This is a genomic window from Lysinibacillus sp. FSL W7-1291, from assembly GCF_038593415.1.
Lineage (GTDB): Bacteria > Bacillota > Bacilli > Bacillales_A > Planococcaceae > Lysinibacillus > Lysinibacillus fusiformis_D.
On sequence record NZ_CP151994.1, the window covers coordinates 1,499,458 to 1,614,800 of the forward strand.

General features: G+C 39.1%; 112 protein-coding genes, 2 pseudogenes and 2 riboswitches (2 of these 116 only partly in view). Of the genes and pseudogenes, 92 read left to right on the forward strand and 22 right to left on the reverse strand.

The genetic code is table 11. The features are described from left to right. A protein-coding gene (locus NST76_RS07135; protein ID WP_058844233.1) for a sulfite exporter TauE/SafE family protein crosses the window boundary here: on the forward strand, positions 1–84 show its 3' end. It extends 645 nt beyond the left edge of the window; the window shows 84 of its 729 coding nt (coding positions 646–729); its start codon lies beyond the left edge, outside the window; the stop codon is at positions 82–84. 179 nt (positions 85–263) lie between these two features. Here the strand turns inward: NST76_RS07135 and NST76_RS07140 are convergent, their stop codons facing one another. From NST76_RS07140 to NST76_RS07150, 3 genes are all read right to left on the reverse strand, one after another. Further along, positions 264–1,046, reverse strand: coding sequence for an SDR family oxidoreductase (locus NST76_RS07140; RefSeq protein WP_080717138.1), 783 nt, complete (start codon positions 1,044–1,046; stop codon positions 264–266). Positions 1,047–1,211: 165 nt separating this feature from the next. Next, the gene (locus tag NST76_RS07145; protein WP_058844234.1) at positions 1,212–1,805 is read right to left on the reverse strand and encodes a hypothetical protein; all 594 of its coding nucleotides are present in this window, start codon (positions 1,803–1,805) and stop codon (positions 1,212–1,214) included. A gap of 128 nt (positions 1,806–1,933) precedes the next feature. Next, positions 1,934–2,182: a ferredoxin gene (locus NST76_RS07150; protein ID WP_004232564.1), complete on the reverse strand. Its 249-nt coding sequence runs from the start codon at positions 2,180–2,182 to the stop codon at positions 1,934–1,936. A 106-nt stretch (positions 2,183–2,288) separates the two neighbouring features. On the opposite strand from NST76_RS07150, the gene NST76_RS07155 reads away from it, so the two are divergent. The 7 genes from NST76_RS07155 (at position 2,289) to NST76_RS07185 (ending at position 9,725) form a co-directional block, all read left to right on the forward strand. Continuing rightward, positions 2,289–3,320 carry a helix-turn-helix domain-containing protein gene (locus NST76_RS07155; protein ID WP_342544868.1) on the forward strand — a complete coding sequence of 344 codons (1,032 nt, stop codon included), beginning with the start codon at positions 2,289–2,291 and terminating at the stop codon, positions 3,318–3,320. Continuing rightward, entirely contained in the window at positions 3,321–4,763 is a 1,443-nt protein-coding gene (locus NST76_RS07160) for an ATP-dependent DNA helicase RecQ (protein WP_058844236.1), read from the forward strand. Between the two features lie 86 nt (positions 4,764–4,849). Then, a complete protein-coding gene (locus tag NST76_RS07165) occupies positions 4,850–5,566 on the forward strand; it encodes a LysM peptidoglycan-binding domain-containing protein (RefSeq protein WP_036126804.1) in 717 nt (238 codons plus the stop codon). A gap of 144 nt (positions 5,567–5,710) precedes the next feature. Beyond that, positions 5,711–6,466: a metallophosphoesterase gene (locus tag NST76_RS07170; RefSeq protein ID WP_036126801.1), complete on the forward strand. Its 756-nt coding sequence runs from the start codon at positions 5,711–5,713 to the stop codon at positions 6,464–6,466. Between the two features lie 113 nt (positions 6,467–6,579). Continuing rightward, entirely contained in the window at positions 6,580–7,545 is a 966-nt protein-coding gene (locus NST76_RS07175; RefSeq protein WP_036126799.1) for a YpdA family putative bacillithiol disulfide reductase, read from the forward strand. 58 nt (positions 7,546–7,603) lie between these two features. After that, positions 7,604–8,164 carry a glycerol-3-phosphate acyltransferase gene (locus NST76_RS07180; RefSeq protein WP_330493529.1) on the forward strand — a complete coding sequence of 187 codons (561 nt, stop codon included), beginning with the start codon at positions 7,604–7,606 and terminating at the stop codon, positions 8,162–8,164. A 4-nt stretch (positions 8,165–8,168) separates the two neighbouring features. Then, positions 8,169–9,725 carry an aminotransferase class V-fold PLP-dependent enzyme gene (locus tag NST76_RS07185; protein WP_036126797.1) on the forward strand — a complete coding sequence of 519 codons (1,557 nt, stop codon included), beginning with the start codon at positions 8,169–8,171 and terminating at the stop codon, positions 9,723–9,725. A gap of 13 nt (positions 9,726–9,738) precedes the next feature. Here the strand turns inward: NST76_RS07185 and NST76_RS07190 are convergent, their stop codons facing one another. Next, a complete protein-coding gene (locus NST76_RS07190; protein WP_036126794.1) occupies positions 9,739–10,707 on the reverse strand; it encodes an asparaginase in 969 nt (322 codons plus the stop codon). Between the two features lie 85 nt (positions 10,708–10,792). Here NST76_RS07190 and prsW point away from each other — a divergent pair, with 85 nt between their 5' ends. The 37 genes from prsW (at position 10,793) to NST76_RS07375 (ending at position 45,365) form a co-directional block, all read left to right on the forward strand. Continuing rightward, positions 10,793–11,467 (forward strand): glutamic-type intramembrane protease PrsW, encoded by a 675-nt coding sequence (gene prsW, locus NST76_RS07195; RefSeq protein WP_036126792.1) that lies wholly within the window; start codon positions 10,793–10,795, stop codon positions 11,465–11,467. 98 nt (positions 11,468–11,565) lie between these two features. Further along, a complete protein-coding gene (sleB, locus tag NST76_RS07200; RefSeq protein WP_036126789.1) occupies positions 11,566–12,375 on the forward strand; it encodes a spore cortex-lytic enzyme in 810 nt (269 codons plus the stop codon). 15 nt (positions 12,376–12,390) lie between these two features. Beyond that, entirely contained in the window at positions 12,391–13,674 is a 1,284-nt protein-coding gene (locus NST76_RS07205) for a PepSY1/2 domain-containing protein (RefSeq protein ID WP_036126787.1), read from the forward strand. Between the two features lie 86 nt (positions 13,675–13,760). Next, complete coding sequence (locus NST76_RS07210) at positions 13,761–14,420, forward strand: flagellar brake domain-containing protein (protein ID WP_058844239.1); 660 nt, start codon at positions 13,761–13,763, stop codon at positions 14,418–14,420. A 96-nt stretch (positions 14,421–14,516) separates the two neighbouring features. After that, entirely contained in the window at positions 14,517–15,191 is a 675-nt protein-coding gene (gene cmk / locus NST76_RS07215; protein WP_342544870.1) for a (d)CMP kinase, read from the forward strand. 102 nt (positions 15,192–15,293) lie between these two features. Next, a complete protein-coding gene (rpsA, locus tag NST76_RS07220) occupies positions 15,294–16,430 on the forward strand; it encodes a 30S ribosomal protein S1 (protein ID WP_058844241.1) in 1,137 nt (378 codons plus the stop codon). Positions 16,431–17,200: 770 nt separating this feature from the next. Then, positions 17,201–18,511 carry a ribosome biogenesis GTPase Der gene (der, locus tag NST76_RS07225; protein WP_036126778.1) on the forward strand — a complete coding sequence of 437 codons (1,311 nt, stop codon included), beginning with the start codon at positions 17,201–17,203 and terminating at the stop codon, positions 18,509–18,511. Positions 18,512–18,619: 108 nt separating this feature from the next. Further along, positions 18,620–19,636, forward strand: a complete 1,017-nt coding sequence (locus NST76_RS07230; protein WP_058844243.1) for an NAD(P)H-dependent glycerol-3-phosphate dehydrogenase — start codon at positions 18,620–18,622, stop codon at positions 19,634–19,636. Positions 19,637–19,860: 224 nt separating this feature from the next. Beyond that, positions 19,861–20,073: a DUF2768 domain-containing protein gene (locus NST76_RS07235; RefSeq protein ID WP_008180416.1), complete on the forward strand. Its 213-nt coding sequence runs from the start codon at positions 19,861–19,863 to the stop codon at positions 20,071–20,073. Between the two features lie 24 nt (positions 20,074–20,097). Continuing rightward, positions 20,098–20,880 (forward strand): hypothetical protein, encoded by a 783-nt coding sequence (locus tag NST76_RS07240; protein ID WP_058844244.1) that lies wholly within the window; start codon positions 20,098–20,100, stop codon positions 20,878–20,880. A 93-nt stretch (positions 20,881–20,973) separates the two neighbouring features. Then, the gene (gene spoIVA, locus NST76_RS07245) at positions 20,974–22,452 is read left to right on the forward strand and encodes a stage IV sporulation protein A (RefSeq protein ID WP_036126772.1); all 1,479 of its coding nucleotides are present in this window, start codon (positions 20,974–20,976) and stop codon (positions 22,450–22,452) included. 199 nt (positions 22,453–22,651) lie between these two features. After that, positions 22,652–22,924 (forward strand): HU family DNA-binding protein, encoded by a 273-nt coding sequence (locus NST76_RS07250; RefSeq protein WP_004232618.1) that lies wholly within the window; start codon positions 22,652–22,654, stop codon positions 22,922–22,924. A gap of 220 nt (positions 22,925–23,144) precedes the next feature. Continuing rightward, on the forward strand, positions 23,145–23,714 hold the full coding sequence (gene folE, locus NST76_RS07255) for a GTP cyclohydrolase I FolE (protein ID WP_036126769.1): 570 nt from the start codon (positions 23,145–23,147) through the stop codon (positions 23,712–23,714). A 62-nt stretch (positions 23,715–23,776) separates the two neighbouring features. Next, positions 23,777–23,995, forward strand: coding sequence for a trp RNA-binding attenuation protein MtrB (mtrB, locus tag NST76_RS07260; RefSeq protein WP_004232621.1), 219 nt, complete (start codon positions 23,777–23,779; stop codon positions 23,993–23,995). Between the two features lie 260 nt (positions 23,996–24,255). Continuing rightward, complete coding sequence (locus tag NST76_RS07265) at positions 24,256–25,023, forward strand: heptaprenyl diphosphate synthase component 1 (protein WP_036126766.1); 768 nt, start codon at positions 24,256–24,258, stop codon at positions 25,021–25,023. 15 nt (positions 25,024–25,038) lie between these two features. Next, a complete protein-coding gene (locus NST76_RS07270) occupies positions 25,039–25,743 on the forward strand; it encodes a demethylmenaquinone methyltransferase (RefSeq protein ID WP_036126763.1) in 705 nt (234 codons plus the stop codon). Between the two features lie 19 nt (positions 25,744–25,762). After that, positions 25,763–26,737 carry a heptaprenyl diphosphate synthase component II gene (gene hepT, locus NST76_RS07275; protein ID WP_036126761.1) on the forward strand — a complete coding sequence of 325 codons (975 nt, stop codon included), beginning with the start codon at positions 25,763–25,765 and terminating at the stop codon, positions 26,735–26,737. Between the two features lie 86 nt (positions 26,738–26,823). Further along, positions 26,824–27,240: a nucleoside-diphosphate kinase gene (gene ndk, locus NST76_RS07280; RefSeq protein WP_141904065.1), complete on the forward strand. Its 417-nt coding sequence runs from the start codon at positions 26,824–26,826 to the stop codon at positions 27,238–27,240. A 242-nt stretch (positions 27,241–27,482) separates the two neighbouring features. Next, positions 27,483–28,631 carry a thiolase family protein gene (locus NST76_RS07285; RefSeq protein WP_036123230.1) on the forward strand — a complete coding sequence of 383 codons (1,149 nt, stop codon included), beginning with the start codon at positions 27,483–27,485 and terminating at the stop codon, positions 28,629–28,631. Between the two features lie 14 nt (positions 28,632–28,645). Beyond that, a complete protein-coding gene (locus tag NST76_RS07290; protein WP_036123227.1) occupies positions 28,646–29,413 on the forward strand; it encodes a 3-hydroxyacyl-CoA dehydrogenase in 768 nt (255 codons plus the stop codon). An 88-nt stretch (positions 29,414–29,501) separates the two neighbouring features. Next, positions 29,502–31,127, forward strand: a complete 1,626-nt coding sequence (locus NST76_RS07295; protein WP_036123224.1) for a long-chain fatty acid--CoA ligase — start codon at positions 29,502–29,504, stop codon at positions 31,125–31,127. A gap of 191 nt (positions 31,128–31,318) precedes the next feature. Then, the gene (locus NST76_RS07300) at positions 31,319–31,549 is read left to right on the forward strand and encodes a hypothetical protein (protein WP_016994411.1); all 231 of its coding nucleotides are present in this window, start codon (positions 31,319–31,321) and stop codon (positions 31,547–31,549) included. An 84-nt stretch (positions 31,550–31,633) separates the two neighbouring features. Then, complete coding sequence (locus NST76_RS07305; protein ID WP_036123217.1) at positions 31,634–32,407, forward strand: protein-glutamate O-methyltransferase CheR; 774 nt, start codon at positions 31,634–31,636, stop codon at positions 32,405–32,407. 407 nt (positions 32,408–32,814) lie between these two features. Beyond that, positions 32,815–33,996, forward strand: coding sequence for a chorismate synthase (gene aroC, locus NST76_RS07310; RefSeq protein WP_342544872.1), 1,182 nt, complete (start codon positions 32,815–32,817; stop codon positions 33,994–33,996). A gap of 3 nt (positions 33,997–33,999) precedes the next feature. Further along, complete coding sequence (gene aroB / locus NST76_RS07315; protein ID WP_249646078.1) at positions 34,000–35,091, forward strand: 3-dehydroquinate synthase; 1,092 nt, start codon at positions 34,000–34,002, stop codon at positions 35,089–35,091. Beyond that, positions 35,088–35,456: a chorismate mutase gene (gene aroH, locus NST76_RS07320; RefSeq protein WP_036123206.1), complete on the forward strand. Its 369-nt coding sequence runs from the start codon at positions 35,088–35,090 to the stop codon at positions 35,454–35,456. Before aroB ends, aroH begins: the two co-directional genes overlap by 4 nt. A gap of 18 nt (positions 35,457–35,474) precedes the next feature. Then, entirely contained in the window at positions 35,475–36,575 is a 1,101-nt protein-coding gene (gene hisC / locus NST76_RS07325) for a histidinol-phosphate transaminase (RefSeq protein WP_058844252.1), read from the forward strand. Further along, positions 36,572–37,669 carry a prephenate dehydrogenase gene (locus NST76_RS07330; RefSeq protein WP_249646080.1) on the forward strand — a complete coding sequence of 366 codons (1,098 nt, stop codon included), beginning with the start codon at positions 36,572–36,574 and terminating at the stop codon, positions 37,667–37,669. The genes hisC and NST76_RS07330 overlap by 4 nt, the downstream gene beginning before the upstream one ends. A gap of 59 nt (positions 37,670–37,728) precedes the next feature. Continuing rightward, positions 37,729–39,015 carry a 3-phosphoshikimate 1-carboxyvinyltransferase gene (gene aroA, locus NST76_RS07335; protein WP_342544874.1) on the forward strand — a complete coding sequence of 429 codons (1,287 nt, stop codon included), beginning with the start codon at positions 37,729–37,731 and terminating at the stop codon, positions 39,013–39,015. A gap of 95 nt (positions 39,016–39,110) precedes the next feature. Next, the gene (locus NST76_RS07340) at positions 39,111–40,379 is read left to right on the forward strand and encodes a tetratricopeptide repeat protein (RefSeq protein ID WP_080717083.1); all 1,269 of its coding nucleotides are present in this window, start codon (positions 39,111–39,113) and stop codon (positions 40,377–40,379) included. A 14-nt stretch (positions 40,380–40,393) separates the two neighbouring features. Continuing rightward, positions 40,394–40,951, forward strand: coding sequence for a ReoY family proteolytic degradation factor (locus NST76_RS07345; protein ID WP_036123193.1), 558 nt, complete (start codon positions 40,394–40,396; stop codon positions 40,949–40,951). Positions 40,952–41,096: 145 nt separating this feature from the next. Beyond that, complete coding sequence (locus NST76_RS07350; RefSeq protein WP_036123190.1) at positions 41,097–41,546, forward strand: YpiF family protein; 450 nt, start codon at positions 41,097–41,099, stop codon at positions 41,544–41,546. A gap of 154 nt (positions 41,547–41,700) precedes the next feature. Further along, positions 41,701–42,207 (forward strand): ubiquinol-cytochrome c reductase iron-sulfur subunit, encoded by a 507-nt coding sequence (locus NST76_RS07355; RefSeq protein WP_036123187.1) that lies wholly within the window; start codon positions 41,701–41,703, stop codon positions 42,205–42,207. Positions 42,208–42,226: 19 nt separating this feature from the next. After that, entirely contained in the window at positions 42,227–42,901 is a 675-nt protein-coding gene (locus tag NST76_RS07360) for a cytochrome b6 (protein ID WP_036123184.1), read from the forward strand. A 41-nt stretch (positions 42,902–42,942) separates the two neighbouring features. Then, positions 42,943–43,716 carry a menaquinol-cytochrome c reductase cytochrome b/c subunit gene (locus NST76_RS07365; protein ID WP_036123182.1) on the forward strand — a complete coding sequence of 258 codons (774 nt, stop codon included), beginning with the start codon at positions 42,943–42,945 and terminating at the stop codon, positions 43,714–43,716. Between the two features lie 317 nt (positions 43,717–44,033). Further along, the gene (locus NST76_RS07370; RefSeq protein WP_249646082.1) at positions 44,034–44,630 is read left to right on the forward strand and encodes a DUF1405 domain-containing protein; all 597 of its coding nucleotides are present in this window, start codon (positions 44,034–44,036) and stop codon (positions 44,628–44,630) included. 60 nt (positions 44,631–44,690) lie between these two features. Then, positions 44,691–45,365, forward strand: a complete 675-nt coding sequence (locus NST76_RS07375; protein ID WP_058844265.1) for a zinc metallopeptidase — start codon at positions 44,691–44,693, stop codon at positions 45,363–45,365. Positions 45,366–45,420: 55 nt separating this feature from the next. Here NST76_RS07375 and NST76_RS07380 read toward each other — a convergent pair whose 3' ends face one another. Further along, positions 45,421–46,290, reverse strand: a complete 870-nt coding sequence (locus tag NST76_RS07380; protein ID WP_004232676.1) for a YitT family protein — start codon at positions 46,288–46,290, stop codon at positions 45,421–45,423. A gap of 115 nt (positions 46,291–46,405) precedes the next feature. On the opposite strand from NST76_RS07380, the gene NST76_RS07385 reads away from it, so the two are divergent. The 6 genes from NST76_RS07385 to NST76_RS07410 all read left to right on the forward strand — a co-directional run bounded on the left by NST76_RS07385 (position 46,406) and on the right by NST76_RS07410 (position 51,446). Further along, entirely contained in the window at positions 46,406–46,741 is a 336-nt protein-coding gene (locus NST76_RS07385) for a nucleotide pyrophosphohydrolase (RefSeq protein WP_036124534.1), read from the forward strand. Further along, positions 46,741–47,538 carry a 4-hydroxy-tetrahydrodipicolinate reductase gene (dapB, locus tag NST76_RS07390; protein ID WP_036124532.1) on the forward strand — a complete coding sequence of 266 codons (798 nt, stop codon included), beginning with the start codon at positions 46,741–46,743 and terminating at the stop codon, positions 47,536–47,538. The genes NST76_RS07385 and dapB overlap by 1 nt, the downstream gene beginning before the upstream one ends. 19 nt (positions 47,539–47,557) lie before the next feature. After that, complete coding sequence (mgsA, locus tag NST76_RS07395; protein WP_036124530.1) at positions 47,558–47,962, forward strand: methylglyoxal synthase; 405 nt, start codon at positions 47,558–47,560, stop codon at positions 47,960–47,962. A gap of 33 nt (positions 47,963–47,995) precedes the next feature. Beyond that, positions 47,996–49,141 carry an N-acetyl-alpha-D-glucosaminyl L-malate synthase BshA gene (gene bshA, locus NST76_RS07400; protein ID WP_101966333.1) on the forward strand — a complete coding sequence of 382 codons (1,146 nt, stop codon included), beginning with the start codon at positions 47,996–47,998 and terminating at the stop codon, positions 49,139–49,141. Beyond that, positions 49,128–50,297: a CCA tRNA nucleotidyltransferase gene (locus NST76_RS07405; protein ID WP_036124526.1), complete on the forward strand. Its 1,170-nt coding sequence runs from the start codon at positions 49,128–49,130 to the stop codon at positions 50,295–50,297. The genes bshA and NST76_RS07405 overlap by 14 nt, the downstream gene beginning before the upstream one ends. A gap of 165 nt (positions 50,298–50,462) precedes the next feature. Next, positions 50,463–51,446, forward strand: coding sequence for a biotin--[acetyl-CoA-carboxylase] ligase (locus tag NST76_RS07410; protein ID WP_036124524.1), 984 nt, complete (start codon positions 50,463–50,465; stop codon positions 51,444–51,446). Positions 51,447–51,492: 46 nt separating this feature from the next. Here the strand turns inward: NST76_RS07410 and NST76_RS07415 are convergent, their stop codons facing one another. Genes NST76_RS07415 through NST76_RS07425 form a run of 3 tightly spaced genes read right to left on the reverse strand, consistent with a single transcriptional unit; the run spans position 51,493 to position 53,245 of the window. Further along, a complete protein-coding gene (locus NST76_RS07415) occupies positions 51,493–52,329 on the reverse strand; it encodes a DUF4097 family beta strand repeat-containing protein (RefSeq protein WP_271912790.1) in 837 nt (278 codons plus the stop codon). Then, positions 52,330–52,932: a DUF1700 domain-containing protein gene (locus NST76_RS07420; RefSeq protein ID WP_036124520.1), complete on the reverse strand. Its 603-nt coding sequence runs from the start codon at positions 52,930–52,932 to the stop codon at positions 52,330–52,332. Continuing rightward, positions 52,925–53,245, reverse strand: a complete 321-nt coding sequence (locus tag NST76_RS07425; protein WP_036124518.1) for a PadR family transcriptional regulator — start codon at positions 53,243–53,245, stop codon at positions 52,925–52,927. Before NST76_RS07425 ends, NST76_RS07420 begins: the two co-directional genes overlap by 8 nt. Before the next feature lie 428 nt (positions 53,246–53,673). Here NST76_RS07425 and panB point away from each other — a divergent pair, with 428 nt between their 5' ends. The 11 genes from panB (at position 53,674) to NST76_RS07480 (ending at position 64,818) form a co-directional block, all read left to right on the forward strand. Next, positions 53,674–54,513, forward strand: coding sequence for a 3-methyl-2-oxobutanoate hydroxymethyltransferase (gene panB / locus NST76_RS07430; RefSeq protein ID WP_101966332.1), 840 nt, complete (start codon positions 53,674–53,676; stop codon positions 54,511–54,513). Beyond that, positions 54,510–55,364: a pantoate--beta-alanine ligase gene (panC, locus tag NST76_RS07435; protein ID WP_036124514.1), complete on the forward strand. Its 855-nt coding sequence runs from the start codon at positions 54,510–54,512 to the stop codon at positions 55,362–55,364. The genes panB and panC overlap by 4 nt, the downstream gene beginning before the upstream one ends. A 2-nt stretch (positions 55,365–55,366) precedes the next feature. Beyond that, positions 55,367–55,750 (forward strand): aspartate 1-decarboxylase, encoded by a 384-nt coding sequence (gene panD / locus NST76_RS07440; protein WP_036124512.1) that lies wholly within the window; start codon positions 55,367–55,369, stop codon positions 55,748–55,750. Between the two features lie 264 nt (positions 55,751–56,014). Then, the gene (locus NST76_RS07445; protein ID WP_271912795.1) at positions 56,015–58,120 is read left to right on the forward strand and encodes a 5'-nucleotidase C-terminal domain-containing protein; all 2,106 of its coding nucleotides are present in this window, start codon (positions 56,015–56,017) and stop codon (positions 58,118–58,120) included. Positions 58,121–58,300: 180 nt separating this feature from the next. Then, positions 58,301–61,072: an ATP-dependent DNA helicase DinG gene (gene dinG, locus NST76_RS07450; protein WP_271912797.1), complete on the forward strand. Its 2,772-nt coding sequence runs from the start codon at positions 58,301–58,303 to the stop codon at positions 61,070–61,072. Positions 61,073–61,240: 168 nt separating this feature from the next. Then, the gene (locus NST76_RS07455; RefSeq protein ID WP_271912799.1) at positions 61,241–61,363 is read left to right on the forward strand and encodes a hypothetical protein; all 123 of its coding nucleotides are present in this window, start codon (positions 61,241–61,243) and stop codon (positions 61,361–61,363) included. A gap of 174 nt (positions 61,364–61,537) precedes the next feature. Further along, the gene (locus tag NST76_RS07460) at positions 61,538–62,305 is read left to right on the forward strand and encodes an isocitrate lyase/phosphoenolpyruvate mutase family protein (RefSeq protein ID WP_342544879.1); all 768 of its coding nucleotides are present in this window, start codon (positions 61,538–61,540) and stop codon (positions 62,303–62,305) included. 25 nt (positions 62,306–62,330) lie between these two features. Further along, positions 62,331–62,888, forward strand: a complete 558-nt coding sequence (locus tag NST76_RS07465) for a bifunctional transcriptional activator/DNA repair enzyme AdaA (RefSeq protein WP_036125187.1) — start codon at positions 62,331–62,333, stop codon at positions 62,886–62,888. 14 nt (positions 62,889–62,902) lie between these two features. Further along, the gene (locus tag NST76_RS07470; protein WP_342544881.1) at positions 62,903–63,808 is read left to right on the forward strand and encodes a DNA-3-methyladenine glycosylase 2; all 906 of its coding nucleotides are present in this window, start codon (positions 62,903–62,905) and stop codon (positions 63,806–63,808) included. Continuing rightward, positions 63,805–64,290, forward strand: coding sequence for a methylated-DNA--[protein]-cysteine S-methyltransferase (locus NST76_RS07475; protein WP_058844636.1), 486 nt, complete (start codon positions 63,805–63,807; stop codon positions 64,288–64,290). The genes NST76_RS07470 and NST76_RS07475 overlap by 4 nt, the downstream gene beginning before the upstream one ends. A gap of 198 nt (positions 64,291–64,488) precedes the next feature. Continuing rightward, entirely contained in the window at positions 64,489–64,818 is a 330-nt protein-coding gene (locus NST76_RS07480; protein WP_058844635.1) for a DUF378 domain-containing protein, read from the forward strand. 107 nt (positions 64,819–64,925) lie between these two features. On the opposite strand, the gene NST76_RS07485 is transcribed toward NST76_RS07480, so the two are convergent. Both NST76_RS07485 and NST76_RS07490 read right to left on the reverse strand, forming a co-directional pair. Next, positions 64,926–66,446 (reverse strand): CoA-acylating methylmalonate-semialdehyde dehydrogenase, encoded by a 1,521-nt coding sequence (locus NST76_RS07485; RefSeq protein ID WP_058844634.1) that lies wholly within the window; start codon positions 66,444–66,446, stop codon positions 64,926–64,928. A 13-nt stretch (positions 66,447–66,459) separates the two neighbouring features. Further along, positions 66,460–67,821 (reverse strand): aspartate aminotransferase family protein, encoded by a 1,362-nt coding sequence (locus NST76_RS07490; RefSeq protein ID WP_271912810.1) that lies wholly within the window; start codon positions 67,819–67,821, stop codon positions 66,460–66,462. 36 nt (positions 67,822–67,857) lie between these two features. On the opposite strand from NST76_RS07490, the gene NST76_RS07495 reads away from it, so the two are divergent. Then, positions 67,858–68,073, forward strand: a complete 216-nt coding sequence (locus NST76_RS07495) for a hypothetical protein (RefSeq protein ID WP_036118696.1) — start codon at positions 67,858–67,860, stop codon at positions 68,071–68,073. A 119-nt stretch (positions 68,074–68,192) separates the two neighbouring features. On the opposite strand, the gene NST76_RS07500 is transcribed toward NST76_RS07495, so the two are convergent. Beyond that, positions 68,193–69,362 carry a PucR family transcriptional regulator gene (locus NST76_RS07500; RefSeq protein ID WP_036118693.1) on the reverse strand — a complete coding sequence of 390 codons (1,170 nt, stop codon included), beginning with the start codon at positions 69,360–69,362 and terminating at the stop codon, positions 68,193–68,195. A gap of 140 nt (positions 69,363–69,502) precedes the next feature. On the opposite strand from NST76_RS07500, the gene NST76_RS07505 reads away from it, so the two are divergent. From NST76_RS07505 to NST76_RS07535, 7 genes and pseudogenes are all read left to right on the forward strand, one after another. Beyond that, a complete protein-coding gene (locus tag NST76_RS07505) occupies positions 69,503–70,747 on the forward strand; it encodes a Zn-dependent hydrolase (protein WP_342544884.1) in 1,245 nt (414 codons plus the stop codon). 44 nt (positions 70,748–70,791) lie between these two features. Then, on the forward strand, positions 70,792–72,195 hold the full coding sequence (gene hydA / locus NST76_RS07510; protein WP_342544886.1) for a dihydropyrimidinase: 1,404 nt from the start codon (positions 70,792–70,794) through the stop codon (positions 72,193–72,195). A 99-nt stretch (positions 72,196–72,294) separates the two neighbouring features. Continuing rightward, on the forward strand, positions 72,295–73,662 hold the full coding sequence (locus NST76_RS07515; protein ID WP_089933262.1) for an NAD(P)-dependent oxidoreductase: 1,368 nt from the start codon (positions 72,295–72,297) through the stop codon (positions 73,660–73,662). Between the two features lie 200 nt (positions 73,663–73,862). Next, a complete protein-coding gene (gene preA / locus NST76_RS07520) occupies positions 73,863–75,125 on the forward strand; it encodes an NAD-dependent dihydropyrimidine dehydrogenase subunit PreA (RefSeq protein WP_342544889.1) in 1,263 nt (420 codons plus the stop codon). A 138-nt stretch (positions 75,126–75,263) separates the two neighbouring features. Beyond that, positions 75,264–76,781 (forward strand): NCS1 family transporter, encoded by a 1,518-nt coding sequence (locus NST76_RS07525; RefSeq protein ID WP_036118680.1) that lies wholly within the window; start codon positions 75,264–75,266, stop codon positions 76,779–76,781. A 45-nt stretch (positions 76,782–76,826) separates the two neighbouring features. Next, positions 76,827–77,036 carry a hypothetical protein gene (locus NST76_RS07530; RefSeq protein WP_016995612.1) on the forward strand — a complete coding sequence of 70 codons (210 nt, stop codon included), beginning with the start codon at positions 76,827–76,829 and terminating at the stop codon, positions 77,034–77,036. A 205-nt stretch (positions 77,037–77,241) separates the two neighbouring features. Beyond that, positions 77,242–77,355: pseudogene (locus NST76_RS07535) on the forward strand (IS200/IS605 family transposase); the annotation flags it as partial. Between the two features lie 30 nt (positions 77,356–77,385). Here NST76_RS07535 and NST76_RS07540 read toward each other — a convergent pair. Next, on the reverse strand, positions 77,386–78,555 hold the full coding sequence (locus NST76_RS07540; protein WP_271912815.1) for an FtsW/RodA/SpoVE family cell cycle protein: 1,170 nt from the start codon (positions 78,553–78,555) through the stop codon (positions 77,386–77,388). A gap of 1,082 nt (positions 78,556–79,637) precedes the next feature. On the opposite strand from NST76_RS07540, the gene NST76_RS07545 reads away from it, so the two are divergent. The 4 genes from NST76_RS07545 (at position 79,638) to NST76_RS07560 (ending at position 84,777) form a co-directional block, all read left to right on the forward strand. Next, positions 79,638–81,011, forward strand: a complete 1,374-nt coding sequence (locus NST76_RS07545; protein WP_036118664.1) for an amino acid permease — start codon at positions 79,638–79,640, stop codon at positions 81,009–81,011. 151 nt (positions 81,012–81,162) lie between these two features. Continuing rightward, positions 81,163–82,557, forward strand: coding sequence for a spore germination protein (locus NST76_RS07550; RefSeq protein ID WP_058844602.1), 1,395 nt, complete (start codon positions 81,163–81,165; stop codon positions 82,555–82,557). Positions 82,558–82,582: 25 nt separating this feature from the next. Continuing rightward, on the forward strand, positions 82,583–83,671 hold the full coding sequence (locus NST76_RS07555; protein WP_058844603.1) for a GerAB/ArcD/ProY family transporter: 1,089 nt from the start codon (positions 82,583–82,585) through the stop codon (positions 83,669–83,671). Further along, positions 83,668–84,777, forward strand: a complete 1,110-nt coding sequence (locus tag NST76_RS07560) for a Ger(x)C family spore germination protein (protein WP_036118653.1) — start codon at positions 83,668–83,670, stop codon at positions 84,775–84,777. The genes NST76_RS07555 and NST76_RS07560 overlap by 4 nt, the downstream gene beginning before the upstream one ends. A gap of 35 nt (positions 84,778–84,812) precedes the next feature. Here the strand turns inward: NST76_RS07560 and pgeF are convergent, their stop codons facing one another. Beyond that, positions 84,813–85,577 (reverse strand): peptidoglycan editing factor PgeF, encoded by a 765-nt coding sequence (pgeF, locus tag NST76_RS07565; protein WP_271912818.1) that lies wholly within the window; start codon positions 85,575–85,577, stop codon positions 84,813–84,815. 162 nt (positions 85,578–85,739) lie between these two features. Here pgeF and NST76_RS07570 point away from each other — a divergent pair, with 162 nt between their 5' ends. Together NST76_RS07570 and safA are read left to right on the forward strand one after the other, a co-directional pair. Then, a complete protein-coding gene (locus tag NST76_RS07570; RefSeq protein ID WP_271912819.1) occupies positions 85,740–86,366 on the forward strand; it encodes a hypothetical protein in 627 nt (208 codons plus the stop codon). 231 nt (positions 86,367–86,597) lie between these two features. Next, entirely contained in the window at positions 86,598–87,206 is a 609-nt protein-coding gene (gene safA / locus NST76_RS07575; RefSeq protein WP_058844606.1) for a SafA/ExsA family spore coat assembly protein, read from the forward strand. Between the two features lie 383 nt (positions 87,207–87,589). On the opposite strand, the gene NST76_RS07580 is transcribed toward safA, so the two are convergent. Next, positions 87,590–88,468, reverse strand: a complete 879-nt coding sequence (locus NST76_RS07580) for an RNA methyltransferase (RefSeq protein ID WP_080717030.1) — start codon at positions 88,466–88,468, stop codon at positions 87,590–87,592. Positions 88,469–88,967: 499 nt separating this feature from the next. Here NST76_RS07580 and NST76_RS07585 point away from each other — a divergent pair, with 499 nt between their 5' ends. Together NST76_RS07585 and NST76_RS07590 are read left to right on the forward strand one after the other, a co-directional pair. Further along, positions 88,968–89,948, forward strand: coding sequence for a VanW family protein (locus tag NST76_RS07585; protein WP_342544897.1), 981 nt, complete (start codon positions 88,968–88,970; stop codon positions 89,946–89,948). A 102-nt stretch (positions 89,949–90,050) separates the two neighbouring features. Continuing rightward, positions 90,051–90,875, forward strand: a complete 825-nt coding sequence (locus NST76_RS07590) for a methyl-accepting chemotaxis protein (protein WP_058844608.1) — start codon at positions 90,051–90,053, stop codon at positions 90,873–90,875. Between the two features lie 53 nt (positions 90,876–90,928). Here NST76_RS07590 and NST76_RS07595 read toward each other — a convergent pair whose 3' ends face one another. From NST76_RS07595 to NST76_RS07610, 4 genes are all read right to left on the reverse strand, one after another. After that, entirely contained in the window at positions 90,929–91,546 is a 618-nt protein-coding gene (locus tag NST76_RS07595; protein WP_058844609.1) for an HAD-IA family hydrolase, read from the reverse strand. Between the two features lie 578 nt (positions 91,547–92,124). After that, positions 92,125–93,510 (reverse strand): DHA2 family efflux MFS transporter permease subunit, encoded by a 1,386-nt coding sequence (locus NST76_RS07600; RefSeq protein WP_342544899.1) that lies wholly within the window; start codon positions 93,508–93,510, stop codon positions 92,125–92,127. A gap of 362 nt (positions 93,511–93,872) precedes the next feature. Continuing rightward, the gene (locus NST76_RS07605) at positions 93,873–94,649 is read right to left on the reverse strand and encodes a YibE/F family protein (RefSeq protein ID WP_342544900.1); all 777 of its coding nucleotides are present in this window, start codon (positions 94,647–94,649) and stop codon (positions 93,873–93,875) included. Then, complete coding sequence (locus tag NST76_RS07610; protein WP_342544901.1) at positions 94,646–95,770, reverse strand: YibE/F family protein; 1,125 nt, start codon at positions 95,768–95,770, stop codon at positions 94,646–94,648. The genes NST76_RS07605 and NST76_RS07610 overlap by 4 nt, the downstream gene beginning before the upstream one ends. A gap of 363 nt (positions 95,771–96,133) precedes the next feature. After that, a riboswitch (FMN riboswitch) is annotated at positions 96,134–96,259 on the forward strand. Between the two features lie 116 nt (positions 96,260–96,375). Then, positions 96,376–96,501: riboswitch (FMN riboswitch) on the forward strand. A gap of 223 nt (positions 96,502–96,724) precedes the next feature. Here NST76_RS07610 and ribE (NST76_RS07615) point away from each other — a divergent pair. From ribE (NST76_RS07615) to NST76_RS07660, 10 genes and pseudogenes are all read left to right on the forward strand, one after another. Then, entirely contained in the window at positions 96,725–97,363 is a 639-nt protein-coding gene (gene ribE, locus NST76_RS07615; RefSeq protein WP_342544902.1) for a riboflavin synthase, read from the forward strand. A gap of 24 nt (positions 97,364–97,387) precedes the next feature. Beyond that, positions 97,388–97,978: pseudogene (ribB, locus tag NST76_RS07620) on the forward strand (3,4-dihydroxy-2-butanone-4-phosphate synthase); the annotation flags it as partial. A gap of 54 nt (positions 97,979–98,032) precedes the next feature. After that, complete coding sequence (ribE, locus tag NST76_RS07625) at positions 98,033–98,500, forward strand: 6,7-dimethyl-8-ribityllumazine synthase (protein WP_036118550.1); 468 nt, start codon at positions 98,033–98,035, stop codon at positions 98,498–98,500. Between the two features lie 134 nt (positions 98,501–98,634). After that, positions 98,635–100,077, forward strand: a complete 1,443-nt coding sequence (locus NST76_RS07630; protein ID WP_080717029.1) for a spore germination protein — start codon at positions 98,635–98,637, stop codon at positions 100,075–100,077. A gap of 321 nt (positions 100,078–100,398) precedes the next feature. Beyond that, positions 100,399–101,706: an ATP-binding protein gene (locus tag NST76_RS07635; RefSeq protein ID WP_036118547.1), complete on the forward strand. Its 1,308-nt coding sequence runs from the start codon at positions 100,399–100,401 to the stop codon at positions 101,704–101,706. Between the two features lie 96 nt (positions 101,707–101,802). Further along, positions 101,803–102,351: a histidine phosphatase family protein gene (locus NST76_RS07640; protein ID WP_342544904.1), complete on the forward strand. Its 549-nt coding sequence runs from the start codon at positions 101,803–101,805 to the stop codon at positions 102,349–102,351. 13 nt (positions 102,352–102,364) lie between these two features. Continuing rightward, positions 102,365–103,210: a GNAT family N-acetyltransferase gene (locus tag NST76_RS07645; protein ID WP_101966321.1), complete on the forward strand. Its 846-nt coding sequence runs from the start codon at positions 102,365–102,367 to the stop codon at positions 103,208–103,210. 70 nt (positions 103,211–103,280) lie between these two features. After that, positions 103,281–103,505, forward strand: coding sequence for a DUF2829 domain-containing protein (locus NST76_RS07650; protein ID WP_036118538.1), 225 nt, complete (start codon positions 103,281–103,283; stop codon positions 103,503–103,505). 54 nt (positions 103,506–103,559) lie between these two features. Further along, positions 103,560–104,315, forward strand: a complete 756-nt coding sequence (locus tag NST76_RS07655) for a 3-oxoacyl-ACP reductase (protein ID WP_101966320.1) — start codon at positions 103,560–103,562, stop codon at positions 104,313–104,315. 150 nt (positions 104,316–104,465) lie between these two features. Beyond that, positions 104,466–104,975 carry a QueT transporter family protein gene (locus tag NST76_RS07660; protein WP_101966319.1) on the forward strand — a complete coding sequence of 170 codons (510 nt, stop codon included), beginning with the start codon at positions 104,466–104,468 and terminating at the stop codon, positions 104,973–104,975. Positions 104,976–105,517: 542 nt separating this feature from the next. Here NST76_RS07660 and NST76_RS07665 read toward each other — a convergent pair. The 4 genes from NST76_RS07665 to NST76_RS07680 all read right to left on the reverse strand — a co-directional run bounded on the left by NST76_RS07665 (position 105,518) and on the right by NST76_RS07680 (position 111,765). Then, positions 105,518–108,637, reverse strand: a complete 3,120-nt coding sequence (locus NST76_RS07665) for a copper amine oxidase N-terminal domain-containing protein (protein WP_342544906.1) — start codon at positions 108,635–108,637, stop codon at positions 105,518–105,520. A 415-nt stretch (positions 108,638–109,052) separates the two neighbouring features. After that, positions 109,053–110,174 carry a metallopeptidase TldD-related protein gene (locus NST76_RS07670; RefSeq protein WP_342545252.1) on the reverse strand — a complete coding sequence of 374 codons (1,122 nt, stop codon included), beginning with the start codon at positions 110,172–110,174 and terminating at the stop codon, positions 109,053–109,055. A gap of 4 nt (positions 110,175–110,178) precedes the next feature. Further along, the gene (locus tag NST76_RS07675; protein ID WP_342544907.1) at positions 110,179–110,373 is read right to left on the reverse strand and encodes a DNA gyrase modulator; all 195 of its coding nucleotides are present in this window, start codon (positions 110,371–110,373) and stop codon (positions 110,179–110,181) included. Positions 110,374–110,376: 3 nt separating this feature from the next. Then, on the reverse strand, positions 110,377–111,765 hold the full coding sequence (locus NST76_RS07680) for a TldD/PmbA family protein (RefSeq protein WP_249646046.1): 1,389 nt from the start codon (positions 111,763–111,765) through the stop codon (positions 110,377–110,379). A gap of 177 nt (positions 111,766–111,942) precedes the next feature. On the opposite strand from NST76_RS07680, the gene NST76_RS07685 reads away from it, so the two are divergent. The 4 genes from NST76_RS07685 to NST76_RS07700 form a co-directional block, all read left to right on the forward strand. Beyond that, complete coding sequence (locus NST76_RS07685) at positions 111,943–112,167, forward strand: transcriptional regulator SplA domain-containing protein (RefSeq protein ID WP_036118524.1); 225 nt, start codon at positions 111,943–111,945, stop codon at positions 112,165–112,167. Between the two features lie 12 nt (positions 112,168–112,179). Continuing rightward, positions 112,180–113,208 carry a spore photoproduct lyase gene (gene splB / locus NST76_RS07690; RefSeq protein ID WP_058845073.1) on the forward strand — a complete coding sequence of 343 codons (1,029 nt, stop codon included), beginning with the start codon at positions 112,180–112,182 and terminating at the stop codon, positions 113,206–113,208. A gap of 495 nt (positions 113,209–113,703) precedes the next feature. Beyond that, the gene (locus tag NST76_RS07695) at positions 113,704–114,639 is read left to right on the forward strand and encodes an arginine deiminase family protein (protein WP_058845074.1); all 936 of its coding nucleotides are present in this window, start codon (positions 113,704–113,706) and stop codon (positions 114,637–114,639) included. A 16-nt stretch (positions 114,640–114,655) separates the two neighbouring features. Next, positions 114,656–115,343: the 5' portion of an amino acid permease gene (locus NST76_RS07700; RefSeq protein ID WP_036118515.1), read on the forward strand. The gene runs 626 nt beyond the window's last position; 688 of the gene's 1,314 nt are visible here — the first part of the coding sequence; the start codon lies at positions 114,656–114,658; its stop codon lies beyond the right edge, outside the window.

Genomic DNA, 115,343 nt, shown 5'->3' on the forward strand with positions numbered 1-115,343 from the left:
AAGCTATTTAAATCATTAATTTATCTTCTTTTAATAGCAGCAGGTATAATTTTATTGATACAAACTATATGGACGATGCTATAAAAAAGAATGGAAGAGAATATTTATCTTCCATTCTCATAGTGTTGAGAAACAAAACCATCCATAGCATTTTTGTGAAAGGTGAAAAAGGATTTCCGTTGGAGGCTACTTGCTTTCCTGTGGGCGAGCGCTGAGCTACTTCCTACGCTACCGCTCAGAGGCTTGCCTGTCTCGCTATATAGTTAACCCATAATATTGTAGCCAGCGTCGATGTAAATTGTTTCACCAGTTACACCACGTGATAGGTGAGATAGCATAACAATCGTCATATCGGCTACTTCGTCTTGTTGAACATTCCGTTTTAATGGAGCTGTTTCTTCAATTTTGTGTAAAATGGTATTAAAAGAAGGTACACCTTTTGCAGCAAGTGTACGAATAGCTCCAGCTGAAATGGCATTGACACGAATATTATCCTGACCAATATCAGCAGCAAGATAGCGCATGGAAGCCTCTAATGCAGCTTTTGCTACACCCATAACATTATAGCCATCAAGCACACGTTCAGCCCCTAAGTAACTCATCGTGACAATAGAGCCACCTTCTGTCATATACGGATGAGCTGCTTTTGCTGTTGAAATAAGTGAATAAGCACTTGTATCTTGTGCAAATGCATAGCCTTCACGAGTTGTTTCAAGGAAGCGGTTGTGTAAGTCTTCGGCGTGGGCAAAAGCTACTGAATGCACAATACCATGAATAACGCCAACCTTTGAGCCGATTTCATCGAAAGCCGCTTTTGTACTGTCATCACTATTTACATCGCATTGCACGATGAGTGAATCAGAATGGCCAATTGTGTCTAATTGCTTTTGTAATTTCTTTAATGAGCGTTCTTGTCGATAGGTGAAAATAACATTTGCACCTACGTCAAATAAGCGTTTCGCAATGCCCCAAGCAATACTACGATCATTTGCTACACCCATAACTACAATGTTTTTATCTTTTAATTGTAATAAATTATCCATCATTATAAAGAACTCCTTTGCGAGATAATATCTGTTATTAGTACCAACTACTAAAATCTTATCATACATAAAATATCGTTGCAATAACAAGATGAAAAGAGAAGTCGTTTCATAAGCAAAAAAAATTCATCTCTTTCTTATGAGAGACGAATTAAAGGTAGTCCTATTTTATTTGTTACCATGCTGTTCATACAGATATACTGCTCGATTAACAGCACTGCTGACGGTGATTCTAAAGCTATTTTGTGAGCGAATGACTTGAGCTAGTATTTTGATTGCTCTTGTTTGATCTCGGTGGAATGTAGCATTGTCTGTTTGAAAATCATCCTCTAAATGAGCGAGAAAATATGGTTTTAGGTGTTGAGGGAGTAATAAATCAGCTTCAGAGCTTTTTTCAAGCGTATTGTACACCCACAGGTCTATTGCATTTGCTAATTGGAAAGCGACAAAATACTGTAAATCATCATTCTCAAATCCCTTTGTTTTTTGAATTATTTGAATCTTTTTGAGCTCGTCTATTAAAAATGTATTGATGGAATAGTTAATTGCTTTAGAAGGATTGAGAATGAGTTCATCGTTGAACTGAGATTTTAAGAAAACCCAGTTATTTAACACGATGGCCCATGAATCTAGTGTATTCAAACATTTAGCACAAACATCTGGAAAAACTGGTTGCCATTTAGCAGCAAGATTTTTAAATAAATTCATATGGTCTTGATTAATAAGAAATAAACTATGTTCAACTTGTAGCTGCTTAAACATTATCATTCCTCCAATAGATTGGTATGTATAGCAATAGACCATATGATTATCTCTTGATGCAAATATTTAATACACATAAGAAGGCACCCAAAGTAGGATGCCTTTTAGGGTATACATTTACTTGAAGACTATTCGAATTTTAATGAATCGCCATCGAAAGTTTCGTCGGCTACTTTGATGGAGTCTGTTGGACAACCTTCAAAAGCATCTTGCATATCTTCTAATAGATCTTCTGGTACTTCAGCAGTTCCCATGTTATCATCTAAAATAACGAAGGCAATCCCTTCATCATCATAATCATAAATGTCTGGCGCTGCGGCTCCACATGCGCCACAGGCGATGCATGTATCTTTATCAACTATTGTGTATTTAGCCATTTTTTTCTCTCCTTTAACGATGTTCCTACAAAGCTTCATACTCATTTTAAAGATGTTTATCTTACATTTCAACTTAAATACTATTAAATTGGAGGAATTTGCGTCAATGTTTCATCAAATTTTATTGCAAATCTTTCAAAAACTCCATAAGGAGCGGACAATTTCGGCAGCCTATCATGTCCTAAGAGGAAAGCGTTCAGGCCAGACAATTCAAGATATTGGTCTTTTTCAGTTGCATCCATATTTTGGTCTGTTGCCGAAACTACCTCGTGCCACATTTGACGAGGCGGTTACCTTATTTATGCAATATAGTTGGTTAAACGTGCAGGAATCCGGTCATTTTTACATGGAAAAGCTAGGATTGCAGCGTGCACAGCAAACACCGACCTTTTTCTTTGATGGTTGGCATTATCGAGGGAATGAGCATGTTTTTTATGCAAGGCTTTCTCTCCTTGTCCAAAGCTTGTCACATCAAACTGCAACAGTTCGTTCTTTTTCACCAATCAGTAGGGATCCAGTAATTCAAGCATGGGTGCGCTCTTTTTTACAGGAGCATCATTACAAGGAGGGTCATTTGCAGCAACAATTAGTGGTAGAATGCACAAATGTACTCCAAACGATCCCTGTTTCAGATGTCAACAAACAGCTTGTTCTTTACCGCCTCAGTGGTTATCGATTACCAGGCTGGACTTGGCAACAGCTTGCATTTGAACGGAAGGAGAACGTGTTAGATAGTCAATTAGCATTTATAGAAACACTACATATATTATTAAATGAAGTGCAACAAAAATTAAATGATTACCCACTGCTTGGTCGAGTGGCTGAAGGGTTAAAAGTGACAATTTTATTAACTGATTCTGCCCAGCAAACAGCACAGTTATATGAGCAAGGCTATTCAATGGAGGAAATTGTACAAAAGCGAAAATTAAAACAAAGTACAATTGAGGATCATTTTGTAGAATTAGCCATGTATGAACCGAACTTTTCTATTGGACCATTCGTCTCATATGAAGAAGCACAAAAAGTTTGGCAGGTATCCAAGCAATATCAAACAAAAAAATTGAAAATATTACATGGAGCATTAGAGGACATGAGTTATTTTCAATTAAGGCTTGTCCTTGCGAAAGGAGAAGTTTAAATGGAACTTGAACAATTATTGCACAAGCATTTTGGTTATTCATCATTTCGACCAGGGCAGAAAGAAGTCATTGAAGCTTTGCTGCAAGAGCAAGACGTTATTGCCTTATTGCCGACAGGAATGGGGAAATCACTCTGCTACCAGCTTCCAGCCTATATATTAGAAAAGCCTGTCTTAATTGTGTCACCATTGCTTTCATTAATGCAGGATCAGGTAGAAGAGCTGAAGCGTTTTGGAGAAAAGAGAGTGATCGCTTTAAATTCTTTTTTATCCCAAACAGAAAAACGCTATGTACTACATTATCTAGAGCAGTATCGGTTTATCTTTACCTCACCAGAAATGTTATTACAGCAGCAGGTACAAGAGAAATTAGCGCAAATGAAGCTTGGCTTAATCGTAGTGGATGAAGCGCACTGTATATCACAATGGGGCTTTGATTTTCGACCGGATTATTTACGAATTGGTGAATGGTTTTCGAGGGGAAATCGCCCGCCAATATTGGCGCTATCCGCCACAGCAACGGATAAGGTCGTTCGAGATATACGTGAGACCCTATCACTCAAGGCGCCATTTGAATTTATGTATAATGTTGACCGTGCAAATATTCATTTAGGTCGTATAGTAGTAGAGGATAAGGCTGATAAAGCTAGGTGGCTCATGCAGCATATTAAAGAAACAGCAGGGCCAGGTATTTTGTATGTATCTTCACGCAAACGTGCGCAGCAATATAGTGAAGCCCTTTTACAAGCAGGTATTCGCACCGCAGCATACCATGCAGGCTATGGAGCAGAAGACCGTCAGTTTATTCAGCAGCAGTTTATAGATGGTGAACTGGATTGGATAGTCGCCACGAATGCTTTTGGTATGGGCATCAATAAACTTAATATACGTCAGGTTATACATGAATCGATGCCTGCCAACATAGCGAATTATATGCAGGAAATAGGTCGTGCAGGGCGTGATGGTCAGTCTGCACTTGCCATTTTGCTGTATAGTGAAGGGGATGAAGAGCTAGCGAAATTTGTTGTGACAGGTGATTTGCCGACACCACACCATGTTGATCGCTATCAGGAGCTGCTTTCCCAGCAAATACAGCCAACACAGATGCTGAAAAATGGTGAGCTGAGCGAGACAGCTTTTCGTGTGCTGGATTATTGGGTGCAACAAGAATCTAGTGAACAAGTGAAGGCTCGATTAAATCATTTAGCCCTAGAGAAATACAGTGCGGTGAACGAAATGCTAAAAATCATTCAGACAAAAGACTGTATTCGTGAACATTTAGTCGGGTATTTTGGGCAAAAATTGCAGAAAAAGCCGGAAAACTGTTGTGAAAATTGTGGAATCCATTATGATGAAATCAAGAAAACACGCTTACAAGAAGATAAGAAAATTGAAATGGTTTCGTGGGAAAGTCGATTGCAGCAACTTTTAATGGGTATTTAGACTAAAACTGACGGTCATTTACTTTTTTCGTAAAATTCGTCATAATAGACATGATAGAAAGCGTAGTAAGGTTGGGGGAAAGGCGAATGAATAAAGAAGATTATCGCGATAAAATAGAAGAACATCGTCAATCATTTGAAGATGAACAAAATGAACAGCAATCCTTATCAAGAGTTTCCAGAATGAATAAAAATGGCAATAAAAATAAAAAGCCAAAAAATACAAGACGGAAAACACCGTTAATGACGATTTTGTTTGTTATTTTTATCCTAATTCCATTAACAATTCTTATTTATTTTTGGAAATTTTATGAGCCAGGAAAAACGATTGAACAAGCTGAAAAAGATACAGCAGAACAGGTCGTCGAATTAGATCCTTCCGAGTCATCTGCATCTGATAAAGAGAAAGATAAAGGTAAGGGACAAGACGATCAAGGAGATAAAAAAGCACAGGAGCAATCTCAAAAAGATGCAGACAAATTAGCAGCTGAACAAAAGGCTGCGGAAGAAGCGAAAAAAGCTGAAGAAGCAAAAAAAGCTGAGGAAGCGAAAAAAGCCGAAGAAGCTAGAATAGCACAACAACAGGCAGAGGCAGCAAGAAAAGCAGAAGAGGCGAAAAAAGCCGAAGAAGCGAAACAAAATGCTAAAGCCACTACACATACTGTCAAAGCGAATGAGAACTTATACCGAATCGCATTGAATCATTATGGCGATGGTAGTGAGGCGACATTAGCTAAAATTCGTGCTTTCAATGGTATGTCTTCAAATACGGTCAGGGTTGGGCAAGTAATTAGGCTACCTTAATAAGATTTTTTAATGGTTATATAGTTTTTCTAGTATAAAATAACAGACAAACGTTCACACCAAAACGTACGTCTGATTTAGCGAAAAGGCGATTCTTCTTAAGAAATGAATCGCCTTTTTGCTGTCGTAAGGAGAAGTGAGGAAATGCTATATATAGGGCTATTTCTTTTAGTTGTCATCGCCTTTCTACTTTATATGTGGAAGGTAGCGCATGAAAATAATGTATTACATCACCAGCTTTCATTACACGGTGAACAGGAACAGGTACGATTATTTTTTATTTCAGATGTACATTTACGTAAAATAAATAAAAAAATGATTGCACAATTAGAGGGACATTTTGATGCTGTGATTATTGGTGGTGACTTTGCAGATAGCCGCACACCTATTGAACGGATTCATGAAAATTTGACTTTATTAAAGTCTATCGCACCAATCTATTTTGTGTGGGGCAATAATGACAGAGAAATTGGAGAAGAAAGGCTAAAGGACATTTTACAGGCCTATCAGGTTCAAATCATTGTCAATGATGCTGTGCTACTTCCTGTAAAAAATCGTTTTTGGTTAAGTGCAATTGAAGATACAACAGTGAAAGAATATAGCTTTGAAAAGGCCTTTGAAAAGGTAGGAGAGCAGGATTTAGTTGTTTTCATTGCACATAACCCAGGTGTTTTTGCCAAAGTTCGAGCAAAGTTCCGAGCAGATTTAATGATGGGGGGACATTTACATGGGGGGCAGATTCGATTCGGTCCTTATGGTGTTCATCCCAACGGTTCCTATCGACAGCGTGATGGTGTCATGACCTTAGTAAGTAATGGCTATGGCACGACATTAGTGCCTTTTCGACTTGGCGCAAAACCTCAATGTCATATTATTGACATTGATATTTCGAGTAAATAACCAACCAATTCTTGTGAGAAGGCGTATAATAAAAAGGTATCGTCTATTCTATAATTATGTGAAAGCATGAAGCAGCAACTAATGCTGTTCAAATTCGATTGGAGTGTCAAGAAATGCAGCAAGCAGATGCAATTATTGTTGGAGGTGGCCCATGTGGCTTAGCAGCAGCAATAGCTTTGCAAAATATTGGATTACAACCTATTGTGATCGAAAAGGGCAATATCGTGAATGCCATCTATCACTATCCTACACATCAAACTTTTTTCAGTACAAGTGAACGTTTAGCTATTGGTGACGTACCTTTTATTATTGAAGGCCGTAAACCAAAACGAAACCAAGCACTTGTTTACTATCGAGAGGTTGTCCGCTTGAAAAATATACAAGTAAATCGCTTTGAAAAAGTGCAAAGTGTTGTGAAAAATAACGATGTGTTCACTGTCACATCTGATAAAGATACGTATGAAACGCCGTATGTAGTAATTGCAACGGGCTATTACGATCACCCGAATTATATAAATATTAAGGGTGAACAGTTACCCAAAGTATTCCATTACTTTAAAGAGGGACATGAATTTTTTGATACGGATGTACTTGTTATTGGTGGCAAAAATTCAGCTATAGATGCTGCGTTGGAATTAAATAAAGCAGGCGCTCGTGTAACAGTTGTCTATCGTGGTAGTGAATATTCTTCAAGCATCAAACCGTGGGTCTTACCTGAATTTGAAGGGGTAGTCAAAACGGGAGAAGTTGACATGCGTTTTAATACGAATGTGCTAGAAATTCGTGAGCATGAAGTGGTTTTAGAAGTAGCTGGGCAAGAGCAAGTAGTAAAAAATGATTTCGTTTTTGCTATGACTGGCTACCATCCAGATCACACTTTTGTCAAAGCGATGGGCGTTGAGATTGATGAAGAAACAGGGCGTCCTTTTGTTACGCCAGAAACGATGGAAACTAATGTCGAGGGCTTATTCATTGCGGGAGTTATTGCAGCAGGGAATAATGCCAATGAAATTTTTATCGAAAATGGGCGTTTCCATGGTGAATGTATTGCTCGAATTATTGAGCAAAGAAAAAAATAATGACCGAGGCTGTATAGGCATCTAGCTTATACAGCCTTTTTAGTAAGGAGGAATCACATTGATTGGGTTGTATTGGGCCCTTAGCTATTTAATGGGAAACTTCATGACAGCTTATTTCGTTGGTAAGGTGTATGGTGTCAATTTGCAGGCAGAGCGTAGTAAAAACTTGGGCGCACGTAATGCAGGAAGTGTTATTGGAAAAGCGGCCTTTGTTTGGACTTTTCTTGGTGATGCACTGAAAGGAGTACTAGTCGTTTGGTTAGGGTATTTGTGGCAATTAGAAGAATGGGTCATGATTGGTGGAGCTGCATGGGTAATAGCCGGACACTTATTTCCTATCTGGTTGAAATTTAATGGCGGAAAAGGTGTGGCTACTTTTATCGGTGTTGGAATCGCCTTATCACCGAGCCTATTTTTATGGATGATTATTGGTACTATGCTTTCGCTTGTCTTTATACGAAGTTTGACACTTAGTATGGTTGGAGGCTTTATTTTCTATATAGGGGCTATTATTCAGGCGGGGAAATTAGAGCCATATGGACTGCTCATTATAGCAATCATGTGCATGCTCATCAAGCATATGTCTAATATTCAGGAATCGTTAAAAAGAAGGAAGTGAAGAGATGTATTGGTGTAAAATTGCCCAAACAAATGCCGAGTTTGAGGCTATCGCTCGATTGAATTATGAAACATTTGTTGAAGAGATTCCACAGCATGAAGCGAATTCGACAAGAATAAAAGTTGATCGATTTCATCAGGAGAATACATATGTCGTTGTGTATAAGGAAACAGAATTAATTGGAATGGTCGCGTTTAGAGATCAACGACCGTTCTCGATTGATGAAAAAATTGGCGAGATTGAGGGATATTTACCTAAAGAAAATTGTGTGAAACCTTGCGAAATTCGATTACTTTCAGTGAAAAAGGGTTATCGAACGGGGCGGGTACTATTGAAACTTACACAAGCTTTAACTACCTTTGCCTACGAAAAAGGCTATACAGCAGCAGTAATTTCAGGGACAACAAGAGAAGAAAAGCTGTATAAGCAGATGGGCTTTAAACAATTTGCACCAGCTGTAGGAGCAAAAGATGCAATATTTTTACCGATGGTGCTAACAAGACATGAATTTGAACAATCATTACAACATAGACTAGCGACGGAACAGTTTACATTTTATCCAGGGCCTGTGAAGCAATTGGAGATGAGTGATTATTCAGATTTATCGCACCGATCGTTACCATTTTATGCACTTTATGAACGAGTGCAAAAAAAGCTACTGCATTTATCGAATGCCAATTATATTGGTGTAATCGTTGGTACGGGAACATTGGCAAATGAAGTGATGCTGGCCCAATTAAAGGCGCAACAATTAGGGAAAGGGCTTATTTTAACAAATGGTGAATTTGGCGAACGTTTACGGAAGCAAGCTACTCGCTGGTCATTATCGTTTGATGTAGTGGAGAAAGACTGGGGGACAGCGTTTGATGGAGATGAGGTGGCGTCACTGCTTGAAACGGGGGCTTATCAGTGGATGCTAGCAGTGCATGGTGAGACTTCCACAGGGACTTGTAATGATTTAGAGCATTTGAGTGAGCTAGCTAAGCAATACCATGTAAAGCTATGTATAGATAGTATCAGTACGTTTGGTGCCATGCCATTTTCTTTACAAGACTGTTATTTGGCTACAGCAGTGAGTGGCAAAGCCATCGGTGCGTTAAGCGGGCTAGCATTTGTGTTTTCACAATCCCTTGTACCACCAGCTGCTACATTACCTGCTTATCTTGATTTAGCAAATTATCAGCAAGGTGCCATACCATTTACACTACCTGCAATGTTATTGGGTAATGTTGAGGTGGCATTACAAGCCTATCCAGCACGCTATGAGCAGCTACAGCAACGCTTTCAGGCACTGCTGCAGCTTCCCATCATGCAATATCAATACCGAACAGTCCACTATCCAATGCTTGTAACTGTTCGATTGCCAAGTACTTATTCTAACCTACCCATTGATCTAGCATTAAATGGGCTATTGGTTCATGGTGAAAGTCATTATTTACAACAAAGGGGATTCATTCAATTTTCCGTAATACAACCAGATTTCGACGAAGCCCTAGCTCGTCTTCGTGAAATATTGTACTACTATGAACAAGTGATAGCGGCAGAGCAAAGTACCAGCTAAAAATATATTGCCTTTACAGGAAAAAATCCTTTAAGTTAATAGGCGTGCCTGTAGTGTTTAGACCTATTAACAATTTTAAGCGTGCCTTTTGGCCATTAATACCTGTGGCGAAAATTGCACCTAAGTCTTCCAGCATTTTCCCTCCACCAATGTAGCCATAAACACCCTCTGCAATCCCATTGAAGCAGCGGGATACGAGTACTACTGGAATGTCTCGCTGTAAAAGGCTTTCAATTCCTTTTACTACAGATGGAGGGACATTCCCTTGACCTAGTCCTTCCAGTACGACGCCATCATATTTGCATGCAAGCACGATATCTAGTAAATCTTCCTCCATTCCAGCATACACTTTTAACATCGCCACGCGCTTGGATAAATTGTTAACATCTACATATTGTCGACGAATGGGTGCATGATGGAATAGGATACGTGATTTTGTAATTAATCCAATCGGCCCATACTGTGGAGATTGGAAAGTATTCACTGAGCTCGTGCTTGTTTTAGTTGTGTTAACAGCAAGATGAACCTCATCATTCATGACAACAAGTACCCCTTTATTACGTGCTTCTTCATCGACGGCTACTCGGACTGCTTCCACTAAATTATAAATGCCATCTGCCCCTAGTTCGTTAGAAGAGCGCATGGCACCTGTCAGTACAATGGGGATGTCTAAGTTCGTTGTTAGCTCTAAGAAATAGGCAGTTTCTTCTAAAGTATCCGTACCATGTGTGATGACAACACCATCGATTGGCTGTGCTGTCATTTGCTCCATAATCACGTTGCGCAATTGTAGCATTTCCTTCGGTGTGATATGTGGAGAAGGAAGGTTAAAAGCTTCTATTTCGATGATGCTTGCAAGTGAAGCTAGTTTATTACTTTCCTTCATAAGGGGATTTTCTTCATTCGGCATGACTGCTCCTTCAGCACTCATAGCCATGGAGATTGTGCCGCCAGTATGAATTAATAAAATTGTTTTTTTCATAAAAAATAAAATCTCCTTTTAAAAAGTTTTTTTGTCATTACATGGTATAATAATAGCAGTCTAATTGTTGAAAGGAGCCGGCATCATGATCATTTTATTATCTGCTGCCATTGCTCCCGGTCTAGCGCTTTTTAGTTATTTCTATTTGCGCAATCAGATGGCTACGGAGCCAAGAAGAACTTTACTACAAACGTTTTTATACGGTGCATTCTTAACGTTCCCAATCATGTTTTTACAGTATGTATTAACAGAGGAAGGGGTTTTTCGATATCTTTATCTTCAAGATGTTCTTTTTTCTAGTGTCATTGAAGAGTTTTTTAAATGGTTTGTGCTATTAATTGCAATCTATAATCATGTAGAATTTGATGACCCATACGATGGGATATTATATGGTGCCAGCATATCACTTGGTTTTGCTACGATTGAAAATGTTCTCTATTTACTGTCCTTTGGCTTGGACACGGCATTCATGCGAGCCTTATTACCAGTATCGAGCCATGCATTGTTTGGTGTCGTAATGGGCTATTATTATGGACGGGCTAAGTTTTCAAAGCTTGTTAAGACGAAAGAAATGATTGCTATGGCGCTCTGTGCACCAGTTGTACTTCACATTCTATACAATACAATATTATCATTCAAAGGTCACTGGGTTTATTTAATGATACCTTTTATGTTGTTTTTATGGTGGTTTGGCTTGCGCAAAGTAAAACTTGCTCATTACCATCTGGTACAACATCTCCATATGCAAAAGAAAATTTAAAGCGTAGAAATCGTCAACGATTTCTACGCTTTATTTCTGTTTTAGCATGTATAAATTACTCCTTTTGTTTCAAGCTATAAAAAAAAGGAGTGATAAAAGTGCGTTTAGTAAGCATACTTTTTGCTTTGATATTAGGAATTAGTATAATTGCGATTCCTCAAAATGATGCCAATGCATTTAGCGATCAGCAAATTACTCGTGGTGCCTATGGAGATGATGTTATTGAATTACAGGCTAGGCTACAATACTTAGGTTTTTATAAGAGTAAAATTGATGGCAAATTTGGCTATAACACATACTGGGCTTTGCGTAATTTCCAAGAGAATTATGGTTTACCAGTAGACGGGATTGCCGGCACTAAGACAAAAAAAGCATTAGCAGGCAATTCTGATTATGATGAAAAATGGGTTAAGGCACAATTAAATGCAGGAAATCAATTTACTTACTATGGCGGTAAGCCACTTGATCAACAAGTGAAAAAAGGCACTGGCGGTGGTAATAGCAGTGGAAGTAGCAATAAGAATGGTACACAGACACAGGTTCCACCAAAATATACGGAACGAGATTTACAATTAATAGCCAATGCCGTTTATGGAGAAGCTAGGGGAGAACCTTATGAGGGGCAAGTAGCAGTAGCGGCCGTTATTTTGAACCGCTTGGAAAGCCCAGATTTCCCGAATACTATTTCAGGTATTATCTTCCAACCGTTAGCGTTTACAGCAGTAGCAGATGGTCAAATTTGGCTAGAACCAAATGAACGTGCAAAAGAAGCTGTTATTGATGCTATGAACGGCTGGGACCCATCTGAAAATGCATTGTATTATTTCAATCCTAAAACAGCAACAAGTAAATGGATTTGGTCACGCCCACAAATTAAACAAATAGGAGAGCATATTTTCTGTTCATAGGAAGGAGGAACATAGATGAAAACTTGGCTCGTGGTCTTAACAATCGCTGTCATTGGATTAGGAGCATATAGTATTAATTTACATGGAGATAAAGAAGATTTACAACGTACCGTGCTCGCACAGTATACAGATAAGTTAACAGATGCTTCTGAAAAACTGTCCCATCTTCAGCGTTCAGTATCGCAATCCCTCTTGTTTCAAGACGAGCAGGCGATTCACAATGAGCTAGACTCAGTTTGGCGTTTAAGCTCAGAAGTTCGTTCTTCTATTGCAAATATTCCTATTGGACAAGAATTATCGAATCAATGGATGAATTACTTAGGGCGACTTGGCGATGAAGCTAAAAGAACAGCCAAAACAGGTGATTATGATGCTTGGCGTGAAAAGATGCCACAGGTGTCAACCAATTTACAGTCTCTTTCTGATGAATGGACAGCTGCAACCGTTGATTTTTATAAGCATGATGGAAAAATGGATATTTGGCTACAGCAAGTAGATAATAAAAATCCAAATACACAATTTGATACTGTGAAAGATACGTTAAAAGGCTATGGTGAAAAGGATTTCCCATTAACTTTATCTGAATCTGATTGGCAGAAAAAAATTGAGTTAAAGGCATTGCAGGATGCCGTTATTACCGAAAAAGAAGCACTAGAAAAAGTGAAATATTTATTCCCAGTCATTAAAGATGCTACATTCACTGTCACAAAAAGTAGTGATACAGCACCATATCCTTTCTATCATATCCAATTCCACCAAGGGATACGTCTAGGGTATGTTGATTTAACAGAAAAGGGTGGCCATTTATTATCCTATTTAGTAGAACGACCTGTTGATGAAGCTAAGCTATCACAAGAAGAAGTTCTTAAAAAGGCACAAGATTATGTTAAGAAATTAGGCATGAAGGATGTAGCCTATGTGGAATCACGTGAAAACCACCAAGCATGGCATGTGACATTTGCCCGTGTAAATCCAGGCGATAATGCGTTAATTTATGCTGACGGTGTGCAATTAAAATTAGCGAAAGATACAGGTGAGCTATTAGGTGCTAATGCGATGGAATATATTCAAGAAGAGAATATCAAACCGCAAACTGCTAAGCCTATTGATTGGAAAACGTTCTTCCAGGACGATATTCAAGTACAAGAAGTAAAAAATATTTATACAGATAATGGACAATTTGAACAACGTCTTTGCTATGAGGTCATTGCATTACGTGACGGAAATACACAAGAAACATTCCGAATCGTTATTGATGCGGAAAATCACAACGTATTAAAAGTAGAATATCTCACTTAGTAATAAGAAAATACTACCAATTTTTATAGCCAAAATAAACATCTCATGAGATAATTAAACTATAATTTTCGTACGGGGAGATGCTCATGGAAATAAAAATTGGTACACAATTACAACTTGAACCTACTTATACTGAGCGTGTGGAGAAATTCCAATGTAAAGTGGTAGAGCAGCAAGACAATATTCTTTATATCGACTATCCAGTTAATACGGCAACGAAGAAAACGGCGTTTTTAATAGATGGCTCAGAATTTAGAGCGACTTTTCGAACCGAAGATAAACATTCCTTTGCTTTTAAAACAGAGGTCATTGGTCGTAAAGCAGGTAATATACCGATGATTATGTTGCATTGTCCAAAGCCGGAGGAATTTATAAAAATTCAACGACGAGAATATGTCCGAGTGGAAACACCAGTGGATGTAGCGGTCCAATTCAAGGATCATAAATATCAACTTGTGTCAGCAGATATTAGCGCAGGAGGCTTGGCAATCATCTTGAAGGGAACAGTAGCTTTCAAAGATGATGATGAGGTAAAATTAACGATCGCATTGCCGTTTACTAATGGAGAAGTCAAATACGTTATTACAGAAGCTACCGTCGTGCGCATTTTTGAAAAAGAGGGTAAACGCATTGCGACAATCCAGCTAACGGATACAGATGACGTCGACCAACAGCATATTGTGCGTTTTTGCTTTGAGCGTCAATTAGTCAATCGTCGTAAGGAATTGAATCCATTTAATGTTTAATGTTCATGATGAATATTTTTATTTAGCCCTCTCCTAGCAGAGGGCTTTTTTTAGGTTATATGGTACAATAAAAAGCGATAGAAAGTAGGGAAGAATATGAAAAAAAACATTCAAATTGCGATAGACGGACCGGCTGGTGCTGGTAAAAGTACAATCGCGAAAATTGTTGCAGAAGCACTTGGATTTACTTATATTGACACAGGTGCAATGTATCGAGCAGTTACGTATAAAGCGATGCAACAAAACATACATTTAAATGATGAAGCAAAATTAGCAGAGATGCTAGCGGCTAGCACAATCGAATTGAAACCATCCCAACAAGGACAGCTAGTCTTTTTAGATGGTCACGATGTGACAACGGAAATACGCTCAAATGAAGTCACTTCATCCGTTTCTCAAGTTGCTGCCCATGCGAAAGTTCGTGAGCTATTGGTTGCGCAACAGCAAAAGCTGGCAGCTAATGGTGGAGTGGTCATGGATGGTCGTGATATTGCGACACATGTATTAAAACATGCAGAGCTCAAGATTTTTATGTCTGCAACAGTAGAAGAACGTGCTAGACGTCGATTGATTGATAATCAAAAAAGAGGAATTGACTCCTCTCTTGAAAAACTTCAAGAAGAAATTGCGCTCCGTGATAAAAAAGATAGTGAGCGTGAAGCATCGCCACTGATTCAAGCGGAAGATGCCCTATTTTTAGATACGACAGCATTATCCATTGATGATGCAGCACAAGCTATTTTAAAATTAGCAGAAGAAAAAATGCTATAAATCCTAAAATTTCAGACATTTTTAGAATTTAAAGGATTTATTTTTGTCTTTGTCTTCAATATCGAATAAAATAGTAAGGGAAGATGCGAAGGAGGGTTACATATGTCTGAAGAAATGAACTATGCAGAACAAACGTTTAACGAAGGTGATATCGTCAAAGGTATTGCAGCGCAAGTTGATGAAAAGGCAGTATCTGTGTCAATTCCAGGTGCACCGTTTGATGGAATTGTACCGATTAGTGAATTATCAAGCTTACACATTGAGAAAGCTTCTGATGTCATCTCTGTAGGGGATGAATTAGAGTTGATGATTACAAAGGTTGAAGAAGAGAACTTTGTCTTATCAAAACGTAAAGTTGATGCTTTAAAAGCATGGGATACACTTGAGCAGCAATTTGCCGCAGAGGAAATTTTCGAAGCGGAAGTAAAGGATATTGTTAAAGGTGGTCTTGTCGTAGATTTAGGTGTACGTGGCTTTGTACCAGCATCCCTTGTAGAAGACTACTTTGTTGATGATTTTGAAGGCTATAAAGGCAAAACATTAAGCTTCAAAATTGTTGAGCTGGATAAGGACAAAAATCGCCTTATCTTATCACACCGTGCAGTAGTAGAAGCGGAAAAAGCTTCTCAAAAGAAAAATGTCATCAATCAAATTAAAGCTGGCGAGGTATTAGATGGTAAAGTACAGCGTTTAGCATCATTTGGCGCATTTATCGACCTTGGCGGTATTGATGGCCTTGTACACATTTCACAAGTGTCACATGAGCATGTGAATGATGTGAGCGAGGTTTTAGCTGAAGGACAAGACGTTAAAGTAAAAGTTCTGTCAGTGGACCCAGAAAATGAACGTATTTCATTATCCATCAAAGAAACGATGCCAGGACCTTGGTCAAGTATCGAAGAGCGTGCAGCGAAAGGCACTATTTTAGATGGTCGAGTGAAGCGTCTTACTTCATTTGGTGCATTTGTGGAAGTATTCCCAGGTGTGGAAGGCTTAGTGCATATTTCACAAATCGCACATAAGCATATTAACACGCCACATGAAGCGTTAAAAGAGGGACAAGAAGTACAAGTAAAAGTGCTTGATGTCAATGCTGAAGAAGGCCGCTTAGCGCTAAGCATTAAAGAATTACTAGAAAATCCCGAAGCAGAAGAAGTGATCGACTATGAATTACCTGAAGAAAACACAGGTTTCTCATTTGGCGATGTGATTGGCGATCAACTAAAAAACTTTAAATAATAATGTATGGAGCGAGGATGCATAAAAGTATCCTCGCTTTTTTATGTTGACGATGCGGATAGAATTCTCAAATCGAAGACTAGCATATAAAGTGGTGGATAAAAACTTCAGATAGAAGGATAGAACTTATAAAGAGGTGGATAGAATCTTTAAATGGAAGGATAGAACTGAAAAAGCGTTGGATAGAACTTTCAGATCGAGGGATAGAATTGAAAAAGCAGTGGATAGAATCCTCAAATCGAAGGCTAACTCATAAAGTGGCGGATAAAAACTTCAAATGGAAGGATAGAACAGAAAAAGTGTTGGATAGAATCTTTAAATGGAAGGATAGAACAGAAAAAGCGGTGGATAGAACCCTCGAATCAAAGGCTAGCACATAAAGTGGTGGATAAAAACTTCAGATAGAAGGATAGAACTTATAAAGAGGTGGATAGAATCTTTAAATGGAAGGATAGAACAGAAAAAGCGATGGATAGAACCCTCGAATCGAGGGCTAGCACATAAAGCGATGGATAGAATCCTTAAATCGAAGGATAGAACAGAAAAAGCGATGGATAGAACCCTCGAATCAAAGGCTAATGCTTAAAGCGTAGGATAGAATCTTCAAATCGCAGGATAAAACTCAAAAATCCGAGGATAGAATCAAATAAAATTAATCAAACGTCTCGTTATTGCCATACATAGCGTTCTACATTATGGATATGATATGATATAATGGCATTTTTCGTGTATAATAGCGAAAGACAAGAAGTTGGAAGGATGAAGTACAGATGACGAAACCAGTAGTAGCCATCGTAGGTCGTCCGAACGTAGGTAAGTCGACGATTTTTAATCGTATCGTTGGAGAGCGTGTTTCGATTGTGGAGGATATCCCAGGCGTAACGCGTGATCGTATTTATAGTTCGGCAGAGTGGTTAACACACGATTTTAATATTATTGATACAGGTGGGATTGAAATTGGAGACGAGCCGTTTTTAGAGCAAATTCGTCAACAAGCTGAAATCGCCATTGATGAAGCGGACGTTATTATTTTTATGACTAATGGTCGTGAAGGGGTAACGGCAGCAGATGAGCAAGTTGCTAAAATTTTATACAAAACAAAAAAACCAGTCGTATTAGCAGTCAATAAAATTGATAATCCTGATATGCGTGAAATGATTTATGATTTTTATGCACTTGGCTTCGGAGAGCCTTGGCCGATTTCTGGTTCGCATGGCTTAGGTTTAGGGGATTTATTAGACGAGTGTGCAAAGCATTTCCCGAAAGAAGATGAAGAACAATATGGAGATGATGTGATTAAATTCTCTTTAATCGGTCGTCCGAATGTTGGGAAATCTTCATTAGTAAATGCTTTCTTAGGGCAAGAACGCGTTATTGTTAGTAATATTGCAGGGACAACACGTGATGCTATTGATACGCCATATGAGTATGACGATCAGGAATATGTCATTATTGATACAGCCGGCATGCGTAAAAAAGGGAAAATCTATGAAACCACTGAGAAATACTCGGTTTTACGTGCGCTACGTGCCATTGAACGCTCAGACGTTGTTTTAGTGGTAATGAATGCAGAAGAGGGTATTCAGGAGCAGGATAAAAAAATTGCTGGCTATGCACATGAAGCTGGAAAAGCTGTTGTGATCGTAGTGAATAAATGGGATGCCATTGAAAAAGACGAAAAAACGATGAATGTCTTTACACAGCAAATTCGTGAGCATTTCCTATTTTTAGATTATGCCCCGATTATTTTTGTATCGGCTAATACAAAACAGCGTGTGCATCAAATTTTACCGATTATTCAACGTGTAAGTGAAAATCATGCGATGCGTATTCAGTCTTCTATCTTAAATGAAGTGATTGAGGATTCCGTGGCACGTAATCCTGCGCCGACGGATAAAGGTCGTCGTTTACGTATTTACTATGCTACTCAGGTTGCGATTAAGCCACCGACATTTGTTGTGTTCGTGAATGAGCCTGAGCTGATGCATTTCTCATACGAACGTTTCTTAGAAAATCGAATTCGTGAAACATTTGACTTTGAAGGAACGCCAATTCGTTTAATTACACGTGCTCGTGCTTAAGGTACTAGCTATACACATACAATACGCCAACCCGACATATTTGTTGGGTGGCGTCTTTTTACAAGAACAGAAATTATTATAGACAACCCAACAAAGGGAGGATTTTTTATGGAAAAAGTTTGTGTGTTAGGGGCAGGCTCATGGGGTACTGCACTGGCGATGGTACTAGCGGAAAATGGACATGATACGCTTGTATGGACACATAGAGCTAATCAGGCAGAAGAAATCAACCATCTGCATACGAATAAAAAATATTTACCAGAGACCGTTCTGCCTGCAAATTTACATGCGACGAGTGATATAGCAATGGCAGCTACGCATGCAGAGACTATTGTTGTGGCTGTTCCTACGAAAGCTATTCGAGAAGTTTGTGAGAAATTAACGGCTAAACTAGCTAGAAAAGTGTTATTTGTCCATGTTTCTAAAGGGATTGAGCCAGATTCATTAAAACGAATTTCTGAAATTTTAGCGGAAAGTTTGCCAGCTGAAAATGTGGAAGAAATTGTCGTTCTTTCCGGACCAAGTCATGCCGAGGAAGTTGTGCTGCACCACCCGACAACGGTTACTGCTGCTTGTGCTAACATAGACGCTGCTGAAAAAGTTCAGGATTTATTTATGAATCAATTTTTCCGTGTTTACACAAACGATGATGTGATCGGTGTAGAAATTGGTGGGGCACTGAAAAATGTCATTGCATTAGCTGCAGGTATTACAGATGGCTTGAATTATGGTGATAACGCGAAAGCAGCACTTATTACACGAGGACTTGCGGAGATTACACGTTTAGGTGTAAAAATGGGCGGTAATCCATTTACCTTCTCAGGGCTTACAGGCATGGGAGATTTAATTGTAACCTGTACAAGCGTTCACTCCCGAAACTGGCGAGCTGGGAATATGCTAGGGCAAGGGATGAAGCTACAAGAAGTGTTAGATCAAATGGGCATGGTTGTAGAAGGTGTACGTACCACAAAGGCAGCCTATCAATTAGCAGAAAAGTATGGTGTGGCTATGCCGATTTCCACAGAGCTTTATAGTGTTCTATTTAATGATGTTGAACCGAAAGTGGCGGTTGACGCATTAATGATGCGTATGAAAAAACGAGAAATAGATGATATGAAGCATTAATATTAATTTTTTGATTAAATCTGTCATAAAACGGACATAAATAAGGTGTCTCAACGAATCTGTTGAGACGCCTTATTGTGTGCTATTAGTTGAATAGTGCAAGCACTGTAAAAGAGTTGTCCATTTCTTGATAGTTATGGGACAACTATTTCTTTTTAGCGAAGGCACATAGTATAATATACTTTGATTGTTTCTTGACATTGAACGAAAGGTGGTTATTTGAAATGGGCCCGTTAGCTCATATGCCTGCACTGGATGTAATGTGGGTGTCGTTTTATTGTATAGGCTTTATGATAATATCAGTCGGCTTAATTTATTTAGCTCGGAATAAGATTTCAAATGTATTTTTACGAACAATCGTAAATTTATGTGCATACATACTGTTTGGACTTGGCACATTTTTAATGGTACTAATAGTTGCCACATGGCCAGCATAAAAAATTAATGAGGTGTTCAGTAACATGAAAAAACTAAGTGCTTTTCTGTTGGTATTTGCAACTGCCATACTGTTAGTAGGGTGTGCGTACCCAGAAGACGAAAAAAGGGCAAAGGTCACGCCTGATGTCGACCAGTTAGCTGCAGTTCAACGTGCCGTGAATGAATACCGCGAAGCAACTGGTGGGCTAGTACCAATTAAAAATAGTGAACTTGATACAGACATTTATATCAAATACTTAATCGACTTTGAAAAGCTTATGCCGAAGTATTTGACGACAATTCCTGGTAATGCCTATGAAAAAGGCGGTATATATCAATATATTATTTGGGATCCTGAAGATCAAGCGACGGTCAAATTAGTAGATTTAAATGCGGCTGAGCGTATACGTGAAATAGGTATTCGTAAACTATCTACACAGTATTTGCCAATCAAAGGTTCAATGTCCGATAATGTTTATCAAATTAATTATAAAGATTTGGGCTATAAAACAGATGTGACAGTGAAAAGTCCTTATTCTGGCGTCGAATTACCGCTCTTTATGACAGGTGACGGTGAATTGCATGTGGATTATTCTGTGGATTTAGGACAACTTTTAAAAGAAGACAAGCCTGATGTCAAACCTGGTGATGATATTCGTCAGTTACTTGTCGACAAATATCCTGTAGTGCCTGCTTATTCTGTTCCCTATACAGTGGATGATAATGGTGAGCCAATTTATGATATGGAAACGTATAGTGTAGATGTCCAAAAGGCGAAAGAACGACAAAAACAAGAGGCAGAAGCCGCTGAGAAAAAAGAAGAATAAGAAACAAAGCTCCTTACATTTGTGAGGGGCTTTTTCATATTTGTCTACAAGCTTGCATATAGTGAAAAAGCGTAGATAAAGGAGGCAGAAACCTTGAGTGAAGCAGTATTTAGAGAAATTGCAGAGCGCACAAATGGCGATGTTTATATTGGTGTTGTCGGTCCAGTACGTGTAGGTAAATCAACATTTGTAAAAAAGGTAATGGAATCAGTCGTGTTACCAAATATTGTGGATGAAACAGAAAGAATGCGAGCACAAGATGAGTTGCCACAAAGTTCTCCGGGGCCTGTCATTATGACTGCTGAGCCGAAGTTTGTGCCTGCTCAAGCAACCCGTATTGTGGTCGGCGAAGATGAGATGCCATTCCAAATTCGTTTAGCAGATTGTGTTGGTTATATTATTGATGGGACAAAGGGCTATGAAGATGAAAACGGTCCTAAATATGTTCATACGCCTTGGCATACAGAGCCAATTCCATTTCAGGAAGCCGCTAAAATTGGCACAGATAAGGTGATTCGTGACCATGCGAATATCGGTATTGTTGTTACGACTGATGGTACCGTTAACGGAATCAGTCGCCGTGCCGCAGAGAAGGCAGAAGAGGAAATTGTTGAACAGTTAAAAGAAATCGGCAAGCCTTTTGTCATCCTTCTGAATTGCCAAATGCCAGCGAGAGAGGAAACGGTTCAGCTTCGCAATGAATTGTTTGAACGTTACAATGTGCCTGTTATTGCCATGGCGATTGACCAAATGAGGGAAACGGATATTCAATATATTTTACAAGAGGCGTTATTTGAGTTTCCTATCCGTACAATTGAGGTGGAAAAACCAGATTGGCTGGACGTTTTAGATGCTACACACCCATTAAATGTTGCCTTGATTGATTCCATGGAGGAAGTACTCTCTTCTGTAATGAAAATTCGGGATGTGCAACAGGCGTCAGATGCCTTTAAAGCCATTGATTTTATCGATCAAAGTGAAGTCGTTCATGTAGATGCTGGTGTGGGAACGGCGGTAATTCGTGTATCCCTACAGGGCGAATTGTACAAATCGGTTTGTAATGAATGGCTAGAAGAGCCGATTGAAACGAAAAAGGATTGGCTGCTCTTTATTAAAGAGGCGGCAGAGGCAAAAGAAGCCCAAAAACGCTTCAAAAGTGCGATTCATGATGCTGATACGTCAGGTTATGGTGTGACATTGCCGATGATGCAAGAATTTGAGCCAACAGCACCAGAGCTCATTAAGCAAAATAATTTCTTTGGTGTACGAATGAAAGCAAAGGCGCCATCTTACCATATTATCCGTGTAGATATGGAATCTGAGTTTGCACCGTTAATCGGTTCGGAATTCCATAGTCAGCAACTGCTAAAAGATTTAAATCATGCTTATTTACATGATCGTGATGCATTATGGAATACACAGCTTTTTGGAACGCCACTACACGAAGTATTAAAAGAAGGAATACGCTATAAAATGGATGCAGTTCCATCTACTGCTAAAAAACGTATGCGTCAAACGATTGAACGTATGGTCAACGAAGGTGATCGAGGTTTAGTGACATTTATTTTATAGTGATAAAAATCAAAAAAAAGTACGAAAAATAGGTGAAGGGCTTTTCGTTTTTATGCGAAAAGTCCTTTTATTTTTGTTTTTTGGGTGAAAAACTGATTTTTTGGTTATAATCATGTATGAATACAGTTGCGTAGCGGTTTTCTATGTGTTACTCTTTTTACAGAATTGGTTCATGACCCTTTGAGAGGAGGTGAATGGTGTGAATAAAACAGAATTAGTAAACTCTGTTGCTGAAGCTGCAGGTCTTTCTAAAAAAGACGCTTCTAAAGCAGTTGAAGCTGTATTTGATACAATTCAAGATGCTCTTGCAAAGGGTGACAAAGTACAATTAATTGGTTTTGGTAACTTTGAAGTACGTGAACGTGCGGCTCGTAAAGGTCGTAACCCACAAACTGGTAAAGAAATCGAAATCGCTGCTAGCAAGGTGCCTGCTTTCAAACCAGGTAAAGCGCTTAAAGACGCGGTAAAATAATACACGTCTAGTAGTTACATAGAGCAGTCTTCATGTTAACGAACATGAAGGCTGCTCTTTTTAACGTTAAAATTCATTTTACATAACATTAATACGGGAATTTGCTGAGCTAGAAATGAATTTCTAATGAATCAGGTAAGTCATTTTGCGCTTCCCTTTTGGATGTGCTACGATGCATAGGGAAATGTGTAATGTTTTGATACGCAGGAGGGTTTTTCGGATGTCGAATATTGATTTATTAAAAATAGAAGAAGCAGTAAAAATGATTTTAGAGGCGGTAGGTGAAGACGTAAATCGCGAAGGTTTATTGGATACACCAAAACGTGTAGCAAAAATGTATGCTGAGATGTTTAGCGGCTTGCATGAGGATGCAAAAGATTATTTTAAAACGGTGTTTCATGAGGATCATGAAGAATTAGTGCTTGTCAAAGATATTCCTTTTTATTCGATGTGTGAGCATCATCTAGTACCTTTCTATGGCAAAGCACATGTCGCATACATACCAAATGACGGCGTTGTAGCTGGCCTTAGTAAACTTGGACGAGCAGTGGAAACGATTGCCCGCAGACCGCAATTGCAAGAGCGTATTACCTCTTCAGTAGCGGAAACAATTATGGAGATGCTTGCACCAAAAGGCGTTTATGTGGTCATTGAGGCTGAGCATATGTGCATGACAATGCGAGGATTAAAAAAACCGGGTTCCAAAACGGTAACATCTGTTGCTCGTGGTATTTACGAAGAAGATGAAGTGAAACGAAGAGAAGTACTGTCATTTATTCAAATGTCTTAAATTGCATGTCTAATTATGTTATGATGTACTAAGAATTTGTCGGATTTAAGGAGTGTACAAAGATGTCACAAGATTATATTGTTATTCAAGCAGAAGAAGATGGTGTCCATGTCATTGGTTTAACTCGTGGAACAGATACTAAATTCCATCATTCAGAAAAGCTAGATGCCGGCGAAGTAATGATTGCTCAATTTACAGAACACACATCTGCCATGAAAATACGTGGTAAAGCACAAATTCATACAGCACATGGTGTGATCAATAGCGAAGCAAAAAAATAATAAAGAGTTCTTTCGATAGGTTTTGCCCTGTTTTAAGTATGACAGGCACATAGAAAAACAATCATTGTGAAAAACTGAGTAAGAGGTTTCTGGGCAGTTAGTATTCCCGCATCAAATAATGGGAATGCTTTACTGCCTGTCCTATGAAGAAAGCAAATTTTTTTTATTCCACATCGTTGCATATGCTATAATGACTCAGTAAGCAAGCGTCAAGTCTTAGATAGGACTAGCGTATCTGAAAGTGAAATGGAGTAAGGTCTATGAATGCAACATACATTCAAAATTCAATTGCACAGTTAAAAACAGAGATTTTCATGGATGTTCGTCATAGAACTTTGCAAAAATACACAGGAGTTCCTGTGATAGATGAAAATCAATTGTTTTATTTGTTAATCCCTTTTTTGAATGGTGAAGAGTGGCAACAGGAGCAACAAGAGGCTGCAATTACTGTTGGCATTGTATACGCAGCATTAGCGGCTCACGATCATATAAAAGAAATAGATGCAACATCAAAAGAACAGCAGCTTACCGTTTTAGCTGGAGATTTTTATAGTGGTCGTTATTATGAAATATTAGCGATGTCAGGAAATGTCGCATTGATCCGAAATTTGTCACAAGGTATAGTGGCTCGTTGTGAACACCAGATTAAAGTGTATGAAGCAGAGCAACGAACAATCGAGCAATGGTATGCGTCGTTGTGTAATATTGAAGCGGGATTAATTGCTCAATTTTTCGGTCTTTATTCTTTCAGTGACTATATACCGCTTATAGAAAAAAGCTTATTAATCTTGCGTTTAGAAAGAGAATGGGCGGCTTATCAGCGTGGGCAAATGTCTTTAATGGGTAAGGCACTTGAAGCAAGTGTCAGACAAAATGGCGCAACCTTTAATAGCGTCATCCAGGAAAAAATTGTGCATTTAAAAACAGAGCTATCACAGATCATCAATCATTCAACTTTTTTACAAAGTGATATCAAACAAGCTTTACATGCACACGTAGAGGCATCCATTGCTTCTACTAACGGATAAGAGAGGTTTTTCAAAATGGCTAAAACGAAAGAAGAACACGTTCACGAAGTATTTGAGAGTATTTCGGACAACTACGACAAAATGAATGGTGTAATTAGTTTCCAGATGCATGTTGGCTGGCGTAACGATACGATGAAGCATATGGCTGTAAAACCTGGAACAAAAGCGCTGGATGTATGCTGTGGCACGGCAGACTGGACAATCGCTTTGGCAGAAGCAGTAGGTGAAAGTGGAGAAGTTAAAGGTCTCGACTTTAGTCAAAACATGCTGAAAGTTGGCGAACAAAAGGTGCAGTCATACCCGCAAATAGAACTAATTCATGGAAACGCGATGGAGTTACCTTTTCCAGATGATACGTTTGATTATGTGACGATTGGCTTTGGTCTTCGCAATGTACCTGATTATTTACAAGTCTTGAAGGAAATGCATCGTGTCGTAAAACCAGGTGGTATGGTGGTATGTTTAGAAACATCTCAATCTGAAATTCCTGGTTATCGTCAACTGTTCCGTTTTTATTTTAAATATATAATGCCGATATTTGGTAAAATATTTGCGAAAAGCTATAAGGAATATTCTTGGCTTCAGGAATCTGCGAATGATTTCCCAGGTATGAAGAAGTTAGCGGCATTGTTTGAGCAGGCAGGATTAGAAAAAGTAACGTACAAAGCATACAGTGGCGGGGCTGCGGCAATGCATATGGGCTTTAAAAAGGTACGTTAATGGGGGAAGGTTTTCACACGTGGAAAAGATGAAGTTAAAACTACTCTATTCCGATTTGAAATCAGATATCGATATCATTGAACGAGAGTTAGAAAAAGCGGTGGACTCGTCTTCATATTTGATCAACGATGCTTCTCTCCATTTATTACAAGCTGGTGGCAAACGGATACGACCAATTTTTGTGTTACTAGGTGCAAAATTTGGCGATTATGACATTGAGAAGATGAAGGATGTAGCAGTGCCTTTAGAACTCATTCATATGGCATCACTTGTGCATGATGATGTCATTGATGATTCCAATATGCGAAGAGGACGCCCGACTGTCAAATCACAATGGAATAACAGAGTAGCAATGTACACGGGCGATTTTATTTTTGCACGTGCACTAGAATATATTACAAAGCTGGAAGACCCGCTTGTTCATCAAATTTTAGCCCGTACCATGGTAGAGATTTGTAACGGTGAAGTCATTCAAATTGAAGATAAATTTAGATTAGATCAAGGCTTAAAAGATTATTTTAGAAGAATCAAACGCAAAACAGCATTACTTATTTCCTCAAGCTGTGAGCTAGGGGCTGTAGCGGCAGGTGTTGATGCTAAAACAGTGCGACATTTAAAACGCTTCGGCTACTTTGTAGGCATGAGCTTCCAAATTATCGATGATGTGTTAGATATCATGGCAACAGATAAGGAGCTAGGGAAGCCTGCAGGTAGTGATTTATTGCAGGGCAATATTACATTACCGATTCTATTGCTGAAAGATGAGCCAGAGATGCAGCCATACTTAGTCAAAGTATTTGCAGGCACATTAACAGAACCGGAACGTCAAAATATGTTGCAATATGTGCGTAAATCTCATGCAATTGAGCAAGCTAATCGTATGAGTGATAAATATTTGAAAAAGGCCTTACAGGAAATTGATGCTTTACCAAAACATCCCGTAAAGAAAAAACTGCGTGATGTAGCATTGTTCATGGGTAAGCGCAAATTCTAGCTTTTTGTTGTATAAAGGCTCATTTTTTGTTAATATTTATCGGTAGGTGTAAAACCTGTTAGACGAATTTAAGGAGTGTTTTAAACATGGCAATTGAACAAACTTTTTTAATGGTTAAGCCTGACGGCGTTGAACGTCAAGTAATTGGAGACATCGTTGACCGTTTCGAACGTCGCGGTTTTGTAATGAAAGGTGCTAAATTAATGGTAATTCCTAAAGAATTAGCAGAAAAGCACTATGCTGAGCATGCTGAGCGTCCATTCTTTGGTGAATTAGTTGATTTCATCACTTCTGGTCCTGTATTCGCTATGGTATGGGAAGGCGAGAACGTAATCAAGCTTGCTCGTACAATGATGGGTGCAACTAAACCTGAAGAATCTAACCCAGGTACAATCCGTGGTGACTACGCAACAACTGTTTCTCACAACATCATCCACGGTTCAGACTCTCTTGCTTCTGCAGAGCGCGAAATCGCTTTATTCTTCGGTGAAGATTTAGTTTAATTTGCGAATAGAATAGATTAGGCAGTCTCAATTTACTTGGGATTGCTTTTTTTATTGCCTAAAAAGTAAGGATAGATAGTATGGCAATAGAGAAATTATCTATTTCTAGATAGATATAGAATTGTTAAAAGCTTTTTCCTCCTGTACAATTAAAGATGTAATATTCTGATAATTAAGTTAGGAATAGATTGATAGGCCTGTCAATAAACTGTGAGGGATGACAAGGAAAAGGGGTTATGGATATGAGAGAAGTGGTAATCGTAGCAGCTGTGCGAACTGCTGTAGGGCGTAGTAAGGGAGCATTAAGTCAAGTTCGAGCGGATGATTTAGCAGCAGATGTGTTACAGGAGGCTGTAAGGCGAGCAGGGATTGGCAAGGAACAAGTGGATGATGTCATATTAGGCTGTGTAACGCAAACAGCTGAACAAGGGGGGAATATTGCACGGACAGCTTTATTGATGGCTGGCTTTCCAGATAGTGTGCCAGGGGTAACCATTGATCGTCAATGTGGCTCTAGCCAACAGGCCGTCCATTTTGCAGCACAGGCCATTCTAGCGGGGGATATGGATATTGTCATTGCTGGTGGCGTGGAAAGTATGTCAAGGGTACAGATGGGCTCAAATATGCAAAATGCACATGCTGGCAAACGCTTACAGGAGAATTATGATATTATCCATCAAGGATTATCAGCGGAGAAAATCGCCTCACAATGGTCTTTATCAAAAGAACAGCTCAATAGCTATGCTTATCAAAGCCATCAACGAGCAATCGCAGCCATTGAAGCAGGTCATTTCAAAGATGAAATACTACCTATTCGAGTTCCACAGGAGGATGGATCAGTGACAACATTTACTGTTGATGAAGGTCCTCGTGCAGAAACAACTGTCGATATTTTAAATGGGCTAAAAACTGTTTTTCAAGAGGATGGCGTTATTACTGCTGGCAATGCAAGTCAGATGAGTGATGGGGCATCAGCGGTAGTGGTGATGTCCTTGGATAAAGCCCAGGAACTTGGTATTCAGCCACTTGCTAAAATTGTGGCAAGAGTGGTCGTAGGCTCTGATCCAACATTAATGTTAACAGGGCCAATCGAAGCTACGAGAAAAGCGCTAGAACGATCAGGTCTCAACATAGAGGATATCGACACATATGAGGTAAATGAAGCCTTTGCACCAGTACCGCTCGCATGGCTACAGGACATGGGTGGAGATCCGAAGAAGCTCAATCCTGATGGGGGAGCGATTGCATTAGGGCATCCATTAGGGGCAACTGGTACAAAATTGTTAACGACTATGTTATATCGCATGGAGCGAGAAAATTATCGTTACGGCTTACTGGCAATCTGTGAGGGAATGGGGATGGCAAATGCCACGATCATCGAAAAAATGTAAGGGGGATATGTTTGATGAAACATCATGAAGTGGTAGCGGTAGTAACGGGTGGTGCTTCAGGTTTAGGGGAGGCAACTGTCCGTCACCTTGTTGAACGAGGTGGCAAAGCGGTTGTTTTTGATGTCAATGATGAACGTGGACAAGCTCTAGTAGAGGAATTAGGGCAAAATGTCATCTATGCACGAGTGGATGTTACGAAGGAGGAGGACGTGGCAACAGGTCTTGAGCAGGCCATTGCAGCATTTGGCAAGATTAATGTAGCGGTGAATTGTGCTGGCATTGCTGATGCGAGTAAAGTGATTTCGAAGCGAGGCGTACATGCCCTTGCTTTATTTGAAAAAGTGATCACTGTTAATTTAATTGGTACATTTAATGTCATCCGTCTAGTCGCGGAGAAAATGCAGCACAATGAGTCGAATGAGGATGGGCAGAGAGGTGTTATTATTAATACTGCGTCTGTGGCTGCATTTGATGGTCAAATTGGACAAGCAGCTTATAGTGCGTCAAAGGGTGGAGTGGCAGCGATGACATTGCCAATTGCACGAGAACTTGCGGAGATCGGTGTACGTGTGATGACCATCGCGCCAGGTTTAATTGAAACACCGATGTTTGCTTCGTTACCTGAGCCTGCAAGAACAGCTCTTGCTCAAATGACACCATTCCCTAAGCGGCTTGGAAAACCTTCGGAGTATGCCCTTTTAGTTGAAAGTATTATCCATAATGGTTTGTTAAATGGTGAGGTCATTCGTCTGGATGGTGCGATCCGTATGCAGCCTAAGTAACAACAACAATATTTAATTTTTGAAGTGGTTTGTCGCAGCTAGTAGTCTTGGTCGTTTCAAAATTTGATGTATGAAGGGACGCGGTATAATGCATATGATGGACACACCTTTATTATTAACAAGTTTTTTGAATCGCGCAGAACGATTTTTTCATTCGAAGAAAATTTATTCTAGAACAAGTGCGACAACTATTCATGAGTTTACGTATAAAGAATATGTCAAACGAACGCGCCGATTAGCGGATGCACTTACCAAGCTTGGAATGGAGCGAGGTATGAAGGTAGGCACATTTGCTTGGAATCACCATCGACATTTGGAAGCCTATTTTGCAGTCCCATGTGCAGGAGCAGTACTGCATATGATTAATATTCGGTTAGCACCTGAGCACATTGCTTATGTCATCAATCATGCAGAGGATGAAATATTACTAATTGATGATAATCTAGTACCACTTATTGCACCAATCTTGTCACAGCTGAAAACGGTAAAACATTTTATCATTATGGGAGATGCTGTTGCAGTCGAATCTATCCCCATCCCAAATGCTCTTTCTTATGAGGCTTTGCTCGCTGAGGCCAATGAACATTTCGTATTCCCAGAAGATTTAGATGAAAATACACCTGCTGGCATGTGCTATACAAGTGCAACGACAGGCATGCCCAAGGGAGTTGTTTATACTCATCGTAGCATCGTTCTGCATAGTTTAACGGCTGGCCTTGCTGATAGTATTGCTATTTGTGAATCGGATGTAGTGTTACCAGTTGTCCCAATGTTCCATGCTAATGCATGGGGATTACCTTTTGCCAGTGTCGCATTTGGTGCTACACAGGTCTTACCAGGTCCGATGTTTACACCACAGCTTTTACTTGAGTTATTTGACGTATATAAAGTAACGTTGACGGCAGGAGTACCTACTATATGGCTAGGGGTTTTACAGGAGCAACGTCAAAATCCGCGTGATTTATCATCGATGCGATTAATTGTTTGTGGGGGATCTGCCTCACCAATTGGCCTAATTCGAGGCTTTGAACAAGAACTCAATATCCCTTACATGACAGGCTATGGTATGACCGAGACATCACCGCTCGTAAGTCTCTCCACCTATTTAACCCATATGCAAGACTACACAGCTGATGAGAAAATGCATGTTCGAATTACGCAAGGTATGACCATGCCTCTAATTGAAACACGGGTAGTCAATGAACATGGTGAAGTGCCATGGGATGGCAAAACGATGGGAGAACTAACGATTCGAGGTCCGTGGATTGCTAATGAGTACTATCATGATGAGCGCACAGATGAAGCCTTTAAAGATGGTTGGCTCTATACAGGCGACATCGCGGTGATGACAGCAGATGGCTATATAAAAATTACCGATCGTACAAAGGATTTAATTAAGAGTGGTGGCGAATGGATTTCTTCTGTAGAGCTTGAAAATGCATTGATGTCCCATCCAAAAGTATTTGAGGCTGCTGTTATTGCTATTCCGCATGAAAAATGGTTGGAGCGACCATTAGCCTGTGTGGTAGCGAAGCCTGAATTTAAAGAATCGATTACCAAGGCAGAGCTACTAGAGAGTTTACAGCAGCAATTCCATAAAACGTGGATTCCTGATGATATCGTCTTCATTGAAGAGGTACCGAAAACGTCAGTAGGTAAATTCCTAAAGGCCAAATTACGAGAAGATTTAAAGGCGTATCGCGTACAAGTTTAATACAATGGTTAGCATGAAGGTAGTGAAAAACTACCTTCATTTTTTGTGCGAAATTTATTATATATCAGCGCATCTGAACAACTACTGACTAATGCAAAAAATATTGTATTGGAAGAAGATAAATTCCTGAAAAATGAAACTATTTTTTCCATTTTGCCGTATAATCTTAGTAACGAAAGGATGTGGATGGATTGTCAATTGCCATTGTAGCGATTATTGGAGGCGTCATTATTTCATTAGCTGGGATTTTTACAGACGCTCGCACAAGACAACAAAAAATTAAACTGAAGGCTGTTGAGAAAGAAGTAGAGTTAGAAAAGCTTAGATTGGAAACGTATACGATAGAAACAGAAAAAATGCGCCTAGAATTAGAACAGTCGAAAGTGTTACTATTAGAAGAAAAACAAAATGCAAGCAAGTAGATTGGCTTACCCAAGAAAGACTATTTCAGGATTGGGACTTTTCCGCTATAATGGAAATACGACGCTAGAGGGGAAGATGACCATATGTCTGATTATGAACAATTTATAGAAGGTATTAAGCGCAAAACAGGAATAGATTTAGCGTTATATAAAGAAGCGCAAATGAAAAGACGATTAACCTCTCTTTATGAGAAAAAGGGCTATCGTAATTTTGTAGACTTTCTAAAGGCACTTGAACAAGATCGTGATTTAATGAATGAATTTTTAGATCGTATGACGATTAATGTTTCTGAATTTTATCGCAATGGAAAGCGTTGGGAAGTATTACAAAAGAAAATCTTGCCGAAGCTATTACAAACAAATAAGCGTTTAAAAATTTGGAGTGCTGCTTGTTCAACAGGAGAAGAGCCATATTCTTTAGTAATGGTATTATCTCAATTGGTGCCTTTATCTCAAATTCAAATTATTGCTACTGATTTAGATGAGAATGTCATACAAAAAGCGAAATTAGGTGTTTATCCTGAACGTTCTTTAGCAGAGGTGCCAAGTGACATTAAAGCAAAGTATTTTGAACAAGAGGGCTCCTACTATCGAGTGAAGGATGAAATTAAGCGTTGTGTAACCTTTAAGAAACATAATTTACTGAATGATTCCTACGACAGCCATTATGATTTAATTGTTTGTCGCAATGTCATGATCTATTTCACAGAAGATGCAAAAGATCAAATTTATAATAATTTTAGTAAAGCCCTGCGCAAAGATGGCATTTTATTTGTTGGCTCAACAGAGCAAATTTTTAATCCAGCACGTTATGAATTTGATGTAGAGGACACGTTCTTCTATCGGAAAAATAGCTAATAATATGGATGAAAAGCTTTGTACAAATGACCAAAATAGTCTTGTACATATAGTAAGCAAGTATTAAACATAGATATTTCATACGCTTTTCGCTTATCATAAGCAAAGGCGTATTTTTTATAAAATTTAGCACTTCACTTTAGTAGTGCAACGAGTACTTTGTCAAATGCATGTTGTATCGAAGGCGAAACGTCAGCGGCAATTATGCTGTAGCGTAATGGATACAATTCAGCACGCCATTTCAGTAGTACACCGATTTCCTTTATAGACGTCGTTCAGAATATTCGCATTTAGAACGATGGAAATGGGGTGTACTGAAAAGACATTTGTAAAAGGACTGTTTTTTTAAAGAATATATGTTATAGTGAAAAATACATACTTTAGCGAGTTGAAGGGAGAAAGTGTTTATGCGTTACTTAACAGCAGGAGAGTCACACGGACCTCAATTAACGACAATTATTGAGGGTTTACCGTCACTCTTACCCATTACAGCAGAAAAAATTAATCATGATTTAAGACGACGCCAAGGAGGTCATGGACGGGGGCGCCGCATGCAAATCGAAACAGATACAGTAGAGATTGTTGCTGGTGTTCGACATGGTCAAACACTTGGCTCTCCTGTCGCACTAGTTGTAACAAATGATGACTGGAAGCACTGGACTAAAATTATGGGTGCTGAGCCATTAGCAGATGATATTAATCCTGAAGATATTAAGCGTCAAATTTCACGACCTCGTCCAGGTCATGCGGATTTAGTTGGGGGCATGAAATATGGTCACCGTGATTTACGCAATGTATTAGAGCGTTCTTCTGCACGTGAAACAACTGTGCGTGTAGCAGTCGGCTCTGTGGCAAAAGCTTTACTTAATGAATTAGGCATTTCCATTGTTGCACATGTGACTGAAATCGTAGGAATTAAGGCAGATACATCTGTACTAGAAGGAAAAACAACAGAAGAAATTCGTGCTATTGTCGAAGCAGATCCTTGTTACTGTGCTGACCCTGTAGCGTCTGCCAAGATGGTAGAAGCGATTGATGAAGCAAAAAAAGCTGGCGATTCTATCGGCGGTGTTGTTGAAGTCATTGTGGAAGGTATGCCAGCAGGTGTCGGCTCTTATGTGCATTATGATCGTAAGCTTGATGCGAAACTAGCAGCAGCCATGCTATCGATCAATGCATTCAAAGGTGTAGAATTTGGTCTAGGTTTTGAAATGGCACGACGTAAAGGCTCTGAAGTGCATGATGAAATTATTTGGTCTGAAGAAGAGGGCTACACACGAGCAACGAATCGACTCGGTGGTTTAGAGGGCGGTATGTCAACAGGAATGCCAATTGTCGTACGTGGTGTTATGAAACCAATTCCTACATTATACAAACCATTACAAAGTGTGGATATCGAAACAAAAGAGCCATTTAAAGCAAGCGTTGAGCGCTCTGATAGCTGTGCAGTACCCGCAGCATCTGTAGTTGCAGAACATGTTATTGCCTGGGAAATAGCGAATGCTATTTTGGAGCAATTTCATAGTGATCAACTACCTCAATTACAAGCTCAAATTGACGAGCATCGTCAATATACAAAGGGGTTCTGATTTATGCGTGTACCAGTTGCAACAAAATCGCATCAGTATGAAGTTGTTCTCGGTCATCAATTTCTAACTGAAGCTGTTCAAGCATTTGCAGATAAACTTCAAAAAGCAGATAAGCTGATCGTATTTACAGATAGCAATGTTTGGGCTGCACAGGGAGATTATTTCAAGGCAAATTTCCCATATGATTTTGAGGTTTTTATTTTACCTGGTGGTGAAGCTTGTAAAACCTTTGAACAATACAATGCTGCTCAAACATTTTTATTGGAACAAAAATGCTCGCGAAAATCATTTGTTTTTGCTTTTGGGGGTGGAGCTGTCGGCGATTTAACAGGCTTCGTTGCGGCAACCTATATGCGTGGAATTCCTTTTATTCAAATTCCAACGACCATTTTAGCCCATGATTCTGCAGTTGGTGGTAAAACAGCTATTAATCATCCGTTAGGAAAGAATATGATTGGTGCATTTTATCAGCCTGAAGGTGTTATTTACGATACGGCTCTTACCGAAAGCTTATCCGAACGTGAAGTGCGTTCAGGAACAGCAGAGTTAATTAAACATGCGATGATTTCTGATTCTATTTGGTTAGAGGAATTAATGACAGCTGATTCAGTGATTCATTTTAATCAAAATGAACTGGCCAAGCAGCTGAAAAAAGGAATTGAAGTGAAAGCTCAAATCGTAGCTCAGGATGAAACAGAGCAGTCCGTTCGGAAATTTTTAAACTTAGGCCATACATATGGACATGCCATTGAGGCGGCAGCTGGTTATGGCAAAGTAGCACATGGAGAAGCCGTAATGATGGGGTTGGTCTATAGCCTATTGTTAAGCGAGCGTTACGGAAAGCTGGAGCGAGCGTTCACCAAGACATTTTTACAATTCGCAGTGAAAAATGGCTATCCATTTGAGCCTGTGAATGATTATTCATTTGAACAGTTAACTAGTTATTTAATGAAAGATAAAAAAGTGGAATATGGCATTTTACAGTTCGTTCTTTTGGAAGAGATAGGTAAACCTTTTGTGAGAGCCGTTGATTTAGAAGAATGCAGAGAAGTAGATGCCGAATATAGACAGTTATTAGCGGAGGTGCTTGTATGATTCGTGGACTTAGAGGAGCAATAACAATTGAATCGGACAGGCCAGAGCTTGTATGGGATGAGACAGCAAGATTAGTGCGTGAGGTTGTGGCAGCAAATCATGTGGAGATCGATGATATTGCATCAATCCTTATTTCTACAACGCCAGATATTACCTCTGCATTTCCTGCCCGTGCAGTACGCTTGATGGACGGCTGGCAATATGTCCCTGTTATGTGTACACATGAAATGGATGTGCCGAACGCTTTACCTTTATGTATTCGTGTATTAATTCATGCGAACGTAGAGGTAGCCCAAAAAGATGTAAAGCACTTGTATCTCAACGATGCAGTGAAATTAAGACCAGATTTGGCGCAGGCTAAATAAGTAGAGGAGATGTTTTAGATGAAGTGGAAACAACAATTGGACGGTATGCAAGCATATAAGCCAGGGAAACCAATTGAAGAAGTACAACGTGAATACGGCTTAAAGGAAGTCATTAAATTGGCATCGAATGAAAATCCGTTTGGGTGCTCACCTAAGGTAACAGCTTATTTACAAAATAATGCAGTGAATCATGCCCTTTATCCAGATGGCTATGCACAAAATTTACGTACAGCTGTTGCGGATCATCTAGGTGTCAAGGAAACACAGCTTCTTTTTGGCAACGGCTCTGATGACATTATTGCTATTATTACGCGTGCACTGTTGTATCCAGGAGTAAATACGATTATGGCGGATCCTTCCTTCTCTCAATACTGGCACAACGCTGAAATTGAAGGTGCTGAGGTACGAAAAATTCCTTGTGTTGAAGGTGCCCACGATTTAGATAGCATGGCAGCTGCAATTGATGACCAAACATCGATTGTTTGGGTATGTAGTCCAAATAATCCTACAGGAGTTGTCATACCTGATACGGCATTACGTGCTTTTCTTGCAAAAGTACCAAGCGATGTCCTTGTCGTGTTGGATGAAGCTTACATTGAATATGTAACACATCCTGGCCATAAGGATACGTTACCAATCATTGATGAATATCCGAATGTACTTTTATTACGTACATTTTCTAAAGCCTATGGACTAGCTTCATTCCGTGTTGGCTATGCGATTGGGCAAGCTGGCGTTATTGCTAAGCTTGATCCTGTTCGCGCACCATTTAATAATACAATCTTAAGTCAAGCTGTGGCAGCTATTGCACTCAGCGATCAAGCTTACATTGAAGCATGTCGTGAAGCCAATGAAAACGGCAAAAAGCAATATGTAGAATTCTGTGAAAAGCATAATTTAAAATACTTCCCATCTGATACGAACTTTATTTTCTTTGATACTCAAGCTGATAGTGATGTTGTCTTCCAAGAGCTGATGAAAAGAGGCTTTATTGTCCGCAGTGGCAATGCTCTAGGATTACAAGGGTTTATCCGTGTCACAATTGGTACAGAGGCACAAAATGCAGCATTACTTAGCCAGCTTGACGAAGTATTAACACAGCAAGGAGTATTTGCATGACACGCAAAGTACTCGTTATTGGGCTAGGCTTAATCGGCGGTTCGATTGCCCTTGCTTTGCAAAAAGCACCCGAAACAAAAATTATTGGCTATGATATGGATACACAAACACGTGAGCATGCAAAAACATTAAATATTGTGCATGAGATTGTTACAGATCCGCAGGCTGTTGCGGCAGATGTCGATATCATTATCTTTGGTACACCTGTTAATGCAACACTTGTGTGGATGGAGCAATTAAAATCATGGCCATTAAAAAATAAAGTCATTATAACAGATACTGGGAGTACAAAAAAATTAATTATGCAAAAGGCCAGCGAATTACGTGAGCTTGGCATTACATTCATTGGTGGACATCCAATGGCAGGTTCTCATAAAAGTGGTGTGTTGGCTGCAAAGGCGCATCTTTTTGAAAATGCGTATTATATGCTGACGCCGCTTGCTGGAGAAGAAATCGTTCATATGGCTAAGCTTGAAAGTTTGCTAAAATTTACACATGCAAAAGTAGTCAGTGTATCTGCGAGTGAACATGACCATATGACAGCTGTGGTGAGTCATTTTCCACATGTTATCGCAGCCTCACTGGTCCATCAATTAGGTGAGGAAAATGGAGAATACCCGATGACACGCTCGCTTGCAGCAGGCGGTTTTCGTGATGTTACACGAATTGCTTCCTCGAACCCCGTTTTATGGCGAGATATTACGCTACAAAATCGTGAGGAGCTACTTACTCAGTTAGAAGGCTGGGAAAAAGAAATGACTCGCATTAAGGAACTGCTGACGGATGGTTCTTCACAGGCTATTGAAAACTATTTTTCTGTTGCCAAAGAGCTGAGAGATGAATTGCCGATTAGTGCAGGGGCCATGTATACGCCATTTGACTTATATGTTGATGTTCCTGACTATCCAGGCGTTATTTCAGAAGTGACGGGCTTGTTAGCGGATGAAGCGATCAGTATTACGAATCTACGAATCGTTGAATCACGTGAAGATGTTTTCGGTATTCTCGTTATTAGCTTCCAAAGCGAAAATGATCGCGAACGTGCTGCGTCATGTATCCAACAACGAGCAAATTTCGAAACGTATATTTCATAGCATAAGAAAGCGTCGGTATTTCGGCGCTTTCTATCTTCATATTGAAGGGAAGAAAGTTTATGAGTGAAAAAATTTTGCAATACAATAAGCCTTCTTTACAGGGCACTTTAACCATTCCAGGCGATAAATCTGTATCCCATCGTTCTGTCATGTTTGGAGCCATTGCTAGCGGGACAACGACAGTAGAGGGCTTTTTACTAGGGGAAGATTGTTTAAGTACAATCGATTGCTTCCAGAAGCTTGGCGTTCAAATTGAGGTCGAAGGAACTAATGTAACGATTCATAGTCCTGGCATGGATGGCTGGCAGGAGCCAACAGACGTGTTGTATACGGGTAACTCTGGCACAACAACACGCTTAATGTTGGGTATTTTAGCTGGTTCTTCGGTTCATTCCGTGATGACGGGGGATGCATCTATCGGCAAACGACCAATGCGACGTGTGATAGACCCACTGCGTCAAATGGGTGCTCATATTACAGGGCGTGCTGACGGGCAGTACACACCCCTTGCTATACAAGGTACAAAACTACAGGCCATCGATTACAAGATGCCTGTAGCAAGTGCACAAGTGAAATCTGCTATTTTACTAGCAGGCTTGCGTGCTGAAGGAACAACGATTGTTAGAGAAATGGAAGTTTCAAGAGATCACACAGAGCGAATGCTGCGACAATTTGGTGCACAGGTAGAAGTAGACAATGGCGTTGTCTCCATTGAAGGCGGACAGTCTCTCAGCGGGACACATGTTGCTGTTCCAGGGGATATTTCCTCGGCAGCCTTCTTCTTAGTGGCAGGAGCCATTTGTGAGCATAGTCACGTAACATTAAATAATGTTGGTATTAACCCAACGCGTGATGGCATTGTCGAGGTACTTGAAAAAATGGGCGCAACAATGACCGTGACACCGAATGAGGATAATCAAGCTGAACCTACAGCAACCATTCAAATGGCCACATCTACTTTAACAGGTACAACAATTGAGGGGGACATTATTCCTCGTTTAATTGATGAAATTCCGATCCTTGCCTTACTCGCTACGCAAGCACATGGTCAAACAATCATTAAAGATGCTGAGGAGCTAAAAGTGAAGGAAACGGATCGCATCACGGCGGTTGTAACTGAATTGAAAAAGCTAGGTGCACAAATAGAAGCAACAGAAGATGGAATGATCATTAATGGACCAACACCATTAAAAGGTGCAAGTCTTCGCACATACGGCGATCATCGAATTGGTATGATGGGGGCTGTTGCAGCTCTAATTTCGGATGGAGCCATAACATTAGATGATGCACAATGCATTGCTGTATCCTACCCATCGTTCTTTGAACATATTGAGGCAGTGAAATAACAATTCAAGATAGACTCTCCAGCTTTTGGGGAGTTTTTTCTTGTTTCAATGGTAAATGTTTTGTAGCATAAAGGTATCAATGAAAGAATAGGTGAATGACTGTGAACAATGCGATGACTGAAATGATGCAAGCACTTGAACAAGGGGACTTAGCATTAATAGATCAGCTACTAGAATCATTTTTAACGAAGGAGCTACCTGAGGAGATTTATGCACTCGCTGAGATTTTTATGCAGTATGGGTACATGAAAGAAGCTGACCGTGTGCTGGAGCATTTACAATTTTTATTCCCAGAAGAGGCACAGTTAAAAATAGATCGTGCAAATGTATTAATGGAGCTTGGTGATGAAGATGAAGCATTGGATTTACTATTAGAAATCGAAGAAGCATCACCAGAATATCCGCAAGCCTTATTAGTTCTAGCCGATTATTATCAAATGCAGGGGTTATTTGAGGTTGCAGAAAAACGTATAAATGAAGCATTAGCGATTTTACCTGACGAGCCGTTATTACATTTTGCTAAAGCAGAACTTTTATTTGAAACAGGTCGTTTTTTAGAAGCTGCAAGGTTGTACGAAGACTTATATGAGCAGCAAAATGAATTTGCAGGTATTCAACTTGTTGAACGATTGGCAGAGGTGTATCGTGCAGGGGCTGCCTATGAAACGGCTTTTGATTATTATGTCAAGGCCCTTGAGGATGAGGTAAAGCCAGATATTTTATTTGGAGCGGCTTATTCCGCTTTCCAATCACAAAAGTACGAGATGGCTATTAAACAACTAGAGGAATTGAAAGAATTAGATCCGGATTACTTCTCAGCCTATTTATTGCTTGCGGAAAGCTATGCTATGACAGAGGATAATAAAAAAGCTTATGGGGCCATTCAAGAGGGGCTAAAACGCGATGAATATGATAAATCATTGTATTTATTTGCTGGTAAAATGGCGTTGAAAAATGGTTTGCCAGAAGAAGCGGAGCAACATCTGCGAGAAGCTATAGCGTTGGATCCTGAGTACATGGAGGCGGTATTAGCCCTTATTTCTGTGTTGGGACAACAGGAGCGTCATGAGGATGTTATCGAATTATTTGAAACGCTACAGCAAAATGATTTTGAATGGAGCACATTATATCCATTTGCAGCAGAGGCATATGAAAATTTAGAATTGTACGACCGTGCATACGAATTTTACCGTTTGGCATATAATGATTTTAAGGAAGACGCAACATTTTTAGAAAAATATGTTTACTTCTTATTAGAGGAAGGAAAACGTTCAGAGGCAAAAGAGGTTCTTGGACAATTAATCAACATTCAACCGGGTGAACCAGAGTGGCAAGAGAAGTTAGAAGCCTTAGAATTTGAGTAAAGGAGGGAGTGGGTATGACTGCTTCTGTATCAGTTGTTGATAAAAAAGCATTTGTTCGATGGTTTTTAAAAAATTATCAATTGAAACGTCGTGAGTGTGTATGGATTTTAAATTATTTATTAAGCAATGATGACTTACTAAAAAGAATCCGATTTGTGGAAGAAGCTCACTATTGTCCTAGAGCGATGGTGATGTCGACAGTAGACTCAACAGGTGTACCTTTTCGTTTCTACAAAGGCAATGTGATGACAGCAGATGCTGAGAAGTCTTTCCATGATTTACGCTTACATGAACAAGAAGATATGTATATACAATTGAATTTTCCAAATATACCACCAAGTGCACAATACTTAGCAGTTCTCGAAGAAAACCCTTATATGCCAGAAACACTGCTAGTCAGTGAAAAAGATCGTTTACTGGCAGAAGAGCTGCTTTCCAATAGCTTACTCGTATTCCAAGAAGAAAAATTACTCGCACAAATTGATGAAGCCCTCGACCAGGGAGATGAAGAACGCTTTTATGAATTGTCTAATTTGTTACAAGCATTAAAGGAAACGGCTAATTTACGTTAATCATAGGTAAAAATTGAATGTCCTTTATCCACTTCAATATGGTAACATTACTAGTGAATGAATGATTGTTTTCACTTTTAATTGGGTATCCTATTTTAGAGTGGATAAGGGCATTTTTATTTTGCGATAAAAGGAGGTTTGTTGAATGTATTTTAATGCAAACGATGTGACATCGTTTCTGGCACAGAAGGATTTCATTGATACCGCTATTGTTCCACTTGTATCCATCGATCTCTCTTCTGAAAAAATGAAACAGAGTGGTGCCGAAGTAGATTTTGTTATGTCTTTAACTTCGTTTATAGAGCAACAGTTCAAAGGCCGTTTATTAGTTATGCCACCATTTTCTTATATGACAAATTTAAAAAACGATGAATTTCCACAGCAATTAGAAGCACAATTACATAATGCTGGATTTAAGCATGTGTTCTTCATTACTTGTGACCACTATTGGACAAAGAGTGAAGAGAAAGTCAATATAGTTTGGTTACCAGCTATTCCGTTAGAGAGCATGGATGCAAGTGTGAAAAAATCTATTTTAGAAGATCAATTACGCCAGGTGATTCCAATGCTTTCGACTAAATGGGCACAGATTTAACAATTAGTTTCAATAAATGTTCACATTCTCCAGCTTTCCACAGAATGCTATATTGACCAAGCTATGGACTTGATATATCATATATATGTCCTAGTATTACTATTTGTAAAAGTATGTCCGTTGGACTGACCTTTAAGTTAGAGGGGGGAAAATAATGAGTAATAATCGAGTTTCACGTCGTCAATTTCTAAGTTATACTCTTACTGGTGTAGGTGGATTTATGGCGGCAGGTATGTTAATGCCGATGCTTCGCTTTGCAATTGATCCAGTGTTACAAAAGCATGATGGTGGAGATTTTGTAGAAACAGAGCATAAAATCGCTGACCTCACTGAAGAGCCTGTCAAAGTTGACTTTTCATTCGAGCAAGTGGATGCATGGTACAAATCGAATGTTACAAACGTAGCGTGGGTTTATAAAAATGGCGATCAAATCATTGCTCTATCACCTGTTTGTAAGCATTTAGGATGTATGGTTGATTGGAGTGGAGATTCTGGACACCCAGATCAATTCTTCTGCCCATGTCACGCAGGTCGTTACGAGAAAAACGGGAAAAACGTTGCAGGTACACCGCCTCTAGGTCCGTTGGATGAATTTGAAGTACAAGAAAAAGATGGCTATTTAATGATTGGTCCAGCAAAAGCAAATACTCTAGTTAAATAAGTAAGGGGGTACGACAACAGTGCTAAATAAAATTTATGATTGGGTCGATGAACGCCTAGATATTACACCGATTTGGCGTGATATTGCCGACCACGAAGTGCCAGAGCACGTTAACCCTGCACATCATTTTTCAGCATTCGTTTATTGCTTTGGTGGATTAACATTCTTCATCACAGTAATTCAAATTCTATCTGGTATGTTCCTAACAATGTACTATGTACCAGACGTTGTGAATGCCTGGAAATCAGTTTATTATTTACAAAACGAAGTAGCATTTGGTGAAATCGTACGCGGTATGCACCACTGGGGAGCTTCATTAGTTATCGTAATGATGTTCTTACATACACTTCGTGTATTCTTCACAGGTTCTTATAAAAAACCTCGTGAGTTAAACTGGATGGTTGGTGTAGGTATTTTTGGTGTAATGATGGGTCTTGGCTTTACAGGATACTTATTACCATGGGATATGAAAGCATTATTCGCTACTAAAGTAGGTATCGAAATTGCTGCATCTGTACCGTTTATCGGTGGGATGATTAAAATATTATTAGCGGGTGACACTACGATTCTTGGTGCTCAAACGTTAACTCGATTCTTTGCGATTCATGTATTCTTCTTACCTGCAGTATTGTTTGGGTTACTTGCAGCGCACTTTATCATGATTCGTCGTCAAGGAATTTCAGGACCGTTGTAATTGTCTTGACGGTTCGATGATCTTTAAAAGGAGGGGACACTATGCATCGCGGAAAAGGAATGAAATTTGTCGGCGATTCTCGTATTAAAGCGAATCACAGAATGCCGAATGTTCCAAAGGATTATTCCGAATATCCAGGTAAGACGGAAGCTTTCTGGCCGAACTTCTTACTGAAGGAATGGATGGTAGGTGCTGTATTTTTAATTGGATACTTATTATTAACTGTCGCTCACCCGTCACCACTTGAAGGGCCGGCAGATCCAACTAGAGCATATACACCGCTACCGGACTGGTACTTCTTATTTATGTATCAACTTTTAAAATACTCATTTGCTTCTGGTCCATACAATGTAATCGGAGCTATTGTAATTCCAGGTCTTGCATTTGGAGCGCTATTATTAATGCCATTTTTAGACAAGGGTCCAGAACGTCGTCCATCTAAACGTCCATTACCAACAGCGTTCATGTTATTAACTTTAGCTGCTATGTTCTACCTAACTTGGGAGTCAGTTGTTAACCACGACTGGGAAGCTCAAAAAGCTATGGGTGCGATTGTAGAAACAGTTGAGTTCGATAAAGAATCAGAAGGTTATAAAGTTTACGCTGGTTCAGCATGTATTACATGTCACGGTGAAGGTTTAGAAGGTGGAGCTGGAGCGCCTACTCTAATGAACACAGGTTTAACTGCTGATCAAATTAAGGACATTGCTCATAACGGTACTGAGAGCGGTAAAATGCCACCAGGATTATGGACAGGTTCAGATGAAGATCTTCAAAAACTTGCTGAATTCATCGAAAGTTTAAAAGCAGAGTAATAGTAAAAGAGTCAGGGAACTGGCTCTTTTTTTCTACCTTGTTATACTATTGGGACTGAGAGCCAAGTTAAAAGGTTCCCTGGTATAAGAATTTTTAGCGAAAAATGTCGAAAAATATTATTTTGTCTGGATTCAGCAAGTATTAGTTGTATCGAAAGTGAAGCATCAGCGGCAAAATTAATGGGACAAATAAGCGCATTAAATCAACAAACTAACACATATTGATGGTGAGGAACAATTGAAATGTAGAGGGATTGCTCTAGGATTTCAGAACAATACATAACGAATGTTTTTTAAGAACGGAAGGAGTTGACTTCATGCAACTAACAAGAGCAAATATTTGGTATCTTCTGACCCATAAATCATTCTTATTAGCACTGCTCATTATTAATCTATTAGGGACAATTTACGGCTATTATTGGTACGGTTGGCAGCTGGCTATTACCAAGCCGATTTTTTATATTTTTGTTCCTGATAGCCCGACAGCTAGCCTATTCTTCTGTTTTGTGCTGATAGCATGGATTATAGGAAAAAGCTGGCCACTAATGGAGGTGCTCGCTCTCGTTACATTGGTGAAGTATGGTCTTTGGGCAGATGTTATGAATATTTGGACATTGATTGAAACTGGTACCATTGGCTGGCAGGGCTGGATGTTAGTTGGATCGCATTTTGCTATGGCAGTCCAAGCTATACTTTATTTGAAGAAGTATGTCTTCACTTATTGGCATGTAGCTATAGCAGCAGTGTGGACATTGCATAATGATGTCATTGACTATGTGTTTGGTCAAATGCCTATGTATCGAGATTTAGCTCAATACACAAGCTATATTGGTTACTTTACGTTTTGGTTATCCATTGCGTGTATTTTTCTTGCGATTTTCTCAATTAGGCAGCGCAAATATTTGCCGAATTAAGGTATAAATTATAGAATTATAGTATTGAGGTAGAAAGGGGTTAGAAAATTGTCAACTAGCATGTATATTGTTTATTTTGCCATTATTATGCTGCTCCCACTTTATGCACAGATGAAGGTAAAGGGGACGTATAAGAAGTTTGCAAAACAACGTACAATGAAGGGGCAGACTGGTGCAGAGGTAGCGCGTGCGATTTTAGATGCGAACGGCTTATATGATGTACGAGTTGTGCCAACGCAAGGTGTGTTGTCTGATCATTATAATCCGGCAACAAAAACAGTTGCTTTATCAGAAAGTAACTTTTATGAAGCGAGTGTTGCAGGTGCTGCGGTTGCTGCCCATGAGGTAGGTCACGCCATCCAACATAAAGAAGCTTATTCTATGCTTACATTACGTAGTAAGCTCGTTCCCGTAGCAAATATTTCGTCTAATATGTCTTGGATTTTTGTAATGATTGGTATTTTTGCAAGTAGTACGAATTTCTTGCTGTTAGGTATCATATTATTAGCAGCAGGTGTTGTTTTCCAATTAGTGACACTGCCAGTGGAATTCGATGCTTCAAAGCGTGCCTTAGTTCAAATGAATTCATTAGGTATTGTTACAAATGAAGAAGAACGTCCGGCACGAAAAGTGTTAAGTGCAGCAGCGCTAACATATGTAGCGGCGGCAGCAGTAGCCGTACTTGAGTTATTACGTTTAGTGTTAATTTTTACAAATATGCGTAGCGACGACTAAGAAAAAACTTGTTATAGTGGTACACCACTATAGCAAGTTTTTTATCTTCGTATGCTTAATGCAGTGGCTGCTTTTGATCGTCTAAGGTGAAGCCTTCCCCAGCCACATCTCGTACTTCTATAATGGAAACAAAGGCGTGCGGGTCGACTTCATGCACAATTGATTTTAATCGTACAACTTCATTGCGGCCAATGACACAATAGATCACTTCTTTAGGCTGTTTGGTAAAATGACCATGACCTTCTAAGATCGTTATCCCTCGCTCCATTCGTAACGCGATCGTTTCAGCAATTGCACCAGACTTTTCAGATATAATAAGAGCACCACGTGCAGCGTAGGCACCTTCTTGGACAAAGTCAATAACACGAGCACCTACAAATACAGCAACTAGTGTATACATCATCGATCGAGCATCTAAGAACGTTAGCCACGAAAGGATAATGACAATGGCATCGAAGACAAACATAGTTTTCCCCATACTCCAGCCAAAATATTTATGACCAAGCCGAGCCAAAATATCGACTCCACCTGTAGTGCCGCCAAAGCGAAAAACAATACCAAGTCCAAGTCCGACGAAGACACCAGCAAAAAGTGCCACAAGTAACATGTCATCCTCTAAATGAATGGTAAATTGGTATTTTTGAAAAATCTTTAGAAAAAGAGAGACAGATAAAGTGCCGACAAGTGTATAGACAAATGATTTCTTTCCAAGCAATCGATAACCTATGATAAACATGGGAATATTTAATAATAGGTTCATTAAGGCGGGGTCCCATCCTAATGTAAAGTACAGTATGAGTGTAATCCCACTTAGCCCACCTTCACCCAGCTGATTTTGGATGTTGAAGTGAACAAAGCCGAAGCTAAAAACGGCGGCTCCGAGCATAATTGCGATAATATTACGAATTTTAATCTGTTTTAGCATTTGACCTCCTGTAGTTCCAAACAAATGAAGTAATGTTATCTATTATCTGACATTTTATTGGTTTTGACAACAATGGTGTAAATTTTATAGGATGGTAAATAGGAGCGTGATGATAATGACAGATCAATTAACAATGCAAGCATTGCAACAGCGTGTTGATGATTATATAGGACAATTTAAAGAAGGCTATTTCCCACCATTTGAGCTACTTGCGCGTTTAACAGAAGAATTAGGTGAACTGTCACGTGAGGTTCAGGATGTATATGGCCAAAAAAAGAAAAAAAGCACAGAGGACACAAATAGCATTGAAGAAGAGCTAGGAGATTTTCTCTTTGTACTAGTATGTTTTGCAAATGCACAAGGTATTAAACTAGATGAAGCACTTTTACGCGTCATACATAAATTTGAAACTAGAGATAAGGATCGTTGGACTAGAAAGGATGAAGAATGATGTCGATTCGTGTAGCCATTGCGGGTGCAAGAGGAAAAATGGGGGCTGAGGCTGTACATACGGTCATGAAACATGACAAAATGGAATTAGTAGCTGTACTAGATTATAAGGAAGTAGGAAAAACATTAGCTGATTTAGACATGTTTCCAGCAAGCTATACGGTACCTATATTTACTGAAATGCATGACCTTGTAGAAGTCACTGCACCAGATGTATTAGTAGATTTAACCAACCCACATGCAGTCTATAAGCATACTAAGGAAGCATTGAATTTAAATGTACGACCTGTAATTGGTACAACAGGATTTACAGATACACAACTAGAAGAATTATCAGCCATGGCCAAAGAAAAAGAGTTGGGTTGCATTATTGCACCAAACTTTGCGATTGGCGCTATCCTAATGATGAAATTTGCAAAAGAAGCGGCCAAATACTTACCAGATGTAGAGGTTATTGAAATGCACCATGATCAAAAGCTCGATGCACCATCTGGGACAGCGTTAAAAACAGCACAGCTAATACAAGAGGCCCGTATGCAAAAGACTCAAGGACACCCAGAGGAACAGGAAACCATTAAAGGTGCAAGAGGTGGAGACTTTGATGGCATGCGCATTCACTCCGTTCGTTTACCTGGTTTAGTGGCACACCAGCAAGTATTATTTGGAGGAGATGGGCAGCTACTGACGATTCGCCATGATTCATTAAACCGAAACTCCTTCATGTCAGGCGTTGCATTTTGCATAGAAGAGGTTATGAAAATGGATCAGCTTGTTTATGGTTTAGAAAACATCATCTAAAGATTGGGATGGAAGCTATATGAAAATCGCATTGATTGCACATGATCGTAAAAAGGACAATTTAGTACAGTTTGCTATTGCTTACAAAGATATTTTACTTGAACATACGCTATATGCTACTGGAACAACGGGACAACGTGTCATTGAAGCTACTGGTTTAGAAGTCACACGTTTTCGTTCGGGGCCGCTTGGTGGCGACCAACAAATTGGTGCTATGATTGCCAATAACGATATGGACATGGTTATTTTTTTCCGTGATCCATTAACAGCACAACCACATGAGCCAGATGTTTCTGCACTTATCCGTCTTTGTGATGTTTACCAAGTGCCACTGGCAACAAATATGGGAACAGCAGAAATATTATTAAAAGGCCTACAAGAGGGCTTTGTGGATTGGAGACTGATACAAGAAAGACGTAACTAATAAAAGACGTGATTTAGAAAGGATGATCATCGAATGAAAAAGCTAAAAATCGGCATTACCTGTTATCCTACAGTTGGTGGCTCTGGTGTCATTGCAACAGAATTAGGCAAAATGCTTGCAGAAAGAGGACATGAAATTCATTTCATCACCTCAAGCGTACCATTTCGATTGAATAAAATTTATCCAACCGTCTTTTTCCATGAAGTCGAAGTTAATAATTATTCAGTGTTTCAATATTCTCCATACGATATTGCATTAGCGAGTAAAATGGCAGACGTCATTAAGGATGAAGAGTTGGATGTGTTGCATGTGCATTATGCCATCCCACATGCGGTATGTGCGGTATTAGCACGTGAAATGAGTGGTCGAGATGTTGGCATCGTCACAACCCTTCATGGCACAGATATATCGGTGCTTGGGCAAGATTCTACGTTGTCACAAGCCATTAAGTATGGAATTGATAAATCTGATATTGTGACAACGGTGTCACATGCATTAAAAGAACAAACCTATGAATTGATTGATACAGTAAAACCAATTGAAACGATTTATAACTTTGTGGATGAGCGTGAGTACTATCCTCGTAATTCAGGAAATTTAAAAGAGCAATTTGGTATTCAAGAAGATGAAAAAGTGCTTATTCATGTGTCAAACTTCCGTAAAATTAAGAATCTTCCGGATATTATAGATGCCTTTATGAAAATTCGGGCTAATATGAAGGCGAAACTCTTATTGGTAGGAGATGGTCCAGAAAAGCATCGTGTCATGGATCAAGTAAAGGAAAGTCTGTATATGAAGGATGTTTTATTTTTAGGGAAACAGGAAAATTTAGCAGAATTATATGCGATTAGCGATATGAAACTACTACTTTCACAGCAGGAATCGTTTGGACTGGTTTTATTAGAAGCAATGGCTTGTGGCGTACCTTGTATTGGGTCAAATGTAGGCGGTATACCAGAAGTTATTGAACATGGTGTAGATGGCTATATTGTGGAATTAGGGGACACAGATGCAGTTGCAGCGTATGCGACCCATTTACTGCAGGATGAAGAGCTATTATTGCGTTTCCGGGAAGCGGCCATCCGTGCAGTAGATAACAAATTCCACTCATCTAAAATTGTTGAACAATATGAAAAAATGTATGAGAAGGTTGCGGAAAGAAATCATGCAAAACAATAAAGAATGGCAGGCAGCCTATTCAGTCATTGAACAACTAGAACAGGCTGGCTATGAGGCAGTTATTGTGGGTGGCGCTGTAAGGGATACTTTACTTAATCGCCCAGCTCATGATGTAGATGTTGCTACAAATGCCTTGCCTGAAGAAGTGAAATCGGTATTTCCACGAACTGTAGATATTGGGATTCAGCATGGGACGGTACTTGTTATCGTACCCGCTGGACCTGTTGAAGTGACTACCTATCGGACAGACGGGGAATACACGGATCACCGTCGTCCAGAAAAAGTACAATTTGTACGTTCACTGCAAGAAGATTTACAACGTCGAGACTTTACGATGAATGCCATTGCAATGCGTCTTGATGGCTCTTATGTGGATTATTACGGTGGTTACCAAGATATTGAAAAGCATATGATTCGAGCAGTAGGAGATGCACAACAACGTTTTTCAGAAGACGCTTTACGCATGCTGCGAGCGGTACGCTTTTCAGCACAGCTTGATTTTGCCATAGCAGCAGATACAATGTCTGCGATTCAAACTAGAGCATCTGATATTGCTTTTATCGCAAGGGAACGGATCAAAGCAGAGCTCGATAAGCTATGGGTAGGACAAGCAGTTTTTGGTGGTATTCAAAAATTAGAGGAAAGTGGTTTGGCTGCCTATTTACCAGGTGACTTTCAGGCTGAGTATTGGCGTGGCTTTCATACAGAGGACAAGCTCTTGGGCTGGGCTTATTTTGCCTTACTGCAAGGGACAGATTGGCGAGAGATAGTGAGAGATTACCGCCTATCTAATAAAGAAATGGCGTTTGTCAAATCGGTTTTGAGCGCATATGAAGCGTTAAAAGAGGGATGGACAAATACCCATTATTTTATGTACACAGCACAAGAGTTAGAGGCTGCCCAATATTTTGCACGGCTTCGCCAATTGGACGCAGCGCTACCACAGCTGTCTATTCGAGAATTACAGGCAATGCTGCCCATTCAGCAAAAGCAAGATTTAGTGGTGAATGGGGCGGATTTATTAAAATGGTCTGGAAAAAAGGGTGGACCATGGCTAAAAGATGCATTGGAGGACATGTTGAGCGCTATTATTCATCATGAACTCCAAAATGATCGACAACAGATTAAAAACTGGCTAGAGCAGCACTATTTCTAGGAAAGCGGGGCTGACTTATGGCTAACACAATATACAACAAGCAGCCGTCTCAGAAACATGGGACGGCTTTTATCTTTGGTGGTCATTTAGACTGATTTACAGTATGATAAAGACAAAATAGGTTACATAAAAAATAGCATAGTTGACTAAAGGATTGATGTGAAGATGACAATTTCCATGAAAGACGAAATTTTAAAAAGAATACTGGCTGCTGATGGTGAAGCAGTTTCAGGTCAGGAATTAGCAGATTCTTTGGGTGTCTCTCGGACGGCTGTCTGGAAGCATATGCAGACATTGCAGGAGGAAGGGTATACATTTGAAACCATCAAGAAAAAGGGGTATGTATTGACGGGTGTACCTAATAGCTTGAATCCAACCCAAATTGAGCTCTTTTTAAAGACAGCGCATTTTGGACGTGAAATCCATTATTATGATGTGGTAGATTCTACACAAACGATTGCGCATAAGCTAGCTCAAGAAGGAGCCCCACACGGTACGATCATTATTGGTGAGGAACAAACAGCGGGGCGTGGCCGTATGGCGCGTCCTTGGGAATCTGCACATGGTACTGGGATTTGGATGACCATTATTGTACGACCTGATGTTACCCCCCAACAGGCATCCTCCTATACACTTGTGGTGGCAGTAGCAGTTACAATGGCTATCAAAACATTATATAAGCATGTAGAACCAGCGATTAAATGGCCCAACGATTTATTAATTAATGGAAAAAAATGTACAGGTATTTTAACGGAGATGCAGGCAGAGGCTGATCTTGTGCAAGCTTTACTTGTTGGGATTGGCATAAATGCGAACCAAGCAGCAGCTGATTTTTCACCTGATATAGCAGATATAGCTACTTCATTACGATTAGAGGCTGGAGAAGAAATCAACCGCGCAGCCCTTGTGGCATCTATCTTGCACTATTTAGAACAATTTACAGAGTTATATGTGAAAGAGGGCTTCGCGAGTATCAAAACGCTATGGCAGCAATTATCCTGTACAATTGGTCAACGTATAGAGGTGAAGACATTACGTGAACGTTTTGAAGGGATTGCTAGTGGAATTACAGATGATGGTGTTCTACAGCTTACTCAGGACAATGGGATAATCCGAACGATTTATGCAGGGGATATCAAAATATTATAGAAAAGAAGCTGCAAGGAATTTTTCTTGCAGCTTCTTGAATTCAACTTTACTTCAGTGATACATCTAAATCACCATGTGATAAGGAAACATGCAGTTGATGGTCACCATTAGTTACTTGCGTCACCTTGCCACTTTGTTCTTCACCATCCATCGTAATATCACCGAAACTAGTTTTTAAGTCATAGCCTAAATCACTTTGTTTGTTTTGTAAGTGAAGTGTCATATCGCCAAAGCTAGAAGAAATGGTGGATTGACCATTTAATGTACCATCTATAGTGATGTCACCATGCTCACTTTCAATGCTAATGCCGTTACTAGCATATTGTTGGAGCGTCAAATCACCAAAGGACTGTGTAATCTCTGTTTTGTCACCAGTCGTGTTAGTGAAGGTAATATCTCCGTAATCTTGCATGAGTTGAAGCTCCTCATAATGTAATCCACGAACAGCTGTATCACCAAAATCACTGTCTATTACAACTGACTCTACTTTTGTATCTTTCGGGACATAGAGCTTGATAGAGGGAGAAGAAAAGTTATTAAAGCCAAATTGAAAACCATCCCTTTTCTTCGCCTTTGTTTCAATCGTTAAAACACCATTGTCTATATGATAGGTTACGTCTTGCTGCTCAAAGACCTGTGTCTCTAATCTATAGTCGTTATCTCTCGCAATAATTTCAATATCTCCATAGTCATTCACTATATTAATACTTGTAAACGTATCTAACTCATGTGATTGACTCACTAGATTTGTATGGCTTGGGACGTGAAGACCGTCGGCATCTTTGAAAATAAGCCAGCGACCGCCCGAAAAATAACCAACCAATGCAAGTAAAATACCTAATGCAATCATTGTCATGGCGATAAGGGTATTTTTAGATGTCATTTAGAAGCCCCCTTTCCGTTTTTTCGTTATTTTGTGGAATAGTCTTCCTAATGCTTCAACAGAAACAAGAACCGTTTTCTTAATAAAACGTGTGACAAAAGGAAAGAGTAGGACACCTAAGCCCGTTACAACCAATCCCGCACCCATAAAGAGCAGTGCAGTAGGCCAATGCTCTGTTAAAATCAAGAAGCCTGAAATAAGGGCTACGATGCCACCAGCAAAAATACTAATGACTGTCGCGATAATAGCCAGGATCAAGCTGACGATGACTGCACCGAATGAAAAAATAAGTGCAATAGCTGTTGCCAGTAATGGCAGTGAAAGTGGCGCAGACAATATGGCTAGAATAATGAGCCAAATGGCTGACATATTCTTTTTCGTTGATTTGGCTGAGGAGGTTTCCAAATCCTTTAGTGCGAAATCAGCTAATATTTGTGAGGCGACATGAGAAGGGGAGCCAAGTTGCGACATGACCTGTTGCTCATTTTCCTCTCCAGCTTCCGCAAAGTATTCTTCATAATAAGTAAGTGCAGCATCTAACTCATGCGCAGGAAGCCGACGTAATTTTCCTCGTAGCTGTTTCAAATAGCTTGCTCTATCCATCTAAATTCCCTCCTAAAAGTACACAATCAACCTTTTCCTTATACACTTGCCATTCTTTTAATAGCTCTAATAATCGTATACGTCCTTGCTCTGTAATTTGATAATAGCGTCTATTTCTACCTTGATAGGGCTGATCGTATGTTGTTAAGTAATGTGCTTTTTGTAAGCGGCGTAATACTGGGTACAGTGTAGACTCCGAAATCTCCATGACCGATTGTACTTGCTGTGTTAAAGAATAGCCATAGGCGTCCTCTTTATCGACGATAGCCAATACACAAGCATCAAGTAAAGCTGAACCAAGCTGAAATGTCATCTCTCCACCTCACATATAGTACCTATACTTCATTTTATATTATATGACGTATAGTATGTGGATAGTATATGACGTATAGCATTAATTGTCAATTCTAATAAAAGATAAATTTTACCAATGTCGTTAAACGATGATATTGTAAAAAAATAATATTTGAAGATTAGTAGGAGAATCTGTTATAGTATGAGCTGAAGGGCAGTATCCATTGTGAACGGCACCTTCAAAAGCGCAAGATCCCATATTAACCAATATCTGCCTTGATCTTTTTAGACAGGGACGGAAGAAAACGATACGTTCAAATAGCTTTCTTTTTGTAAGCTATTGCCTCTTGATGAGGTTTTTCCAATGAACGAAACACTACCCTTCTGTCCTTTTTCGGCACAGAGGGGTTTTTCTGTTTTCTTCCCTTAACAAAGGAGGACTACAACATGAAAACGGCGACAGATTTTTTAAAGATGAAAGCAGCAGGCGAAAAAATCGTAATGGTGACGGCCTATGATTATCCGGCTGCTACATTCGCTGAAGACGCTGGTGTCGATATGATACTGGTCGGTGATTCACTTGGAATGGTCGTGCTTGGCTATGATTCTACAATGCCAGTGACTGTAGCGGATATGATTCATCATGCTAAAGCGGTTCGACGTGGAGCAAAGGATACGTTTATGGTCGTGGATATGCCATTCGGTTCTTATCATGGCGATGTCAATGAAACATTAACAACAGCCATTGCGATGATGCAACAAACTGGGGCTGATGCCTTAAAGGTAGAGGGAGCGGGTGAGGTTATTGCTGTCATTCGTAAATTAACATCAGCTGGTATTCCTGTTGTTGCTCATTTAGGTTTATTGCCACAGTCAGCAGGGGTGCTAGGCGGTTATAAAGTACAAGGAAAAACGGCTGAACAGGCTGCCACGTTAATTGAAGAAGCAAAACAATGCGAAGAAGCGGGTGCTTGTGCAGTCGTATTAGAATGTATCCCTCACCAGCTGACTGAGGTTGTCTCCGCTAGTTTAATGATTCCGACCATTGGCATTGGTGCAGGAGTAGAAGCTGATGGACAAGTGCTGGTGTATCATGACATGTTAAGCTACGGCTCACATCATGTGCCGAAGTTTGTTCAACAATTTGCCGATATGGGCAAAGAAGCAAGCGCTGGCATGGTTCGCTATGTTGAAGCTGTGAAAGCAGGTACTTTCCCTGCACCAAAGCATTTCTTTACGATGAAAGAAGAAGCATTAGATAAGTTATATGGGGGCGTCCAAGCATGAGAGTCGTAACTACCATACAAGCATTAGCTGAAGAAATAAACGCAGCCAAGCAGGCTCATCAAACCATTGGACTTGTTCCGACGATGGGCTATTTACATGAAGGTCATTTAACATTGGCACAAACAGCTCGTGCTGAAAATGATGTAGTCGTTATGAGTATATTCGTCAACCCAACACAATTTGGACCAAATGAAGATTTTGAAAGCTATCCTCGTGATTTACCTAGAGATACTGCATTGGCACAGTCTGTTGGTGTTGATATTATGTTTGCACCAAGTGTGGAAGAAATGTATCCCCACGATGGTGGCATCCGTATACAGGCTGGTGAGCAAGCAACCATTCTTTGTGGTGCGAGTCGTCCAGGCCACTTTGATGGCGTGTTACAGATTGTCTCGAAATTATTTCACTTAGCACAACCAACTCGGGCTTATTTTGGACAAAAGGATGCACAGCAAGTTGCCATTATTGCAACGATGGTACGTGATTTTAATTTCCCATTAGAAATACGTGTTGTCCCAATTGTCCGTGAGGAAGACGGTTTAGCGAAATCTTCTCGCAATGTCTATTTAAGTGAGACAGAGCGACAGGAGGCCCCAGCCATCTATGAAGCATTACAATTGGCACGTGATAGCTTTCTAGCGAATGGTGATGCTGTGCGTGCACTGGCTAAAGCAAAAGCTCATATTCATGCACGAACGCATGGTCAGATTGACTATATCCAAATATTAGCTTACCCAGATTTAACACCCGTGACTGCTACGACACAGCAAGCTCTGTTGGCAGCAGCTGTCTATATAGGTAAAACACGCTTAATCGATAATTGTATCTTTACTGTGAAAGAAGGACTGTAAATATGTTACGTATGATGATGAATAGTAAAATCCACCGTGCAACAGTGACACAGGCGGATTTAAATTACGTCGGCTCCATAACAATTGATGAAGATATTTTAGATGCAGTAGGTATGCTAGCAAATGAAAAAGTACATGTCGTGAATAATAATAATGGTGCTCGTTTTGAAACATATATCATTGCTGGTGAACGAGGTTCAGGCGTAATTTGTGTGAATGGTGCAGCAGCGCGACTTGTGCAACGTGGTGATATTGTGATCATTATTTCCTATGTCTATGTGGATAATCATGAAGCCAAAGAGCATAAACCAACAGTGGCCATTATGGGAGAGGGCAATACTATTAAAGAAATGATTGCACATGAGCCAGAAGCAACAGTGATGTAGTGAAGTGAGTAGCATTCATTAAGATGGACGCAGCAATTTATAATTTGATATTAGATAGGAGGATGGCAAAGTATAGCCGATCCTCCTTTTTTCTGTATTCGTATCCATTACAAAAGTTTTGGAAAAATTTTTCTTTTCTTATTATTAAACTAGTTTTAAGATTATAATTTTGTAAAAAAATTCGAATGTTCTAGTATTTTGTGTCATATTTATGTAGAATTTAGTTGTTAGTACATCATTTTACTAGTGGAGGTATCATTTGTAATGGAAAATAAACGTAACAAATTTTTAACAGCAACTGCCGCAGCGTTAGCTGTAACAGCGGTAGCAGTAGCACCAGTATCGGCAGCAAGTCCTTTTTCAGATGTAAAAGAAAGTCATGCAGACTTTGATGGCATCGCTACTCTTTATGCAGCGGGGATTATTAGCGGATACCCAGATGGTACATTTAAACCTGATACAAATGTCACACGTGGACAGGCTGCTAAAATGATTGCAGGTGCCTTAAAGCTGGATACGAAAGATGTTGAGAATCCTAACTTTACGGATATTGGTGCATCCAATCCATATTATGGTTCCATTGCAGCGCTTGTAGAGCTAAAAGTTATTTCAGGCTATGGGGACAAAACATTCCGTCCAAACCAAACAATTACACATGGTGATTTAGCAAAAATCTTGTCGTCTATTCCAACATTACCAGAGCTAGAAAGTGTAAAAAACCATGCGGCTAGCGAAAATGTTACACGTGGACAGCTAGCAACTGTGATTGCAGAAGCCCTAACAAAATCAACGCCAGAAGATGGATTTACTTTATCAATTTTACATGTAAATGATACACACGCTCGTGCAAATGAACTACCTAAATTAGCAACAGCTGTAAAGGAGCAACGTGCAGCAAAGGAGAATGTTCTAACATTACATGCTGGTGATGCATTTAGCGGTACACTATACTTTAACGAATTCCATGGACAAGCAGACTTAGCATTATTAAATGAAATCGGCTTTGACGCCATGGTATTTGGTAACCACGAATTTGATTTAGGTTCATCACCTGAAGGCCATCAAGCACTAGTAGACTTTATTAAAGGTGCTAAATTCCCATTTGTGGATGCCAATACAGATTTCTCAGCAGATGACAAATTCACTGGTTTATTTACAGATTTAATTTCAAGTGAGCCTGAAAACGGTAAAATTTATTCAGGTATCGTGAAAGAAATCAATGGAGAAAAAGTAGGTATTTTCGGCTTAACGACAGAAGAAACGAAAGATATTGCTTCTCCAAACAAAGTGAAATTTACAAACTATATCGAGGAAGCGGAAAAAGCAGTGGCTGCCTTTGAAGGAATGGGCGTCAACAAAATTATCGCTTTAACACATATCGGTTATAACGATAACCCTAATGTGGATAATGATATTTTACTAGCACAAAACGTACCAGGCATTGATGTCATTGTTGGTGGTCATGATCATACAAAATTAGAGGAACCATTTGTAGTTGACACAAACACGGTTGGCGAAGCAAAAGATGCTACATTAATTGTACAAGCAAATGAGTATGTAAAATATTTAGGTACACTCGATGTAACATTTGATGGAGATGGTGTTGTCACAAAGTATAAAGGTGAATTAATTGACCTTGGTAAAGTAGCGGAAGATAAGAAATTAGTGAAGCTGCTTGCACCGTATAAAGCAAAAGTAGATGAAGTGAACAACAAAGAAATTGGTGTAACACTGAAAGAAGCATTAGCCAACCCTCGTTCAAGTGAAACTAGTTTTGAAAGTGTGCGTAGCAATGAAACAGCTCTAGGTAATATTATTACTGATGGTATGTTAGCAAAAGCACAAAAATTTACAGATAAAACAGTTGTAATGGCATTGCAAAACGGAGGAGGTATCCGAGAAGCAATTCCAGCAGGTAATATTACTGTTGGTCAGGTTATTACAGTCTTACCATTTGGTAATACATTAGCATTAATGGACGCAACTGGTGCTGAGCTAAAAGCTGCGTTTGAAGTATCATTGAAAAATGTACCGAATGAAAATGGTGGCTTCCTGCACATCGCTGGGGCAAAATTACAATATGATTCATCGAAAGAAGCAGGCTCACGTGTTGTATCTGTGGAGTACTTCGACAAAGCGACAGGTAAGTACGTTCCGTTGCAGGATGATAAACGGTATACAGTAGCAACGAATGCATACACGGCTAAAGGTGGAGATGGCTTTGATATGTTTGCGAAAGCATATGAAGAAGGTCGTGTTACAGATTTAGGCTTGTCTGACTGGGAAAACCTTCAAGAGCAATTACTATCCCTAAAAGAAGTGAAAACAACAACAGAAGGTCGTATTGTTGACCTAGCTAAAAAACAATAAACTTCTGATTGATTAGGTAAACAGGTAATCGTATTTTCTTTTACGCAACCTTAGGGGCTTCCTCTAAGGTTGCGTTTTTTGTATGGATGAAGTGGCTCACCGAAGGAGGAGAAAGGATGCCGTAAAGACAAATCTATGATAAAATTCAACTTATCTAATGTGAACTGTGAGTTGAGATGTATGATGGAAAGTCAAAAATATGCAATTGTAGATTTGGAGACAACTGGTCATTCACCAGCAAATGGAGACCGGATGATTCAAATCGCGATTGTTATTATGAAAGATTGGGAAATTGAGCGTACCTATACGAAGTTCATTAATCCAGGAAAAACCATTCCATCTTTCATTCAAGATTTAACGCATATCACGGATGAAGATGTTAAGGATGCCTTACCATTTGAGGCACATGCGGATTACATATATGAACTCTTAACTGATTGTGTGTTTGTCGCACATAATGCAGATTTTGACTTATCCTTTTTACAAGCAGAATTTAAACGTGCCGGACTATTGAAGTGGCAGGGTAAAAAAATGGATACGGTGGAGCTAGCTAAAATTTTGTTTCCGATGTCCCTCAGCTTTAAGCTAGGGGATTTAGCAGCAGATTTAAATATCGAGCTAGCCAATGCACATCGAGCAGACGACGATGCTCTTGCTACGGCAGAGCTATTCAAATATTGCTGGAAGGAGCTGTTAAATCTCCCACAGCTAACGCTAGAGCAGATGCACAAGCGTTCATTTCGCATGAAATCAAATATTGCTCAGCTTTTTTTCGAGGCATTACAAATTAAACGTCAGCATCTGACAGGTCATGAAAATGTGCATTATTACCGCAATTTTGCCATTTGTAATGGTCGTAATCAGCATGAGAATGAATCACAAACGATGGACTATCCGCAAACGGTGGATGAAAAAAAGGCATTCATGGCAAAGGCACTCCCAAATTTTGAGGTAAGACCTGCACAATTTGAGATGATGGACACGATTTGGCAGGCATTACATGAACAAAAAGAGTGTGTGATTGAAGCTTCTACAGGTATTGGCAAAACCGCTGGCTATTTACTTCCTGCGATTTTGTATGCACGAGCTGTCCATAAAAAGATAGCCATTAGCACCTATACTTCTCATCTACAGGAACAGCTTGTAGAGGAAGAGCTACCTAAGATTGAAAAAATTCTTGGGACAAAAGTGAATTTATGTGTGCTAAAGGGAATGCAACATTACATTGATCTGGAACGCTTTGAGCAATGTATGGCCCATGCTGATGAATCCTATGATGATACATTTACTATTTTACAAATACTTGTTTGGCTGACAAAAACAGAGACAGGTGTGTTAAGTGAGCTCAATGTTTCTGGTGGCGGCCAACTGTTTTTAGAGAAAATCCGCAAAATACCGAGTGACAAGCCTTCAAAGGGCTTTGATTTCTATGAACGAGCGTTAAAGAATAGCACTGTTGCGGACTGTATTGTGACGAATCATGCCATGGTATTGAGCGATTTAGTGCGTCAAACACCGCTCTTTACACAAATTGATGGCTGGATTATGGATGAGGCACATCAATTTATTCAGGCAGCAATGCAGCAAGATGAGGTTGTCTTCTCCTATACACAATGGAAGTATATTTTCGGCCAAATCGGCACGATGGAGGACAGTGCTTTATTTCAACAGTTTTGCCAGGCAGCAAAGAAAAAACAGCGAGTAGCTATGCAAAATTTACAGCGACTGGATGCACAATTTATCCGTCTACAACGAACATTTGATGAAACAATTCAGCAAGCGATTCAAAAAATGCAACAGCAAGTTAAAGGGAAGCAAACTGGTAGTAAATGTACCTTGTTTTTAGAGGATGTTTCATTGGCGAAAGAGCCATTTGCACTAGTCAGTAAACTGACACAGCAATGGTTGGATCTAGCTAGTGGAATTACGCAGGCTTTCGAAAATAATATCGAGCAATTAGATAAAAATGACCTTTTTGTATTGTCTGAATGGCAGTATTGGATTCGAGAAGTGAAAATAAAAATTGCAGAATGGGAAGATATTTTTCTCTCCCCGCAGGACGGCAATTCTGTTTGGTTAGAATTTGATGTACGAAGTGTTCCAGGCAGTCTCCATGTCTTTAAAAAGCCCGTCAATGTCACACCAATTATTGAACAAGTGTTAGCACCTCTACGTCAGCAAGCAAGTATTGTTTGGACATCAGGTACATTAACGGTACCTGGCAATGAACGTTTTATTACACGTCAGCTAGGCATCTCAAATGAAGTCAAAGTTATGAAACTACAAGCACCACCAGCCTATTATGCGGGCGCTAAGGCATTTATTGTAACTGATATGCCAGATATTCAGCATGTCAGCCAAGAAGAATACATTGAGGCTGTTGCCCATGCTATTACACGGACAGTTCGTATGACAGAGGGGCGTTGCTTTGTGCTCTTTACGGCACAGGATATGCTACGAAAAACGGTCGAGCTTATTCAAGATAGTGAGCTTTTAGATGACTATATGCTTTTTGCACAAGGTGTGACAGGCGGTAGCCGTATGCGCATTTTAAAATCATTCCAAAAATTTAGCCATGCCGTGCTTTTTGGCACAAATAGCTTTTGGGAGGGTGTGGATGTGCCAGGGGATGCCCTTGCCTCTGTCATTGTCGTACGCCTACCATTTTCTTCACCAGAAGAGCCCGTCTTTAAAGCGAGAGCAAAGCATCTAACAGCTCAAGGCCGTAATTCCTTTACAGAGCTTTCCTTACCAGAGGCCATTATGCGCTTTAAGCAAGGCTTTGGTCGATTAATTCGTTCTTCACAAGATAAAGGTGCGTTCATTGTACTAGATCGTCGTATTACTAGTAAGTCCTATGGAAAAGAGTTTATTAAGGCATTACCGCCCATCGACGTAAGGAAATTACAGCTACCCGAATTGTTAAAAGAACTAAATCATTGGCAAAAATAACAGTAACCCCTTTTAGCATAAGCTAGAAGGGGTTTTACTATTGTATTGAGGGGTTTGATAATATTATTTTGCTATCATAATCACTGTTGCTTATTTTTATTTTACACATAAAAAAAGGTTGGCGTTTCGAACAATCTCAGTAATATAGTTCATGACGATTTCCGTTGCTTGTTGAACATCTTAGCCATTATTGGGTTTATTACAGTGGTCATTTGGCAACGTGTAACGAAAGAAAAACGACAAGAGATTGCCTTCCAGCGTAAGCATGCAAAGGAACAGGTGCTTACTTAATGTAGTTTGATTTGAAATAACATGAAAAGACGTCAGGACAAAGCGATTGTTTTGGACGTCTTTTTTGTATGCTCCTATTGCGTCCAACAAGACCATAATAGCAAGATTGAGGACGAAATAAGTGGAGAATTCCTGATAATATGAGGTCAATCAAACAGTATGGAGGCTTTCGCTATGTCAAAAATTCAGGAATTCAATGATTTACATTGTGCACAAGAGCTGTTGTTTTTAGGAAATGCTTGGGATGTATTATCGGCATTAGCATTAGAAAAAGCAGGTTTTCAGGCGATTGGCACAACTAGCTGGGGTATAGCGAATTCATTAGGCTATGCTGACGGTGAATGGATAGACTTTCAACACCATCTAAATATTATTCAAGCTATTGCAGAGCAGGTGAACATCCCCGTATCTGCGGATATTGAAGCGGGGTATGGTCATGATGAACAAAGTATTATCGACAATGTGTTAAGAACAGCAGATGTTGGAGTAGCAGGAATTAACATCGAGGATTCCTTTAAAAAGCAAACTGGATTAAGAAATATAACAAAACACTGTCACCTGCTAACAAATATGAGGGCAAGGCTAGATAATCATGGCTATAAAGATTTCTTTATTAATGCAAGAACAGATACGTATTTGCTGCTAAAGCATCCGTTCGAGGAAACCATGATGAGAGCACAAGCTTATAGCGAGAGCGGAGCAAGTGGGGTCTTTATCCCAGGCTTAATAGATATCAATGAAATAAGTGCTATCACAAGCAATGTAGATGCACCCATCAATCTTCTTTCTTTACCAGGATTAACAAATTGCCAACTATTAAAAGAATTAGGGGTAAGGCGTTTGAGCTTTGGCAATGCACTTTCAGATAAAATCATTGCCTATTTATCACAGCATGCTGCACAATTAGTAAAAGACCAAGATACTTCTTCTTTATATGTGTAATCTATGAAATCGAGGTGGTTCATTCGTGGACAATCCAATCAATTTATCCTTTGAGGAAAAGTGGGAAAAAATCATAGCATGTGATCAAACCTATGATGGGCTATTTTATACGGCAGTTAAAACCACTAAAATATATTGCCGTCCTTCCTGTAAATCAAGAAAACCGAAAAAGGTGAATGTTGAATTTTATGAAGATATTCAAGAAGTAGAAGCAGCCGGGTATCGTGCATGTAAACGTTGTCAGCCTGAAATCGAACATTCACCACATACCCAATTGATTAAAAATATTACAGCATTTATCATCAACGAGTATAAACAAAAGCTGACATTACAGGATATGGCGGCGCATGTCGGCATCAGTCCATTTCATCTTGAACGATTATTTAAACAAGAAACAGAAGAGACTCCCAGAACATATCTAGAAAAAATAAGAATTGATAAAGCTGCCCACTTATTAAAGCATACAGATGCTACAAATTTAGAAATTTGCTATGAAGTAGGATTTCAAAGTCCATCCAATTTTTATAAAGTTTTTCGACGGTTGAAAAATTGTTCACCTACACAATATCGACACCTTTCATAGAAAGGAGACCTATTATGAATTGGATAAATGCCGATTGTTATGTAGTCATCGAACCACCAAAAGAATTCAATTATATGGAATGTTTGCTGTTCTTAAAGCGCTCCAATCAAGAAAATTTGCATCATATAAAAAAGGACACACTCTTCAAATTATTAAAGATAAATGAACGGCTTATTTTATGTACCGTCACCGAGCAAGACAATAAAATAAAAGTATCCTTTCTGATGAATCAGCCAGCTGTCCATGAACGAGCAATCATCGTACAATATATAATAGAGTGGTTTGATTTAAACAGGAACTTGCAGGACTATTACCAGATGGCTGAACAGGATCCCATCTTATGTTCACTTACGAAAAAATATAGTGGATTACGTTTAATCGGAATTCCTGATTTATTTGAAGCACTGGTGTGGGCTATTATTGGACAACAAATCAATTTAACATTCGCTTATACGTTAAAAAAACGATTTGTAGAACATTTTGGAGAGCATGTTCACTTTAAGGGACAAAGCTACTGGCTCTTTCCGACACCAGAAAAAATAGCAACCCTTCAGGTAGAGGACTTGAGAAGCCTTCAATTTACATTGAGGAAATCAGAGTACATTATTGATATTGCGAAAAGTATAGCAAATGGCCAATTGACAAAAGATTTATTGCGTCAAAAAGACAGCTACGAGGATATGAAAAAAAGTTTAATGGCTATTCGAGGCATTGGTGCATGGACAGCCGACTATGTGTTGATGAAATGTTTACAAGAGCCATCCGCTTTCCCCATTGCGGATGTTGGATTGCATAATGCAATAAAAACACAATTAGCATTAGAGCGAAAACCAACGCTTGAGGAAATTCATCACTATGCGAAACATTGGCAAGGCTGGCAAGCTTATGCCACCTTTTATTTATGGAGGTCACTAATATGAAACGGTATAAATTAGATTACAAATCGCCCATTGGAATTATTGAAATCGAAGGTAGTGAAACAGCTATTGATGGGATTAATTTTGCAGAGCGAGGGGAGATTGTCAATGTCCCTCAACAAGATACTCCTCAAGTGCTACTAACATGTGCTAAGCAATTGCATGAGTATTTTATTGGTGAACGTCATGCATTTTCATTTCCCTACACCTTTAAAGGTACTGATTTTCAGCAAGCAGTTTGGCATGCCTTACCTAGTATAGGCTATGGTGAAACAGCTTCTTATAAAGATATTGCAATGGCCATTAATAATGAAAAAGCTGTAAGAGCTGTCGGTAGTGCCAATGGCAAAAATAACATAAGCATTGTTGTTCCTTGCCATCGAATTATTGGCTCCAATGGAACGTTGACAGGGTATGGTGGCGGGATGTGGCGCAAAGAATGGTTACTTCAGCATGAGCAAACCTATAAAAATCCATCCAAGTAATGTTCGTTCATCGTCGTACCTTTCTTTGGGATAATAGCATCACTGCAATTCCATGCTGTATAAAAAAGTAGTTATTGCAAAAAATAAGACCGTCAAAATGGCGGTTTTAATGACTAGTCTTTGTCATTTTATCGCTTCTTATGACATCTCCCTGCTGAAAATTTAGCTTGGAGTAAAGACGATAAAGGAGGTGTACGCATGAGCGTGCTTTATAGAATTGCCTTAGTATTAGTCATTATAGGTGCAATCAACTGGGGACTCATTGGATTCTTTAGATTTGATTTAGTTGCTTATTTGTTTGGTGGACAAACTGCGGTCTTATCTCGATGGATATATGCCCTTGTTGGACTTGCAGGTCTAATCACCATACCAATTCTTGTGAAACGATTTGAAGACGAGGATGATGTAGATACATTCACTCGTATGGACAGAAATCCTAGCTATGGCATGGAGGCTGGGGAGGAAGCGGATTTCACTGGAGTAACAAAGACAGAAGTGAAAAAAGTGGAGAAAAAAGAGAACGACTAATCAATCTGCAAAAACTGGTGACCAATTTGGTTCGTCAGTTTTTTTATATAGAGCAAAAACATTCGCATGGCTCCTTTAAGAAGCAACACGAATGTTTATTTTAGTGATTAGTCTTGATTACTCGGAAAAGCAAAGGATGAGGTTACATCATTTCCTTGTTCCACCCATCTTTCTGATATGGTTTTCGTTTTTGTGAAGAAACGTACTTGGTCAGGGCCAAACATATGCCCTTCACCGAATCTTGAACGTTTCCAGCCACCGAAATTGTGATAGCCTACTGGAATAGGAATGGGCACGTTGACACCTACCATTCCAACTTCAATTTCAGTGGTAAATTTCCGAGCAGCCGCACCATTGTTTGTAAAGATTGTCACACCATTCCCTAATTCATGGGCATTAATAAGAGCAATTGCCTCATCCAATGTAGCTACTCGAACAATATTCCGTGCAGGTCCAAATACTTCTTGCTCATAAATTTCCATCCCAGGCTTTACGTGATCGAGTAGGGTAGGACCCAAGTAGAAACCATTCGATTGCTTGGCGATATTAGGATTTCTTCCATCACAGACAATTGTAGCACCTTCTTCCACGCTACGATCGATAAAACCAATAATGGCATCCTTGGACTGCTGTGTAATAACTGGTCCAAAATCGACTTCGGAGTCTGTATACGGACCCACTTTTAATTTGGCAATTTTATCAGCAAGAATACTGACTAATTTATTGGCTGTATCCTCACCTACAGGAATAATAGTTGAAATCGCCATACAACGCTGAGAGGCAGCTCCAAAGGCAGCACCTAGAAAGGCATTGGCAACGTGCTCTAAGTCAGCATCTGGCATAACCACCATATTATTTTTACCACCACCTAACGCTGTCACACGTTTCCCATGTTTAGAGGCTGTGGCATAAATAGCTTCTGCGACGGGTGTAGAGCCGACAAAGGAAATTGCTTCAATGGCTGGGTTGCATAACAGCTCATTGACAGCCTCTTTATCGCCATTAATGACAGTCCAGACACCATCTGGTAAACCAGCTTCTTTCCATAGCTCTGATAAAAATAGAGCGGAGCAAGGAACACGCTCTGATGGCTTTAAAATCACACAATTTCCTACGGCTATCGCCATGCTTGTAATGGCTAGTGGAACCATGGCAGGGAAATTAAATGGCGAGATAGCCGCCACTACGCCTAATGGTACTTTCATCGAATAGGCATTGATATGACCACCTACATTAACGGAATATTCACCTTTTAGTAGATGTGGGGCATTAATAGCTAAATCTACTGACTCTAAACCTCGTGTAATTTCGCCTTTTGCATCCTCCATTGTTTTGCCACTTTCAGTACAGATCATATCGATTAACTCATCCATATTTTCTGTTAATAGTTGGCGAAACTTTAGGACGATTTCTGCTCGTTTCCCAATAGATAAAGCACGCCAAGCTGGGAAGGCAGCTTTGGCAGCAGTAATCGCTTCCTGCACCTCCGCTGTTGTTGCTAAAGGAACACGAGCGATGACAGTGCCAGTACTTGGGTTGTGAACATCTGATAACTGGCCACTTTTCCCTAAAATCGTTTGTCCATTGATAAAATGACCTAGCTCTTTTATGTCGGTATTCGTTACCATCTAGCTATTCCTCCTACAGTTTAATAGATTGTAATGCCTGCACAAATTTTTCAATAATAAAATCTTTCTCATCTGAGGAGATAATCAGTGGCGGAGATAATGTCAATACATTATTGAAACCTGCAACGGTTACACCATTTTTCCCAATGATTAATCCGAGTTCCTTACATTGCGCAATCACTTTGTTTACAAGCGTAACATCGAGTGGTGTTTTGCTGTCTTTATCTTGAACAAGCTCAACGCCAATCAATAAGCCTTTCCCACGAATATCCCCAACATATGGATGTTCCTTTAATTGCTCCTGTAAGGTAGCCAGAAGTGTTGCTCCTAGCGAAGCGGACTGGGCAAATAAATCTTCCCGCTCCATTATTTCAATATTTTTTAGTGCTACGGCACATGCCGCTGGTGATCCACCGAATGTGTTGACATGGCGGAAAAAGTCATATTCCTCACTCCCTGCAAAAGCCTCATAAATTTCACGGCGAACAGCTGTAGCTGACAGAGGCATATAAGCACTTGTTAAGCCTTTCGCCATTGTCACAATATCAGGCTGGATGCCGTAATTTTGAAATCCAAAAGCTTTGCCAGTACGTCCAAAACCACAAATTACTTCATCGACAATAAGCAATGCACCATGCTTTTCACAAATAGTTTTGACCCCTTGTAAGTAATGGTCATGGGGCATAAGCACGCCACCACCAGTGATGATCGGCTCCATAATGATAGCTGCAATGGAATCGGACATTTCCCATGTCATAAGATGATCAATCGCTTGAACGGATGGTAATGCACAAGGGTCCTTACTTTTAATATGGTCTTCATTTGCACGATACGTATCAGGCGGTGTGACATGAAGAAAACCAGGTGCCAGTGGCTCATATTTATATTTTCGCTGAGCTTGTCCAGTAGCTGCCAAAGCACCCATTGAGCTCCCATGATAGGCACGATAACGAGAAATAATTTTCGTTCGATTGGCATGACCTTTTTGTTGATGATATTGTCTAGCGATTTTGAAGGCAGCCTCATTTGCTTCAGAGCCACTATTGGAGAAAAAGACGACATAATCATCTTCTAAAAGCTCACTAATTTTTTCGCTTAATTTAATGGCAGGGATATGCCCTACAGATAATGGTGTATACGTATTTTCAAGCAATTGCTCATAGGCAACTTTGGCAATGTCCTCTCGTCCATAGCCAACATTCACACACCATAAACCAGCCATAGCATCTAAATAGCGTTTTCCTTCAATGTCGGTAATCCATGCTCCTTTAGACGATTGGACAATCATCGTTGCATTCGGATTGTATGGCTTCATAGAGTGCCAAACAAATTGTTCATCTTTCACTTGCCAATTTGGGCTTGTTACATTAGTCACGAAGCTTCACTCCCTCTGTATAGGTGGTTGAATAGCATGCATATGTTTGTATCAGATGTGGACAACGAAAATGCACAGTTGACCCCATTTGTACTTTATATGTATGCCTTAAGTGTTTTAGAAGGGGTATTTATCTTGATTGAACTGAAGATTTCCTCCTACACTGAGGGAGATGAGTGTTTGCAGTGGGTGTTCAATCAATCGCTGAAAGAAAAGAACACCGTCAAAAAACACCACGTTCTGTGGCAATGACGGTGTGACCAATATCATGTTGCCTCACAATCTCAGGAGGATGTCGCAAATTTTGTAGCCGAGTTTTTTTGAAAAAATAGCAGAAGTAAAAAGATTGAAAAATCAGATAATTAAGTAATCTACTGATGTGTTAAAACATCCTCAATTAAAAAAGCAATATACAGGTTAGTTTTCGTAAAGGGATTACTTAAGTCCATGTCCAATAGCATTTCGATTTTCTTTATTTTATAAAGAACCGTATTACGATGAATAAATTGACGTTCACTAATCCTACTTGTACTGCCATTTTCCTCAACAAATATGCGTAAAAAAGGAACGTAATCTGTGTTGTGCAATTCATCATAGCGATAAAGCTGTCCTAAAATATCCTGACTGAAAGACTTCATCAAGGGCTGATTTTGCACAGCCATAAGTATTTTATAGGCACCAATTTCTTGATATTTGTATAAGTAACGGTTGTTATGAAGCTGTGCTAAATGAATGACAGTTAATGACTCATCATAGCTTTTACGAGCATTTTCTAGCTCTTTATAATAGTTCCCTTTTCCGATAATAATATCTAAGAAACCGTTTTTTAAGGTGATTTTTTCATAGATTTCTTCCACGACTTTTGAGAAGGGTACATTCGGTGTTATGATTTGAGCTTTATCAATTAGAAAAATGAGGTGATTTTTATGCTTTAATTTTAAGAAGCGTTGATAGCGATTTTGAAAAGCGAATTGCATCATCACCTCATAACGGTCAATAGAAGCTTGAGTGCCAATGGTTGTGCAAGTAATGATCGCTAATTCTCTCCCGTGGGGAAATCCTAGCTGTGCTAGTTGATCTTTCATCGTGTTAGCGTTTTGTTTGTAGTGAAATAGTAGATTGAAAAGTACCTTTTCTTCGATGGAGAGCTCTTGATGATGGTTGGCAATAAATTGAAAAGTAGTTTTTAATAGATCGGCAATACGATAATTCCATGGCATTTGAAAAATAGGGAAATCATGTTGATTAGCGAAAGAGATGACGGCTTCTGGAATATCAGGAATGAAAGGCCCTGTATTAATGATAAAGCCAGCTACTTTTTTGGTGTAGGCTTGTTTGACAAGCTGTTCTAAGGAAGCTGCTTGTGCATCTAAATGAATGCCTGTTGTGACGACTAATTCATTAGGTCTACAAAACATGATTAAATCACTGCTCTCCACAACGTTAATACCAGTAACTCTGCGATACGTACCACTATGTCCAGCGACTAATGTGAGCATTGGGAATTGAACACCCTCTACAATTTTACGAATCGTCCCCATATTTCCCCCCCTTAATTATGAACATAACTTACCATATATGATGTGCAGTTGCACATATTTTTTTAGTTTACTATCCATATCTCACAAGTTTTATTTTTTTTAGAATGTTTAATAACTACTGTGAAAGAGAGGACTTGCATATGTATAAATGTAATAGTAGACGATTGCAAGAGTTAATTGAACAATTTAGTCAATTTGGAGCCACTGACAATGGTGGTGTCACACGTTTGTCTCTTTCGGATGAGGACGTTTTAGCAAGAAACTATTTTTGTAAGTGTTGTGAGGCGTTAGGTATGAACATTCAGGTAGATGATATGGGGAATATTTATGCCACGCTTCCTGGGAAAAAGAATGTGCCGCCCATCGTTATGGGTTCCCATCTAGATTCTGTTGAAAAAGGTGGGAGATTTGATGGCGTGTTAGGCGTACTAACAGCTATCGAGGCCATTCGAACAATAAAGGAAAATGACATTGATGTGGATATTCCACTCATGATTGTCAATTTCACGAACGAAGAGGGGGCACGTTTTGATCCAGCCATGATGAGTTCAGGGGTCATCACCTCGAAGTTTGATAAAGAAAAAATGCTGCAATCCACAGATAAAAATGGCATTCGCTTTCAAGAAGCATTACAAGCAAGTGGCTATGAAGGAGAGCAGGTCAATCGTCTAAAAGAAGCACTGGCTTATATTGAATTGCATATTGAGCAAGGGCCAGTACTAGAGGCAAAACAACGTGAAATTGGTGTTGTTGAAGGTGTACTAGGTATGGTCTGCTACGAAATCACCATTACGGGGCAATCGAATCACGCAGGGACAACGCCAATGTCAATGCGCAAAGATCCGATGATTGTTGCATCGACGATCATGACAGAGCTCCATGAGCAATTAGGCAAGGTGGATGAACAGCTTGTGTTTACCTTTGGTCGTATGCATGTTTCTCCAAATATTCATACAGTTATCCCGAATAAGGTGACATTTACCATTGATTCCCGTCACCAAAAGCCAGAGGTCATGCAACTGGTTGAGGATATTCTCAATGCACTTCCAGAGACAGCAGGCGGATGCCATATTCAGCCCGTCAAGCTATGGGGAAGAGATACCGTGCATTTCGATAGCGCCATTTGCAATGAAGTAGAAAGAGCATGTCAAAGCTTTGGTTACTCAGCTCATCGTATGTTTAGCGGCGCTGGTCATGATGCACAGTATATGGCAAGTATGGTTCCTTCCGCGATGATTTTTGTCCCAAGTATCGAAGGCAAGAGTCATTGTGAAGAAGAGGAAACAACCTTTGAGGATTGTGCAAAGGGAGCAGATATTCTACTAGAAACGGTGTTAACGCTACAAACAAAGTTTAGTCTGGGCGAGACATATACACTGCATTAAACATCAAGGATTCTCTAATTTTGTGATGAAGGGTGAGGGGCACAATGAAAAAAATCATTAAAGGTGGACGAGTTGCAACTGCTGCTGACGTATTTGAGGCAGATATTTTAATTGATAACGGTAAAATTGTTCAGATTGGACAAAATTTAACGGATGCTAATGCTGAAATAATTGATGCAACAGGGAAGTACGTATTACCTGGTGGCATTGATCCCCATACGCATTTAGATATGCCATTCAATAATACGGTGACAGATGATGATTGGAAATCAGGTACAATTGCAGCGGCCTATGGTGGGACAACTACTATTTTAGATTTCTGTTTAACAGCTGGGGAAGAAAAATTGTCTACAGCGGTGGAGAAATGGCATGACAAGGCTAAAGGAAAGTCAGCTATTGATTATGGTTTCCACCTAATGATTGGCGACTTAACACCTGAAACGGAAGCTGAATTACCGAAGCTACTGGAGCAAGAGGGCATTACCTCTGTAAAAGTCTTTATGGCGTATGCAAAAGAATTCCAAGCAACAGATCGTACTTTATTTAAAGCCTTTAAAATCGCTAAAGATCTTGGTGCCGTGGTGATGGTACATTGTGAGAATGGCTCTGTTATTGATGAGCTGGTAGAAGAAGCTCGACGTGCTGGTCATAAGGAACCCATTTATCATGCACTGACTCGTCCAGCCGAATTAGAGGGAGAGGCAACAAAGCGTGCCATCGAATTAGCCCATATTGCTGGAGCAAAGCTCTATGTGGTGCATGTGACATGTAAAGAAGCAGTGGATGAAATTATTGCTGCTCGTGAAAAAGGCTATGACGTCTATGGTGAAACTTGTCCGCCATATTTAACACTCGATCAATCAGCCTTAGCACAGCCAGGCTTTGAGGGAGCCAAATATGTATGGTCGCCACCACTTCGTCCGAAGTATCATCAAGAGCATTTATGGCATGCATTAAAGGCGAAACAGCTTCAGACCATTGGCTCAGATCAATGCTCCTTTAGCTTTAAGGGCAAAAAGCAGCTAGGCTTAAATGATTTCTCGAAAATTCCAAATGGCGGGCCATTCATTGAAGATCGATTCAGTATTTTATATTCGGAGGGTGTAGCAAAGGGGAGAATTTCAATCCATGAATTTGTGGATATGATTTCTACTAGTGCGGCAAAAATATTTGGCTTATTCCCGCAAAAAGGAACGATTGCGATTGGTTCTGATGCGGATATCGTTGTTTTTGACCCAGAGGCAAAACGCCAAATTTCGGCTAAAACGCATCATATGAATGTTGACTATAACCCATATGAAGGCTGGGAAGTGACAGGGGAGCCTGTTAGTGTCCTAGTCCGAGGGGAATATGTCATTAAAAATAAAGAATTTGTAGGCATACTTGGCAGTGGACAATACATTAAACGTCCATTAAGAACAGTAGTTGCGGAAGCGTTAAATATTTAGCTTCCTTCAGTAGACGACCGATTGTTTTGACTGGAGAACAAAACAATCGGTTTAGTAATTGATTCACGGAAAAAATGCTCACATGAGGGGGATGTGGAAATGGTTCCGATTCAAGAAAACGCGATGACCATACAGCTTAGACGTAATTTCATGGAATTAAAAGGAAAGATGACAAAGAATGAGGCTATTGAGGAAGCCAATCGTTGTCTATATTGCTATGACGCTCCATGTATTAAAGCCTGTCCAACAAGTATTCAAATCCCGAATTTCATAAAAAAAATTGCATCTGGTAATATGAAGGGTTCTGCTACGACTATATTAGAAGCAAATCCTATTGGTGCAAGCTGTGCGAGGGTTTGTCCAACAGAAGAACTATGTGAAGGGGCGTGTGTCTTAAATTCTTCAACAAAGCCAATTAAAATTGGTGAGTTACAGCGTTATGCAACGGATTGGGCAATGGAAACAAATGCCCAGCTATTCCAACCAGGCCAGCATAATGGACAGAAAGTAGCCATTATTGGAGCAGGCCCTGCTGGTTTATCGGCAGCACGTGAACTCAGCCGCTTAGGCTATCATGTAACGATTTATGAGGCGGAGGCAAAGGCTGGAGGTTTAGGTAGCTATGGCATTGTAGCGTTCCGTTTACCAAATGAAGTTGTAGATTGGGAAGTGGACCAAATTGAACAGCTCGGTGTGGACATTCAAACCAATACAGCTGTAGGTGTGGATATTACAGCAGCTGAAATTTTGGCGCAATATGACAGTGTGATATTAGCTGTCGGTATGGGGGCTGTGCCGAATCTGGGCATTAAAGGTGAAGAACTAGAAGGTGTACATGATGCCATTGACTTTGTGCGAAAAACAAAAATGGGACCGCTTACAAATGATATTGTAGGAAAACGAGTAGCTGTGATTGGAGCAGGAAATACAGCCATTGATGGTGCTACAAGTGCAGTGCGCTTAGGTGCTGACAATGTGCAAATTCTGTACAGAAGAACGCAAAAAGAAATGACAGCGTACAAATTTGAATATGAATTTGCTAAGCAGGATGGCGTGGAATTTAAATGGCTAACTGCACCGAAGAAAATTATTGGCAATGAAGCGGGCAAGGTGACAGGCATTGAATGTGTGAAAATGAAGCTTGGTGAGGCTGGTGCTGATGGGAGACAACGACCAGAAGAAGTTGAAGGCTCCAATTTTATCATCGAAGTGGATGCGGTGATTAAAGCCATTGGACAAACGCGTTTTGTATCGTTAATTGAAGCCTTTGGTTTAGCCCATACAAATGGGGTTGTCGATATTGATGAAACGACAATGCAAACGTCTCATGACAAAGTATTTGCTTGTGGAGATGTTGTCTTTGGTAATGGACAGGGGGAAGCGATGGTGGTGACCGCTGTACAACAAGGAAAAGATGCAGCATACAAGATTCATGAACGTTTAAGAAAACCAAGTGAGATTGCATAAAGTGAACCTTCAATCCGTGGAGGTTTTTCATCCTCCACGGATTGTTAGTTTCACCAATCGGGTTTTTACAGGCTGTTGATTCAGCATTTGAATATTTGGGCATACCTTTACATTCTGAAGTCGGGGTCTTACAGCTTATACCTGATGCTATGCTTTCGGTACAAAATAGCTTGTTAATAAGGGATAGAGGGGGAACTTATATGGCTGACTTACGCATTAATTTAGCGGGTATCAAATCACCTAATCCATTTTGGCTAGCATCCGCACCACCAACGAATTCAGGTTATCAAGTACAGCGTGCATTTGAAGCAGGCTGGGGTGGTACTGTTTGGAAAACATTGGGGGAACCAATTTTAAATGTGTCCTCTCGTTTTGCAGCAGTTAGTTTTAATGGTCAACGTGTCGCAGGTTTCAACAATATTGAGTTAATTACAGATCGACCATTAGAAGTAAATTTACAAGAAATATATGAGACGAAAAAGAGATTTCCGAATCATGCGATTATTGCCTCGTTAATGGTAGAGCCAAAGCAGGAAAAGTGGCATGAAATTGTGAAACGCGTAGAAGATGTGGGGGTTGATGGTCTTGAGCTTAACTTTGGTTGTCCACATGGGATGGCAGAACGAGGCATGGGTTCTGCCTCTGGTCAAGTCCCAGAGTTGGTGGAAAAACAAACGTACTGGGTAAAGGAAGCAGCGCGTACACCTGTTATTGTGAAGCTAACACCAAACATTACAGATATTACTGTAACGGCGGAGGCAGCGACAAGAGGTGGAGCAGATGCAGTTAGTATGATTAATACGATTAATAGTTTAGCAGGTGTCGATTTAGATTCGTGGAATACAGTGCCTAATGTAGCTGGCAAAGGGGCACATGGTGGCTATTGTGGTCCAGCAGTTAAACCGATTGCCCTCAATATGGTTGCAGAATGTGCCCGTAATCCATTAGTCAATGTACCGATTTCGGGCATTGGTGGTATCTCGAACTGGCAAGATGCAGCAGAGTTTATTTTAATGGGTGCCACAGGCGTCCAAGTATGTACAGCAGCGATGCATCATGGTTTTAGTATTGTGGAGGATATGATTGATGGACTGAATAATTATTTAGATGATAAAGGCCTAGCTTCGGTCATGGATTTAGTAGGTCGCTCTGTGCAAAGATATTCAAGCTGGGGTGATTTGGATTTAAATTATAAAATTGTTGCAGAAATTAATAATGATGTTTGTATCAATTGTAATAAGTGCCATATTGCGTGCGAGGATACTTCCCATCAATGTATTGATCTCTATACAGAGGGTGATCGTCCAATGCTAAAGGTTCGTGAGGAAGACTGTGTCGGCTGTAACCTATGCTCCATTGTTTGTCCTGTCGACGGTGCCATTACAATGGTAGAACGTCCATCAACGATTCCGCCAATGACATGGAATGAACGTCAAGCCCTTCTGAGCAGTCTGTCAAAATAATGGCCTCTTTAGCTCAATACTGAATATAAGATAAAAGATGATTAAAATCGAAATTCCACCTTCCTTCAGCATTTGGTGGAGGAAGGCATAACTTCAAGTAGGTTGTCACGGAAATTAGAGAAAAAGGAGAGAAGTAGGATGGAACGTGAAGGGAATTATTTGAAATCCCCAGATTTACTTCCAGTGACACATCAACAAAGAAATATTGGAACATTTGGTTTTGCAGTGATTTGGATTGGCATGGCGATTGTTCTAGCAGCTTTTGCCATTGGTGGCTCAGCCATTATGAACTTATCACTACCAATGGTTATTGTAGCAACATTGGTAGGCTCTTGTTTAATCGGTGTCTTTATGACGTTAATTGGTGATATAGGAATTGAGCATGGGCTATCATTCCCAGTCTATATGCGTGCACCTTTTGGCACATTCGGTACACATATACCTTCCCTTGTACGTGGTGTCACAGCTGCTTGTTGGTTTGGTCTTAATACGTATTTCGGTGCTTTAGCGATAAATGGTATTTTAAATTTAATGTTTGGCTTTAATAATTGGTTTATCTGTTTCCTTGTATTTGCTGCTCTTCAACTTTTTAATACATCCCTAGGTATTAAATCCATTGAGCGCTTTGCTGATTTAGCAGCACCTGTCATTATTTTAATTTCTTGTTGGATGTACTACACATTAGCAGATAGTGCAACGTCACAAGGAAAAAATATTTGGACGTGGGTGGAAACCCCAACAACAGGCATTGCTGCTTTTACCGCTTTTATGGTAGTCGTGATGGCAAATATGGGCTTTTGGGCAACACTCGCAGCCGATATGCCTTCCCTATCTCGTTTCTTTAAGGCACCTAAAAATGAGCGAAATTGGTTTAAGCGTAATAAAACACAGCTTGTTGGCTCATTAATTGTTATGCCAATTACCAATACATTCATTGTCGCAATTGGAGCAGTTTGTTATATGGCTGTTGCATCGGCTGATCCGATCAACGCCCTACAACAAAGTGCAAGCGGCTTTATTTTAGGTATTTTATTGTTGATGATTGTGTTAGCGCAATGGTCGACTAATACCTCTGCCAATGTTGTGCCAGCTGCGACGATTTTCTCTAATATTGGCGGTCCTAAAGTACCGTTTTGGGTAGGGGTTGTCATTGCAGGAATTATTGGTATTATTGCACAGCCTTGGAGCCTATTTGATGTGATGGTCAATGTCCTATTAATAATTGGCGGTATTTTAACGGCCATTGTAGGTATTTTATTTGCTGATTATTACCTAATTCGTAAACGCCGTGTTCATGTTAAAGAGCTTTATGAGTTAGATGGGCAATTTAAATATTATAAGGGCTTTAATATGGCCGGGTTAATTGCCTGGGTCATTGGGGGAGCGGTCGCGAATATTTTTGCAACTTATTCCTCTTTAGTAGGATTTGTTGTTGGAGCGGCTGTATATTATGTATTAGCGAAGTATTGGTGGTTTAAAAAGTATCCACAGGCGGAGCTAGAAGACCCGAGTGATGCCAAATATTTAGGCATTACAGTCGGGCATAATTTGGATGAACTATTTGGGCAACCAGCATCTGCTCCAACGTCGGCCCTAGAGGAGGAAGAACTTGTGGAGCAACCAGATCCTCTGTTAGAAATGAAGGGCGCCGAGTAAGATAGACTACATCAAGACATTTTCAAAAGAAGGTGAGGTGATGACATGTCTGAATTCCAACAAAGCACAGAGGAAATCCAAAAAGTAGATCATTATTTAGATAGTGGCTTTAAAATCAAATATGTCTACGAAAATTTAAGTGGGATGTTTGTAGAATTTGCTCGTCAGGAAGAAGTGACATTGTTGCAAATTCTGACAGCGGATGCACGTAAATACTTCTCTGCAAAATTACAAGAACAAACATTATTACAATAATGACCTACACTCTATTCCTTTCAATGAGATGGGAATAGAGTTTTTTGTATCTTTTGAAACGATGCGAGGGTTCCAAAGAGCTTCTAGCTATAGACAAGAAAAAAAACCCTTTCGTACAATGAGGTCTAGTCAATCAACTTCGTACGAAAGGGAATCCAAATGGATTATAAAAGTTTAGCACACAACATGGAATTGTAAGTATTAAATCGTCTTTGCTCCCCAGTATAGAAGACAGATTATTTATGGGCAAATCAAAGCAGATATAGGTAAAGTTTTACGCCAGATGGTAAGCATAAGAAAGCTACTCCTGCTAGAAGCAGTAATACTAAAAGCCTATACATTTCATTACTTATTCCTTTGTTGCTTTAAACATATAGCCGCTATAAGATTTGTAGATAATCATCACAATACCCATTAGCATAAAATTTGATATTAGTGAACTTCCACCATAGCTTAAAAATGGCAGTGTCATACCAGTTACTGGTAGAAGCCCAATGGTCATACCAATATTTTGGGTAATTTGGAAGGCCAATAAGCTAGAAATTCCTGCACCCATCAGTGTCATAAATGGGTCTCTTGCTTGTACTGTAATAACAACAATACGGTAAATAACAAAAAATAAAAGTGCAATTATAAATGATCCTCCAATAAAGCCTAGCTCTTCGGCAATATTCGCAAAAATAAAATCAGTATGTTTCTCCACGACATAAACATTATTGTTCATGTATCCTTTCCCAGTAAACTCACCTGTACCAATTGCTAAAAACCCCTGCCTCGTTTGATAAGAAGAATCTGGATATTCATATGGCTGTAACCAACCATGAATTCGAGAAATTTGATGCCCTGATAATTTATTTAAAATTTTATCTGTAAAAAAATCGTGGGATTTTATATATAAAAGTACCACAACACTAATAATTGATAGAGGGACGGCTGTAAAGATGACAAGCAATTTTCTTTGTATACCTGAAAAGAAAATCATTGGTAAAATCATCGACATATAAAGCATGACCATGCCTGTATCAGGTTGCTTGTAAACGGCGAGCATCGGTGGAAGAGATATAATAGCAATTATGAAGAGAAGCCTCATATCCGTGAAAAAGGTAGGACGTTCGTATTTCTCTCGATGTGCGACGATAACCTTGCTGACAACGATTAAAAAGGCGAACTTTAAAAACTCTGACGGCTGAAATGATCCTAGCAAAGGAATTTGGTACCAGCGCTTCGCCTCGTTTATAGTTCTAGCTATACTTTCAGGTGCAATGAATAAGCTAAATGTTAATAACACCATTATCCAATAAAACGGCCAGCCAATTTTTTTAAGCTGTTCAATATCAAGTATGGCTATCCCATACATAGTTAAAAATCCGATTATGTAATAAATAAACTGCTTTATAATAAATGAGCTTGAATACTGTTCGAACACCGTACTACTGGAATGGACAAAGAGACAACTAATCATACCTAGTAGCATCAAGCTAATTACTAAACTTTTATCCAATTTATTGAAATGTAACATTCAAATATCTCCCCTTTGTTAGAAGCAACTATTAACGATAACGATTGGTAACTATGGAAGGTTGCGACATAACGGGGTAATAAATTTGACTTCAGATTATTTTGCTTAACTATTCATCCAATTTCCACAAAAATAGAACAAGTGATTTCTAGCTATATACTTTAATTATTGGTGATATATGGATAACTGTTTTTTGATACATATGGGAAAGACAAGCTACTTGTACTATCGAATGGATTATTAGGTATTTTTAATGTTGATAATTTAGGGAAAAGTTATACTAGCCTATTAATCAAATTAAGCGTTAAAAGAAGTCTCTACTAACCTAGTGGAGACTTCTCTTAGTGTGGAAAAACAAAACAGTCAATTGAAAGGGAGAAATGGATTTCCGTTGCAGGCTACTTGCTTTCCTGTGGGCGAGCGCCGAGCCGCTTCCTCCGCTACCGCTCCGTTTAGAGGCTCGCCTGTCTCGCTATCCCACGGGAGTCAAGTAGCCTTCCACTCCAGCCCACAAAAGTGTTACCTTTTTAGCGAAATTTTCAAATAAAGTGAAGGTGTTCACTACTTTTTATGAAGAGGTGTTGTCACGCATCACTTCTCCATATTGAAAATAAGAGCTTATTCCCTCTAAAAATAATGGGCTATTTAATCGCTATATTACTATGAAAAAAGTAAAGGCACTTTGCAGAATGGTTGATTGGAGTGGAGCCAGCGTCACTCCTAGGGGATTTAGCGTCACAGATGAGACCCTGGAGCGAGCGTAAGTGAGTGAAGCGGCTCATCGGACGCCCCCTGGAAAGGGCGCTGACGGAACGGAAATCAACCTCTCACCTTGCAAAGTTGCTTTTTCTGCCGTTGACATCATCTTTTTTCAACAACATGAGAAGTCTCTACTAACCTAGTGGAGACTCCTTTGCGTTATTTAGTAAATTTATAAAATGAAAGAGCGGTATGAGCTAAATCTATCAAAATATCATTATTTTTTGTTTTTCCTAAAAATACATTTGTCTTTTTTAGAAAAATTGATTATGATTTTAAAGGTATTCAACGTAGAGAGAACATCAGAAAAGAGGCGTTAACGAGTGGCCAATAAGGAATTAAAACGAGGATTAGAAGCACGTCATATCCAAATGATTGCACTTGGCGGTACGATTGGTGTAGGGCTATTTATGGGCTCGGCCAGTGCAATTCAATGGACGGGACCTTCTGTACTCCTTGCCTATGGTATTGCAGGTATTTTTATTTTTTTCATTATGAGGGCAATGGGTGAGATGCTTTATATGGAGCCGAGTACAGGCTCTTTTGCAACGTTTGGCTATAAATATATCCATCCTTTAGCGGGGTATTTAACAGCGTGGAGTAACTGGTTCCAATGGGTTATTGTTGGGATGTCTGAAATTATAGCAGTCGGAACGTATATGCAATACTGGTATCCAGAATTACCAGCGTGGATACCAGGTCTTATTGCGATGATTATTTTAGGTTTGGCGAACTTTATTTCTGTCAAATCATTTGGGGAATTTGAATTTTGGTTTGCGATGATTAAAATTGTCACAATCATTTTAATGATTGTAGCAGGTGTAGGGCTGATCTTCTTTGGCTTTGGCAATGATGGTATTGCCATTGGTTTATCTAATTTGTGGAGTCACGGTGGCTTCTTTACAGGTGGCTGGACAGGCTTCTTCTTTGCCTTATCTTTAGTTGTTGCTGCATATCAAGGGGTAGAGCTTATCGGGATTACGGCTGGAGAAGCAAAAAATCCACAAAAAACGATTACTAATGCCATTCAAAGTATCATTTGGCGTATTTTAATTTTCTATATCGGTGCAATCTTTGTCATTGTGACGGTGTATCCTTGGGATGAGCTTGGGACAATAGGTAGTCCATTTGTAGCGACATTTGCTAAAGTAGGTATTACAGCTGCCGCAGGTATCATTAATTTTGTTGTAATCACAGCAGCTATGTCAGGCTGTAACAGTGGGATTTATAGCGCTGGACGTATGTTATATACTCTTGCGATGAATGGACAAGCACCAAAATTTTTCGCCAAGCTTTCAAGGAATGGCGTACCTTTATTTGGAACAGCAGGTGTGTTAGTCGGGTTATTCATTGGTGTCATCCTAAGCTATATTGCTCCTGAAAATTTATTTGTTTATATATATAGTGCGAGTGTTTTACCAGGAATGATTCCATGGTTTATTATTTTAATCAGTCAAATTCGCTTTAGAAAAGAGAAGGGTATGCAACTGGCTAAGCATCCTTTCAAAATGCCTTTCGCACCCATTACAAACTATGTAACGATTATCTTTTTAATCATGGTATTAGTTGGTATGTGGATTAATGATGATACACGTATATCATTAATTGTTGGTATTATTTTCCTAATCCTCGTAACAATTAGCTACTATGTGTTTGGGATTGGCAAAAACCGCTACAGTAAAGATTCTATAGAATAAGCTAGAGGGATGTATCTCAACGTGAGATGCATCCTTTTTTCTGTCTATTTTTACTAGCACAATTTTTACATAAATGAACGGATAAAAGCCAAACTACTAAAAAATGAATGACAATGACTGGTATTCATCGGAATTAAAGGGGTTGAAAGAAATGAACGAGATACCGGAACAAATTGTAGCTAAATTGACGCAGGAGATCAACGAAATTGATGATGTAAAACTGAAAATGGTGGCGACAGAAGAGGGAGATGTCACGGTCATTTATTTCTCCTCGCTCATTGAAAAAATGACCTTACAAACCATGGTGACGATTCCGTTGGCTAATAATTTAAAACAAATTCATCAAGTCGCTCAATATGTGGACCCAAAGGATGTCCAGGGAGCCGTTAAAAAATTGAATGCTGGGCAAACCCTCCTTTTTTTTCATGAAACGAATGCGTTGTTAAGCGTGGATACGTATAGTGCACCGACAAGGGCCATTACAGATACTGAAACGGAGTCCACAGTAATCGGTCCACAGGATGCATTTACAGAATCATTAGAAACAAATATTTCATTGGTGAGAAGACGCATACAAAGCGCTATGCTTAAAAACGAAAACCGTGTTGTCGGGTCTGAAGCCAATATTAAAATCTCGATTATGTATATGGATAATATTGTGAGTCATAAAAATTTAGAGGATTTAAGAAATCGGATAGATCAAGTAGATTATCCATTATTTACGGATATATCTGTGCTGAAGCAATTAATTGAGGATAATCCTTTATCACCCTTTCCGCAATATTATATGACAGTTCGTCCAGATAGTATTTGCCGTTATCTTCTAGATGGTAGAATCGTCGTTTTTATGGATAATAGTCAGTTAGCAATTGTTTGTCCTACGTCTTTTTTTGAAATGTTTGTGTCGATTGAAGATTATTACAACCGATGGACAACGGCAACTTTACTAAGGATGTTACGCTTTTTTGGTTTTTTCCTAACAATTATGATTACCCCCATGTATATATCAGCTCTAACCTTTCATCCAGAAATATTGCCCTATGAATTATTATTAAATCTTCAAGAGTCGAGGAGTAAAGTACCATTTCCACCGCTGATTGAAGTGCTATTTATCGAGCTGATTATTGAAGTGTTACGAGAAGCGGGTTCTCGAATGCCAGCCAAAGTCGGTCAAACAATTGGTATCGTAGGAGGTATTGTTATTGGTACTGCTGCTGTAGAAGCGGGATTACTCAGTAATATTCTCATCGTGCTAGTTGCGACATCTGCCTTATTATCGTTCCTACCGCCGATTTTCTTAATGAGTAATACTAGTCGGTTTGTGCGCTATATTTTTATTTTATCAGCGGGGCTCTTTGGCTTATTTGGCCAGATGCTCGCCTTTGCCTGGTTAATTCATCATTTATTAAGTTTAAAATCGTTAGGGACGCATTATATGACTCCAGGCATTCCAAGAAAGCCAAGCGATTTATTGGATGGTGTCATCCGATTTCCAACTAAATACCTAAAAAGTAAATCAGGTCTTTCAAAAGCACAGAAAAAATAGAACTAGAGGAATGAGGTGGTCAACTTTGAGTACAACGAAAGACAAAGTGTTAAATCGCTATCATGTCATTTTTTTAGCTCAAAGTGTAATGCTTGGTACGGGTATCCTTTCACTACCTCAAAAATTAAGTTCTATGGGATATTCTCAAACATTTATGCCACTTTTATATGGTCTGATAGCAACTCTTACACTGTTTGCAATGGTATGGCTGTGTTCAAAATTTCCTAATGATGATTTATTTAAGATGAACGAAATACTTTTAGGAAAATATATCGGGAAAACCATCAATTTTTTCATCATTATACAATGTATTGTTTTTAGTGCAGGGATTATAAGTAACTATATGCATTTAATACAAAGTACAGCGTTACAGGAACAAACGATTACATTACCTGTACTTTGCTTTTTACTTTTGCTTATTTACATCGTAAACGGCGGTATAAAATCAATTGCAAGATTTTGTATCATGACATTTTTTATTACGATTTGGATGTTCTATTTTACACGGTGGGCGATTGAAAAAGGGAGTGTAAGTCATCTTCTACCTCTCTTTAATTTTACGACTAAAGAGTTTTATGCAGCATTCAAGCAAGGCTATTTTTCATTTCTTGGATATGAATTAATTGTATTTTATTTTCCTTTTATCATTGATAAAAAGAAGGCTTTTCGTCATTCCTTATTAGGCGTTTGGATTAGTGTTTTTTTATGTTTTATCACAACGCTTATTAGTGTGATGTATTATTCGGAATGGCAATTGAAAAATGTAGAGTTTTCGGTGTTGAATTTATTTAAAGCAGGGGAATTTACCTTTATAGAGCGTATTGATATTATTGGCATTACACTTTGGGTATTTCTGATTTTAACTTCTATGACTGCTTATGTATGGTGTGCGAAACAAGGTGCCCATGCATTATTTCCGTTACCTAAAAAAAAGAAGAATTATTACTTATATATGATTACCTGTCTGATTTTTGTCATTATTAAAATGCCTGTTTCGCGAGAGGTTCAGGATAAATTATTTATGGCAAGTAACTATATAGGGTATATCTTAATTATTTGGCCACTATTTTTAATCATGATCTACTTATTTAGGAAAAAGCAGGTGCAAGTATGAAAACACGTCTATGTATACTCAGTTTGATTGTTTTAATTTTACTTGTGGGCTGTTCTCGAAAAGAACTAAAAGTGCCATTAGAGGATATTGGCATGGTTGATTCGATGGCATTTGATTACATTGATGAAAATGAGATGAGGCTTACAGTGGCTATTCCTCAATACTCTCCAGAGGCAGAGCAGGATACGCAAAATTTTTCCATTACGACAGATCTAGTGTCCAGTGGCATAGTCAAAATAGAAAAACAATCAGATAAAAAGATTGTTTTCAATCAATTACGTGTGGTATTAGTCAATGAGGATTTTGCACGAAAAGGAAATGTCAGAAAGATTATTCAGCATTTATATCGCAATGCAGAGGTGGGAAATAAAGTGCTCATCGCTGTTGTAAAAGATAACGCAGAAGCTATTCTAAAGGGAGATTATCCTGATAAACCTAATATTAATTTTTATTTAAATGATCTATTAGAACCTAGTATTAATACAGCCTTTAATCCAAACACCAATATCCATGATTTTATGTATACAATTACGAATCCAGTAATTGATACCATTTTACCTTATATTGAAAAGCGAGGAGATAAATTAGAGGTGGAAGGTGTTGCAATTTTCAAAGGAAATCATATGCATGAACTGATTAAACCAGAGGAAGCACTGGTGATTCAAGCTTTGAATGGACGGAAAAATCTTGCTCCGTTACACTTGGACTTAAACGCAGGGCATGGGGAAGAGAAACTCATGATTGATTTAATTGAGAGCAGTGTAAAAAAAGAGAGTAATCAAAACGTGAATTCACCAAAATTAACGATTTTCTTAACAATCAAGGGTACATTAAGCGAGTATAAGGGTAAAAGAGAATCTCATTTGTTTACAGTTGAAAGCATTAGTAATTTAGAAAAAGATGTGAATAAACAGCTTGAACAGGATATTGGTGATTTTTTAGAGCGATTAAATAAAGCAGAGGTGGACCCAGCTGGCTTAAGTGAGGAATTTAGAATGTACTATCATGGGAAATGGACGACGAAAAAAACGAGGGCGCTTATTAGTAAATTAGACGTTAAAGTCCATGTAGAAACGTCCATTATTAGTACAGGTACATTAAAATAAGTGGAGGCCAATTCGTCAAGAATTGGCCTTTGCAATTAGGATGTTTTCCGCATAATAAAGCTTAAATGTCTTCCTGCCTGTTTGTCCTGACGGTAGGAAAAGCCATTTGGGCTAAGGAACGTACAAGTTTCATCAATTTGAATTTTGTCAGCTGGAATACCAGCAAGCTCACATTGTTTTTTTACTGTTTGCTGATTATCAATATGATATTTATTCGTTTCTGCATTGTAGTACATAAAGTCTTCCGCATAACCAAGGCTGTGAAACTTTTCGTAGACATCTGCGTCCACCTCAAACTTTTGCTGACTCAGCGCCATACCAATTTGGACATGAAAATCCTCTGGTCGACATTGTTCTTCATTCATCAGATGCTCAAACAATTTGGGCGTTATTTCTTTGACAGTTCCTTGCCAACCTGAATGAATAACGCCAACTAGTCCGTTCACAGCATTATAAAAAATAACGGGAACGCAATCAGCCGTAAAACTACATAATAATAAATTCGGCTCTATGGTATAAAGGGCATCGGTATTTTTAACTGCTGTATCGATTTGCTCAGCACCTCGCCCTTTATCAGCTAATGTGACTTTATGAAAGTTCGCACTATGTGTTTGCTCGGTGCAAATAAAATGCTGCAAATCACAGTTCAACGTAGCGGCTAAATGCTGCCGATTGTCGATGATAGCTTGAACATTATCACAAATATGCAAAGCCATATTGTTTTGCTCTAGTTCCATATCATCTTTCAAGGTAGTCCCAGCGATAAATTGTTCATTATCCACATAAATTTTTGTTTTCATTCAATCACCTCGTTTTACTATATAAGATTACTTATGGAATGTATAGGTTGCATCTATTTGATATTTAGCTACCCCTTTACCCTTCTATTAAACTTTTAGACATAATGAATCGTTTTCCTCACATATAGTAGGAGGAATGCTATATAGGGGAGAGAGCGAACATTGACTGAACTAAACCTATTATTAATTTGCCAATTAGGAATGGGTCTGTTTTGGATAATTACATACATACTCGTGATTTATAAAGGGTGGCAAGATAAAAAATATGGAATGCCTATGGCCGCTATTTGTGCCAATATTTCATGGGAGTTTATCTTTGCTTTTATTTACCCACAAAATGATCTCCAACGATACATTACACTCATTTGGCTTGTATTGGATATCTTTATTTTAACGCAGTTTTTACGCTATGCGCCAAGTGAATATCGTAGGATACTTACTAAAAAAATATTGTATGGCTCCTTTTTGGTTACGTTTCTTTTCAGCATGTTGATGATTTTTGGCATCGTCTATGAGTTTCAGGATTTTGAAGGGAAGTACACAGCATTTTTCCAAAATCTTATGATGTCAGGGTTATTTATCGCTTTATTGTTGCAAAGAGGGAACTTAGCCGGTCAATCAATGGGAATTGCCGTCTGTAAAATGGTAGGTACATTGTTTGCTGCGGTTGGCTTTTATCTCTACTTCCGTACGCCATTGATTACCATTATTTCCATGGCAACGCTCTTTTATGATGGGCTCTATATTCTACTAATTTATCGATTAAAACGTAAACAATTAGCAAAATAGGCTATTTTGAGTAATTTTAAATAGCTGAATGTATTAGTAATGTATGCCAATTACAAAAAGATTGCAACTTGATGACAAAGCATATGATGAAAAATAGCGTAATAAAGGGTTTTGTTCGTTTGTGTTGTGTCGATGTCATACAATTGTAAAAATCCTTCCAAATATTTTGTGATGATTATGGCTCTGAAACTATTTACGATAATAGTAGAGCAAACAGGAAGGATGATGAACATGTTCAAAAAAATAAAAAAAGCAACACTCGCTTCAGTAATCGCAGCTTCATTATTAGTACCAGCAGCGGCAATGGCAGCCGAATCCTATACAGTGACATCTGGTGACACACTTTGGAAAATAGCGTTGAAAACTGAGACAGGCGTACAAGAATTAATAGATGCCAATCCACAGCTTGCCAATCCGAATCAAATTTCCCCTGGGCAAAAAATCAATATCCCTGTAAAGGAACAGGCCACGGTTGAGCAAGAGGTTGTTAAACTTGTTAATGCAGAACGCGCCAAAGCAGGTCTGCCAGCATTACAGGAAAATTGGGAGCTATCCCGAGTAGCCAAATATAAATCTCAAGATATGCATGATAAACAGTACTTTGACCATACAAGCCCAACATATGGTACACCTTTTACCATGATGAAAAACTTTGGTATTACGTACAAAGCTGCTGGTGAAAATATTGCAAAAGGTCAACGCTCAGCTCAAGAAGTTGTAACAGCTTGGATGAACAGTGCAGGACATCGTGCCAATATTCTCAATAAAAGCTATACCCATATCGGTGTAGGCTATGTGCAGGATGGTCATTATTGGACACAAATGTTTATTCAAAAATAAAATAGGACACTGTTCTGTACTTGAGCTTTTTTACAAGAGTTAAAAATGATAGAGCATCTACTGGCTCATTTGATAGCTAGTAGATGCTCTTTTTTACGTAAACTTTGAACGTCATTTCTGTTGCTTCGCGAGTAATTTCCCTTTCTTCACGGGAATTCATCTTGCTTATCGACAATAGGGCGTGCTAATTAGTAGAAATAACTTTTCATGCGATACGGATGAAAGTTGATAATTAAAATTCCGATGATTTCTCTATAAATTAGAATGGACGAGGGTTTTCAGTTAAGATTCTATATTAAAAGTTGCACAACAATATATTAACCCTGTTCTAAAATTAGGACAGGTTAACATCATTTTATTGTCCTTCACCATATAGGTGTTTCTCATTTACATAAAATAATTTGACGTAAAAAAGACTGTTTTTTAGCAATACATCGGTCAACTATCTCGAATCCAGCTTCTTCAATTAAGTCATCAATCGTATCAATTGTGGCAATAATAATTTTATCTGAAATTCGTCGAGCGTGCTTTAGTATCTCACTTTGTTCTTCCCTTGATGCGTGAGTAAATAAGTTATATGGTAAATCAACAATCGCTACATCATAGTGCTCCGTTACCTCTGAAATCGGTCCTAGTGTAATTTTACCTTCTAGTCCGAAATAAGTGATATTACTTCTGGAACCCTGACATACATGATAATTAATGTCTCGACCTTCAATATCAATTCCCATTGAAAGTCCCTCTATTATGACAGTTCCTATTCCACAACAGGGATCGATAGCACGTACATTTTCTATATGTGGAACTGCAATATTAGTAATAGCACGAGCAACTCTTGTGCTCAATGCGGTTGAATAATTGTGTGGCTTCTGTTTATGTTTAAGCCAAATGGGTTCACTTTTTGTATAGTTGCCAAAATACCAACGACCGTCTAAAGTAATAATCCCCAAGATAATTTCTGGATTGTCTAAATCTGGTTCTCCGTTAATCGACAATCCAATTTCTCTTTCAATTTTACGACGCTCTGCATGGTCTATTTTATTAGTAGTATTTATGACCATTTTATTTAAACTAATTACTTTGTAAGTGTTTTCTCCTACATTGAAATGCTTAAGACGATCCTTTAATACGTCTAAATCATTCTCTTCATATAATATCTCAAGTCTCTCTTCAATAAATGGGCTACGGCTTGGATCAATTTTAACATCGCTAATTAAATAGTTTGAGTCAGAATCTTTTCCAAAAAATGAGCGCATCTCCATTCTACATAAATCATATTCATCAATATGATGAATATAAGTGTAGATATACTTATCACGTATTTTTAAATCATTAGTCAATTTATTTTTCTTCCTTTAAATTCCAGATTTTATTTATGGGAAATGTAGTTATAAGTAGTGTTTTAATATAAAACAAAATTTAGTCATTTATTTTAATCTAAAGAATCATTCTACTAAACTTTAGCCTTATATGCCATTTTATTTCTTTGAGAAGTAATGTTTTTAGGCTGTATAAATGATGAATGCGGAATAATCTTATCTAAATTAAGATAGCGAAGAGAAAATAGCTGCACCAAATAGTACTTACAATCCTCTATCGTCTAAAGGTTTATTCAATCATAAAATTTCACAGGTAATGGTGGCCTTCATATAGTGTGTTTTTGCAGTATTGACAAATAAAAATCATCAAAAAACAACACACTATGAGCAATCTACGAATAAGATGTCTCTGTAGTATGAAGATAGAGGTAGGTGTTCATGATTGAGAAAGAAGTGGCTGGCTATATGCGGCATTATCTGTACGCTTGGGCTAGTAGGATGTCAGGACAAAGCGGCAAACGATAACAAGCTAGAACAAGAAATTCAACAACATGAAGAAGCTCAGCAGTCTGTTACGTATGAACAAGAGCACCCAATTGAGCCTATTGTAGAGCTTATTGATCCCGTAACACAGCAGATGGTTCAAACAATCTCTCCTAAGGAATTTGGCTTTGACACAGATCCGCAAGCTTATTACCAGCAGCTAGAACAATTAGCAAAGGAATTGGCGAGAGGAACAGACACAATGACTGGCTATGATCAACGAATGGTGCTCGATCGATTGGGAGAAGAAGGGCAAGTAATCAAAGGAAGACCGCAAACTATTTTAAAAGAAAGCGAATTAGTAGAGCGAATTCTAGAGGCTTCAACGACGGGTGGTCAAGTGGAAATGCCGCTCTATGTAACAGAAAGTGGCTATTATTTAGAGGATCTTCCTTTATTAGAGGATGTCGTTATTGCATCCTATACGACATATTTCAATAGCACAGATAGTGGAAGAAATAAAAACATCGAGCTGTCGGCTAGGGCAATCAATAATGTCATTGTAGGTAGTGGTGATTATTTTTCTTTTAATACGATTGTGGGTCCGAGGGATGAAGCGAATGGCTATCAACCTGCACCGGAAATTATTAATAAGAAGGTAGTCATGGGGATTGGCGGTGGAATCTGTCAAACGTCTTCAACTCTGTTTAATGCTGTCGATCAAATTCCAATTAACTATGTGGAACGTCATCACCATTCCTTAGATGTGGGGTATGTACCTAAAGGAAGAGATGCTACTGTTTCCTACGGCAGTTTAGACTTTAGGTTCCAAAACACGAATGATGTACCATTTTTAATAAAGGCTACCTATGGCAATGATTTTCTAACAATTGAAATCAGAACGGCAGAGAAATATGTAGAAAAATTGACAAAGTCATAATGGCATGAAAAGACACCACTGGACGTTGGTGTCTTTTTTTAAGTGACATGATATAGTTAAATTGAGATATTTTACAAAAGCTTTGGGAGAAGGGGGAAGACAATGCATCCAAAACTACAGGCAGCGATTGATTCGATTGATTTATACCAAGCAACTTATCCAGAGGATGCTTGTGTCATCGTGGCAGATAGAGAGAAAGTTCTTGCCTATAAACCGGGGAAACGTGTTGATTTAAAAGTAGGGGTTGGTGAACCAGTACATAAATATCGAGGGACTGCAACGGAAATAGCCTTAAGCTCAGGCCGCTTTGTGAAAGAAGAGCGCGGGGCGGAAGGGTTTGGCATGGCATACATTGCCTCTGCACAGCCTATTTTTGACGGAGGTCAGGTAATTGGTGTAGTAAGTGCCATTATTTCCAATGAAAAAATGGATAGTATGCGCTTGTTGGCAACTGAGCTTTCAAGTGCTGTTGAAGAAATGACGACTACCAATGAAGGATTAGCTACTTCCAGTATGGATGTGTCCAATCGTTTAGAGGAATTATCGAACTTCTCGGAATCGATGGCAAGTGATATTAAGCAGATTAATGACATTGTGAATTTAGTAAAGGATTTGGCTATGAAATCCAAAATTCTCGGCTTGAATGCATCCATTGAAGCAGCACGTTCAGGTGAGCATGGTCGTGGCTTTGCCGTGGTTGCTTCAGAAATACAAAAAATGTCCCAAAGCAGTACAGAAAGTGCTGATAGCATTACAGTGCAACTAGAAAATATTAAACAATCCATCGATCAAGTCAATGCGTCAGCAAATCAAATTTCTGCGTTTACACAGCAATTTGCTGCGAGTATGCATGAATTAACAGATGCCTATAAAGGGGTTAATAGCACGGCAGAAAAGCTCATGCAGATTAGTGAGATGAAAGGATAATAATATAAAAAAAGGATAATAGACAGGTAACATGCTATTATCCTTCCCCATAATTAAATAATCTCTAAAATTTCCTGTGGTGTAGCGACCTTATATTCAGGATTTTCGTTTTGCACGACCTCTATGGCATCATAGCCCCATTCTACCCATACAATCGGGACACCTGCTTTCTTACAAGCCACGATATCCCTTTGTTCATCCCCAATATATAACACGTCAGCTGAGTTGACATTTGAGTCCTTTAAAAACTTTTTCATCACTTTATCCTTGCCAAAAATTCGATTGGAGCAAAGAACATCTGCTACACAGTGAATACCGTTCATTTTAAGAAATGCTAAAATATTTTCCTTAGAATTAGAGGAAATAATAATGATTTTATAGCCTCTCTTATCAATTTCCATCAGGACTTCCTTCATTCCATCAAAAAGATGAACATCATTTAATGATTGACGATACAATTTATAAAATTGCGGTAAAATCATGGGCAATTTATACATTGGGAAATCAAATAATTTACTGCGTTCAGAAATCGATAATTTTTTCAGTGTATCAATTTCCTTTAATTCGATGCCTTTAAATTTATATTTTTGCGCTAATGTATTCCATGCTGATGCAAACACTGCGGTTGAATCTGCCAGTGTTCCATCAAAATCAAAGATAATATGCTTCATTGCCAATTTTCTCCTTTTCCATCTCGTTGTAATTGACGTTTTATCTTAATTCAGCAAGTGTTTTTTGTACCAAAAGTGAAGCAGTACTTTAGAGAAAGAAAAATACTTGTGTTGTTTTCTCCAAGGGGTGTTCAAATGCCCGCTAAAAAAGCTGAACTCAGGCTAAGAACGCCACATCTTGTGCCATATCTGAGTAATCATCATCATGTTAACCCGAAGCCTCGGCGGAAGTCACTGATTTTGAAGTTGACCTGCACGATGCAAGTCAGTTAACTGTCACAAGACGTGATGGTCTGAGGTTAACATTCTACTCATCAGCTCGAAAAAACGGGGCGCAAAGTTGATCTGCGCGAAAATGCAGAATCAGCGGCAATTACGTCAAAGGCGTAATTGATGTTTAAAGATATGACATAGGATGGGCGACCTAGTGTAGTGCATCATGAAACAACAACTATTTTGAGCGTACGTAAACATCTTATGGTAAATATTATCAGAAAATACTGCGATTGCAACGGAAATGACATAACAAAAGGAGGTGCCTTAAAATTCCTTCGAGACACCTCCCTTCTATACTAAAATTATTGAGTTTTTTTCAAAAAGAAAGAGAGTATGACATTGATGATTGCCAGAGCAAAACTGATTGCAAAGACAAATGCAGAGCCTGAAGCCGCCGCTTCTAGAGCATTAGTTGTACTGTCAGTTAAGAATTGCTGTTGCTTAGCTGAGAACAACGAGACCATTACAGCAATGCCTATGGCACCTGATACTTGTTGAGAGGTTTGTGTAATCGCAATACCATCAGGAAAATATTGTCTTGGCAAAGCATTGAGCGTATTCGTTTGGACAGAGGCCAATACCATACCAATCCCAAGCATCATGATGATATGTGTTAACACTAATGCCCAAGTAGCTGTTTCGGTACCATTTAAAGCATAAAGTCCATAGCCAATCACAACAAGTATGGTTCCGGGGGTAATGATTGCACGTGGTCCGTATTTATCGAAGTATTTACCGATGGTTGGTGCTAATAGGCAGTTTAGTAGACTACCAGGGAGCATCATTAAACCTGTTACAAAGGCCGATACCAAAAGTGCCGTTTGCATATACATCGGGAGCACCACTAGCATAGACAGCATATTGAAGAAGGTAATCATATTCATCAGAAGACCCAATACGAACATTGGATACTGGAAAGCTCTCAAATTTAACATAGGATGGTCCATTTTTGATTGACGCAACACAAATAAACATAAGGCAATTACACCTAGTAAAATGGTGCTAAGTACGTTGATGCTTGTCCAACCCAATTCTCCACCGCTACTTACACCATAGACGATGCCACCAAAGCCAATCGTAGATAAGATAATAGACCATATATCTATAGCAAGCTGCTTTCTTTCATTCACATTGGGAATAAAGATAAAACCAAAAATGATCGAGAATAATAAGAAGGGGACAGTAACCCAAAATATCCAGTGCCAGGATAGCGGGTCTAAAATCATCCCTGCTAATGTCGGGCCGAAAGCGGGTCCTGCTAAAATGACGAGACCCATCATCCCCATAGCACTACCACGTTTATTAGCTGGAAAAATCGTGAAAATCACATTTTGCGTTAATGGTAATATAATCGCTAAACCTGCAGCTTGAATAACACGTGCTATAAGTAAGACAGCAAAGATTGGTGCAACAGCGGCAAGTATGGTACCAATTATGGAAAAGAGTAAAGAGATTATAAACATTTGGCGAGTGGTAAATTTTTGCATTAAAATGCCTGTAACAGGTACTAAAATGCCTAATGTGAGAAAATAGCCTGTTGCTAGCCATTGGATAGTTGTGGCATCCACGCTGAAAAGTTGGCTAAGTTCCCCTAGTGCAATATTTAATGCTGTCTCACTAAATAGCCCTACAAAGCCGGCTACTAAGAGAGCAGCCATAATTGGACCTGTTTTTATTTCCTTATTCACTGTAAAAACTCCTTCAAAAATGTTCAACTTTCATAGAATATATAAAAACAGAATATTCGGAAAAATAAAGTTGCGATGCTTCTACTATTTCATGTTCTGCATTATAAAAAAGTCTATGAAGATATAATCGTGATGTCGATTATCAGCGATCATGATTCCTTTTAGCTAGTACACCTCCGCGATACTAACTGCTCTGTTTTTTACTATAGCAAAAAAAAATTCTCAAATGTAAGTACTAATTTGAGCGATTACTATACGATTTCATCATTTAGACACATTTTTTTGAGATAGCATTCATTTTTTGAAGGAGAGGAGGAGATTTGTCCAGACCTCTCACAAACGAGTGATAGGTCTGAACTCTTTTATGAGAGCTTTTCGGTTTTTTCACGTGTTCGAATTAAGTAATAGGCATTGACGGAGGAGGCGATCGGAATAATCAGTGCAATACCGATGCCAGCACAAAAAATAGTCGTCAATTCAGCACTAAAAACCTTGGAGTTGACGATTTCACCAATCGAATAGGAGAGATCTTTGAACCATATTAATAAGCTTAAATAGCCACCAAAGAAAGCGAAGAATAACGTATTCGTATCGGTTCCTAAAATATCTCTCCCGATATTTAAGCCGGATGTAAATAATTTCTTTCTACTAATCGAAGGGTTACGATAAAAAATCTCATGCATGGAAGTAGCAATGGAAATAGCGACATCCATAATTGCTCCAATCGTACTCATAATAATGACGGAGGCACCAATCTGCACAAAATCAACACCAATATAAAGGGAAAAGATGCTTATTTCTTCTGTTGATTCTTCACCAAATCCTTGAATCATCAACTTTTTCGTTACAAATGTAATAAAAAGAAGTAAGACAACAATCGTCACCATAGTGGAGATAAATGCTGTAATGGTTTTACTGTTTGTTTTATTGATATAGAAAAGGCTAATACAACTAATAATTGTACAGGCAACGAACGTTAAGATGATGGGGCTATTTTTAGGGTTGGTCATTAAAAAGATCGTCACAAAGAGCACACCGAAATTTAGGAATAAAGAAAGAAACGAACGTACACCTTGCTTCCCGCCAATTGCGACCATCAATAGACATAAAATAAAAGCTAATAACACAATTACATTCATTCTTGAACCCTCTTTCGATTAATGAAAAATAGAGCAGTATACTGACTGATCGGAATCGTGAGGACAACCCCAATACCACCTGCTAAGGCGCGAGCTAATTCTAAAGAAAGATTCAAGGACAGCGTGAGTCCTAAAGTAGAAGAATTTTTCAAATAGAGAATAACCATCGGTATGGAGCCACAAAGGTAGGCAAAGAACAAAATACTCGTAATGGTGCCCATAATATCTTTCCCGATTTCATGCCCTGAAGATTTAAGTGCCTTCACAGAAATAGTAGGGTCTTGTTCATATAAAGCAAAGATTGAAGAAGCCATCGTAATAGAGACATCCATGACAGCCCCAAGTGAGCCAATAAATAAGCCAGCCATAAAGACTGTACGATAGGGGCGTGTTAAAAATTGCATTTCTTCATAGCGAAGACCGTTTTCACCAGTTAACCACATCACGACAGAGCTAATGATGAGTGCCATAACGGTTCCTAAAAGTGTAGACACAATAGCTGCATACGTTTTCGTGTTCAAGCCGCTAATCAGTAACAACGAAATGATCGTAAATAGAAGAGCGCAAATACCACTGATGACTAACAAGCTCAGGTTACCATGTTTCACATATAAATCTAACGCGAATGATAAAATCAATGCATTGACAATTAAACTAATGATGGAAAACAAGCCTTGTCTTTTTCCTATAAGGAGTAAGACAAAAATAAAAATCCACGCAATCATGAGAAGGGTTTGATCTCGTTTTAAATCGAGAATGGTCCCAGTTAGCCCTGACTGTGATCCGTGATTATCTATGGAGACAAAGATTTCATTGCCCACACGGTATTCTTGATCGAAAGCTCCAGAGGCGGAATAGTCATTCGTCAAATGGATGGATTGCCCTTTATGTGGTCCATTTTGTATCACGGCTGTAATATGCTGTGTAAATAAATAATCATCATTATCATACATATCTGTCATTGGTTCTGATTCTGCTACATCAGCTTTTATCACCTCAGCAATCGGTCGATCATAAAATGATTCATTATGATGAACGAACACAATCGAAAGCACGCAGCAGAGCATTAATAAGGCATAGAAAATACCTTGCTTCAATGGGATGTTTTTAAAAAATAGCAAGTAAATGACCTCCAAAGTGCTGGACTGAATTGTCACTTGTAAAGGAACGTTTTAGTGAAAGGGAAGTTCCATGCACAGTTTAAATGTTATCAGTTTAATGATTTCGTTTACATTTATCAAGTCATTGTTATATTAAGCTGAAGACTCCCTTGCTGACGAGTGATTAAACACCTGATAACACCATCAAAAAACGCCGCCTCCTGTGGCAATAATATTGCATGTTGCCTCAATGCCTCAGGCGGACGTCACAAACGCGAAAAACCTGGATGCATTGTTGATCTGCTATAATTCTTTTTGAAAAATTTTTAAAAAGAAGGATGGATAATAGAATAAAATAGTGTTATCGTAAGATTAGCTAAATAAAAAATCCTTCAGGGTAGGGTGAAATTCCCGATCGGCGGTGATGAAGTAATTCAAAGTCCGTGAGCGCAAGCTGATTTGGTGCAAATCCAAAACCGACAGTTATAGTCTGGATGGGAGAAGGGTAAAAATGCGAGCTTTTTAAATTGATTGTAATTTAGAAGGTTTATTTTCCTATGCATTTATTACACTACTTCCCACAAGCTTGTTGGGAAGTTTTTTTATTTAGTGCCAATCGAATAGAAGATGTTCTTCGGGGTAGGGTGAAATTCCCAATCGGCGGTGATGAAGTAATTCAAAGTCCGTGAGCGCAAGCTGATTTGGTGCAAATCCAAAACCGACAGTTATAGTCTGGATGGGAGAAGAACAAATGAGATGACAGTCTATGGAAAAAATAGTTTTCAATTAGGCTTATTTGTTGATGTCTTATACTCCCAAACCCCTTTGCTGAAAGGGGTTTTTGTTTTTTATCGATAGCTAGAGAAGGAGGAGACGGATAAAACTAGAGAAGTGACGGATAGACCTTCGAAACTGATGGATAAGACTTCAAAAGTGAGGGATAGAAGCCTAAATCAATGAAAAGTAGGTGATGGAATGTTTACAGGGCTTGTAGAGGATATTGGCATTTTAAAAGCCATGCAAAGCGATAGGGACAGTATGAAAATAACAGTTCAATCAGCCAAGATAGCAGAAGATGTCAAGCTTGGAGATAGTATCGCGGTTAATGGTGTTTGTTTAACGGTGACATATTTTACGGAACAGACGCTTACGATGGATGTGATGCCTGAAACAGTCAACGCAACCAATTTACAGCAGCTCGTGGTAGGGGATTCCGTGAATTTAGAGCGTGCCATGCCTGCTAATGGGCGATTTGGCGGTCATTTTGTTGCTGGACATGTGGATGGGGTCGGTAAAATTTTGTGCAAACGTCCAGTAGCCAACGCAGTCTATATCGATATCGAATTGTCAGAGGAACTAACCAAATTTTGCATTCCAAAGGGTTCTATTACGATTGATGGCACAAGCTTAACCCTTTTCCATGTTGACACGAACAGTGTCACGATTTCACTAATTCCCCATACGTACAAAGAAACCGTATTAGGCATGAAGAAGGCTGGAGCGATTGTGAATATCGAAACAGATTTAGTTGGTAAATATATTTTACAGCACCTGAAAAAAGGGCAAGCAACACCAACCATTACGAGAGATTACTTAGCGCAACATGGTTTTTAACAACTGAACGAGGAGATGACAAAAGTGCTATATGCAATTGAAGAGGCCATTGAGGATTTAAAGCAAGGCAAAATGATTGTAGTGGTTGATGACGAGGATCGGGAAAATGAAGGAGATCTTCTGGCACTCGCTGAATTCATGACACCAGCAACTATAAACTTTATGGCAACCTATGGTAGAGGATTAATTTGTACACCGATTTCACAGCAGCTTGCACAACAGCTAGATTTACATCCGATGGTTCAGCACAATACGGATAATCACCAAACAGCGTTTACCGTAAGTATCGACCATGAGGATACAACGACAGGAATTAGTGCCTATGAACGAGCATTTACGATACAAAAAATGATTGAAAAGCAAGCAAAGCCGATTGAGTTTCGTCGACCTGGTCATGTTTTTCCGCTCATTGCGAAAGATAATGGTGTTTTAGAGCGAAGAGGGCATACGGAGGCGACTGTCGATTTGGCGAAGCTTTGTCATAGCGTGCCAGTGGGTGTTATTTGCGAGATCATGGGCGATGATGGTCATATGCTACGCTTTGAGGAATTGATAAAGTACGCAGCACAGCATGACTTGAAAATGATATCAATAGAGGCACTTGTAGCTTACCGCAGTCAATTGCTGACAACTGAAAATAAAATTTCTATTTAAAAAGGAGAAAGAACAATGGGTCAAACATTTGAAGCACAATTAATTGGAACGGGTTTAAAAATTGCAGTTGTGGTAGGTCGATTTAATGAATTCATCACAAGCAAATTATTGGACGGTGCAATGGACGGCTTAACACGACATGGTGTTGATGAAGCGTCTATTGATGTTGCTTGGGTTCCAGGAGCTTTTGAAGTTCCTTTTATTGCGAAACAACTAGCAGAAACAAAGAACTATGATGCCATTATTGGTTTAGGTACGGTTATTCGCGGCTCCACAACACACTATGATTATGTTTGTAATGAGTCAGCAAAAGGTATTGCCAATGTATCGTTATCAACCAATGTACCTGTTATTTTCGGTATTGTGACGACGGAAAATATTGAGCAGGCGATTGAACGTGCTGGTACAAAATCTGGTAATAAAGGATACGATGCTGCCATGTCTGCCATTGAGATGGCTAATCTAAAGAAAATGATTGGATAATGACCAAATGTTTCTTTGAATATTTTGCACATCCATGGGAAAAATATGCTTAAGTGTATTTATTGAAGGTAATCGTTTTTCATAAATGTACTAATCTGGAGATGGCTCAGTAGGAGATGAGAAGTATTTCATCAATGGAACAAATGATCAATTTGAAAATGTTGAAATCACTATTTCAACGCTCTGCTGATGTGATTTTTCAACAATATAAATTTCAGCAATATACAGTACATTTGATAACTTGTGATGCAATGATCAACGAACAAATACTTCAGACGGTAGTTGTTCAGCGAGTCCAATCCTTATTAAGTGATGTCGCTGATGACATGTTAGAGGAACAAATCGACCAGCATTTACACATTCCCTATTTACAAAAGGTTTTAACGCAAGAGGATGCCATAACAAGAGTCTATAAAGGGCATGTATTATTGTATTTTGAAGAAAATCAATTACTATTTTCTAGTGATATTTCTAAAAAACCGAATCGAGAGCCCGGAGAAACATCGCTAGAATTAGTGGTCAAAGGGCCAAGAGATGACTTTATAGAAGATGTTTTTATTAATATTGCTTTATTAAGAAAGCGTTTGCCCACTAATTCTTTTAGTGTAGAAACATTAGAAATTGGGAGACGTTCCAAAACCACTGTAGCGGTACTCTATATGGATGACATTGTGAATTTAAATATGCTAGAACAAATCCGTCTACAATTACAAAAGATTGATACGGATATTGTTGTCAATGGTGATTTATTGATGGAAGCAATTGAACAAACAGCCAAAGTACTGCCCAGGCATGATTATACCGGGAGACCGGATTTTGCTATGCAGGCATTAATTAGGGGAAGAATACTAATAATGATTGATGGTGTTTCCTACGCATTGATCACACCTACGAATATAATGTTGCTCTTTAAATCGGGTGAGGATAATGATTTTCCTGTCATTGTCAGTTCAATGGAAAGATTGCTTCGTATTGTTGGGATATTAATTAGTATGCTAACACCAGGCTTTTGGCTTGCGCTGACTACGTATCATCAAGAACAACTTCCTTTTCTTCTTCTAGCAACAGTTGTTGAGTCGAGAACGGGATTGCCATTCCCAACGATTCTTGAAATACTAATGATGCTATTTATGTTTGAATTGTTTCGTGAAGCCAACTTACGTCTTCCGAGTGCAATTAGTGGATCAATTAGTGTTGTGGGAGGTTTAATTATCGGAGATGCAGCGATAAAAGCTGGCGTTACGAGCCCTTCAATGATTGTTGTCATTGCAATTTCGAGTATTGCGGCTTTTACATTGGTTAACCAATCATTTGTAACAGCCATGAGTATTTTTCGACTAATCATTATTATAGCCTCTGCCTTTTTTGGATTATTTGGTTTTTTTATTGCAGTATTTTTCATCATCTTATACGCAGCGAATATGCGTGTGCTAGGTGTACCCTATTTAAATTTTAGTGCACATTTGAAGAAGGAAAATCTAAAAAAATCATTATTAAGACTTTCATCAAAGGGCTACAGTAGACGACCTTCCTTTTTAAAGCCACAGGATCGAACACGTACTTCGAATAAAAAATAAACAAATTTCATTGAAGATCAGGTATTGTAGTAGGTACCTGATCTTTTTGTGACTTTTGCTTTAGGAAGGTATTACATTAGCCTATAGGATAGGAAATGAGACATAAAATGTTATTAGTTACCTTTTTAGTTTACTTTCTTGTAAAGGATTATTAAACTATTGGTTACGGTGTGTAATTTTAGTAGAGTTCAAGTAAAATGGATTTTCTGTTTTCATTTCTGTAGGATAATCAAGAAATGTTCACTTTACAAACAAAAAATAGAGTTAATTATTATATAATGATATTCCAGAATATTTATAGGTGAGGAAGTCCCGTTTTATATGAAAAATCGAAAAATAAAACTAATATTAATTCTATCAACGCTTTTATTATGTTTGTTTACAAGTTTAAACATCATTACATCCTATGTGAAAATTAAAAAGACCGTTGAAGAGTCAATTGCCAATCAAAGCTTAGAGGCTGCCAATTCCATTGCTTCTTCTATTGATACAGCTGCTTATCAGCAGTTTTTGAAGAATCCACAGAAGAATGATTATTATTGGGAAGTAAGAAGCTATTTAAATGATGCCAGAGTAAAACTAGGTGCATTGTTTGTTTATACGTTGAAGGTGGATAATCCAGAAGTATCAAGTGCGATGATTATGGGGCTGCCAAATGAACTGAAAAAAGGCTTTGATATAGGAGAGGTTTGTACTGTCCCAGCAAAGCAAGTGGCAAAAGCCTACAAAGGTGAAACCTATGTTACAGAGGTGATTCATGATTCTGTACATGGTTCTTATTTATCGGTTGGTACACCTATCAAAGATGAGAATGGTAAAATTATTGGGTATCTAGGCATTGATATCAGCGCAGACACATTAAATGGCATTAAGGGAAAAGTCATTGAAGACAATTTATTTATTTTTATTTTTAATGGTGTATTTATTTTAATTGTCATTGGTTCTTTTTTATTTTTACAACGATGGTATCAAAAAGAGGTAGCGAAAGAAGTCGGCGCTACAGAGGACACATATCAAGCAGAAATTAAAACTTTGATTACTTCGGTATCATCATTACGTCATGATTTCACTAATCATATTCAAGTGTTACATGGTCTTTTACAATTAGAAAAAACAGAGCAAGCAAAACAATATTTGTCTTCACTATCTAAAGAAGTTCAAGCGATTAAGTCTTTAAAATTAAATATTGACCACCCAGGTCTGTCCATCTTATTACAAACGAAAAAATTAACCGCTCAAAATCATAATATTGATATGGACTTTACCATTTCTCAAAATGACTTTAATAAGATTAAAACGACAGATTTAATCAAGATTCTATCCAATTTAATTGATAATGCCATTGATGCTGCGGTTGAATTACCTGAAGGACAACGTAAAATTATGATTTGCTGTACAGCTGATGAAGTACAGTATGAATTTAAAATTACTAATACAGGGCCAAATATTGTGGATGCTGACCACATATTTAAGCAAGGGTTTTCAACGAAAAGGCATGAGCAGGGTCGCATAAGAGGACAAGGGTTATTTATTGTGAAAGAAATTGTCCATAAATACAATGGTCATATTTCAATCGACTCATCGAAACATTTAGAAACAACTGCTATTGTCCATATTCCCATTAAATAACTGAAAATAGCTTCCTACAAATTGTAGGGAGCTTTTTTCTATTTGTTAGACATACATTACAAAATAGAAAGTGTTATGATGAAGGGGATGAAAAAAATGGAAAAGGATCTCCTGACGTTATTGAGAAAGGGTGGGCTTCATTTATATGCAAGGCATGGAACGGCCACAGTTGGTGTAGATCAGGCATATGGCACGTTTCACAGTTGCCGCTATCAAAGAAACCTATCAGAGCATGGTCGTAGGGAGGCTGTTTACTATGGTCAAATGCTGCGTTATTGGCAAATTCCCATCCTTTCGCCCATTACAGCAAGTCCGTTCTGTCGAACAAAGGAAACGGCTCTACTTGCATTTCCAACTAACGGTGTACAAATTGACCCTTTTTTGTTTGAGATCTTCATGTTAGGTGGCAATCTTACCAGTGCTGAGCAAACTAGCATTTTAACGACACTGACATCCAAGCTGGAAATAAAACCATCACAAGGCATGAATAATGTAATGATTGGTCATAGCTTTCCGAGAGACGTGGGCCTTGGCATCCTTTCGAATATGGGGACGGTTGTCATCAAGCCTAAAGGTCCAGGGCGTGGGTATGATATCGTGAAAAAACTAATCTTAGAAGATTTAGCGACATTAGATTCCATTTGAGAAGAGGGAAAATATGAAGGTCAAAACAGTTGAACAATGCACATTAGAGGAAGTATTGAAAGCATGGAACAAAGGCTTCGAAGGCTATTTTGTGGATATCCATATGACGGCCGAAATGTTTTTACATCGACTGGTTGGGGAGGGGCTGTCTCCTAAACATTCCATTGTCATTTTTGACCAAGATGAACCGATTGCGATTGTTATGAACGGTTTCCGTATCATAAATGGCAAGAAAACAGCTTGGAACGGTGGTACAGGTATTTCCCCAGCCTATCGTGGTAAAGGCATCTCACGTTTATTAATGGAGGAAACCTTAGCTATCTATAAACGAGAACATGTAGAAATCGCTACGCTGGAGGCAATTAAAGAAAATCAGGTAGCTATTGCTTTGTATGAAAAATATGGCTATGAGGTTGCTTCTTCATTATTATTTTTAAGTGGCGAATATGGAGCGAACGTAGAGCCTACAGCCGCCACTCACGTTGCAACCATTCGCCCTGAGCAGCTAGCATATCTCTCTTTTTATCAGGAAGATGTTCCTTGGCAGTGTGGCTGGCAGAGTGTGAAGCAGGGGGAAGCCAAGGTTTTCTATAATGACAACAATGAAGCCCTAGGCTATATGCTATACAAAACCGTGTGGAATGACAGCGGTGAGATGGAGCGTATTCTACTCTATCAATTGGTGATCCTAGCAGAAAGTCATATAGATTTAATACCGCAATTTTTAGCCAGCGTCACAACACATAAAGTTCAGATAACGACAGTGAACTTTTTAGCAAGCAATCCAGCAACAAGCTATTTATTAAAGAATGGGCTTAAGGTGACAACAGAGCAGGTACAGATGACAAGGAGATTCTAGGCATGGTTGCCAACCTCCTAAAAATCCAGTATACTAATGCGATAAAGAATGGAAATAAAGGATGAATGAGATGACTTTTGAAGAAGTATTACCACGCTTAAAAGCAGGAGAAAAAGTAATTCGCAATGGCTGGGGTGGTGCTGAGCTATATGTGAAGCTGGTTGGTCAAAGCCAGCATGATGGCGAGACATTGAATCCTTATTTTTTAATTAACGTTCGTGGTGAGGGCTATACAATGTTCACACCTACAGTATGTGATCTATTAGCGGAAGATTGGATAATCGTAGAATCGTAATGAGTGAAGTCATCTCTTCTAGTGAGATGACTTCTTTCTGTAAGGAGACACAATATGAAGTTTGATGAATATAGAGAAAAGACGGTTTTTATTACGGGGGCCGCTTCAGGCATTGGACATGCTCAAGTTATTGCATTTTTAGAAAATGGAGCAACTGTTTTTGGATTGGATGTAGAGGAGCAGGGGTTAATACAGTTACAGCAGCAATATCCTGATCGTTTTGCCTATAAGGTTGGCTCTGTAAGTAGCCAACAAGATGTGGAGCAGTCGTACAAAGAAGCTATTTCACTATTTGGGCAAATTGATATTTTATGTAATACTGCTGGGATTTTAGATGGTTTTGCGAAAACTTTGGATACAGACGAAGCGCTGTGGGATAAAATTATGAACACGAATGTGAAGGGCACGTTTTTTGTGACGAACATGATTTTACCACATATGGTAGAACGTGGCACTGGTACAATCGTCAATATGGCGTCGATTGCTGGACTTGTTGCTGGTGGTGGCGGTGCAGCCTACACAGCTTCTAAGCATGCCATTGTCGGTTATACGAAGCAGCTAGACTTAGATTATTGTCGAGCGGGTATTCGTGCGAATGCGATTGCGCCTGGAGCCATTCAAACACCGATGAATAAGGCTGATTTTGAAGGGGACGGGGAAATGGCTGAATGGGTAGCTGAAGAAACGCCAGCAGGTCGATGGGCACAGCCTTATGAGGTGGCGAATTTGACTTTATTTTTAGCAAGCTCGGCTGCCGATTATATTCATGGGGCAGTGATGCCGATTGATGGTGGTTGGCTGACAAAATAGCATTGTTCAATTCGATATTCTTCTGCTATAATACGCAGGTAAGCAAAAACGGCTTGCACTACGGCACTTCAGATAGGGCGTGAAGCTCTCTTCCTTTGGTCGTAGTTATAACTAAAATAGCAACTAGCTATTTTACAAAGGAGAATAAAATTGAATACATCTATTGTAAAAGATTCTAGCCGTGTTTCTGTAAGTGAACTTACAAAAACGGCACTTGTTGCAGCCCTTTACGTCGCTGTAACGGTTATGTTGTCAGTCATTAGCTTTGGCGCTGTTCAGCTACGTTTGTCAGAAATGTTTAATTATCTGGCACTGTACAATAAGCGCTATGTGGTAGCGGTGACGATTGGCGTCATACTTGCAAACTTCATGTCACCAACATGGATTTTAGATGTGCCAATCGGTGGAATTGCGACCTTTCTTGTCTTATTACTTTGTAGAAGCGTCACAAAACATATGACAAATGACATTGCAAAAATGGTTGTTACTGCTTTGATTTTTGCTGTCTCCATGTTTACGGTGGCTGGTCAATTAACTATCCTTTACGATCTACCATTTTGGGCGACCTGGTTCACAGTGGGCGTTGGGGAATTATTGTCTATGACTGTTGGTGGACTGACTATTTACTTATTAAATAAAAAAATTGATTTATCTAAATAAATTCGATGAATAAAAAAGACATTATCATCGTAAGGGTGAGAGTATCAAGTTTAGAATAACTCTAACACTTCGGCTGAGTTATCCGTTCAAACTACCGCTTTAGCTACTTAATATAGTATTTTTCACTGAATATCAAAAAAGCCTCTTTGCCCGGATTCTGTCTAGCATTTTTCAGAACAAAATCCGGGCTTTTATTTATTTCCTCACGACCTAGCCAGATAGCAACAAGGCATCCCAAATCGCAAACCAATAGCTAACTCCCCATAAGCCGATTTTAGCTCACTTCCAAGCTACTTATGCCAAACAACATATCCAACTGCTAGAGCACAATTACCTTATTTCTATGATCCTTAAGCGGATAAGCGCATTTTACATATTATTAAACTGACTTTCACAACGACTTGATTGCTATCGATGCTTGTCAGACCAATCATTTGTGGGAGGGTCTAGAGACAATGTATTGCGCAGCACACAACAAGAAAGGACTCCCGATGATCCATAAAGGAGCATTGGGAGTCCCTACTATAAAGAAATTCTTTGTCCTATTGATTAATTGGAGTGTCTTGGGACGGCTCAACATTGATATTATCAGGCTTTGCCAGAAGCTGCACCGAATTAATAGACGAGTTTGATAGTATATAATTTCCATTTACCACAGCTAAAACCTTAGCAACGTATTCTGTGGAGGAAGTGAGTGGGTTACCAAATGCATCCAATTCTATGCTTAGATCTTGACTTACATTGGAGAGCCCATTCTGATAAATTCTAGTACTATTATCATTATTCATTGCATTACTTTCTTTGAAACCATCTGCTGCATCTTTAGGTAACATAAACACTCTATACTCCGTTACGTTTTGTCCGTTTTTGACATCGAAGCTAATTTTAATATCGGAATATTTATTTTTGTCCCCTTGAACACTCAGTTTCACATTCTCCACCGCTACAGGTGCTGAATGATCCACTAAAGTAATAGCAGAAGATGCGAACGATAAGTTATACATTGCCTTGGAATTTCCATTACCTATGGACAATATATACACGCGATATTCTTGGCCATTTGTTATAAGTTTTCCATCCGTATCTTTACTACCAGTTCCCAAGCTCATACTATATTGGCCTTTATTTATATCTGTATAATCAGTGACTTTAAGAGCTGCGTTCACATCAAAGCCATTTGCTTTTGATGCAGGTACGACAAGAATACGGTAATTGCCTATATTGGATTCATCAGAAGGCTTCGAGAATGAAATTTGTAAATCTCGACCATCTCCATAGTCCCCAATATCGCTTACATTAATATTACTTACCGCCTGAACAGCTTTACTTTTACTAAGTGTAATCACAGGCGAAGCAGAGGATAGGGCATAAGTATTTGGAGTATTTCCATTGGCTACAGTTAGTACATAGACGCGATAGCTAGTTCCTTCCGTAATAAAATTACCGCGCACATCCCTAACTCCATCCAACGTTCTAGTTGCAGCTATATTCCCACCTTTGCTTTCTGTAATGTAATAATTGCTACTATTGGCTTGTGAAAGATTAAAGCTGCTGTAATAAGCTGTAGGTACGATTAGAATTCGATAATGATTGACATTTGCTTCATTAGAGGGCTTCGTGAACGTTACTTGCACATCACGCCCATCTCCATTATCAGCTATATCCGCCACATTCAGATTGGTTACAGCTTGCACATTAAAATTCTTATTTAGCGTAATCGTAGACGTCGGTGCAGATAGTGCATTGCTTCCTATTCCATTCGCTACAGTTAAAACATAGATACGGTAGCTAGTACCTTCTTTGATCGTATTACCGCGCACATCCCGAGTATTTTCAGCTAACGCCTGCTCATATGTGGACTTTCCAGATTTGTAGACAGTCGTGTAATTGTTGCTGGATACATTATTTGCTTCCGTCAGACTGAAGTTATTGTAATAAGCTGTAGGTACAACTAGAATCCGATAGTGACTAATAATTGACTCGTCTACAGCCTTATTGAAAGAAACAAAGAGGTCACGCCCGTTGCCATAATCACTTACATCGCTTGCATTGAGATTCGATACTGCACCCGCATTGCTGCTAAATAGCGTAATCGTATTGGAGGCTGAAGACAACACGTTATTCGCTGAGTTATTTGCTACGGCCATAACGAATACACGATAGCTAACTCCATTCTGAATGGGATAACCATCAGTATCTCTTGCCCCTGAAGAGAGCACCTGCGTAATATTGTAGCCTGTCTTGTTCACTTGTGTGTAATAAGTGTTAGATAAACTGTTCGCCTTCGTCAATGTAAAGTTCGAATAGTTGTTAGCTCTTACAACAAAAATTCGGTAAGCGTTGATATTAGATTCATTGGACACATTATTGAAGCTTACTCTCAGGTCTCGACCATCCCCAAAGTCATTGACATCACTCACTTGTGTAATAATCGGAGTAGACATTGTATTTTGACTAAGTGTTACTGATGATGAGGCAGACGACAGTTTATTGCCTACTGAATTCGTATTACTTACAGACAGAACGACCGCTGTATAAGGTACGTTATTTCTAATGAACTCACCAGAGGTATCACGTGCTGAGGAAGACAAAGTTCCTACTAACGTACTGCCGTTACTCCCCGATTTACTTACAGTTGTATAGTAACTGCTTGATAAATTATTCGCAGTAGTAAGACTAAAATTGCTAGCATCCTTGGTTTTTACGATAAACACACGATAATTGGAAATATTGTTATCATTCTGCGGACGAGTGAAGCTAACTGAGACATCGCGTCCATCGCCAAAATCGTTAATATCGTTAATCTTTACATTTGTTACCTCTGTAACAGAAGACAAATTGGTTAAGGTCATCTTCGGAGAAGAAGTCGATAAAACGCTAGAATAAGAACCTTTCCCAACAGCAAGTATACGAACCACATAAGGCTGATCATTTCTAATGTAGTCTCCGTCCACATCTCGTGAATTCTGCGATAAATTGATGGTACGGTTCGAACTTGAAGTAGTTACCACTGTATAATTAGAAGGGGAGACTTTCAAGGCAGATGCTAAATTAAAGCTTTTTGAAGCCTTCACAACCATAATGCGATAATGATCGACGTATGATTCTGTAGACGATCTGGAAAAGCTAACCTCCATGTCACGTCCATCTCCCTGATCATTAACATCGCGAACGGATACATGGCTCGCAGGAGCAATACTGATATTGCCTGGAATGTTTGGATTGCTTGGAGTGTCAGATTGAATCGTTACGGTCTGATTTACTGAGTTCCAGTCAACATCCTGACCAAGTGCTTCACTAACGAAGCGGACTGGTACCATTGTTCTGCCTCTTAAAATTTGTGCTGGTACATCAAGCGTAACTGACTTGCCATTAATAGTAGCTACCTTCGATTTCATCTTGAGCACTACTGTTGTATCTTCTTTATACCCTGTTACCGTTTGATTCTTTGAATCCCAATTTACACTGGCACCTAATGCCTCAAAGATTGCTCTAAGTGGCAGCATAACACGCCCTTGAATCATCGCTGGCGGTTGATCGGTCTTCAATTGAACCCCGTCCACAGTAATTGTGATGGCTTTTGCCGCTTGTGCGGTTGCCGGTTGCAGCAATAGCGGTACAATAAGCATTGCTGCGAAAAATAAAGTCCATATTTTTTTCATAAATTCCACCCTTCTTCATGCCATATGACTGACGCAGCATGACAATTAATTTAACGTATCAAAGGGCTAAAAGTTTCATCCTTTTACCTCGTAAAGAAAATTTAACCATTTTAGGCTATATCGATGCTATTTTCTGATTCACTTACCGTAACAAAGATTGAGAATTTTGAGGGGAGGTGCCCAACTATTCGGTGCAGGAGGATCGGTTAATAACGAGGATTATACTTAGAGTCTTTACGAAACAAAGGAAGCAACTCCCTTGCCCATAGTCGTTTCCACTAAAAGTTGTGGATTCTATCATCAGTTTCATTTTGTCAACTGAATCAGAGGTGTTTGACGTGACTATAGATAAAAGAATTGCCAAGAAATATCATATACTATGGCTTGAACTATAGAAGTGTTTACTTTTTAGTTTTTATTCCACTGTCACTGAAAGTTCCTTGACAAGTAGCGAAGAGGAGCCATAGCCTTTTGGCAGGAAGTAAAGCTCAGAGCTAGTTTCTTTGATATCTTTTAAGAACTCGAAAAAATTTCCGGCTATTGTCATTTGCTTAACAGGGGAGGCAATTTTTCCATTTTGAATATGAAACCCTTTTGCAGCGACTGAAAAATCACCTGTAACCGTATTCGTACCAGAGTGAAGCCCAGATAATTCAGTAATAAATACCCCGTTACTAACCGAGTGAATTAACTCATCAAGAGATTTCTCGCCAGTTGAAATATATAAAATTTGGGGCGCAATCGTTAACGTTCCTTTGTAAGAATCTTTATGGGCATGCCCTGTTGTTTCACAGTTATCCTTTTTAGCTGTTTTCCTGTTATGCAAAAGTGTTTGGAGTGTACCCTCTAAAATAATTTCCTGCTCTTTTGTTGCAACACCTTCACCATCAAAGTTTGCTCCAGACAATGCGGCAGGATGGAATGGCGTACTCAGCAATGTAACTGCTTCTGATGCCACTTTTTGTCCGACTTTTCCTTTTAATAGAGATTGATCTTTTTGAGCATTTTCAGCTGATAGTATTGGCATAAAAGTGTCTAATAAAGAGGCTGATGCATCAGAGCGGAAAACGATTGGATATTTTCCACCTGGAATCGATTTTTCACCTAAATTGGCAAGGGCTTCCTCAGCTGCTTCTTTTGCAATATCATCAACATGAAGAGAATGGAAATCACGTGTCATTTTCAAATAACGGCCTGTTTTCATTTCTTCACCCTCCTTTACAACTGTGGAGAGGAAAATCACTAAGCCGTTCTCTTTATGTGATAAGTCAAGATTTTTACTATTTACTAATGAACGTTCAGCTGTATATTCTTGCAGTAAACAATAATCAAGAGCAATGATGCGTGAATCGTATGCACGAATCTTTTCTTCGATGGAACGAAGAAGCTCTATTTTTTCTGGAATTCCGATAGTCTCTAATTCTTCATTGTAATATTCATAAGATGGGTATTCAGAGCTACCATCAAAAATAGCTATGCCCTCATCCTCATCAAGTATGTTTGCATTTGCTTTGGCGCTATTGATTAAAAAGGAAATCGAATCATCGTCTAACTTTTCCGTTGTAAAGTCCTCGTAGACTTAGACCTCCGTCTTCAGATGTTTCGTAGCTATCAATCTCGCCCTTGTAGAGCGTGCATCCAATAGATTTATTTTGTTCATAATAAACCTCAGCTTCTATAAAGCCGGCTTCTAGCGCCTTGTCTAATAGTTTTTCTTGAAATTTAGCAATGTTCATCAATTATTCCCCCTTCGTTCCACCAACTGTTATTTCACTTACGCGTATCATTGGCTGACCTACATTGACAGGAAGGCTCCCGCTAAGTGAACCACACATACCTGCTCCATGGGCGAGATTATTACCTACTCGATCAACAAGCTGCAATGTTTTTGCGCCATTGCCTATGAGTGTCGCGCCACGTACAGGGCGTTCAATTTTTCCGTCTTTGATGATATAGGCCTCCATTACCGCAAAATTATAATCGCCAGTAGCAGGGGAAACTTGTCCACCTCCCATATATTTTGCATATATACCATACTCTGTCGATGAGATAATATCGGCTGGTGTCGATGTGCCTGGTGCGATATACGTATTTGTCATCCGCGATGTAGGATTAAATCGATAGGATTGTCGACGAGAAGAGCCTGTGGGCTGAGCATTCATGCGTCGAGCATTAAATTTATCGATTAAGTAGCCCTTTAAAATACCATTTTCAATTAAAACATTCTTCCTTGTTTTTTCTCCTTCATCATCAATATTTAGAGAGCCCCACTCGTTCGGTAGTGTGCCATCATCGATATATGTAACAATTTCAGGAGCGACTCTTTCACCGATACGATTGGCGAAGACCGAATTGTTTTTGGCAACAGCAGTTGCTTCTAAGCCATGTCCACAAGCCTCATGGAAAATGACACCACCAAATTCATTATCAATAATGACAGGGAATTTACCGCTTGGACATTCATCTGCGTGAAGCATTGTGACAGCGATACGTGCAGCTTCTCCTGCATAATGGTTAAGGTCTAGCTTTTCAATAAATTCAAAGCCTGCATGTGCACCTGGGCCATAGAATCCTGTTTGTACTTCAGTCCCTTCTGTAGCCGTCGCTTGCATACTAAGTCTACTGTGAACTCGCGTATCCTCTACAAATTTACCCTCTGAATTTGCGATCAGGACGTTTTGTTGCTCATCAAGATATCGAACTTTTACTTGGTGAATCCGAGGATCATAATGTCTTGCAATAGCGTCTGCTTGTCGCATGACCGCTGTTTTTCTTGTGTGCTCCACTGTATGAGGCATGTGGAGAATTTGATGAATAGGCGTGATGATTTCTTTGTGAAGAGGGTGAATAGTACCCGATCCACCACCTTTGATGGCTAGGGCTGCACGTTCTGCTGCTGCTAGTAAACCTTCCTCAGAAAAATCATTGGTGTAAGTATAGATGCTTTGAAGTCCTGAAAAAATACGGATGCCGATTCCAAAATCACGCCCAGAAATACTTTGTTCAATCTTGCCACTTTGTAAGACAAAGTCATTTACATATTTATCTTCAATAAAAATTTCAGAAAAATCCCCACCAGTTGCTAGCGCGGCTTCAAGTACATTTTCAATAATGGATTGTTTAATCATATATCTTCCTCCTTTTCTTGTTTGTACCAAATAGTTAAAAAATTCTGTATTATATTATTTTCTCAGATTTGAAGTTATGGTCACATAAAATTATGTATAGTACTTAAAAAATTTTTTTATGACATATTTCTCTAACCATTTCACCACACTAACGGAAAGAAAGAGGAAGGTGAAGAAATGCAACAACCATATAATGTCGGTGATATCGTTTATATTTTTTATCGGAATCCTCATATTCAGGATGTAGCGAATATACAGGAAGCAGCAGTAGTTTATCATCCAGAGCAACCAGAGGAGCTGGCTCTATTTTTATTTGAAACATATTATCCAATTTCAAATGATATGTTAATTTTTTCAAGCGAGATGGCGGCTGAGCAAGCCTATCATCAGTATTTTCATTGAGGGAGGGCTACTATGATCAAACCGTTTATCCCTCAGCTTGTCTATTTTGAGCCTGATGCGCTCCAGTATCCATTAGGTCAGGAGCTAAAAGAAAAATTTGAACAAATGGGGATTGAAATTCGCTATACGACTTCGCACAATCAAGTAAGAAATCTTCCTGGCGACAATGATTTTCAAAAGTATCGAGTAGCGAAATCGACATTAGTAGTAGGTATTCGAAAAACGTTAAAGTTTGATACATCTAAGCCCTCAGCAGAGTATGCGATTCCGTTTGCAACAGGCTGCATGGGGCATTGTCATTATTGTTATTTACAAACAACAATGGGCAGCAAACCTTATATTCGTACGTATGTGAATGTTGATGAAATTTTAGAGCAAGCAGATCTTTATATGGCAGAACGAGCTCCTGATATCACACGCTTTGAGGCATCCTGTACTTCAGATATTGTAGGGATTGATCATTTAACACATACGTTGAAGCGCGCTATTGAACATTTTGGACAAAGTGAGTTAGGCCAATTACGATTTGTGACGAAGTTCCATCACGTAGATCACCTATTGGATGCCAAACATAATGGTAAAACGAGGTTCCGCTTTAGCGTCAATGCTGATTATGTCATTAAACATTTTGAGCCAGGAACATCACCATTAGTGAAGCGTATAGAGGCTGCGGGGAAAGTGGCAAGGGCTGGATATCCGCTTGGATTTATTGTTGCCCCAATCTATCTTCATGAGGGCTGGCAGGAGGGCTACTATGAGATGTTTGAGCGTTTGGATGCGGAATTGCCAAAGGATGTACGTGACGACATCACATTTGAGTTTATTCAACATCGTTTTACAAAGCCTGCCAAACGCGTAATTGAAAAAAATTATCCCATGACGAAGCTAGAACTTGACGAAACAGTGAGAAGGTATAAATGGGGGAAATATGGGATTGGTAAATATATTTATCAAAAAGAAGAAGAGGAAGATATAAAGGAACACTTGTATGGCTATATGCAAAAATTCTTCCCTCAAGCAAAATTAGAATATTTCACATGACAATAAGAGGGAACAATGTGTTCTCTCTAACTTATTAATTGTGTATGTTAAATCATCTGGTAAATCCAATAATGAAAAAATACCACATTGTCTCTGATTCACGGTAATTAATGACTAAATCATCTGTAGTATTCTTGTAAACTAAACGGCAGTTACAGAGTAAAGTTCATCGCCATTAGATAGTAATCAGGTCCAGAAAAAATTAAGATTAACTGTAAATCTGTGCTGGCTAGTCCTGTTTCTTCTGGTCTCTCTCCTTTGTTAAGCTATCCACTAATTCCATCAAGTCACCTGGAAGCCCCAACCACCATTATATCTCTCTTGCCATAACACTACGTTTTCACTATTTAACATGATGATAACGGAACTAAGTAAAAAAGATTGGTTGATGCCCTCTATATTTATTTAGAAAATCCTTCTTATTTATTGTGTTTGTATAATCTAAATGTCAATGGTAACGCTAACAGAGATTGAATAAGAAGGGGAGAGTACTGGATGGATTCATTTCAAGTAAATTGTTGGTCTGAATATGACGAACTGAAGGTTGTGATGCTTTGTGCACCTTCGATAGTAGATGTAACAGATAGCACAATAGCGGAGCAGGTTGGATGGAGTGATACAGTCAACCATAATAAGGCGATGGACAATTTCCTAGCACTCAAAACAATTTTAGAAAACGCTGGAGTAAAGGTTCTAGATTATGCAAATGAGCTAGCCCATGAGCAGCAATTGTTAAGTAAACAGCTTATAAATCGTTATTTTGTGCGTGATCTTGCCTGTGTCATTGGTAATCGACTTTTACCTGGAAGGGCTGGGAGCTCATTAAGGAGACCAGAATATCCTCTAGCCCATGCCCTTTTAGAGAAATGGTTTCCTCAACAATTTACGGCACAGTCGCAAGCACTTCATTCATTTGAGTGTGGTGATCTGTTGATTTTAAACAAGGATGCTGTGCTCATTAATCTCGGAATGAGAACGACATTAGAGGCCATCGACAAGATAAAAGAAAGCATTTTTCAAGAGGGATTTTCGGAAATTGCCGTTATTGATTTACCGAAAAGTAATGACACACTGCATTTAGATATGAATTGTAATGTTGTGAACGTTAATTTGGTCATCGCTAAAAGCTTTGTGCGCCTTTTTCCTGTACAGGTATTGACAGCACAAAGCAGCCGTTTCGACATGATTGAGCCATTTTTAAAGCGTCATGGTTTTGATGTTTACTGGCGTGACACCTATAAGACAATACCAGATATTAATTTCATCAACCTTAATCCAGAAACACTATTGATTAGCAAGCAGGCGACGAAACAGCAATTCTTGGCGCATCCACTTCTAAAGAAAAAGAACGTGCTTGAAGTCGACGTCACAGAGCTTGAAAAGGGTGGCGGTGGCATTCGTTGTATGACATTGCCATTGGTAAGAACGTAACGAAGGACTGATAAACATGACTTCTACTTCAAATAAAGGAAGGTTGTCTTGGTGGCAACTTTCGCTTCTCGGTATCGGTTGTACACTGGGAACAGGCTTTTTTCTTGGGACAAGTATGGCCATCCATAAAAGTGGACCGGCTGTGCTCATTCCTTTTTTGTTAGCAGCTATATGTACGTATATTGTGTATGAGGCACTTGTCAAAATGTCTGTGGAAAACCCTGATAAAGGCTCCTTCCGTACTTATGCCAAGCAGGCTTTTGGGCGATGGGCAGGATTTAGTAATGGCTGGGTGTACTTAATTTCCGAGCTATTAATCATGGGTAGCCAGCTGATGGCACTCGGTATATTTACGAAGTTTTGGTTCCCAGCGTTGCCACTCTGGGTTGCTGCATCGATTTATGCTGTCCTTGGCTTAGTCGTCATTCTTACTGGCATGAAGGGCTTTGAAAACTTTCAAAATATTTTCGGGGCATTAAAAGCCGCTGCGATTGTCATGTTTATTATCGTAGCGATCATCATCATCATAAGAGCTACACAATCAGCTCCAATCGAATCATTACAGTCAAATTATGAAGGATTTTTCTCACAAGGAATCAAAGGAATTTGGCTTGGCCTGCTCTATGCATTTTATGCCTATGGTGGAATTGAGGTGATGGGTTTAATGGTCATCGATTTAAAAAATCCAAAAGAGGCGCCAAAAG

Excerpts from the sequence above, each read along its gene's own strand:
- NST76_RS07140 (WP_080717138.1), bottom strand. The coding sequence starts at position 1,046 with ATGATGGATAATTTATTACAATTAAAAGATAAAAACATTGTAGTTATG.
- NST76_RS07145 (WP_058844234.1), bottom strand. The coding sequence starts at position 1,805 with ATGTTTAAGCAGCTACAAGTTGAACATAGTTTATTTCTTATTAATCAA.
- NST76_RS07150 (WP_004232564.1), bottom strand. The coding sequence starts at position 2,182 with ATGGCTAAATACACAATAGTTGATAAAGATACATGCATCGCCTGTGGC.
- NST76_RS07155 (WP_342544868.1), top strand. The coding sequence starts at position 2,289 with ATGTTTCATCAAATTTTATTGCAAATCTTTCAAAAACTCCATAAGGAG.
- NST76_RS07160 (WP_058844236.1), top strand. The coding sequence starts at position 3,321 with ATGGAACTTGAACAATTATTGCACAAGCATTTTGGTTATTCATCATTT.
- NST76_RS07165 (WP_036126804.1), top strand. The coding sequence starts at position 4,850 with ATGAATAAAGAAGATTATCGCGATAAAATAGAAGAACATCGTCAATCA.
- NST76_RS07170 (WP_036126801.1), top strand. The coding sequence starts at position 5,711 with ATGCTATATATAGGGCTATTTCTTTTAGTTGTCATCGCCTTTCTACTT.
- NST76_RS07175 (WP_036126799.1), top strand. The coding sequence starts at position 6,580 with ATGCAGCAAGCAGATGCAATTATTGTTGGAGGTGGCCCATGTGGCTTA.
- NST76_RS07185 (WP_036126797.1), top strand. The coding sequence starts at position 8,169 with ATGTATTGGTGTAAAATTGCCCAAACAAATGCCGAGTTTGAGGCTATC.
- NST76_RS07190 (WP_036126794.1), bottom strand. The coding sequence starts at position 10,707 with ATGAAAAAAACAATTTTATTAATTCATACTGGCGGCACAATCTCCATG.
- prsW (WP_036126792.1), top strand. The coding sequence starts at position 10,793 with ATGATCATTTTATTATCTGCTGCCATTGCTCCCGGTCTAGCGCTTTTT.
- NST76_RS07205 (WP_036126787.1), top strand. The coding sequence starts at position 12,391 with ATGAAAACTTGGCTCGTGGTCTTAACAATCGCTGTCATTGGATTAGGA.
- NST76_RS07210 (WP_058844239.1), top strand. The coding sequence starts at position 13,761 with ATGGAAATAAAAATTGGTACACAATTACAACTTGAACCTACTTATACT.
- cmk (WP_342544870.1), top strand. The coding sequence starts at position 14,517 with ATGAAAAAAAACATTCAAATTGCGATAGACGGACCGGCTGGTGCTGGT.
- rpsA (WP_058844241.1), top strand. The coding sequence starts at position 15,294 with ATGTCTGAAGAAATGAACTATGCAGAACAAACGTTTAACGAAGGTGAT.
- der (WP_036126778.1), top strand. The coding sequence starts at position 17,201 with ATGACGAAACCAGTAGTAGCCATCGTAGGTCGTCCGAACGTAGGTAAG.
- NST76_RS07230 (WP_058844243.1), top strand. The coding sequence starts at position 18,620 with ATGGAAAAAGTTTGTGTGTTAGGGGCAGGCTCATGGGGTACTGCACTG.
- NST76_RS07235 (WP_008180416.1), top strand. The coding sequence starts at position 19,861 with ATGGGCCCGTTAGCTCATATGCCTGCACTGGATGTAATGTGGGTGTCG.
- NST76_RS07240 (WP_058844244.1), top strand. The coding sequence starts at position 20,098 with ATGAAAAAACTAAGTGCTTTTCTGTTGGTATTTGCAACTGCCATACTG.
- folE (WP_036126769.1), top strand. The coding sequence starts at position 23,145 with ATGTCGAATATTGATTTATTAAAAATAGAAGAAGCAGTAAAAATGATT.
- mtrB (WP_004232621.1), top strand. The coding sequence starts at position 23,777 with ATGTCACAAGATTATATTGTTATTCAAGCAGAAGAAGATGGTGTCCAT.
- NST76_RS07265 (WP_036126766.1), top strand. The coding sequence starts at position 24,256 with ATGAATGCAACATACATTCAAAATTCAATTGCACAGTTAAAAACAGAG.
- NST76_RS07270 (WP_036126763.1), top strand. The coding sequence starts at position 25,039 with ATGGCTAAAACGAAAGAAGAACACGTTCACGAAGTATTTGAGAGTATT.
- ndk (WP_141904065.1), top strand. The coding sequence starts at position 26,824 with ATGGCAATTGAACAAACTTTTTTAATGGTTAAGCCTGACGGCGTTGAA.
- NST76_RS07285 (WP_036123230.1), top strand. The coding sequence starts at position 27,483 with ATGAGAGAAGTGGTAATCGTAGCAGCTGTGCGAACTGCTGTAGGGCGT.
- NST76_RS07290 (WP_036123227.1), top strand. The coding sequence starts at position 28,646 with ATGAAACATCATGAAGTGGTAGCGGTAGTAACGGGTGGTGCTTCAGGT.
- NST76_RS07295 (WP_036123224.1), top strand. The coding sequence starts at position 29,502 with ATGCATATGATGGACACACCTTTATTATTAACAAGTTTTTTGAATCGC.
- NST76_RS07305 (WP_036123217.1), top strand. The coding sequence starts at position 31,634 with ATGTCTGATTATGAACAATTTATAGAAGGTATTAAGCGCAAAACAGGA.
- aroC (WP_342544872.1), top strand. The coding sequence starts at position 32,815 with ATGCGTTACTTAACAGCAGGAGAGTCACACGGACCTCAATTAACGACA.
- aroB (WP_249646078.1), top strand. The coding sequence starts at position 34,000 with ATGCGTGTACCAGTTGCAACAAAATCGCATCAGTATGAAGTTGTTCTC.
- aroH (WP_036123206.1), top strand. The coding sequence starts at position 35,088 with ATGATTCGTGGACTTAGAGGAGCAATAACAATTGAATCGGACAGGCCA.
- hisC (WP_058844252.1), top strand. The coding sequence starts at position 35,475 with ATGAAGTGGAAACAACAATTGGACGGTATGCAAGCATATAAGCCAGGG.
- NST76_RS07330 (WP_249646080.1), top strand. The coding sequence starts at position 36,572 with ATGACACGCAAAGTACTCGTTATTGGGCTAGGCTTAATCGGCGGTTCG.
- aroA (WP_342544874.1), top strand. The coding sequence starts at position 37,729 with ATGAGTGAAAAAATTTTGCAATACAATAAGCCTTCTTTACAGGGCACT.
- NST76_RS07340 (WP_080717083.1), top strand. The coding sequence starts at position 39,111 with ATGACTGTGAACAATGCGATGACTGAAATGATGCAAGCACTTGAACAA.
- NST76_RS07345 (WP_036123193.1), top strand. The coding sequence starts at position 40,394 with ATGACTGCTTCTGTATCAGTTGTTGATAAAAAAGCATTTGTTCGATGG.
- NST76_RS07350 (WP_036123190.1), top strand. The coding sequence starts at position 41,097 with ATGTATTTTAATGCAAACGATGTGACATCGTTTCTGGCACAGAAGGAT.
- NST76_RS07355 (WP_036123187.1), top strand. The coding sequence starts at position 41,701 with ATGAGTAATAATCGAGTTTCACGTCGTCAATTTCTAAGTTATACTCTT.
- NST76_RS07365 (WP_036123182.1), top strand. The coding sequence starts at position 42,943 with ATGCATCGCGGAAAAGGAATGAAATTTGTCGGCGATTCTCGTATTAAA.
- NST76_RS07370 (WP_249646082.1), top strand. The coding sequence starts at position 44,034 with ATGCAACTAACAAGAGCAAATATTTGGTATCTTCTGACCCATAAATCA.
- NST76_RS07375 (WP_058844265.1), top strand. The coding sequence starts at position 44,691 with ATGTATATTGTTTATTTTGCCATTATTATGCTGCTCCCACTTTATGCA.
- NST76_RS07380 (WP_004232676.1), bottom strand. The coding sequence starts at position 46,290 with ATGCTAAAACAGATTAAAATTCGTAATATTATCGCAATTATGCTCGGA.
- NST76_RS07385 (WP_036124534.1), top strand. The coding sequence starts at position 46,406 with ATGACAGATCAATTAACAATGCAAGCATTGCAACAGCGTGTTGATGAT.
- dapB (WP_036124532.1), top strand. The coding sequence starts at position 46,741 with ATGTCGATTCGTGTAGCCATTGCGGGTGCAAGAGGAAAAATGGGGGCT.
- mgsA (WP_036124530.1), top strand. The coding sequence starts at position 47,558 with ATGAAAATCGCATTGATTGCACATGATCGTAAAAAGGACAATTTAGTA.
- bshA (WP_101966333.1), top strand. The coding sequence starts at position 47,996 with ATGAAAAAGCTAAAAATCGGCATTACCTGTTATCCTACAGTTGGTGGC.
- NST76_RS07405 (WP_036124526.1), top strand. The coding sequence starts at position 49,128 with ATGCAAAACAATAAAGAATGGCAGGCAGCCTATTCAGTCATTGAACAA.
- NST76_RS07410 (WP_036124524.1), top strand. The coding sequence starts at position 50,463 with ATGACAATTTCCATGAAAGACGAAATTTTAAAAAGAATACTGGCTGCT.
- NST76_RS07415 (WP_271912790.1), bottom strand. The coding sequence starts at position 52,329 with ATGACATCTAAAAATACCCTTATCGCCATGACAATGATTGCATTAGGT.
- NST76_RS07420 (WP_036124520.1), bottom strand. The coding sequence starts at position 52,932 with ATGGATAGAGCAAGCTATTTGAAACAGCTACGAGGAAAATTACGTCGG.
- NST76_RS07425 (WP_036124518.1), bottom strand. The coding sequence starts at position 53,245 with ATGACATTTCAGCTTGGTTCAGCTTTACTTGATGCTTGTGTATTGGCT.
- panB (WP_101966332.1), top strand. The coding sequence starts at position 53,674 with ATGAAAACGGCGACAGATTTTTTAAAGATGAAAGCAGCAGGCGAAAAA.
- panC (WP_036124514.1), top strand. The coding sequence starts at position 54,510 with ATGAGAGTCGTAACTACCATACAAGCATTAGCTGAAGAAATAAACGCA.
- panD (WP_036124512.1), top strand. The coding sequence starts at position 55,367 with ATGTTACGTATGATGATGAATAGTAAAATCCACCGTGCAACAGTGACA.
- NST76_RS07445 (WP_271912795.1), top strand. The coding sequence starts at position 56,015 with ATGGAAAATAAACGTAACAAATTTTTAACAGCAACTGCCGCAGCGTTA.
- dinG (WP_271912797.1), top strand. The coding sequence starts at position 58,301 with ATGATGGAAAGTCAAAAATATGCAATTGTAGATTTGGAGACAACTGGT.
- NST76_RS07460 (WP_342544879.1), top strand. The coding sequence starts at position 61,538 with ATGTCAAAAATTCAGGAATTCAATGATTTACATTGTGCACAAGAGCTG.
- NST76_RS07470 (WP_342544881.1), top strand. The coding sequence starts at position 62,903 with ATGAATTGGATAAATGCCGATTGTTATGTAGTCATCGAACCACCAAAA.
- NST76_RS07475 (WP_058844636.1), top strand. The coding sequence starts at position 63,805 with ATGAAACGGTATAAATTAGATTACAAATCGCCCATTGGAATTATTGAA.
- NST76_RS07480 (WP_058844635.1), top strand. The coding sequence starts at position 64,489 with ATGAGCGTGCTTTATAGAATTGCCTTAGTATTAGTCATTATAGGTGCA.
- NST76_RS07485 (WP_058844634.1), bottom strand. The coding sequence starts at position 66,446 with ATGGTAACGAATACCGACATAAAAGAGCTAGGTCATTTTATCAATGGA.
- NST76_RS07495 (WP_036118696.1), top strand. The coding sequence starts at position 67,858 with ATGCATATGTTTGTATCAGATGTGGACAACGAAAATGCACAGTTGACC.
- NST76_RS07500 (WP_036118693.1), bottom strand. The coding sequence starts at position 69,362 with ATGGGGACGATTCGTAAAATTGTAGAGGGTGTTCAATTCCCAATGCTC.
- NST76_RS07505 (WP_342544884.1), top strand. The coding sequence starts at position 69,503 with ATGTATAAATGTAATAGTAGACGATTGCAAGAGTTAATTGAACAATTT.
- hydA (WP_342544886.1), top strand. The coding sequence starts at position 70,792 with ATGAAAAAAATCATTAAAGGTGGACGAGTTGCAACTGCTGCTGACGTA.
- NST76_RS07515 (WP_089933262.1), top strand. The coding sequence starts at position 72,295 with ATGGTTCCGATTCAAGAAAACGCGATGACCATACAGCTTAGACGTAAT.
- preA (WP_342544889.1), top strand. The coding sequence starts at position 73,863 with ATGGCTGACTTACGCATTAATTTAGCGGGTATCAAATCACCTAATCCA.
- NST76_RS07525 (WP_036118680.1), top strand. The coding sequence starts at position 75,264 with ATGGAACGTGAAGGGAATTATTTGAAATCCCCAGATTTACTTCCAGTG.
- NST76_RS07530 (WP_016995612.1), top strand. The coding sequence starts at position 76,827 with ATGTCTGAATTCCAACAAAGCACAGAGGAAATCCAAAAAGTAGATCAT.
- NST76_RS07540 (WP_271912815.1), bottom strand. The coding sequence starts at position 78,555 with ATGTTACATTTCAATAAATTGGATAAAAGTTTAGTAATTAGCTTGATG.
- NST76_RS07550 (WP_058844602.1), top strand. The coding sequence starts at position 81,163 with ATGAACGAGATACCGGAACAAATTGTAGCTAAATTGACGCAGGAGATC.
- NST76_RS07560 (WP_036118653.1), top strand. The coding sequence starts at position 83,668 with ATGAAAACACGTCTATGTATACTCAGTTTGATTGTTTTAATTTTACTT.
- pgeF (WP_271912818.1), bottom strand. The coding sequence starts at position 85,577 with ATGAAAACAAAAATTTATGTGGATAATGAACAATTTATCGCTGGGACT.
- safA (WP_058844606.1), top strand. The coding sequence starts at position 86,598 with ATGTTCAAAAAAATAAAAAAAGCAACACTCGCTTCAGTAATCGCAGCT.
- NST76_RS07580 (WP_080717030.1), bottom strand. The coding sequence starts at position 88,468 with ATGGAGATGCGCTCATTTTTTGGAAAAGATTCTGACTCAAACTATTTA.
- NST76_RS07590 (WP_058844608.1), top strand. The coding sequence starts at position 90,051 with ATGCATCCAAAACTACAGGCAGCGATTGATTCGATTGATTTATACCAA.
- NST76_RS07595 (WP_058844609.1), bottom strand. The coding sequence starts at position 91,546 with ATGAAGCATATTATCTTTGATTTTGATGGAACACTGGCAGATTCAACC.
- NST76_RS07605 (WP_342544900.1), bottom strand. The coding sequence starts at position 94,649 with ATGAATGTAATTGTGTTATTAGCTTTTATTTTATGTCTATTGATGGTC.
- ribE (WP_342544902.1), top strand. The coding sequence starts at position 96,725 with ATGTTTACAGGGCTTGTAGAGGATATTGGCATTTTAAAAGCCATGCAA.
- ribE (WP_036118550.1), top strand. The coding sequence starts at position 98,033 with ATGGGTCAAACATTTGAAGCACAATTAATTGGAACGGGTTTAAAAATT.
- NST76_RS07630 (WP_080717029.1), top strand. The coding sequence starts at position 98,635 with ATGGAACAAATGATCAATTTGAAAATGTTGAAATCACTATTTCAACGC.
- NST76_RS07635 (WP_036118547.1), top strand. The coding sequence starts at position 100,399 with ATGAAAAATCGAAAAATAAAACTAATATTAATTCTATCAACGCTTTTA.
- NST76_RS07640 (WP_342544904.1), top strand. The coding sequence starts at position 101,803 with ATGGAAAAGGATCTCCTGACGTTATTGAGAAAGGGTGGGCTTCATTTA.
- NST76_RS07645 (WP_101966321.1), top strand. The coding sequence starts at position 102,365 with ATGAAGGTCAAAACAGTTGAACAATGCACATTAGAGGAAGTATTGAAA.
- NST76_RS07650 (WP_036118538.1), top strand. The coding sequence starts at position 103,281 with ATGACTTTTGAAGAAGTATTACCACGCTTAAAAGCAGGAGAAAAAGTA.
- NST76_RS07655 (WP_101966320.1), top strand. The coding sequence starts at position 103,560 with ATGAAGTTTGATGAATATAGAGAAAAGACGGTTTTTATTACGGGGGCC.
- NST76_RS07665 (WP_342544906.1), bottom strand. The coding sequence starts at position 108,637 with ATGAAAAAAATATGGACTTTATTTTTCGCAGCAATGCTTATTGTACCG.
- NST76_RS07675 (WP_342544907.1), bottom strand. The coding sequence starts at position 110,373 with ATGAACATTGCTAAATTTCAAGAAAAACTATTAGACAAGGCGCTAGAA.
- NST76_RS07680 (WP_249646046.1), bottom strand. The coding sequence starts at position 111,765 with ATGATTAAACAATCCATTATTGAAAATGTACTTGAAGCCGCGCTAGCA.
- NST76_RS07685 (WP_036118524.1), top strand. The coding sequence starts at position 111,943 with ATGCAACAACCATATAATGTCGGTGATATCGTTTATATTTTTTATCGG.
- splB (WP_058845073.1), top strand. The coding sequence starts at position 112,180 with ATGATCAAACCGTTTATCCCTCAGCTTGTCTATTTTGAGCCTGATGCG.
- NST76_RS07695 (WP_058845074.1), top strand. The coding sequence starts at position 113,704 with ATGGATTCATTTCAAGTAAATTGTTGGTCTGAATATGACGAACTGAAG.